This is a genomic window from Streptomyces sp. NPDC001985, assembly GCF_040296845.1.
Lineage (GTDB): Bacteria > Actinomycetota > Actinomycetes > Streptomycetales > Streptomycetaceae > Streptomyces.
Genome location: NZ_JBEOYB010000001.1, coordinates 115,343 through 219,334, shown reverse-complemented (window position 1 = coordinate 219,334; position 103,992 = coordinate 115,343). Strand labels below are relative to the sequence as shown.

The 103,992-nt window shown below is 73.8% G+C and carries 86 protein-coding genes and 4 pseudogenes (1 of these 90 running past the window's edge); 54 read left to right on the top strand and 36 right to left on the bottom strand.

The genetic code is table 11. The features are described 5' to 3' along the window. From ABT122_RS00865 to ABT122_RS00850, 4 genes are all read right to left on the bottom strand, one after another. On the bottom strand, window positions 1–1,534 hold a 1,534-nt coding region (locus ABT122_RS00865), incomplete at its 3' end, for a PhoX family protein (RefSeq protein WP_351543195.1). Between the two features lie 156 nt (window positions 1,535–1,690). After that, window positions 1,691–3,118, bottom strand: coding sequence for a GntP family permease (locus ABT122_RS00860; RefSeq protein ID WP_351543192.1), 1,428 nt, complete (start codon window positions 3,116–3,118; stop codon window positions 1,691–1,693). Window positions 3,119–3,308: 190 nt separating this feature from the next. Continuing rightward, window positions 3,309–4,433 carry a glycerate kinase gene (locus tag ABT122_RS00855; RefSeq protein ID WP_351543189.1) on the bottom strand — a complete coding sequence of 375 codons (1,125 nt, stop codon included), beginning with the start codon at window positions 4,431–4,433 and terminating at the stop codon, window positions 3,309–3,311. A 244-nt stretch (window positions 4,434–4,677) separates the two neighbouring features. After that, a complete protein-coding gene (locus ABT122_RS00850) occupies window positions 4,678–5,745 on the bottom strand; it encodes a CdaR family transcriptional regulator (protein ID WP_351543186.1) in 1,068 nt (355 codons plus the stop codon). A gap of 250 nt (window positions 5,746–5,995) precedes the next feature. Here ABT122_RS00850 and ABT122_RS00845 point away from each other — a divergent pair, with 250 nt between their 5' ends. Continuing rightward, a complete protein-coding gene (locus ABT122_RS00845) occupies window positions 5,996–6,973 on the top strand; it encodes a sporulation protein (protein ID WP_351543183.1) in 978 nt (325 codons plus the stop codon). A gap of 81 nt (window positions 6,974–7,054) precedes the next feature. Here the strand turns inward: ABT122_RS00845 and ABT122_RS00840 are convergent, their stop codons facing one another. From ABT122_RS00840 to ABT122_RS00820, 5 genes are all read right to left on the bottom strand, one after another. Then, the gene (locus tag ABT122_RS00840) at window positions 7,055–7,984 is read right to left on the bottom strand and encodes a M56 family metallopeptidase (protein ID WP_351543180.1); all 930 of its coding nucleotides are present in this window, start codon (window positions 7,982–7,984) and stop codon (window positions 7,055–7,057) included. A 4-nt stretch (window positions 7,985–7,988) separates the two neighbouring features. Beyond that, window positions 7,989–8,396: a BlaI/MecI/CopY family transcriptional regulator gene (locus tag ABT122_RS00835; protein WP_351543177.1), complete on the bottom strand. Its 408-nt coding sequence runs from the start codon at window positions 8,394–8,396 to the stop codon at window positions 7,989–7,991. Window positions 8,397–8,484: 88 nt separating this feature from the next. Next, complete coding sequence (locus ABT122_RS00830) at window positions 8,485–9,789, bottom strand: hypothetical protein (RefSeq protein WP_351543174.1); 1,305 nt, start codon at window positions 9,787–9,789, stop codon at window positions 8,485–8,487. Between the two features lie 19 nt (window positions 9,790–9,808). Then, window positions 9,809–11,008 carry a GlnX family signal transduction membrane protein gene (locus ABT122_RS00825; RefSeq protein ID WP_351543171.1) on the bottom strand — a complete coding sequence of 400 codons (1,200 nt, stop codon included), beginning with the start codon at window positions 11,006–11,008 and terminating at the stop codon, window positions 9,809–9,811. Then, complete coding sequence (locus ABT122_RS00820; RefSeq protein WP_351543168.1) at window positions 11,008–14,862, bottom strand: tetratricopeptide repeat protein; 3,855 nt, start codon at window positions 14,860–14,862, stop codon at window positions 11,008–11,010. The genes ABT122_RS00825 and ABT122_RS00820 overlap by 1 nt, the downstream gene beginning before the upstream one ends. Window positions 14,863–14,925: 63 nt before the next feature. Between ABT122_RS00820 and ABT122_RS00815 the strand changes: the two genes are divergently transcribed. Further along, window positions 14,926–15,270 carry a trypco2 family protein gene (locus ABT122_RS00815; RefSeq protein ID WP_351543165.1) on the top strand — a complete coding sequence of 115 codons (345 nt, stop codon included), beginning with the start codon at window positions 14,926–14,928 and terminating at the stop codon, window positions 15,268–15,270. 651 nt (window positions 15,271–15,921) lie between these two features. Then, window positions 15,922–17,115, top strand: a pseudogene (locus ABT122_RS00810) (MFS transporter); the annotation flags it as partial. Between the two features lie 62 nt (window positions 17,116–17,177). Here the strand turns inward: ABT122_RS00810 and ABT122_RS00805 are convergent. Beyond that, window positions 17,178–18,170 (bottom strand): MerR family transcriptional regulator, encoded by a 993-nt coding sequence (locus tag ABT122_RS00805; RefSeq protein WP_351543220.1) that lies wholly within the window; start codon window positions 18,168–18,170, stop codon window positions 17,178–17,180. Between the two features lie 702 nt (window positions 18,171–18,872). On the opposite strand from ABT122_RS00805, the gene ABT122_RS00800 reads away from it, so the two are divergent. The 4 genes from ABT122_RS00800 (at window position 18,873) to ABT122_RS00785 (ending at window position 23,191) form a co-directional block, all read left to right on the top strand. Further along, on the top strand, window positions 18,873–19,526 hold the full coding sequence (locus ABT122_RS00800; RefSeq protein WP_351543162.1) for an RNA polymerase sigma factor: 654 nt from the start codon (window positions 18,873–18,875) through the stop codon (window positions 19,524–19,526). 112 nt (window positions 19,527–19,638) lie between these two features. Continuing rightward, window positions 19,639–20,838, top strand: coding sequence for a lycopene cyclase family protein (locus tag ABT122_RS00795; protein ID WP_351543160.1), 1,200 nt, complete (start codon window positions 19,639–19,641; stop codon window positions 20,836–20,838). A 77-nt stretch (window positions 20,839–20,915) separates the two neighbouring features. Then, the gene (locus tag ABT122_RS00790) at window positions 20,916–21,641 is read left to right on the top strand and encodes a methyltransferase domain-containing protein (protein WP_351543157.1); all 726 of its coding nucleotides are present in this window, start codon (window positions 20,916–20,918) and stop codon (window positions 21,639–21,641) included. Next, window positions 21,638–23,191: an FAD-dependent oxidoreductase gene (locus ABT122_RS00785; RefSeq protein WP_351543154.1), complete on the top strand. Its 1,554-nt coding sequence runs from the start codon at window positions 21,638–21,640 to the stop codon at window positions 23,189–23,191. Before ABT122_RS00790 ends, ABT122_RS00785 begins: the two co-directional genes overlap by 4 nt. A gap of 80 nt (window positions 23,192–23,271) precedes the next feature. On the opposite strand, the gene ABT122_RS00780 is transcribed toward ABT122_RS00785, so the two are convergent. The 6 genes from ABT122_RS00780 to ABT122_RS00755 all read right to left on the bottom strand — a co-directional run bounded on the left by ABT122_RS00780 (window position 23,272) and on the right by ABT122_RS00755 (window position 30,311). Continuing rightward, complete coding sequence (locus ABT122_RS00780; protein ID WP_351543151.1) at window positions 23,272–24,285, bottom strand: Rieske (2Fe-2S) protein; 1,014 nt, start codon at window positions 24,283–24,285, stop codon at window positions 23,272–23,274. Next, complete coding sequence (locus ABT122_RS00775; RefSeq protein ID WP_351543148.1) at window positions 24,282–25,316, bottom strand: phytoene/squalene synthase family protein; 1,035 nt, start codon at window positions 25,314–25,316, stop codon at window positions 24,282–24,284. The genes ABT122_RS00780 and ABT122_RS00775 overlap by 4 nt, the downstream gene beginning before the upstream one ends. Then, window positions 25,313–26,944: a phytoene desaturase family protein gene (gene crtI / locus ABT122_RS00770; protein ID WP_351543146.1), complete on the bottom strand. Its 1,632-nt coding sequence runs from the start codon at window positions 26,942–26,944 to the stop codon at window positions 25,313–25,315. The genes ABT122_RS00775 and crtI overlap by 4 nt, the downstream gene beginning before the upstream one ends. Further along, window positions 26,941–28,221: a polyprenyl synthetase family protein gene (locus ABT122_RS00765; protein ID WP_351543144.1), complete on the bottom strand. Its 1,281-nt coding sequence runs from the start codon at window positions 28,219–28,221 to the stop codon at window positions 26,941–26,943. Before ABT122_RS00765 ends, crtI begins: the two co-directional genes overlap by 4 nt. A gap of 415 nt (window positions 28,222–28,636) precedes the next feature. Next, on the bottom strand, window positions 28,637–29,431 hold the full coding sequence (locus ABT122_RS00760; protein WP_351543141.1) for an SAM-dependent methyltransferase: 795 nt from the start codon (window positions 29,429–29,431) through the stop codon (window positions 28,637–28,639). A gap of 163 nt (window positions 29,432–29,594) precedes the next feature. Continuing rightward, window positions 29,595–30,311, bottom strand: coding sequence for a TetR/AcrR family transcriptional regulator (locus ABT122_RS00755; RefSeq protein WP_351543138.1), 717 nt, complete (start codon window positions 30,309–30,311; stop codon window positions 29,595–29,597). A 523-nt stretch (window positions 30,312–30,834) separates the two neighbouring features. Between ABT122_RS00755 and ABT122_RS00750 the strand changes: the two are divergent. Beyond that, window positions 30,835–32,355 (top strand): annotated as a pseudogene (locus ABT122_RS00750) (CocE/NonD family hydrolase); the annotation flags it as partial. A 10-nt stretch (window positions 32,356–32,365) separates the two neighbouring features. On the opposite strand, the gene ABT122_RS00745 reads toward ABT122_RS00750, so the two are convergent. From ABT122_RS00745 to ABT122_RS00735, 3 genes are all read right to left on the bottom strand, one after another. Next, the gene (locus ABT122_RS00745) at window positions 32,366–32,722 is read right to left on the bottom strand and encodes a PH domain-containing protein (RefSeq protein ID WP_351543135.1); all 357 of its coding nucleotides are present in this window, start codon (window positions 32,720–32,722) and stop codon (window positions 32,366–32,368) included. 28 nt (window positions 32,723–32,750) lie between these two features. Then, window positions 32,751–33,314 carry a TetR/AcrR family transcriptional regulator gene (locus tag ABT122_RS00740; RefSeq protein ID WP_351543132.1) on the bottom strand — a complete coding sequence of 188 codons (564 nt, stop codon included), beginning with the start codon at window positions 33,312–33,314 and terminating at the stop codon, window positions 32,751–32,753. Between the two features lie 106 nt (window positions 33,315–33,420). Then, a complete protein-coding gene (locus ABT122_RS00735; RefSeq protein ID WP_351543129.1) occupies window positions 33,421–33,756 on the bottom strand; it encodes a tetratricopeptide repeat protein in 336 nt (111 codons plus the stop codon). A 138-nt stretch (window positions 33,757–33,894) separates the two neighbouring features. Here ABT122_RS00735 and ABT122_RS00730 point away from each other — a divergent pair, with 138 nt between their 5' ends. The 5 genes from ABT122_RS00730 to ABT122_RS00710 all read left to right on the top strand — a co-directional run bounded on the left by ABT122_RS00730 (window position 33,895) and on the right by ABT122_RS00710 (window position 40,353). Beyond that, complete coding sequence (locus ABT122_RS00730) at window positions 33,895–34,860, top strand: pirin family protein (protein WP_351543127.1); 966 nt, start codon at window positions 33,895–33,897, stop codon at window positions 34,858–34,860. Window positions 34,861–35,356: 496 nt separating this feature from the next. Continuing rightward, window positions 35,357–35,761, top strand: coding sequence for an STAS domain-containing protein (locus tag ABT122_RS00725; RefSeq protein WP_351543125.1), 405 nt, complete (start codon window positions 35,357–35,359; stop codon window positions 35,759–35,761). Continuing rightward, on the top strand, window positions 35,758–37,971 hold the full coding sequence (locus ABT122_RS00720) for a SpoIIE family protein phosphatase (protein WP_351543123.1): 2,214 nt from the start codon (window positions 35,758–35,760) through the stop codon (window positions 37,969–37,971). The genes ABT122_RS00725 and ABT122_RS00720 overlap by 4 nt, the downstream gene beginning before the upstream one ends. 655 nt (window positions 37,972–38,626) lie before the next feature. Next, the gene (locus ABT122_RS00715; protein ID WP_351543120.1) at window positions 38,627–39,532 is read left to right on the top strand and encodes a helix-turn-helix domain-containing protein; all 906 of its coding nucleotides are present in this window, start codon (window positions 38,627–38,629) and stop codon (window positions 39,530–39,532) included. Continuing rightward, window positions 39,529–40,353, top strand: coding sequence for a hypothetical protein (locus ABT122_RS00710; RefSeq protein ID WP_351543117.1), 825 nt, complete (start codon window positions 39,529–39,531; stop codon window positions 40,351–40,353). The genes ABT122_RS00715 and ABT122_RS00710 overlap by 4 nt, the downstream gene beginning before the upstream one ends. A gap of 38 nt (window positions 40,354–40,391) precedes the next feature. Here ABT122_RS00710 and ABT122_RS00705 read toward each other — a convergent pair whose 3' ends face one another. Together ABT122_RS00705 and ABT122_RS00700 are read right to left on the bottom strand one after the other, a co-directional pair. Then, complete coding sequence (locus ABT122_RS00705; protein WP_351543217.1) at window positions 40,392–40,700, bottom strand: DUF6479 family protein; 309 nt, start codon at window positions 40,698–40,700, stop codon at window positions 40,392–40,394. 280 nt (window positions 40,701–40,980) lie between these two features. Beyond that, window positions 40,981–41,154 carry a CsbD family protein gene (locus tag ABT122_RS00700; RefSeq protein ID WP_351543115.1) on the bottom strand — a complete coding sequence of 58 codons (174 nt, stop codon included), beginning with the start codon at window positions 41,152–41,154 and terminating at the stop codon, window positions 40,981–40,983. Between the two features lie 237 nt (window positions 41,155–41,391). Between ABT122_RS00700 and ABT122_RS00695 the strand changes: the two genes are divergently transcribed. The 12 genes from ABT122_RS00695 (at window position 41,392) to ABT122_RS00640 (ending at window position 49,225) form a co-directional block, all read left to right on the top strand. Next, complete coding sequence (locus ABT122_RS00695; RefSeq protein WP_351543112.1) at window positions 41,392–42,474, top strand: AI-2E family transporter; 1,083 nt, start codon at window positions 41,392–41,394, stop codon at window positions 42,472–42,474. Between the two features lie 599 nt (window positions 42,475–43,073). Then, window positions 43,074–43,391, top strand: a complete 318-nt coding sequence (locus ABT122_RS00690) for a gas vesicle protein GvpO (RefSeq protein ID WP_351543109.1) — start codon at window positions 43,074–43,076, stop codon at window positions 43,389–43,391. Window positions 43,392–43,423: 32 nt separating this feature from the next. Then, the gene (gvpJ, locus tag ABT122_RS00685) at window positions 43,424–43,927 is read left to right on the top strand and encodes a gas vesicle protein GvpJ (RefSeq protein WP_351543106.1); all 504 of its coding nucleotides are present in this window, start codon (window positions 43,424–43,426) and stop codon (window positions 43,925–43,927) included. 4 nt (window positions 43,928–43,931) lie between these two features. Further along, on the top strand, window positions 43,932–44,681 hold the full coding sequence (locus ABT122_RS00680; protein WP_351543103.1) for a GvpL/GvpF family gas vesicle protein: 750 nt from the start codon (window positions 43,932–43,934) through the stop codon (window positions 44,679–44,681). A 3-nt stretch (window positions 44,682–44,684) separates the two neighbouring features. Continuing rightward, on the top strand, window positions 44,685–44,957 hold the full coding sequence (locus ABT122_RS00675) for a gas vesicle protein GvpG (protein WP_351543101.1): 273 nt from the start codon (window positions 44,685–44,687) through the stop codon (window positions 44,955–44,957). Next, a complete protein-coding gene (locus ABT122_RS00670) occupies window positions 44,950–45,867 on the top strand; it encodes a histone protein (RefSeq protein WP_351543098.1) in 918 nt (305 codons plus the stop codon). The genes ABT122_RS00675 and ABT122_RS00670 overlap by 8 nt, the downstream gene beginning before the upstream one ends. A gap of 6 nt (window positions 45,868–45,873) precedes the next feature. Further along, window positions 45,874–46,938 (top strand): SRPBCC family protein, encoded by a 1,065-nt coding sequence (locus ABT122_RS00665; RefSeq protein WP_351543095.1) that lies wholly within the window; start codon window positions 45,874–45,876, stop codon window positions 46,936–46,938. Beyond that, the gene (locus ABT122_RS00660) at window positions 46,935–47,285 is read left to right on the top strand and encodes a gas vesicle protein (RefSeq protein ID WP_351543092.1); all 351 of its coding nucleotides are present in this window, start codon (window positions 46,935–46,937) and stop codon (window positions 47,283–47,285) included. The genes ABT122_RS00665 and ABT122_RS00660 overlap by 4 nt, the downstream gene beginning before the upstream one ends. Before the next feature lie 2 nt (window positions 47,286–47,287). After that, window positions 47,288–48,091, top strand: coding sequence for a GvpL/GvpF family gas vesicle protein (locus tag ABT122_RS00655; RefSeq protein WP_351543089.1), 804 nt, complete (start codon window positions 47,288–47,290; stop codon window positions 48,089–48,091). A gap of 2 nt (window positions 48,092–48,093) precedes the next feature. Then, window positions 48,094–48,321 carry a gas vesicle protein gene (locus ABT122_RS00650; protein ID WP_351543087.1) on the top strand — a complete coding sequence of 76 codons (228 nt, stop codon included), beginning with the start codon at window positions 48,094–48,096 and terminating at the stop codon, window positions 48,319–48,321. Further along, window positions 48,318–48,596: a gas vesicle protein K gene (locus tag ABT122_RS00645; RefSeq protein WP_351543084.1), complete on the top strand. Its 279-nt coding sequence runs from the start codon at window positions 48,318–48,320 to the stop codon at window positions 48,594–48,596. The genes ABT122_RS00650 and ABT122_RS00645 overlap by 4 nt, the downstream gene beginning before the upstream one ends. A 179-nt stretch (window positions 48,597–48,775) precedes the next feature. Next, window positions 48,776–49,225 (top strand): Asp23/Gls24 family envelope stress response protein, encoded by a 450-nt coding sequence (locus tag ABT122_RS00640; RefSeq protein ID WP_351543081.1) that lies wholly within the window; start codon window positions 48,776–48,778, stop codon window positions 49,223–49,225. A gap of 254 nt (window positions 49,226–49,479) precedes the next feature. Here the strand turns inward: ABT122_RS00640 and ABT122_RS00635 are convergent, their stop codons facing one another. The 11 genes and pseudogenes from ABT122_RS00635 to ABT122_RS00585 all read right to left on the bottom strand — a co-directional run bounded on the left by ABT122_RS00635 (window position 49,480) and on the right by ABT122_RS00585 (window position 61,795). Beyond that, complete coding sequence (locus tag ABT122_RS00635) at window positions 49,480–49,926, bottom strand: hypothetical protein (protein WP_351543078.1); 447 nt, start codon at window positions 49,924–49,926, stop codon at window positions 49,480–49,482. Window positions 49,927–49,933: 7 nt separating this feature from the next. Further along, a pseudogene (locus tag ABT122_RS00630) lies at window positions 49,934–50,367 on the bottom strand (SDR family NAD(P)-dependent oxidoreductase); the annotation flags it as partial. 54 nt (window positions 50,368–50,421) lie between these two features. Then, window positions 50,422–51,024 (bottom strand): flavodoxin family protein, encoded by a 603-nt coding sequence (locus ABT122_RS00625; protein ID WP_351543075.1) that lies wholly within the window; start codon window positions 51,022–51,024, stop codon window positions 50,422–50,424. A 99-nt stretch (window positions 51,025–51,123) separates the two neighbouring features. Next, window positions 51,124–51,573 (bottom strand): SRPBCC family protein, encoded by a 450-nt coding sequence (locus ABT122_RS00620; RefSeq protein ID WP_351543072.1) that lies wholly within the window; start codon window positions 51,571–51,573, stop codon window positions 51,124–51,126. Between the two features lie 204 nt (window positions 51,574–51,777). Next, complete coding sequence (locus ABT122_RS00615) at window positions 51,778–51,999, bottom strand: DUF6480 family protein (RefSeq protein ID WP_351543069.1); 222 nt, start codon at window positions 51,997–51,999, stop codon at window positions 51,778–51,780. Window positions 52,000–52,582: 583 nt separating this feature from the next. After that, window positions 52,583–54,715 carry a SpoIIE family protein phosphatase gene (locus ABT122_RS00610; RefSeq protein WP_351543066.1) on the bottom strand — a complete coding sequence of 711 codons (2,133 nt, stop codon included), beginning with the start codon at window positions 54,713–54,715 and terminating at the stop codon, window positions 52,583–52,585. Window positions 54,716–55,294: 579 nt separating this feature from the next. Next, window positions 55,295–56,284, bottom strand: coding sequence for an arsenic resistance protein (locus ABT122_RS00605; RefSeq protein WP_351543063.1), 990 nt, complete (start codon window positions 56,282–56,284; stop codon window positions 55,295–55,297). 358 nt (window positions 56,285–56,642) lie between these two features. Next, the gene (locus ABT122_RS00600; RefSeq protein WP_351543060.1) at window positions 56,643–57,818 is read right to left on the bottom strand and encodes a TetR/AcrR family transcriptional regulator; all 1,176 of its coding nucleotides are present in this window, start codon (window positions 57,816–57,818) and stop codon (window positions 56,643–56,645) included. Window positions 57,819–58,007: 189 nt separating this feature from the next. Next, window positions 58,008–59,063 (bottom strand): acyl-CoA thioesterase, encoded by a 1,056-nt coding sequence (locus ABT122_RS00595; protein WP_351543057.1) that lies wholly within the window; start codon window positions 59,061–59,063, stop codon window positions 58,008–58,010. Window positions 59,064–59,952: 889 nt separating this feature from the next. Continuing rightward, window positions 59,953–60,903 carry an NAD-dependent epimerase/dehydratase family protein gene (locus ABT122_RS00590; RefSeq protein ID WP_351543054.1) on the bottom strand — a complete coding sequence of 317 codons (951 nt, stop codon included), beginning with the start codon at window positions 60,901–60,903 and terminating at the stop codon, window positions 59,953–59,955. Between the two features lie 160 nt (window positions 60,904–61,063). Next, a complete protein-coding gene (locus tag ABT122_RS00585; RefSeq protein WP_351543051.1) occupies window positions 61,064–61,795 on the bottom strand; it encodes a DUF4386 domain-containing protein in 732 nt (243 codons plus the stop codon). Window positions 61,796–61,902: 107 nt separating this feature from the next. Here ABT122_RS00585 and ABT122_RS00580 point away from each other — a divergent pair, with 107 nt between their 5' ends. From ABT122_RS00580 to rutA, 3 genes are all read left to right on the top strand, one after another. Beyond that, complete coding sequence (locus ABT122_RS00580) at window positions 61,903–62,634, top strand: TetR/AcrR family transcriptional regulator (RefSeq protein ID WP_351543048.1); 732 nt, start codon at window positions 61,903–61,905, stop codon at window positions 62,632–62,634. Window positions 62,635–62,665: 31 nt separating this feature from the next. After that, entirely contained in the window at window positions 62,666–63,100 is a 435-nt protein-coding gene (locus ABT122_RS00575) for a VOC family protein (RefSeq protein WP_351543045.1), read from the top strand. A 149-nt stretch (window positions 63,101–63,249) separates the two neighbouring features. Then, window positions 63,250–64,332 (top strand): pyrimidine utilization protein A, encoded by a 1,083-nt coding sequence (rutA, locus tag ABT122_RS00570; protein ID WP_351543042.1) that lies wholly within the window; start codon window positions 63,250–63,252, stop codon window positions 64,330–64,332. On the opposite strand, the gene ABT122_RS00565 is transcribed toward rutA, so the two are convergent. After that, on the bottom strand, window positions 64,295–65,215 hold the full coding sequence (locus ABT122_RS00565) for an alpha/beta hydrolase (protein ID WP_351543039.1): 921 nt from the start codon (window positions 65,213–65,215) through the stop codon (window positions 64,295–64,297). The genes rutA and ABT122_RS00565 overlap by 38 nt on opposite strands. Between ABT122_RS00565 and ABT122_RS00560 the strand changes: the two genes are divergently transcribed. Then, complete coding sequence (locus ABT122_RS00560; protein ID WP_351543036.1) at window positions 65,189–66,142, top strand: transcriptional regulator; 954 nt, start codon at window positions 65,189–65,191, stop codon at window positions 66,140–66,142. The two genes, ABT122_RS00565 and ABT122_RS00560, sit on opposite strands and share 27 nt — an antisense overlap. Here the strand turns inward: ABT122_RS00560 and ABT122_RS00555 are convergent. Then, window positions 66,087–66,875, bottom strand: coding sequence for a C1 family peptidase (locus tag ABT122_RS00555; protein WP_351543033.1), 789 nt, complete (start codon window positions 66,873–66,875; stop codon window positions 66,087–66,089). The two genes, ABT122_RS00560 and ABT122_RS00555, sit on opposite strands and share 56 nt — an antisense overlap. A gap of 1,569 nt (window positions 66,876–68,444) precedes the next feature. On the opposite strand from ABT122_RS00555, the gene ABT122_RS00550 reads away from it, so the two are divergent. From ABT122_RS00550 to ABT122_RS00450, 21 genes and pseudogenes are all read left to right on the top strand, one after another. Next, a complete protein-coding gene (locus ABT122_RS00550) occupies window positions 68,445–69,923 on the top strand; it encodes a sugar transferase (RefSeq protein ID WP_351543030.1) in 1,479 nt (492 codons plus the stop codon). Between the two features lie 73 nt (window positions 69,924–69,996). After that, entirely contained in the window at window positions 69,997–71,358 is a 1,362-nt protein-coding gene (locus ABT122_RS00545; protein WP_351543027.1) for a nucleotide sugar dehydrogenase, read from the top strand. Next, the gene (locus ABT122_RS00540; protein WP_351543024.1) at window positions 71,348–72,628 is read left to right on the top strand and encodes a glycosyltransferase family 4 protein; all 1,281 of its coding nucleotides are present in this window, start codon (window positions 71,348–71,350) and stop codon (window positions 72,626–72,628) included. Before ABT122_RS00545 ends, ABT122_RS00540 begins: the two co-directional genes overlap by 11 nt. Then, window positions 72,625–74,022 carry a Wzz/FepE/Etk N-terminal domain-containing protein gene (locus ABT122_RS00535; RefSeq protein WP_351543021.1) on the top strand — a complete coding sequence of 466 codons (1,398 nt, stop codon included), beginning with the start codon at window positions 72,625–72,627 and terminating at the stop codon, window positions 74,020–74,022. Before ABT122_RS00540 ends, ABT122_RS00535 begins: the two co-directional genes overlap by 4 nt. Beyond that, on the top strand, window positions 74,019–75,599 hold the full coding sequence (locus ABT122_RS00530; protein ID WP_351543019.1) for a Wzz/FepE/Etk N-terminal domain-containing protein: 1,581 nt from the start codon (window positions 74,019–74,021) through the stop codon (window positions 75,597–75,599). Before ABT122_RS00535 ends, ABT122_RS00530 begins: the two co-directional genes overlap by 4 nt. Before the next feature lie 3 nt (window positions 75,600–75,602). Further along, entirely contained in the window at window positions 75,603–77,531 is a 1,929-nt protein-coding gene (asnB, locus tag ABT122_RS00525) for an asparagine synthase (glutamine-hydrolyzing) (RefSeq protein ID WP_351543016.1), read from the top strand. Between the two features lie 25 nt (window positions 77,532–77,556). After that, window positions 77,557–79,746 (top strand): bi-domain-containing oxidoreductase, encoded by a 2,190-nt coding sequence (locus ABT122_RS00520; RefSeq protein WP_351543013.1) that lies wholly within the window; start codon window positions 77,557–77,559, stop codon window positions 79,744–79,746. After that, a complete protein-coding gene (locus ABT122_RS00515) occupies window positions 79,743–81,701 on the top strand; it encodes a heparinase II/III family protein (RefSeq protein ID WP_351543011.1) in 1,959 nt (652 codons plus the stop codon). The genes ABT122_RS00520 and ABT122_RS00515 overlap by 4 nt, the downstream gene beginning before the upstream one ends. 9 nt (window positions 81,702–81,710) lie before the next feature. Beyond that, window positions 81,711–83,228: a right-handed parallel beta-helix repeat-containing protein gene (locus tag ABT122_RS00510; RefSeq protein WP_351543008.1), complete on the top strand. Its 1,518-nt coding sequence runs from the start codon at window positions 81,711–81,713 to the stop codon at window positions 83,226–83,228. A gap of 1 nt (window position 83,229) precedes the next feature. After that, window positions 83,230–84,537, top strand: coding sequence for an O-antigen ligase domain-containing protein (locus ABT122_RS00505; RefSeq protein WP_351543214.1), 1,308 nt, complete (start codon window positions 83,230–83,232; stop codon window positions 84,535–84,537). A 2-nt stretch (window positions 84,538–84,539) separates the two neighbouring features. Next, window positions 84,540–85,814 carry a glycosyltransferase gene (locus ABT122_RS00500; RefSeq protein ID WP_351543005.1) on the top strand — a complete coding sequence of 425 codons (1,275 nt, stop codon included), beginning with the start codon at window positions 84,540–84,542 and terminating at the stop codon, window positions 85,812–85,814. Then, window positions 85,811–87,073, top strand: coding sequence for a class I SAM-dependent methyltransferase (locus ABT122_RS00495; protein ID WP_351543002.1), 1,263 nt, complete (start codon window positions 85,811–85,813; stop codon window positions 87,071–87,073). Before ABT122_RS00500 ends, ABT122_RS00495 begins: the two co-directional genes overlap by 4 nt. A 13-nt stretch (window positions 87,074–87,086) precedes the next feature. After that, the gene (locus ABT122_RS00490) at window positions 87,087–87,908 is read left to right on the top strand and encodes a glycosyltransferase family protein (RefSeq protein ID WP_351542999.1); all 822 of its coding nucleotides are present in this window, start codon (window positions 87,087–87,089) and stop codon (window positions 87,906–87,908) included. Further along, window positions 87,905–88,552, top strand: a complete 648-nt coding sequence (locus ABT122_RS00485) for a PIG-L deacetylase family protein (protein WP_351542998.1) — start codon at window positions 87,905–87,907, stop codon at window positions 88,550–88,552. The genes ABT122_RS00490 and ABT122_RS00485 overlap by 4 nt, the downstream gene beginning before the upstream one ends. Window positions 88,553–88,555: 3 nt before the next feature. Further along, the gene (locus ABT122_RS00480) at window positions 88,556–89,581 is read left to right on the top strand and encodes an NAD-dependent epimerase/dehydratase family protein (RefSeq protein WP_351542996.1); all 1,026 of its coding nucleotides are present in this window, start codon (window positions 88,556–88,558) and stop codon (window positions 89,579–89,581) included. Further along, the gene (locus ABT122_RS00475) at window positions 89,569–90,852 is read left to right on the top strand and encodes a DUF4910 domain-containing protein (RefSeq protein WP_351542994.1); all 1,284 of its coding nucleotides are present in this window, start codon (window positions 89,569–89,571) and stop codon (window positions 90,850–90,852) included. The genes ABT122_RS00480 and ABT122_RS00475 overlap by 13 nt, the downstream gene beginning before the upstream one ends. Before the next feature lie 5 nt (window positions 90,853–90,857). Continuing rightward, window positions 90,858–92,167 (top strand): annotated as a pseudogene (locus ABT122_RS00470) (hypothetical protein). Continuing rightward, a complete protein-coding gene (locus ABT122_RS00465; protein WP_351542991.1) occupies window positions 92,164–93,120 on the top strand; it encodes a glycosyltransferase family 2 protein in 957 nt (318 codons plus the stop codon). The pseudogene ABT122_RS00470 and the gene ABT122_RS00465 overlap by 4 nt, the downstream one beginning before the upstream one ends. Next, entirely contained in the window at window positions 93,117–94,361 is a 1,245-nt protein-coding gene (locus tag ABT122_RS00460) for a polysaccharide pyruvyl transferase family protein (protein ID WP_351542988.1), read from the top strand. Before ABT122_RS00465 ends, ABT122_RS00460 begins: the two co-directional genes overlap by 4 nt. Beyond that, window positions 94,358–94,909: a dTDP-4-dehydrorhamnose 3,5-epimerase gene (rfbC, locus tag ABT122_RS00455; protein ID WP_351542985.1), complete on the top strand. Its 552-nt coding sequence runs from the start codon at window positions 94,358–94,360 to the stop codon at window positions 94,907–94,909. The genes ABT122_RS00460 and rfbC overlap by 4 nt, the downstream gene beginning before the upstream one ends. A 7-nt stretch (window positions 94,910–94,916) precedes the next feature. Next, window positions 94,917–96,245 (top strand): glutamate-1-semialdehyde 2,1-aminomutase, encoded by a 1,329-nt coding sequence (locus tag ABT122_RS00450; RefSeq protein ID WP_502976070.1) that lies wholly within the window; start codon window positions 94,917–94,919, stop codon window positions 96,243–96,245. A 262-nt stretch (window positions 96,246–96,507) separates the two neighbouring features. Here ABT122_RS00450 and ABT122_RS00445 read toward each other — a convergent pair whose 3' ends face one another. Continuing rightward, a complete protein-coding gene (locus ABT122_RS00445) occupies window positions 96,508–97,182 on the bottom strand; it encodes a phosphatase PAP2 family protein (protein ID WP_351542980.1) in 675 nt (224 codons plus the stop codon). A 337-nt stretch (window positions 97,183–97,519) separates the two neighbouring features. On the opposite strand from ABT122_RS00445, the gene ABT122_RS00440 reads away from it, so the two are divergent. After that, window positions 97,520–97,954, top strand: a complete 435-nt coding sequence (locus tag ABT122_RS00440) for a VOC family protein (RefSeq protein ID WP_351542977.1) — start codon at window positions 97,520–97,522, stop codon at window positions 97,952–97,954. 534 nt (window positions 97,955–98,488) lie between these two features. Beyond that, entirely contained in the window at window positions 98,489–99,103 is a 615-nt protein-coding gene (locus tag ABT122_RS00435; RefSeq protein WP_351542974.1) for a ricin-type beta-trefoil lectin domain protein, read from the top strand. A 297-nt stretch (window positions 99,104–99,400) separates the two neighbouring features. Here ABT122_RS00435 and ABT122_RS00430 read toward each other — a convergent pair whose 3' ends face one another. After that, entirely contained in the window at window positions 99,401–102,151 is a 2,751-nt protein-coding gene (locus tag ABT122_RS00430; RefSeq protein ID WP_351542971.1) for a hypothetical protein, read from the bottom strand. A 1,054-nt stretch (window positions 102,152–103,205) separates the two neighbouring features. Between ABT122_RS00430 and ABT122_RS00425 the strand changes: the two genes are divergently transcribed. Together ABT122_RS00425 and ABT122_RS00420 are read left to right on the top strand one after the other, a co-directional pair. Then, on the top strand, window positions 103,206–103,505 hold the full coding sequence (locus ABT122_RS00425; protein WP_351542968.1) for an RICIN domain-containing protein: 300 nt from the start codon (window positions 103,206–103,208) through the stop codon (window positions 103,503–103,505). Between the two features lie 171 nt (window positions 103,506–103,676). Further along, on the top strand, window positions 103,677–103,992 hold the 5' portion of the coding sequence (locus ABT122_RS00420) for a hypothetical protein (RefSeq protein ID WP_351542965.1). The gene runs 296 nt beyond the window's last position; only the first 316 of its 612 coding nucleotides appear in the window; it begins with the start codon at window positions 103,677–103,679; its stop codon lies beyond the right edge, outside the window.

Below are 103,992 nucleotides of genomic sequence, written 5' to 3'. Positions count from 1 at the left end.
TGCCCCGGTCGGTGTTGTTGGTGAGCGCGACATACACCCGGCCCGTGCGCGGCGAGGGCTCGACATCCTCCGGCCGGTCCATCTTCGTGGCGCCGGCCTTGTCCGCGGCGAGCCGGGTGAAGACATGGACCTCGTCGGCGGTCATCCCCGGGACGTGCGAGACATTACCGGTGACCAGCGGAATCCATACGCCTGTCCCGTCGAACTCCCCATCGGCCGGGTGCTTTCCGCTGCCGTCGATGTCCTGCGGGCTGTCACCGGTCAGCCTGGCGACATACAGGGTGCCCTCGTCGAGGAGGGTGAGGTTGTGCTCGCGCGCCGCCCGCGAGGTGCCCTTCCGCATCCGCTTCGACGACACGAACTTGTAGAAGTACTCGAACCGTTCATCGTCGCCCATGTACACCACCGGGCGCCCGTCATCGGTGAGCCGGGGCTCCGCGCCCTCGTGCTTGAAGCGGCCGAGCGCGGTGCGCTTGCGCGGCACCGAGCCGGGGTCGTACGGGTCCAGCTCGACCACCCAGCCGTGGCGGTGCGACTCATGCGGCTCCAGCGTCGCGTCGAAGCGCCGGTCGAACCGCTCCCACTTGCGCTCGGTCGCCCCGGGGGCGATGCCGTACCGCTCGTCCGTCGCGCTGGAGCCGTTGGCGAAGTAGGCGTTGATGTTCTCCTCGCCGTGCAGGGTGGTGCCCCAGGGGGTGGTGCCGCCCGCGCAGTTGTTGAAGGTGCCGAGGACCCGGGTGCCGCTCGGGTCGGCGGAGGTCCGCAGCAGCGGGCTGCCCGCCGCCGGGCCGGTCAGCTCGAAGGGACTGGTGGCGGTGACGCGCCGGTTGAGCCGGTGCCGGGGGACCGGGGTCAGCCGGCCGGTTCCCCGCTCCTCCTGGACCACGACCACGGAGAGCCCGTGCCCGGCCCAGCCGATCCCGACCTGTTCGCGTGTCGGGTTCTCCTGGTCGTAGCCCCGGAACATCAGCCACTCGCTGGTGTACTCGTGGTTGGCGACCATGATCTGACGCCCCCGCTCCCCGGGCAGCGGGAGGAGCGAGAGGAAGTCGTTGTTGTAGCCGAACTGGCCCGCCTGGGCCCGGGCGGTCTGGTGCTCGGGGTCGAAGGCGGGCGCGCCGCGCAGGATCGGGTCGCCCCACCGGATCACCACCTCCTGGGTGTGGCCGGCGGGGATGGTGACCGTGTCCGTCCCATTGGGGGCGACGGCGGTGAAGCGCAGACCGCGGGCGCCATCGGCGCGCCCGCGACCTCCGTTCGGGACCGCCTGCCCGGCCGCCGCACGGGCCGGGGAACCGCCTCCGGGACCGGCGACCGCCGAGGCGCCGGCGGCTGCCGCGACGGTCACCACCGCGGCCGCGCGCATCAGCGAGCGGCGGGAGAGGACCCCGGCGATGATGTCCCCCGCGTACGCGTTGGCGCTGGTGTTGGGTATGGGACGGGAACAGGCGTCCCCGCAGCGGTAGCGGCAGGTGAGCGCGGAGCGTCCGCCGGAGTGCGGCTCGGTGGGCAGAAGCGGCAGCGGTTGGGGCACGGTTCTCCTCCTCCGGCGCGCGTCGCGCGCCGACAGATGTTCGACGTACTCGGTCCAGAGCGTGCGACGGTGCTGACGGGCGGGTGGCTCCCGGAGGAGGGCGGCCCGGTGGCCGCCCGCTCCGTGGCGCGGTCCGGTGGCGGCCCCTCTCCGCGACTACAGCAGGAAGGCCCCGAGGATCAGGACCGAACCCAGTGCGACCAGGCCCTGGACGAGGGTAGCGGCAGTCTGGGCCCGGTAGGCGGTCTTGACGCTCATGCCGGAGAACTGCGAAACCACCCAGAAGTAGGAGTCGTTGACATGGCTCACCACCATCGCGCCGGCCCCGATGGCGAGGACCGCCAGCACCTGTCCGATGGGGACCGAGCCGAGGTGCCCGTCCAGACCGAGCGCGGGCAGCAGCGGCTGGGCCAGCGTGGAGGTGATGATCAGTGAGGCGGTGCTGCTGCCCTGCGCGGTCTTGAGCAGTGCCGCCAGGCCGAAGAGCACGAGCAGCGCGGTGAGGCCGCTGACCGCCGATCCGTCCCCGATGAGGGAGGAGATGTAGTCGGCCATCGGGGTGCCCTTGATGACCGCGCCGAACGCACCGCCCGCACCCGTGATGACCAGGATCGGGGCGGCGTCGACCAGTCCCTCGGCGACCCAGGTGGTGAGCGCCTTGGCGTCGCGCTTCGGGGGCAGCAGCGCGAGCGCCAGGATCACCCCGATCAGCAGCGCGTTGACCGGGGCGCCGAGGTCCTTGAGCAGGCTGCCGAGGGCTCCGTCGACGAGCGTGCCGTCCCCGGCGGGGAAGGCGGCGACCGAACCGATGGCCATGAGCACGATCGGCAGGATGATCGGGGTGAGGGCCCGGGTCAGGCTGGGGAGCCGGTCGAACTGTGCCTTGTACTCCTCGAACGTCTGGTGGGCGTCGGGGAGCCTGCTCTCCAGGTTGCCGGTGCGGCGCAGGGCCCAGACCAGTCCGGCGAGCGCGGCGACCAGCGAGACGGGGATGGAGAAGAGGATGACCCAGATCAGTCCGTCGGAGCCGATGCCGACATTGCCGGCCGCCGCGATCGGACCGGGCGTGGGCGGTACGAAGGTGTGCGAGGCGTAGAGGCCGGTGGCCAGCGCGGTGCCCAGGACGACCGGGTTCTTGCCGGTCTTCCGCGCGATCGACCGCTGGAGGGGGGAGAGCACCACATAGCCGGAGTCGCAGAAGACCGGGATGGAGACGACCCATCCGATCAGGGACATGGCTATCGCGGGATGGCGCTTGCCGACGACCTTCAGCACGGCCTCGGCGAGGGTCACGGCGGCGCCGGTGCGCTCCAGCACCTTGCCGATGATCGTGCCGAAGAGGATCACCAGGCCGATGCTGGCCAGGATGGACCCGAAGCCCTCGGCGATGGTGGTGCCGAGCTGGTGGACAAAGGGCTTCTCCGCGCCGGTCGCGGCGCCGATGCCCATCGCGACGAGTCCGAACCCGTAGGTGGCCAGGACGATGGCGAGGAACGGATGCATTCTGAACCGGCCGCAGAGAAGGATGATCAGGCCGATGCTCGCCGCCAGCGCGGCGAGCAGGGCGGGTCCAGCGGTGCTCATGGGACTCCTTGCGGGGAACGGGGGACTGCGTTCGGGTACGGCGGACCGCGTTCGGGTGCGGGAACCGTCTTCGGTACGGGGACGGATTCGGGTACGGGGGAGGAGGGGAGCCGGTCCGGAGGGGACGGCCTCAGGAGGCGTCCGGTCCGGAGCGGCTCCCCCGGGCGGGGGCGGGGGAGCGGCGTGCGGGTCAGGCGGTGCGCAGCCGCACCGTCTGTTCCGCCGCCGCCGCCAGCAGCCGGGCCGCGTCCCCGGTCATGGCGGTGAGGGTGCGGGGGCCGTCGGCGATACCGAAGGCGGCGGTGAGTCCGATGGCGTACAGATCGTCCAGCGGGTGGACGATTTGCCCGGCGAGCGCCACGGCCGGCACACCGCGCTCCCCGGCGAGCCGGGCGACCATCGAGACGACCTTGCCCGCCGCGCTCTGCCGGTCCAGCCGGCCCTCGCCGGTGATCACGAGGTCGGCGCCGGTCAGCGCCGCCGGCAGCCCGACTGTCTCGGCGACCAGCTCGCAGCCGCGCACCGGCTCGGCGCCCAGGACGGCGACCATGCCGCCGCAGGTGCCACCGGCCGCGCCCGCGCCCGGCAGCTCGTGCACCCGGACGCCGAACTGTCCGGCGAGCACATCGCCGAACCGGGTGAGGGCCCGGTCGAGCTGCCGGACCTGGTCCGGGGTCGCGCCCTTCTGCGGCCCGAAGACGGCGGCGGCGCCCTCGGGGCCGACCAGCGGGTTGGTCACATCGCAGGCGATGCGGAACCGGGTCTGCCGGACCGCGTCCCCGACCCCGCCGGCATCGACGCGGGCCAGGCCGGCGAGCGCGCCGCCGCCGGGCGGCAGCTCGTCCCCGGCGGCGTCCTCGAAGCGCGCGCCGAGCGCGCGCAGCAGTCCGGTGCCGCCGTCCGTGCTGGCACTGCCACCGATGCAGACGAGCACCTCGCGCGCGCCCCGCCGCACCGCGTCGGCGATCAGCTCGCCCGTACCGGTGGTGTCGGCGCGCAGCGCGTCGGTGGCGCCGGCGAGGAGCGGCAGTCCGGAGGCGGCGGCCAGCTCCACCACCGCGGACCGGCCGTCGGCGGCGAGTCCGTACCGGGCCCGCACCGGCCATCCCAGGGGCCCGGAGACGGTCAGCCCGATCTCCTCGCCGCCGGTCGCGCCGAGGATGCAGTCCAGGGTGCCCTCGCCGCCGTCGGCCATCGGCACCCGCACCACATCGGCGTCGGGCAGCGCGCGGCGTACCCCGGTCTCGATCGCGGCACAGACGGAGGTGGCCGTGAGGCTGCCCTTGAAGGAGTCGGGGGCGATGACGACACGCACGGAACCAGGCCCTTCGGGAGGATTCAGCGCATTCGGGATTCGGATGGGCTGTGTCGGAACTCTAGGGACTGGCGGGCCCGGTCAGTATTGGCCGGGACGACGAATTCCGGCCCCTGTGCACAGGTCGGTTTGTGCACGGTGCACAAAGGCTCGTGCACAAAGGCTCGTGCGCAAAGGCCCGTGCACAAAGGCTCGTGCGCAAAGGCCCGTGCGGGAGGCGCCGTGCGCGGGGCGGGCGGGCGGTTCAGCGCGGGTCGGCGAGGTGCAGGGCCACCTGGAGCACGACCGCGTCCTGGAAGGACCGGGGGTCGCGCGAGGTCAGCCGCTGGATGCGGCCCAGCCGGTAGGCGAGGGTGTTGCGGTGCACGTTCAGGGCCAGGGCGGCGTCGGTGAGGCTGCGGTTGTGGCTCAGATAGAGCCGCAGGGTCTGCCGCAGTTCGGCGGAGAGCGGACCGAGAATCCGCTCCGCCGTCGCGGCCCGGGTCCCGGTGTCGAGCCGCGCGAGGAGCGCGGGCAGCTCCAGATCGGAGAGCCGCACCTCGCCGACGGGCCCTCTGCGCATCGCGAACACCGCCTGACCGGTCCGCTCCGTCAGCGCGGCGAAGTCCTCCGCCGTCCCCGCGTCCAGGGTGCCGATGTCCGGCCGGCTCTCGCGGAGCGCCGTGAGCCGGCGGCGCGGGGCCGCGGCGGCGGTCCCGCCGGCCACCGCCCAGACCGTCCCCTCGGCGTCCGCGGCCACCAGCACGGCACTCTCGTCCGCGTCCAGCCTGCGGTACAGCTCACGAGGGTCGGCGGGGGTCGCGAGCCCCTCGCCGTGGAGCGCGAGGAGTGTGTACGGGGGCTCCACCCGGCACCCCGCGAGCCGCTGGCGCTGGCGCCAGCTCCGCACCGTCAGCCGGTCGGCGATGAGGTCCTCCACGATCTGCTGACGCACCCGGTGGCGCCAGCCGGCCTCGCCGAGGAACGCCTGCTGAAGCACCATCAGCTCGGCCAGCCGCACGATGGCCAGCGCGATCTCGCCCACGTCCTGGGGTTCACCGCTCACGCCGACCACGCCGACGATCTCGTGGTCGAGACGGAGCGGGAGGTTGACACCGGCCCGCGTTCCGTTCAGCTCCCTGGCCCGCACCCCGGTGACGGAGAACGGCGCCCCCGTCCGGAGCACCTCCAGGGCGCCCTCGTGGAGGCTTCCCACCCGGGAGCGGTCACCGCTGGCGGTGATCACCCCGCGCTCGTCCATGATGTTCACATTGACCCCGAGCCGGCCGACGATGTCGTCGACAATGGCCTGTGCGGTGGTGCCGGCAATCATCGGGCCAACCTACCCGTGCGCGCGCGATCCGACCGGCGACCGCGAACACCGCGCCCGCGCGCCCGTCCGCGCCCCTCGCCCGTTCCGGGCGCGCTTCTCCCCGTGTGCCGCCGAGTTGCTGACACCGTGCGCCGTCCCCCTCTATGCTTCTACAGGCGTGTAGAAGTAGCGGGCGCCGGACTGTTCCGCGCTGCCCCCGCGCGCCTCTCACCGTCACCGCACTCACGAACAGGAAGAGGGGAACGCCGTCATGGTGTTCAAACGGTTGCTCGGCTCGCTCGGTGTCGGCGGGCCCACGGTGGACACGGTCCTCGACGCGGACGCCGTACTGCCCGGCGGCCGTCTCACCGGGCAGATCCGGCTGAGCGGCGGCAGGTCCGATGTCATGGTCGAACAGCTCGCCCTGGAACTGGTCGCGGGTGTCGCGTCCGGCGACGACGGGGGTCCCGCGGAGACGGCCGTCCTCGACCGGTTCCCCGTCGGCGGCGGCTTCCGCCTCGCCGAGGGCGAGCGGTGGAGCCTCTCCTTCGAGGTGACGCTGCCGTGGGAGACCCCTCTCACCGAACTGCACGGCCAGCGCCTCGGGGTCGCCCTCGGAGTCCGCACCGAACTGGTGGTGGCGGGCGCGCGGGACCGGGGGGACCTGGACCCGCTGGTGGTGCGCCCCCTGCCCGCCCAGGAGGCGGTCCTCGAAGCCCTGGGACAGCTCGGCTGCGGATTCCGCTCCGCCGGACTGGAGTACGGCCGGCTGCACGGCACCGGTCAGCGGCTGCCCGTCCGCCAGGAGATCGAACTCACCCCGCCGCCCCGGTACACGGACCGGGTGGACGAGATCGAGCTGACCTTCCTCGCGGAGAGCGAGGGCCTCGACGTGATCCTGGAGGCGGACAGGCGCTCCCGCTCGGGGGAGCCCGACGCGATCGCCCGCTTCACCGCGGGCCACCACGACGCGGGGCACCGCGACTGGGGCGCCGAGGTCGACTCCTGGCTCCGCCGGCTGACCGGGAGCGGCACCCCCGGCTCCGCCCCCGACGCGTACGCGCACACCGATGCCCACCACGGCCACCACGCCCACCGCTCGGGGCCGGGCGCCGGCACGGTGGTCGCCGCCGGGGCGGCCGGGCTCGCGGTCGGGGTGGCCGGCGGACTGATCGCGGCCGAGGTGGTCGACGAGATCGGCGACCTCATCGAGGGTGACGAGGAGGAGGGGGCGGAGGAGGAGGGCTGAGCCACCGGTGACACCGCCGCACCCCGTGCGGCACGGCCTCGCCGACCGCCCGGTGGCCTCCGGCCCACCGGGCGGTCCGGGTCACAGCGGTGTGGCCGCCTTCAGGATGAAGAAGAGCGTGACCGCCGAGTTCGCCGACGAGAGCGCGGAGACCGTGGTGCCCGCCGCCGCTCCCCAGACGGCCAGACCCACCGTGGTGAAGACCGACGGCCAGACCCGGGGCGCGGGGGCCGGGCCGAGCAGCGCCGCCACCCTCCGGGGCACCGGGCCCGCGACGGCGAAGTGCGCCAGGACCGCCGGGGGCGCGCCGCGCGACACCAGCGCGGCCCTGCCGATTGCCCGCGCGACCGTGCGCCGGTCGCCGACCGCCGCCGCGGCGTCCTCGTCGGCCCAGCGCTCGGCCGCGTAGAACACCGCCGTCCGCAGGGGCCGCAGAAACGGATGGGCCCGCGCCGCGAGCTGCGCGGCGAGCAGGAACCGGTGGTGCCGGGCCGCGAGATGCGCCCGCTCGTGCGCGAACAGGGCCCGGCGCTCCGCCGGGTCCAGCTCGGCCAGCATCCCGGTCGTGACCACCACCCGCCCCGGCCCGCCCGGGAGGGCGTACGCGTACGGAGCCCCGTCGCGCACCACCGCCACCGGCCCCGGCGCGATCCCCGCCAGCGCCCGGCCGGCCAGCCGGCGCACCCGCGCATGCCGCCACACGGTCCGCGCGCAGGCGGCGACCACGGCGACCAGGGCGACGATCGCGGCCCTGCCCGCCACCTCGTCGTACGGGACCGCCGCGCGCACCTCGGGGTCCGACCAGCCGTCCGGCAGCGGATTGCCGGGCAACTGCGCGGTGCCGACGACCATCAGCAGCGCCAGACAGAGCGTGCTGCACACGGCGAGGACCCCCGCGACCCCCGTCAGCAGCCAGGTGGCGGCGCGGGGGTGGAGATGCTGTTCGGCGAGGCGGGCGACCGGCCAGGCGGTGCAGGGCAGGACCAGGGGCAGAAGGACGAAGACGCCCACGCGCTCACTCGTCCTCTTCGGGAGGGAGCTGCGCCAGCAGCTCACGGAGCAGCCGCTCGTCCCCCGGGGAGAGCGCGGTCACGAAACTCGCCAGCACCGCCTGCCGGTCCGGCTCGCCGTCCAGGACCTTCCGCATCCGCAGGGCGGCGAGCCCCGCCTCGTCGGCGACCGGCGTCCAGACGAAGGACCGCCCCGTCCGCTCCCGGGCGACCGCGCCCTTGGCGTGCAGCCGGGTGAGGATGGTGATCACGGTCGTGTACGCGAGACCGCCGCCGATCCGCTCCCGCACCCAGCCCGCGCCGACCGGGCCGGGCGCCCCGCCGAGCACCCCCAGCACCGCGGCCTCCAGCTCGCCCTGTCCGCGCCGCCGGGGCCCCGGGCCGCCGTCGCCGTCTTGGTGCCGGTCCGTCATGCCGTCTCACTCCCGCTTCCCCGCCCGCGCACCGCCGCGGGGCGGTCCATCGTACTGAGCGGTGCCCGGGCCCGCGCGCGTGCGGGCCTCAGCGGCGTACGCACAGATGGTCCAGGGCGAACGCGTCGGCCTTCTCCTGGAGCAGCCGCTCCGATTCGAGCTGCTTCAGCAGCCCGTCGAGCAGCCGGGCGTCACGGGGCCGGTGGAGAAACTCCAGGACCGCCCGGTGGAAGGCGCCCCGCAGGGTCGGCGGCATGGCGTCCGACGCGTCGAAGCAGACCCGCTCCGCCTCCCGGAACAGCTTCAGCGCCGCCGAGGTGCCGGCCGTCAGCCGGCCGGGGCCCGTGGTCGCGTCGGGAAAGAACGGCCGCTCGGCCGGTTCCGCCGCCGCGGCCCAGTCGTCGCGGGTCTCCCGCCGCACCAGCCGGCTCATCAGCTCCCAGGCCGCGTCGCTGGGGGTGAAGACCGCCGCCATGTCGCCGGACACCTCGAACACCCTCTCCCCGGAGGCCGCCGGGCCCGTGAACCCCGGCAGACCCCGGGGGCCCGCGAGGAACTCGGCGGTGGGCCGGGGCGTCACATCGTCCCCGTAGTGGCGGCGGATGAACGAACCCTGGTGCTCCCGGGCGCAGTCGCCCCGGTTCAGCAGACCGTACCGGCCGTCGCCCAGACTCTCGAAGGAGGTGGATATCGCCTCCTCGCCCGCCCGCGCGCCGTCCGCGGTGAGCAGGGTCCGCCACGCCCGCCAGGCGCTGCGCACCTCCGGCCCGGTCCAGCTCAGATCGCCCGTCGCCCACCGCTCGTACACGGCGCTGCCGTGCAGCTGGAGCAGCAGGTCCTCGATCCAGTCCGTGCCCGGCCAGCCGGACATCCCGCCCGACTCCATGCCCAGGCACCAGCGGTCCCCGCCGCTGCCCCCCGGGGCATGGGCGCGGCTCCAGACCAGGCTCTTGAGATCGACCCGCACCGGTACCCAGTAGGCGTGCTGCCGCTGCTCGCCGTGCTCGTCCGGCAGCGAGACCCGGGGCGCCCAGGGGGAGATGGCGGCGCCAGCCAGCTCTTCCGGCAGGGGCTTCGCGTCGCCGTCGCGGGCGTACTCGGCCAGCTCGCCCTGGCCGCTGAGGATCGCCACATCGGGCGGCGAGTCCGTGCGCAGCTGGGCCACCAGCGTCTCGCGCAGGGAGCGCGTGCCCTCGTACACATAGCGGTGGCCCGTCCGCTCGCCGATCTTGGCGAGCGCCGCCACGAACGGCTTCTCCTCCCCGGCCGTCCAGGGCCCCAGAACCACCAGCGTCCGGTCCTCCTCGGCGCCGCACCCCGCCGCGGAGAAGGCCGACAGGGCCAGCAGCACACAGACCAGGGCGGTGCGCAGCAGCGGGCGCCGTGCCCTCATACGGTCCTCCCGCGCACGCTCACGCCGTCCTCCACTGGATCGCCAGATGCCTGCGGTTGTAGTGGAAGAGGGTGAAGCCGCAGGCGAGCGCCCCCGCCGTGCCGAGCCCCAGCGAGAGACCGGCGGCCAGGGACCACTCGCGCGAACGGGTCTCGCGCAGCTCGGCGGCGAGCAGACCGGCCTCCTTCTCGATCGCGGCACCGGCCCGGATCTCGCCCCGGATCTCCGCGCTCGTCAGGTCCTCGCCCGGAGCGCCGGCGGCGGAGGCGCCGTGCGGCACCGCGACCTCCCCGAGCCGGTCGGCGGTCCGCCCCACGTGCTCGCGCGCCCGGTGCTGGCCGTCGACCCCGAGGGCCAGCACCACGAGCACCAGCAGGACCGGCGCCGCGTACACCGTCAGCAGCGGGCTCCGGACCCGCAGCTGCCCCCGGACGAAGTCGAGGGTGCCGACGACGGCGAAGGCGAAGACCAGCGCCGTCAGCAGCGCCGCCACCGCCGTCGCCGAGGGCAGCGCGCTCCACCCGGACAGCCGCTCCGCGTCCGCGCGCAGCTCCCGTTCCAGCGCCCGTACGCGGTCGAGCACGGCCGTCGAGCCGGCCGGGCCCGTGCCGTCCCCCAGCAGCCCGGCCGCGTAGCTCAGTCCCGCCCTGCGCAGCTCGTCGCTCTCGTGGTGGCTGTTCGCCCAGCCGATCCAGTTGTCGTACGCCACCACCAGCCCCGACACCACCCGGACCTCCTGCTCCTGGGCCCGGCGCAGGGCCCCGGTCCGCGCGGCGTTGTTGAGGCTCTGGGACGCCTCGGTCACCAGGGAGGGATACCGCTCGCCGAGCCCGACGAGATCCGTCTGCGGCAGCGGTTTGCCGTCGTCGGTGCCGAGCCGGCGCTCGGCCTCGTACCGGGCCACCGTCAGCGAGACCCTGGCGTGGGTCAGTTCGACCAGAGCCGGGGCGTACCGGTCGCGGAGCCGCTCGGTGCGGCCGTCGAGGGTGAAGTACGCGGTCGCGGCGAGGGCGAGCACCGCGAGGGCCAGGGCGGGCAGCAGGACCATCCGGCCCAGCAGGAACTGCCCGGTGGATCTGCGCCGGTCCGTGGCGGTGCGCCCCGACGACCAGTGCCACAGTGCCCGGCCCGCCGACCGCCAGGCCGCGCGCTGTCCGAGCCGCCGGAGCCCCCGGGGCAGGGCCCCGGCGCGACGGCGCGGACCGGACCGGCCGTCCATCACCGCTCCCCGGCCCCGGCCCCGGTGCCGCCGCCGGGACGGTCGGCCGGGCGCGCCGGCCGGCGCCGGAACAGGCCCCGGCGCGGCTCGCCCCGCCGGTGGGTGAGGGCGATGGGCCGGGTGCGGTACGCGTTGTCGACCAGCGCCTCCGCCAGCTCCCGCCGGCCCGGCCCGCGGGCGAGCGGCACCTGCTCGAAGAGCCGCAGATAGCAGGCGGCGAGCTGTTCGCACAGATCGCGCCGGGTGAGCGGGGCCGGGATGGTCTCCGGCAGCTCCGCCAGCTCCGCGTGGAGCGCGGCCAGCGGACCGGCCTCCGCCGGCCGCTCCTCGCGCCCGCGCGGGCGAAGACTCCGCTCCCGGGGCCGCGCCGGGCCGACCAGCCGCAGCAGCAGCTCCAGGAGGTCGGCGCGCAGCCGCTCCTGGGCGTGCCGGTCGGTCAGCCCCTCCTTCAGCGGCAGCCGGTGCAGCGCCACCCAGGCCCGGCGGGCGGCCGTCACGGTCGGCGGGGACCCGTCGGCGGGCGGGTCGGCGAGGATGCGCACCATGGCCGTCCGGGCGGCCGTGCGGTGCCGTGAGTCGGGAGGCACCGCGCCGAGGCAGTCGAGGGCGAGCCTCGGCCTGCCGTCCGCGAGATGAATCCGGGCGAGGCCGAAGGCGGCGCCGCCGAGCGCGTGGTTGCGGTGCCACACCGCCCCGTACAGCACCATGGCCTCCTTCGGGTCGCCGAGGAGTTCATGGCAGTAGCCGAGCGCCAGCTTGGGCGCGTACTCGCCGGGGATCGCCTCGTAGACCAGCTCGAAGCAGGCCAGGGCGGACTCCACCTGGTCGCGGGAGAGATGGAGCAGACCGCGGTGCCAGTGCAGACGCCAGTCGTACGCGGCGAGGGCGCCGACGGCGGACCGGGCGCGGAGCAGCTCCCGCTCCGCCGCCGCCTGCTCCGCGGCGGCCTCGCCCGGGTGCTCGCGGGCGATCTCCAGATGGAGCCGGCAGCGCAGCAGGGCCCGTTCGGGCGACTCGTGCCAGGCGCTGCTGAGCTGGAGCAGACCGGCCGGGTCGTCGTACGAGGTGCGCTGGAGCTCCTTCCGGTTCGCGTCATCGCCGTCGGGTTTGGGCACCGGCAGCCCGAGCGCGACCTCGGCGGGGGCCGGCGGCCGGGCCGTCAGCCGGCGCTTCCCGCTGCCGCCGCCGCGCCACTGGTCGAGCGGCGGGGCCTTGCCGAGTTCGCCGTCGAGCGCGGCGGGCGCGGCGCCGAAGAGCGACGACGGCTCGAACTCCTCCTCGCCCAGCCGCAGCGAACGCAGCTCCCGCAGCACACCGCGGAGCTGCACCGACATCTCCTCGGCGGTGGCGAACCGCTCCTCGGGCAGGGCGGCGGTGGCCCGGCCCAGCGCGTGCCGCAGTGAGACGGGGCCCAGGCCCGGCGGGTCCTCGGGCACCCGCCCGAGCAGCGCCCGGAGGACCTCGCCGACGGCGTACAGATCGGCCGACACGGTCACCCCGGTGGACTGCCGGACCTCGGGGGCCGGATAGGTGACCGGTCCGGGCGCCCCGACGTCGCGCACCCCGGCGACATCGATCAGTTTGATGCCCTCGCCGCAGTGCATGACATTGCCGAGGGAGAGATCGCCGTAGACGAAGCGGTGCTCGACGTGCAGATAGCGCAGGGCGTCCAGGATGTGCAGCCCGTAGACGGCGATGAACTCGTGCACCCGGTAGTCGTGGAACGGTTCGACGCGCCGCGCGATCTGCTCGGCGACCCAGTGCAGCGGGGCGCCGTTGGCGTACTCCATCACGATGAACATGGCGGTGTTCGCCGGATGGTCGGGGTGTTTCGCGTAGTTGAAGACCTTGATGATCGAGGGGTGGTTGAGGCTGACGAGCCGGAGCCGCTCCGTCCGGGCGGTCGTGGTGGCACTGCGGTCGGCGGGGTCGTGCACTCCCTTCAGGGCGACCTCCCGCTTCTCCAGCATCTGGTCGTGGGCGAGATACACCTGACCGAAGCTGCCCTGCCCGAGCCGGCCGACCACCCGGTACTGCTGGTGCAGTTCCTCGCCCCGCGCGAGCGCGGGACCGGGGGCGGGGGCGGAGCCGGGCGGCACCGGGGGCTCCGGCTCGACGATGTGGTCGGGGTTGCCCACGACGACCTTGGGGAGCTTCGTCAGCTCCGGGCCCGGCGCGGTGACGGTGTACCCGTGCGGGGCGTGCGGCGGATCGAGGGCCTGTACGGCGTCCTCGACGGCCGTGCGTATCCGGAACAGCTCGTACAGCGAGGCCGCCTCATTGCGCGGACCGCCGTCGCGGCGCAGCGCGGCCAACCGGGCGGAGAGCTGCCGGGACAGCGGTCCGGGGACGGGCTCCGCGGCCGGGCCCGGCCCGGCCGCCACGGTCGATCCGCGCCGCTCCAGCCGGGCGAGGACGGCGAGCCGCGCGGCCGTGGCGTCCGCGCGCCGCTCCGCCCAGCGCGGGTCGAGCAGTTCGGCGACCTCGGCCAGCAGCGGGGAGCGCGGGTCGCGGAAGGTGAGCATCACCCGGCTGCGGCCGGACGTCAGCAGCGCCCGGAGCAGGGGCAGCACCGCCTCGCCGGTGGGAACGGCCCGGTCGACGGAGAGGAAGGCCGCGGAGAGCGGTGGTCCCTCACCGGCGATCCGGGCCAGCAGGGCGGCGGTGTCGGCGGCCGGGGCCGCCCGGCCGCCCGGCCCGGTGCCCCCGGTGGTCCGGGCGACCAGCCCGGCGCGGGCGGCGGTGCGGAACACCAGCCGCTCGGCCGTCCAGCCCGTGGCGTCCAGCGCGAGATCGATCGAGCCCACCTGCGGCTGGTTGGCCCCGCCGTCCCACATCACCCGGGGGTTGCGCTCACGGTCGGCGAGGATGAGCGTCGAGTGGATGGCGAACAGCGCGTCCTGGTCCTCGTCGCCGGCGAAGGCCAGCTCCACGGGCTCGGTCACCCGGCCGGAGCCGGCGGCCGGGCCCCTCGGGTCGCCCGCCTGCGCCGTCCCTCCCGCGCCGGCGGCCGTGCCGGTGCCGGTGCCGGTGCGGGCCAGCGGGACCCCGTCGCGGAGCCAGTGGGTCATGACGTACCCCACCCCTGCGGCCCGTTCGGGGCTGTGCGGGCCGGTGGTGAGCGGGATGGTGCGCGAGACCGCGGGCGGTCCCGACACCGTCAGATTCAGCTCCTCCGCGGGCAGGTGCCGAAGAATCGTCTCCGCCGGGATCATGTAGGCGTGGTCGAGCGCGACGGGGAACCGCTCCGTGCCGTGCTGGTGCACCAGGATGCCGATGACCCCACCGGTGCGGCGGTGCACCACCCCGCTGCCGCTGAAGCCGTGCCGGATCACATAGGGCGCCGACTCGGCGTCGAGCTGCACCCACTCGGGGTAGCTCCCGGGTCCGCCGCGCCCCATGATGCGCGCCCTGACCGCCTCGCCGCCCGGCAGATCCCGGGGGTAGCCGACGGCGTGCACCAGGTCGTCGAGCGAGAGCACCTGCCGGTGGAGGACGACGGGGTCGACCGGAGGGCTCTCGTCCAGTTGCAGCAGTGCCAGATCGGCGCTGAAGTGCGAGGTGAGCGGGCGGAGATACGGCGCGAGGACCGTGGCGCGCAGCGGCCCCGCCCGGTCCGGCGGGGCGCCGGGGAACTCCGCGTACACCTCCGTCAGCGGACGCGGGACCTCGGTGCCGTCCTTCCGGGAGGAGCGCTTCTCCATCACGACATGGGCGCAGGTGAGCACCCGGCCGCCGGGAAGCAGCACACCCGCTCCGAGCGACGCGGCCCGGGGGTGCCCGCTCTGCGACAGCCGGACCCGCCAACTGTCCTCCGGGACAGTGTCAGGGGAATGCCCCTCGGGCTCGTCCATGCTCCGCAACAATAGCCACGAGGGGCCGGAATCGGACCCCGAATACCTGATGAGGGGGCGGCCGTGAATGCGAGTGACGGACGGGGCGCGCGGGGTGGGCCCGACGGTGCGGAGACCGCGGGTCTGGCCGAGGTGATCGGCCGGATTCGCGAGGAACTGGAAACGGCACAGCGCAACGGCGCGGACAGCGGGCTCCAGTTCCTGGTGGAGCGCGTCAATATCGAATTCGCCGTGCAGATCCGCCGGGAGGGCGGCGGCAGGGGCGGGGTGCGCGTCGGGGTGCTCACCGCCGAGGCGGGGGCCGCCGTGGCGCGCGAGAACACCCACCGCATCGAGATCGAGCTGCTGCCGCACGACCGGGACGACCGCCCGGAGGGCCCGGGCATCAGCATCGGCGGGCCCCGGTAGGGCGGGCATCCGGCGGGAGGGCCGGCAGCGGGCGCACGGTGCCGGTGCCGGTGCCGGTGCCGGTGCCGGTGCCGTCGTCGGGGCGCGGGCCGGGACCACCGGCGCCGGAGAGCGGTGCGCGCGGAGGCGGGCGGTGGGGGAACGGGGGCGGGCGGTGGGTGTGCGGGGGCGGACCGGCTCTCCGTTCCTGTCCCGTCCGCGGTGTGCCCGGCTCTGTTCCGCGGCCAGAATTCAGTGTTCAGAATTCAGTGTTCCGGTTCCCGTGCTCCGAGGGTGGCGCCGGACCGAATCCCGCATTCCGCCGGTCCGCCATTCCGTGATCGTTTCCAGGGTGAAACCGCGGGGCTCCGCCGTGCGGCCGGCGATTCCCGCGCCGGGTGCGGAGGCGGCCTTCCGGCCTCCGCGCCCGGGGTGAATCCCCCGCGCGGCGAACCTCGTTCACCCGATTCCTCGGCGGGTCCCGCCGCCGGGCCCCGGGGCCGTCCGGGGCGCCACCGCGGCGTACGGCTCTGCTAGCCTTCCGCCCGTGTTCCCCCACCGTGTCTAGGCCCGCCGACGTCCCCTGTTCCGCCTCCCGCGGCACATGGCGCTCCGGCCTGCCCGCACACACTCCGGCGCCATCGGGCGCCGTCCCGATGAGGAACACATCCCATGTCTTCGCCTTCACGGGCCCCCTCGTACGCCGCCGTGCTGCGAGAGCCCCACGCCCTGCGCACCTTCGGCGCCGCGCTCGTCGGCCGCTTCTCGTACGGCATCGTCTTCGTCTCCCTGGTGGTGGCGCTCACCCGTGCCACCGGCTCCTACGCGTGGGCCGGGACCGCCCTCGCCCTGTTCGGGCTCGGCGGTTCCTGCCTGGCGCCCCTGCGCGCCCGGCTGATCGACCGCCACGGCGCGCGGCGCGTGCTCGTACCGATGGCCACGGTCTACGCGTCGCTGCTGACCGCGCTGGCCGTCGCGGCCTCGGGCTCCGGCGCCCCCCGCTGGGCGCTGCTCACCCTGACGCTCGCGGCCGGTGCCTGCGCGCCGCCGCTCGGTCCGGTGATGCGGACGGTGTGGAGCGGTCTGCTGCCGGAACCGGCGCTGCGGCAGCGGGCGTTCTCCCTGGACACGGTCGCCGAGGAGGTCCTCTATGTGATGGGTCCGCTGGTGGCCGGGGTCTTCATCGCGCTGGGCAACCCGGCCTGGGGGGTCGGGGCGAGCGCGCTGCTGGTGCTGAGCGGCACCCTCGCCCTGGTCTCCTCGCCGGCCCTGCGCACCGTGCCCGGCCGGGGTGCCTCCTCCGCCCCGGAGCCGCGGCGGCGCGGGCGGGCGGCCCGCGCCCCGGGCGCGCTCGAACCCGTCGTCATCGCGGGCGCGGTCGGGGTGTGCCTCGGCGCGCTGACCCTGCTGGCCGTCGTCTTCGCCGAACGCCATGACCGGATCGCGGCAGTGGCCTGGATCGAGGCGGCGCTCTCGGTGGGCAGCGTGGCCGGCGGTCTCGCCTACGGCGCCCGGGTGTGGCGGCTGTCCGGCCGGCTCCGGCTGGCCCTGGCGACGGCCGGTCTGTCGCTGACCCTCGGCCTCGCGGGCCTCTCCCCGAACCTCTGGGTCCTCGCCCTCATGGCGGTCTGCGCCGGGCTCTTCCTCTCCCCGGCGCTGACCACCGCGTATCTGACCATGGACGAGTACGCCACACCGGAGACCCGCACCCGGGCCGGCACCTGGGTCAACAGCGCCCTCAACGCCGGTACGTCGGCGGGCACCGCCGCCGTCGGACTCCTGGTGGGCCGGCTTCCGCTCTGGCTCTGCTTCCTGGTGACCGCCGCTCCGGCCCTCGCCGCCGCCGCGGCGGTCCTCCTGCGGCTGCGCCCTTCCGCGCCGCCCGCGAGGGCCGGGGCGCCGGAGGGTGAGCCGGTGGCGGGCCGTCCTCAGGGGCCGGCTTGCGGGGCGCACAGGGAGAGCAGGGTCTCCAGGGCGTCCCGGAAACGCCGGGGGCGCAGGGTCCCCGGCAGATGGGGCCCCGCCCAGCCGGGACCCGCCACCAGGACCGCCGGGCCGGTGCGGGCACCGCGCACCCCCCACTCCAGGGAGCCGATCCGCTGGGCCAGCGGGCGGCTCGCGGTGCTGAGCGACTGGGACCAGAGCACCACCGCGACCGGGCCGGTCCTGCGCACCGCCTTGTCGAGTGCCTCGGCCGGCACGGCGGCCCCGAACATGGCGACCGGCACGGAGCGCTCCGACAGGGCCGCCGCGAGCGCCTCCAGCGGGAGGGTGTGCAGCTCACCCGGGACGCACGCCAGCAGCACCGGCGGTACGGGGGAGCGCTCGGCGGGCGGAGCGGCGGGGCGGCGCAGGGCCAGGGAGACGTGCCACGACAGCAGATGCTCGACCTCGACATATCTCTCGCCCTTGTCGCCGGAGTTCTCCCACTGGCGGCCGACCGCGTGCAGCGCGGGCATGATCACCTCGTCCCAGGCGCCGACCAGCCCCAACTCCGCGACGACGGAGGCCAGCAGCCGGTCCATGGCGTGCGAGTCGAGGCGTGACGCGGCGTGGATCAGTCCCTGGCACGCCCGGCCGGACGCGGCCGGGCGCCGGGGCTCCGGCATCCGGGCCGGCCCGGGCCGGGGGGCCGGCCCCCGCGCGCCCTCCGCGCCGGGCCCGGGAGCGAGCGCGGCCCGCGCGGCCTCGGAGGGCGGCACCCCCGCGCTGGTGAGCCGGCACATCCGCTCCAGGAGCGCGATGTCCTCCCCGGTCCACCGGCGGTGCCGGCCGTCCTCCCGGGACGCCGGGCCGATGCCGTAACGCCGGTCCCAGGAACGGAGGGTGGTCGGCGCCACGCCGAAGCGCCGGGCCACGGCACCGGTGGTCAGCCCCGCTTTCGGGATATCCGCACGTGGCGGGGGAGATGAAGCACGCACGTACGGACTATAACGACGCACAAACGACGCGTGTTGCCCGGCGGGGCCGCCAGTGGAAAACCTGGGGCGACCGAGGCGCGGTGGGGCGCGGACGGTCCGGTGGCGCCCCGGCCCGCCCGGGCCGGCCCCACCGCGCCGCCGAGCCCGGCACGAGGAGCAGAGCGCATGGCGACGACCGCACCGTACGGCCCGGCCGGCACACCCCGGCCCGCGCCCGGCGACGAGCCGCCCGAGCCCGCGCGGTCCGGGGAGCGCTCCTTTGCCACCGGCTCCGCCGAGAGCACCCGGTCCGGCGCCGGACCTGCCGTGCCCGGGGGGCCCGCCGGGGCCGGACCGTCCCTCGACGGTTCGCCCGCGACGGATTCCGCCGGGGTGCGCCCCGCCGAGGGAGCACCGCCCGGCACCGGACCGTCCGGTGGTGGGGTGCCGGCCGGTGGGCGGTTCGGGGCCGGTTGTGTGGATGGCGGGGTATTGGGGGGTGGGTTGTCCGGAGCGGTTTCCCCCGGGGTGGGGTCCGTGGAGGGTGTTCCGCCCGGGGGCGGGGTGGACCGTTTCCCGGCCGCCGGTGACGGTGGCGGGGCTCGGGTGGTCGAGCGCGGTGGTGGTGGGGTGTCGGCCGGTGGGCGGTTCGGGGCCGGTTGTGTGGATGGCGGGGTATTGGGGGGTGGGTTGTCCGGAGCGGTTTCCCCCGGGGTGGGGTCCGTGGAGGGTGTTCCGTCCGGGGGCGGGGCGGACCGTTTCCCGGCCGCCGGTGACGCCGAGGCCCTGGCCAGCGGCTTCGTCGGCGGCGACGAGCAGAGCTTCGCCGCCCTGTACCGCACCTGTGGCGCCCTGGTGCACTCGCTCGCCGCCCGGACCCTGGGCGACCCGCGCGAGGCCGAGGACGTCACCCAGCAGGTCTTCCTCGCCGCCTGGCGGGGCCGCCACGGCTACCGCCCGGAGCGCGGGCCGCTCTCGGCCTGGCTGGTCGGCATCACCCGACGGAAGATCGCGGACGCGCTCTCCGCCCGCACCCGGCGCACCGAACTGGTCGCCGCCGCGAGCGCCCGGGCCCGCCCGCCCGGCGAGCGCGCGGACACCCGCCCCGAAGCCGCCCTCGACGCCGTGCTGATCGCCCAGGAGCTGGCGAAGCTGCCCCGGGCCCAGCGCCAGGTGCTGGGCCTCGCGTTCTGGGAGGACCTCACCCAGGTCCAGATAGTCGAACGGACCGGGCTTCCCCTCGGCACGGTCAAGAGCCACACCCGCCGGGGACTGCACCGGCTGCGCCGCTCCCTGGAGGACACCCCCGACCGGCCGCCCGCCGGACCCGCGGGCCCCCGCGCCGCCGACCACGCGCGCAGATGCGTGATGCGCTGACATCCGGCCCGCCGATGAGCGGTGTCCCTGCGCCCGGGAGCGCCGCCGGTACGGAATCCTGAGGGCCCGCTCCGGCCGGGCCCGGCGATCGAGAGAACCAGGGAGGGGTTTCATGGAGGACGGCACCGAGATCTGCGTCGTCGGGGCGGGCGCCGCGGGACTCTCCCTCGCGTACTGGCTCCACGCCGCCGCCCCCGGGCGCACACCCCCGACCGTCACCCTGATCGACGCACCCCCGGGCCCCGCCAGACCCCCCGAGCGCACCTGGTGCTTCTGGGAGCCGGAGCACGGCGCCTTCGACACGGCCCTGACCGCGAGCTGGGACACCCTCCGGGTACGGGCCCCCGACGGGACACCCCTGGCCGGCTCCCCGGCCCCGCTGCGCTACAAGATGCTCCGCTCCACCTCCTTCGAGGCCCTGGTGGGCGAGCGCCTGCGCCACGAGGCGGGGCTGCGCCGGACGGAGGCCACCGTCGGCACCGTCGAGGACACGCCCCACGGCGCGCTGGTGCGCGGGGTCACCGCACGGGGCGAGGAACTGGCGCTGCCCGCCCGGTGGGTCTTCGACTCCCGCCCCCCGCGCCGCCCGCCCGCCGCCCGCACCACCCTGCTCCAGCACTTCCGGGGCTGGTTCATCCGCTCCCCGGCACCGGTCTTCGACCAGCGGACCGCCGATCTGATGGATTTCCGGACCCCGCAACCCGCCCACGGCCTGTCGTTCGGCTACATCCTGCCGATCAGCCCGTACGAAGCACTCGTGGAGTACACCGAGTTCTCCCGCGCCGTCCTCGACGACCTCGGCTACGAGCGCGCCCTGCGCCACTACACCGAGGAGGTCCTCGGCCTGGACCGGTTCGAGATCACCCGTACCGAGCAGGGCGTGATCCCGATGACGGACGGCCGGTTCCCGCGCCGGGCCGGGCGGTCGGTCTTCCGGATCGGCACCGCCGGCGGCGCCACCCGCCCCTCCACCGGCTACACCTTCGCCGCCGTCCAGCGGCAGGCCCGCGCCGTCGCCGCCCGTCTGCACCGGGGGAGGACCCCGGTGCCGCCCGCCGCGCACTCGCGGCGCTCGCTCGCCATGGACGCCGTCCTCCTCCGCGCCCTGGACACCGGCCGCGTCGACGGCGCGCGGTTCTTCACCGGGCTGTTCCGGCAGGTCCCGATGGAGCGGCTGCTGCGGTTCCTCGACGGCGCCACCCGGTGGGACGAGGATGTCGCGATCGGGCTGCGCACCCCCGTACGCCCCATGCTGCGCACCGCCGCCGAACTGCCCTGGCTGCCCCGGCGCGACAGATCCGCGCGCCCATGACCCACCCGGCCCGAGAAGTGCCCGCCCCCGCGCGGCTCCACGAACACCCCCACCCCCGACGAGAGAGCGGAGACCCGATGGCCCTGCTGCGCGACGACACCCTGTCCGCCGCCTTCGACCACGCCGCGCGCACCTACGACCGGCTGGTGGCCGTCAACCCCGGCTACCACGCCCATCTGAGGCGCTCAGCGCGCCGCCTCGGACTGCCCGACCGGGGCGCCGGGCTCCGTCTCCTCGATCTGGGCTGCGGCACCGGCGCCTCCACCGCGGCCCTGCTGCGCGCGGCCCCGCTCGCCGAGATCGTCGCCGTGGACGCCTCACGGGGCATGCTGGAGCGGGCGGCGGCCAAACGCTGGCCACCCGGGGTCACCTTTGTCCACGCCCCCGCCGAACGCCTCGCCCGCGCCGGTGTCGATGGCCCCTTCGACGCGGTCTTCGCCGCCTACCTCTTCCGCAACCTGGAGGACCCGGACACCGTCCTCGCCCGGGTGCGGGAACTCCTCGCACCGCACGGCCGGCTGGCCGTGCACGAGTACACCCTCGGCGGCTCGGCGGCCGACCGCGCCGTGTGGACCGCCGTCTGCAACGGCGTGGTCCGGCCGGCCGGCACCCTCACGGGCGACCGTGGCCTCTACCGGCATCTCTTCCACAGCGTCGTCGGCTTCGACACGGCCCACGCCTTCGGCGACCGGGTGCGGCGCGCCGGATTCACGCGCGTACGCGTACTTCCGCTGCCGGGCTGGCAGCGCGGCATCGTCCACACCGTGGTCGGCGCCGCGGGCGGGCCGGAGGCCCGGCGATGAGCCCCGGGGCCCGCGAGGGCGCCCGCCGGGGACGCGACCGGCGCGCCCGTGTCCTCCACCCGCTCCCCGGCAGCGCCCGCGTCAGCGGCGACCCGCCCGCCGTCGCGGTCGTCGGCGGCGGCATCGCCGGACTCGCCGCCGCCACCGCCCTCGCCGAGCGCGGTGTGGGCGTCACCCTGTACGAGCGGGAGCGGCAGCTCGGCGGCCGGCTCGCCGGCTGGCCGGAGCGGCTCGCCGACGGCTCGGACGTCACCATGAGCCGGGGCTTCCACGCCTTCTTCCGCCAGTACTACAACCTCCGGGGACTGCTGCGCCGGATCGACCCCGAACTCTCCATGCTCACCCCGCTCCCCGACTATCCGCTCCGGCACAGCGGCGGCCTCCAGGACAGCTTCGCCCGGGTGCCCCGCACCCCGCCGTGGAGCGCCCTGGGCTTCGCCGCGCTCAGCCCCACCTTCGGCTGGCGCGATCTCGCCGGGATGAATCCGCGCGCGGCCCTGCCGCTGCTGGACGTGCGGGTCCCCGAGGTGTACGAGCGGTACGACGGCCTCAGCGCCCGCGAGCTGCTGGAGCGCATCCGCTTCCCGGAGGCCGCCCACCATCTGGCGTTCGAGGTGTTCTCCCGGAGCTTCTTCGCCGATCCGCGCCGGCTCTCGGCCGCCGAACTGGTCCTGATGTTCCACATCTACTTCCTCGGCTCCAGCGAGGGCCTCCTCTTCGACGTGCCCGCCGAGCCGTTCCCCGCGGCCCTGTGGGACCCTCTCGGCCGCTATCTCACGGGCCACGGCGCGTCACTGCGCACCGGCAGCCCCGTCGAGAGCGTCGAACCGGCGCGGGACGGCACCTGCGTGGTCCACTCCGGACGCGGCGCGCGGGCGTACGACGGTGTGGTCCTGGCGCTCGACACGGACGGGCTGCGGTCCGTGGTCTCCCGCTCGCCCCTGCTCGGCGACGAGGAGTGGCGGGCGCGTGTCCTGCGGCTGCGCACCACCCCGCCGTTCCTCGTCAGCAGGCTCTGGCTGGACCGCCCGGTGGCGGCGGACCGGCCGGGGTTCCTGGGCACCAGCGGATACGGCCCGCTGGACAATGTGAGCGTGCTGGAGCGCTGGGAGGGCGAGTCGGCCCGCTGGGCGGCCCGCACCGGCGGCTCGGTGGTCGAACTCCACGCGTACGCGGTCGATCCGGCCGCCGACCGGCTGGTGGAGCAGGACCGGCTGCGGGCCGAGCTGCGCCGTGTCTACCCGGAGACGGCGGGCGCCCGCGCCGTCGACCAGCGGCACGAGTGGCGGGCCGACTGCCCGCTCTTCCCCGTCGGCGGCCACGGCGACCGGCCCGGGGTGCGCACCCCCGAACCCGCCGTGGTGCTGGCGGGCGACCTGGTCGGATCGGGGCTGCCGGTCGCGCTGATGGAGCGGGCGGCGACCACGGGGTTCCTCGCGGCGAACGCCCTGCTCGCCCGGTGGGGCGTACGGGGACAGACCCTGTGGACCGTGCCGGACCGGGGGCGGGTGCCGGCCCTGCGGGCCCTGAACCGGCTGGCCGGCATCTGACCCCCGGCCGGCCGGCATCAGAACCCCCGGGCGCCGACCCGGCCGGCTGGCACCTGAGCCCCCCCGCCCCGGAGGGGGGCTCAGCCCGGGAACCGGCCGGTGCTGCGCAGCTCCCAGCGCCGCTCCGCGTAGGCGATGTCATCGCGCCACAGCCGCCCGGCCGCCGCCCGCATCACCGGCCGGAGCAGCGGGGCCGCCGCCCTGGCGGCCGTGAACCCCCGGCGCCCGGACGCGGCGACCACCGCCTCGACAACGGCGGTACGGGGTGCTCCGGAGCCCTCCGGGGTCAGCGGCGTGGCATGGGTCTCGACCACCGAACCCCGCCCCTCGCCCCGGGTGATGCGCATGACCACCGTCCGGGGCCCGGGTGCGGTGAAGACCGCCCGCACCGGCACCACAGCGCGGCCCGCCACCTTGAACGAGACATCCACCGTGAAGGCGTCCCGGTCCCCGCCCTCCTCCTCCGCGCCGTCGCCCGGCTCGCCGACCACGGTCAGATCGACGAAGGAGTACGGGTGGAACCAGGCGCCGTGCCAGGGGTCGAGCCGATTGGCGATCACATCGTCGGGCTCGCACCGCCCGACGACCGTGCAGACCGCGTCCACCGCCCCCGCCGGATGCGGGCGGTGCGGCACGACGGGCCGCTCCAGCGGCTCCTCCCCGCCGGCCCGGTCGAGCCGCACCCAGGCCAGCACCCCGTCGTCGTACGCCGGATAGGGCTCCCACCCCGCCCGGGGACCGCCGTCCAGGGCGAGGCCGTGCCAGTGGCAGACGAGGGTGCCGCACCGCACCGGGCTGTCCCTGAGCGGCGCCCCGAGGTGGGGGCAGGCGCCGGGGCCCGCCCGCAGCGCGCCCCGGGCGTCCCGCCAGGCCACGACCTCAGTGCCGGCGACGGTCAGCCCGAACGGGCGGTCGCGGCCGATGTCCCGGGCGGCGCCCAGCACGTACCAGTTGCCCGACGGGCGGGCCCGGGCGCGCTTCAGCGCCCCCGCGATGACGCCGGGGGAGGCGTCGCGCCAGGTGGGGCGCTGCCGCTCCCAGGGGACCGGCCGCCGCCGCAGCCGCAGCGGAAACCGTCCGGTGTCCTCGCTCATACCGTCTCCCTCCGGGTGGGCGCGCGACCGGCCGCGGAGCCGGCGGCGGACCCGTTGGCGGGCGCCGCCGGGCGCCCGGCAGGCCCCGGCGAGGCCCCCCGGGCGCGCAGCCGGGCCACGGCCAGCCGGGCCAGACCGTCGGCCGCGACGGCCGCTCTGCGACGGCGCGGCACCACCGCCCGGCGGTGCACCACGGACCAGCCGTCCTCCTCGATGGCGTCCAGAATCCCCCCGTACAGCACCCGCGCGGTACGGATGCACGGCCGGGACACCGGGTCGAGCATCGCCACCCCGGGCGCCGCCTCGCGGTACACCCGGCGGGTGAGCGCGGCGGCCGACCGCAGGGCCTCGGTGATCCGCGCGTCGCGGGCCCCCGACGCGCGGCTCCACAGCAGCAGCTCCCGGTCCACCCCGTGCGCGCTCAGCAGATCGGCGGGCAGATAGACCCGCCCCCGGTCGAGGTCCTCGCCCACGTCCCGGAGGAAGTTGGTCAGCTGGAACGCCACCCCGAGCGCCGCCGCGTGCGGCGCGGCCACCTCGCGCGGGACGACGGTGCCGAGCACCGGCAGCATCTGGAGGCCGATCACGGCGGCCGAGCCGTGCATATAGGCGCGGAGGTCGTCGTAGGTGGCGTAGTCGGTGACCTCCAGATCCCGGCCCATCGAGGTCATGAAGTCCAGGAAGTGCCGGTGGTCGATGGCGTAGCGGTCCGCGGTGTGCGCGAGCGCCGTCACCACCGGCTCCGTGGTGGCGCCGCCGCGCAGCGCCGCGTCCAGATGGTCGTGCAGCGCCCGCAGCGCCGCCGCCCGCTCGGCCGGGGAGGCGCCGGGGGCGGGGGCGTCGACGATGTCGTCGGCCCAGCGGGCGAAGCCGTACAGGGCGTGCACGGCGGGCCGCCGCTCCACCGGCAGCAGCCGGGTGGCGAGGAAGTACGTCCTGCCGTGCCGCGCGTTGAGCCGGCGGCAGTGGGTGTAGGCGGCGCGCAGGGCGGGATCGGTGATGCCCGCGGCGACCAGCTCCCGCGCGCTCACGCGGACCCTCCCCGCGCCGGTGTGCCGGACTCTCCCCGCGCCGGTGTGCCGGTGCCACCCTCCGCCGGGGCGCCCGCCCCTCCCCGTGCCGGGGCTCCCGCGCCGCCTCCCCGGGTCCGGGCGGCCGGGGTGGTGCGCACCGGGGCGCGCAGCACCCCGGTGACCCGGGCCGCCGCGAGCTTCCCGGAGATGAGGACGGTCGGCACCCCCACCCCCGGGGTGGTGCCGCTCCCCGCGAGGACCGCGTTCTCCGTGCCGCGCACCATGTTGCGCGGCCGGAAGGGACCCGTCTGCGGGAACGAGTGCGCCACCGAGAACGGCGTACCGGCCGCGTGCCCCTGCGCCGTCCACTCCGCCGGGGTCACCAGGCACTCCTCCTCGATGGCCGCGCCCAGGCCGTCCAGCCCCCGGCGCTCCAGCTCCGCGAGCAGGCTGTCCCGGTAGCGGGGTCCCAGCTCCCGCCACTCCCGGGCGCCGGGGCCGATGTCGGTGTTGGGGCAGGGCGCCAGGATGTGGTGGAGATGGCGGCCGGGCGGCGCCAGGCCCGGATCGGTGGCCGTGGGCCTGGTGATCAGCAGCGACGGGTCGGACATCAGCCTGCCGGTGCGGGTCAGCTCGTCGAAGGTGCCCTTCCAGGCGGAGCCGAACGAGATGGTGTGGTGGGCCAGCTCCGGCCAGGTGCGGTGGGTGCCGGTGTGCAGCACCACGGCCGACGGGGAGTGCCGCAGCGGTCGCGGCCGGCGCGGCCGGTGACCGAGCAGCCGGTAGGCGACGGGCAGATCGGGGGTGAGGACCACGGCGTCGCAGGGGACGCGGCCCTGGGACGTGATGACGGCGGTGATCCGCTCGCCGGAGCGCTCCAGCCGCCGCACCTCGTGCCCGTACCGCAGCTCGGCGCCCGCCTCGGCGGCGGCGTCCGCCATGGCCCGGGGCAGCGCGTGCACCCCGCCCCGGGGGAAGAAGACACCCGCGACCGTGTCCATGTAGGCGATGACGGCGTACGCGGCCAGCGCCCGGGCCGGCGGCACCCCCGCGTACAGCGCCTGGAACGAGAAGACACGGCGCAGCCGTTCGTCGGAGAGGAAGCGGCCGATCCGGGCGTCGAGCCGGCCGAAGCCGCCGAGCGCGGCCAGCCGGGCGAGATCGGGATGGAGGAGTTGCAGCGGGGAGTCGAAGTTGGCGTCGATGAAGCGGCGCATCTCCACCGCGTGCAGCCGGGTCAGCCAGGTGCGCAGCGCGCGGTAGCCGCCCGCCTCCCGGGCGCCCGCGAACCGCTCCACCTCGGCCTCCATCGCCTCGGCCCCGGTGTGCACATCGAGGGAGCTGCCGTCGGCGAACCGCGCCCGGTAGGCGGGGTGCAGCGGAATCAGCTCCAGCCGGTCGGCGAGGCTGAAGCCGACCGCGGCGAACGGCTCCTCCATCAGATCGGGCATGGTCAGGACCGTGGGCCCGGTGTCCATCCGGTAGCCGCCCAGATCCAGCAGCCCCGCACGCCCCCCGGGCAGCTCGCCCCGGTCGACGACGGTCACCCGCCGCCCGGCGCCCAGGAGGTGCAGGGCGGCGGAGAGCCCGGCGAGCCCGGCTCCGACGACCACCACGTGGTCGGTGCGTCCCCTCACCGTCCTCATCGGCGCACCTCGCCACAGGACTGGAGCAGAGCGGCGACGGACGGCTCGTCCCCCGGCGGGGCGGGGTCGCCCGGCGCGCCGGGCGGGACACCGGCGACGGTGTGGAACAGCTCCCCCAGCCGGTGCCCGGCCCGCGGGGCGAGCACCGCCCCGGTCAGATGCCGGGTGCTCTGGGCCACCAGCCGTTCGATCCTGGTCTCGACGAGGGCGCGGGCCCCCGTCGCCACCAGCGCGGCCCGCACCTGGTCGAGCCCGCTCTCGGAGAGATCGCCGTCCCCGACGGCGGAGTCCAGCAGCGCGAGGACGCGCTGGTTCCCGGCGGCCTCGGCCCGGGCCCGGGCCACCGCCAGCAGATAGGTGAGCTTCCCCTCGCGGATGTCGTCCCCGGACGGCTTCCCCGTCCGGTCCGGGTCGCCGAACACCCCCAGGAGGTCGTCGCGGAGCTGGAAGGCGATCCCGGCGCAGCGGCCGGCCGAGCAGAGCGCGCCGGTGGTCCGGTCGTCCGCGCCGGCGAGCGCCGCGCCGAGCGCGAGGGGCCGCTCCACCGAGTACAGGGCGCTCTTCAGGGACGCGGTGCGGATCGCCACCGTGATGGAGCGGGCCCCGCGCGCCTGCCCGTGCAGATCCAGATACTGGCCCGCCACCATCTCGGTGCGCAGCGACCGCCAGACGGCGTTGACCCGCCGCCGGGTGTCCGGGGGCAGGTCGAGGGCCGCCACGGTGTCATCGGCCCACGCCAGCGCCAGATCCCCGACGAGGATGGCGGCCGAGCGGCCGAACGACTCACCGGGCCCCCGGCTGTCACCGGTGCCGTACTGCGCGTCCAGGCCGGTGTGGACGGCGGCGGAGCCCCGCCGCAGCGGAGAGCCGTCCATCACGTCGTCGTGGACCAGCGCGCAGGTCTGGATGAGTTCGAGGGCCGCCGCCAGCCGCAGCGCCGCCCCGGTCTGTCCTCCGTCGGAGCCGCGCGCGCACGCCCGCAGCCCCCACCACAGGAACTGCGAGCGCATCCGCTTGCCGCCGTCCAGGGTGAAGCGGGCGACGCGGCCGGCCACGTCCTGGGCGAAGACGGGGTCGATCGCCCCGGCCGCTTCGAGCCGCTCGCGCAACTCCTCCTCCAGGACGCGCCCGACGGCTCCGGCGACATCCGCGTCGACGACAGCCGGACGGGGGACGCCCGGAGGGCCGTCGTCCGGCTCCGGGGGAGGGAACCCGAAGGGGTGCGGCCGGGCACCTGACTGCTTGTGGGGGAGTGCCTCCGTCCAGGTGCGGCGCATCGCACGTCCTCTCATCGCGTTCGACCGGCAGGGGTTGGAGTGCATTCCGGTCGGACGCTCCTTTCGGATGCAGCAGCAGCGTGTTTGGCCGGAACTCCGGGGCGGTCCGGGGCCCGGGCGCCCAGTCCACCACGCCGGGAGCCCGATTCCCGGTCACCACGATCGGCCGGACGCGGGTTCACACGCGTGCCCGCGCGCCGGGCCGCCCGTGGCGAGCCGTCCACGGCTCCGGGGGTCCTTCCGGTACGGGCCGGCCGGGGCTCCTCCGGTACGGGCCGGCCGGGCACCCTGCTGGGCACGCAGCGGCCGGGGGCCTTCCGGTACGGAGCGGCCGGGGCTCCTCCGGTACGGAACGCGAGGGCGGGGCGGCCCCGTCGGGACCGCCCCGCCCTTCCCCTCCGTACCGCTCCCGCGCTCAGCGCTTGACGGCCACGAAACCCCACTGCTCGACCGGCTCACCGGTGACCGGCTCGTCGGGGCGCCACAGGCTGATCGAGCCGAAGCCGGGCTCGATCAGCTCCAGACCGTCCGAGAAGGAGCCCACGACCTCGGCCGGGCGCGAGATGTAGGGCAGCGCGCCCCCGCTCGCGTACTCGTCCGATCCGGCGCGGGTCTCCGGCGTCTCGATCGTGTCGCACAGGATCAGAGCGCTCCCGGCGGGCAGGACGTCCAGATAGCTGCGCAGCAGCGCGGCGGCGTCGGCGTTGTCCGCGACATGCCCCAGGGTGGAGAGCAGCATCAGCGCCACCGGCCGGGAGAGGTCGAGGGTCTTCGCCGCCTCGCGCAGCACGGCCGCCGAGTCCGTCAGATCCGCGTGCACATAGTCGGTGGCACCCTCGGGCCTGCCGACCAGCAGGGCGCGGGCATGGGCCAGCACGATCGGGTCGTTGTCGACGTAGACGATCCTGGACTCGGGCGCGGAGCCCTGGGCCACCTCGTGCGTGGAGTTGGCGGTGGGCAGCCCGGTGCCGAGATCCAGGAACTGACGTATCCCCAGCTCCTCGGTGGCATGGCGGACGGCTCGCGCCTGGAATCGGCGCGAGGCCCGGGCTATGTCGATGATCTGCGGGAACATCTCCTCCAGCCGTGCACCCAGGACCTGGTCGACCGGGTAGTTGTCCTTGCCGCCGAGCCAGTAGTTCCACACCCGCGCCGAATGGGGCGTGGTGGTGTCGATCTGGACCACAGGCTCCCGCTGCTCCGCGTTCATCGTGCTCTGCTCTCCTCGTATCAGCCCCCGCACAGCCCGTGCGGGGGGCATGCCCATGCTTCACCACCCGTCACATTTAAGCCAGTGGCGCCGGGGAACACGTGGCATATCGGGGCAGGTTGACGGCGCGGGAGGCCGTCGCGTCCGGTGCGGGCGCCGGACTTCAGCCCCGGTCCAGGCCGTTGAGCAACCGGCTGAGGAGCCGGGCGAAAGCGGCATCGGCGCTCGGCGGCGGCGGGGCTTCCGCGAGGATTCCCGCCAGTTCCGGGTGGTGGCCGTCGGCGGCGACAGCCGCGAGATAGGCCGCCTCGGCCGCCGCGAGTCCGGGGCCGTCCGAGGCCGTCCGCCGGGCGACCTCGTGGGTGACATGCCCGGCGACGAAGCCGGTGACCATGCTGAACACCTCCAGCTTCGCACCGGCGTCGAGACCGGCGGGCCGCAGGGCGACGAGCACATGCTCCAGGAAGGCGAGCGTGTGGGGCCCGAAGGTCCGGCGCGCGGGCAGCGCCGCGGGCAGCCAGGGGTGACGGAGCATGAGGGCGCGCTGGGCGTGCGCGACGGCGGCGAGGTCGGCCCGCCAGTCGCCGCTGAGCGGACCGGCCGTGGACAGTTCGCCGTTCACATGGTCGATCATCAGCTCCAGCAGTGTCTCCTTGTCGGGGACATAGCTGTAGAGCGACATGGCCCCCGCGCCGATCGCGGCGGCCACCGCGCGCATGGTGACCGCCTCCAGCCCTTCGGTGTCCGCGAGGGCGACCGCCGCGGCGGTGATCTCCGTACGGCTGAAGGCGGGCGGACGCCCCCGGCGCGGCCGGCCGGGGCTCAGCCACAGCTCGCGCGGGTCGACGCTCCCGCCGCCGGTTCCGCCACCACGGCCCACGGCAGTTCCCTTCGCTCGCTCCCGCCCCGCTTCTCCTGCTGTCCGGGAGGGGGCTTGCGGTGTCCATCCAAGCAGGCGTTATTCTCGTACGACGTACGGAAATGCAGGCCGGGGAGACCGAGGAGAGCCGATGAGACCGACGACGCGTGGTGCCGTGCCGATGTCCCGCCGGTCCGGGGGCCCGCGCGCGTCCCGCGGGCTGCCGCTGTCCGCGCGGATGCTGCGGGCCACCTGGCGCGGCCTCCCCGCGCGGCGGTACGACATCGGGTGGGAGCCGGGGTTCGAGGTGCCGGCCGCCGACGGCAGCCCGCTGATCGCGGACCACTACTTCCCGCGCGGCCCGGTGGGTGCGGCGGACGGCGCGGGCGGCGGGCCGGAAGGAGGCCCGGGGGGTGCTCCGGAAGGAGGGCCGGGCGTTGGTCCGGAGGAGGGGCCGGGCGCGGGCCCGGGAGGTGGCGCGGGTGCGGGAGCGGGAGGTGGTCCCGGCGGCGGTCCGGGCGGCGGTCCGGGGGGCGGTCCTGGCGGCGGTCACCCCACTCTCCTGGTGCGCTCGCCGTACGGCAGAGGTCTCCCGTGGGGGCCCCTGTACGGCATGCTCTTCGCCGAACAGGGCTTCCATGTGATCCTCCAGAGCTGCCGGGGCACCGGAGGCTCGGGCGGCACCTTCGACCTGTGGCGCCACGAGGCCGCCGACGGCCTCGCCGCCGTGGAGTGGCTGCGGGAGCAGCCCTGGTTCAACGGGGTGCTGGGCACGGTCGGCGCCAGTTATCTCGGCTACACGCAGTGGGCGCTCGCCCTCGACCCGCCGCCCGAACTGCGGGCGATGGTGGTCCAGGCCGGGCTGCACGACCCCCGCGCCCTCTTCCACTCGGGCGGTGCGTTCCACCTGGAGAACGCTTTGGTCGTCGGCGTCGGCATGACCCACCAGCACCGGGGCGCCCTGCCCTTCCTGAGGGCTGTGCTCCGCCTCGCCCGGCGGCTGCGCGGCGCCACCCGCGCCCTGCCCGCGCGCGACGGTCTCGCCGCCGGGCTCGGCGCCGAAGTCCCCTGGCTGGACGAGGCGGTGACCCACCCGGACGCCGACGACCCGTACTGGTCCGGCGCGTCCGTCCTGAGCGCCGCCGACGGCCCGGGCGTGCCCACCGCCCTGGTCACGGGCTGGCACGACGCCCTGGCCGGCCAGGTTCTCGACCAGTACGCACGGCTGCGCGGCTCCGGCCGCGACACCGCCCTCCTCGTCGGCCCCTGGACCCACACCTCCGCCTTCGGGCAGGGATGGCCCGAGGTGTTCGCCGAGAGCCTCGGCTGGCTGCGCGCCCATCTGTGCGACGACCCGTCGGCGCTGCGCCCGACCGGTGTACGGGTCCATGTGGGCGGTCAGGACGAGTGGCGGGACCTCGGCGAGTGGCCGCCGGCCGGGGGTGCCGTGCACTGGTATCCGACGCCCCAGGGGTATCTCACCCGGCTGGCGCCCACCGACTCCGCGCCGCTGGCGGCCTTCCGCTACGACCCGGCCGACCCCACCCCCTCGGTGGGCGGCCCCCTGCTCTCCCGCACCGCCGGAAGCCGGGACAACGGCGCTCTGGAGGCCCGTGACGATGTGCTGACCTTCACCGGACCGCCGCTGGCCGACTCCGTCGACGTGCTCGGCGCGGTCGCGGCGCGGCTGGAGGTCTCCACGGACACCGGGCACGCCGATCTCTTCGCCCGGCTGTGCGAGGTGGACGGGGAAGGCCGTTCCGTCAATGTCTGCGACGGGCTGGTCCGGGTGCGCACGGAGGGGGAGCGGGCCGTGTTCGTGACGGTGCCGATGGGTTCCACGGCCCACCGGTTCGCCGCCGGGCACCGCGTCCGGCTCCAGATCAGCGGGGGCGCCCACCCCCGCTGCGCACGGGGCACCGGCACGGGGGAACCGTCGGCCACGGCCACCGTGCTCGTGCCGGTGAACATCACGGTGCACATGCGCTCGGCGCTGATCCTGCCGGCCGGGGCTCCGGTGGTTCCGGCGGTTCCGGTGGCTCCGTCGGCCCCTGCGGGGGAGTAGCGCTCGCCGCTCAGCGCGGCTGGAGGGCGTGCTCGATCGACGCGACGGTCGCCCGGGGGTCGCGGACCTGGAGCACCAGCCGGGCGTACCGCTCGTCCGTCAGTTCCACGACCACCACCCTGGAGGCGTCCCGGACATCCCAGAACACTCGCTCACCCTTGGAGTAGAAGGTCCCGGCGGTGATGAAGCGGGGGAACTGGGTTCCGGGCGCGCGAATCCCCTTGGGTTCCCTGGCCATTCCGGGATCGACGGTCGCACCGCGCACATGGTCGAGCGGGATGGCGAGCCGGCTCCTGAGCGCCCACAGCCTGCCGAGGCCCTCCATCTCCACGATGAGTCTGCCGCTGTCGATCCTGACCTGTGCCATATCCGCTCCCAGCGAGTGGTGGTGGGGTTCAGTGGTGGTCGAGACGCTCCGCGAGGGCGGCGCGGGCCCGGCCGGTCTCCGCGGGGCTCGCGCCGGCCCGGCTGCGGATGCGCAGCCCGAGGGCGGCGGCGGTGAGGGCGATGGCCAGCCCGTCGTGCCCGGCTGTGCCGTCCCCGGACGTCTCCCGCCCCGCCGCCCCGCCGCCCGCGGCTCCGTCGAGCGCCGTGAAGGTACGGGTGACCAGCTCGGCCACCTCGTCGTCCACCGGCGCCCGCTCGACGGCGGCGAGCAGCAGCAGATCGAGCCCCGGTCCTCCGCCCGGCGGGCGCAGCGCCTCGCCCAGCACCTCACCGGGGTCGCCCGCCCGGGCCACCCGGTCGATCAGCGGGGCCACATCGTGCGCCAGATACCAGCGGAGCGCGGCCAGATAGAGGCCGCGCTTGCTGCCGAAGGTCTTGTACAGACTGTTGCGGTGCAGCCCCAGATGGGTGACCAGATCGTCGATGGAGATGCCGTCGTACGCCCGGCCGGCGAAGAGCCCGGCCGCCGAGCGCACCACTTCTGCCTCGTCAAAACCTCTTGGGCGTCCCATGGCCCCACCGTAAGCCATTAAGGAACGCTTGGTCAAGAACGACCGTTCCTTAACGGCGCGAGGCCGGCCCGCCACTGGGGCGGGCCGGCCCCGTGGGGGCGGGCGGTCACTCTCCCGACATCGCCGCGGCCATCCGCAGGTGCGGGGCCGCCTCGTCGGGCCTCCCCTGGCGCTCCAGGGTGCGGCCGAGCATCAGCCGGGCGTAGTCCTCCACCGGGTTCAGCTCCAGCACGGACCGCAGCTCCGTCTCGGCGCGGCCGAGCTGGGCCGAGTGGTAGTACGTCCGGGCGAGCAGCAGGCGCTGCGCGATCTGCTCCGGGGCCTCGTCGACGAGTCCGCGCAGGATGCGGGCCGCCGTGGCGTACTCCTTCGCGTCGAAGAACAGCCGCGCACGGTCCCACCGCTCGGCGGCGGTGCCGAACTCGAAGTAGGTCTCGTTCACTGGTTCTCCTCCTGGAGTCTCGTCCGGTCGCTGTCAGTGGCCACAACCAGAGGGGTTGGTTGAATATTCCACTACCCCTACTACCCTGTGGGCGTGGGGGCTGACGAGAGCCACCCGTACAGGAATAGGTTGGGAGCCATGAGCAATCTCGATCGTCAGGCCGTCCCCTCCCTCTGCGGCGGCCGTGGCTTCGTCGTCGCGGAACCCGTCCGTGAACTTCTCAGTCCCCGCCGGGTCCGGCTCGGGGAGTCCACCGAGGTCCGCCGGCTCCTGCCCAACCTGGGCCGGCGCATGGTCGGGGCCTGGGCCTTCGTCGATCACTACGGCCCGGACGACATCGCCGACGAGCCAGGGATGCAGGTACCGCCCCACCCGCACATGGGCCTTCAGACGGTCAGCTGGCTCCACGAGGGCGAGGTGCTGCACCGCGACAGCACCGGCAGCCTGGCGACCATCCGCCCGCGCGAACTGGGCCTGATGACCTCCGGCCGGGCCATCAGCCACTCGGAGGAGAGCCCCCGCGCACACGCCCGCCTCCTCCACGGCGCCCAGCTCTGGGTGGCGCTCCCCGACGCCCACCGCCAGGTGGAGCCCCACTTCCAGCACCACACCGACCTCCCGGTGGTCACCGCCCCCGGCCTGACCGCCACGGTCATCCTCGGCTCCCTCGACGGCGCCCGCTCCCCGGGCACCGCCTACACCCCCATCGTCGGCGCCGACCTCGCCCTCACCCGCGGCGCGAACCCGAGCCTGCCGCTCGACCCCGATTTCGAGTACGCGGTCCTCTCGATGTCCGGCGAGGCACACGTCGACGGCGTCCCGGTCCTCCCCGGCTCCATGCTCTACCTGGGCTGCGGCCGGACCGCCCTCCCCCTGCGCGCGGAGTCCGACGCCGGTCTGATGCTGCTCGGCGGAGAGCCGTTCGAGGAGGAGCTGATCATGTGGTGGAACTTCGTGGGCCGCACCCAGGCCGAGATCGAACAGGCCCGCACGGACTGGATGACCGGCTCCCGCTTCGGCGAGGTGAAGGGCTACGACGGCGGCCCGCTGGCGGCTCCCCAACTCCCGCCGGGGCAGCTGAAGAAGCGCGGCCGGGTGCGCTGACCGGGCCTTTCGGAAAGGGGTGCGGGCGGTCATCGGTGAAGATCGCCGCAGAGCCGGAGGGCGGGGAGATCTTCGGGTGGTCGCGGGCCGAGGAGGGCGCCGCGTGAGCCGCCGCGCCATCGCGCACGCCCCGGCGGCCGGGGCGGCACGGGCGCACACGACCTCCCCGGACACGTCGCGGTCCGTCCTGGAGGTGACCGCGGCGCGGCTGGTCCCACCGTTTTGCGGGGCCTGGCCCCGAGACCGAGTGCTCTCCGGTGCGCGGCCGGACCGCGTCGCCGGTGGCGCGGAGGACTGGCCGCGAGGTCTCTCAGCAGGTCACGGCGGGATGGAGAGCCAGGATTCACCAGGTTCAGTGGTATTCATCCATCTTTATCCGGCACCGGGTGTTCACACCGCCGGCCGGCGGGGGTGGGCCTCTCCGGGCAGGGAAGGGGGGCTTCTACGATGGAGGCCTCTCAGGTTTCACACCGGCGGGCGGAAAGTGCGGAGGCAGATGTTTTCGGTTCAGGTCAGGCCGGCGGCGGAAGCCGCGGTGCTCCGGCTCCGGGGGGAACTGGACGTCGAGAGCGTGGTGCAGCTGGACGAGGCCGCCGAGACGGCGCTGTCCGCGCGGCCCGCACCGTCGCTGGTGGTGGTCGACTGCGCATCCCTGTCCTTCTGCGACTCATCCGGTATCAGCGGACTCGTCCGGCTCTATCAGCGCCTGTCGGCGCAGCGGGGGCAGCTCCGGGTGGCGGCTGCGCCGGCGCCGGTGGCCAAGGTCTTCTCGCTCACCGGGCTGGACCGCGTGATTCCCCTCCACACCAGCACCGCGGAGGCCCTCACCGCCCGGAGCGGGCGTGACCGGGTGGCCGATACCGGTGCGGAGAGCGGATTTCGGGGAAGAGGGACGGAATGACCAGCACACCAGAGCGGCCGGCCGTACCGCACGGCCCCGGGCCGGCGGCATCTGCCGAAGAGGCGGATCTGCGTTCGCTGTTCGGTGAGTCGACCACTCTGTTCGCCTCGATGGCCGGCCCCGCTCATCTGCTGGAAGCCGCGAACCCGGCCTTCTTCACCGCTGTCGGCCGCACAGCCGAACGCACGGGGCTGCCGCTCGGGCAGCTGATGCCCGAATTCGCCGAGCAGGGCTTCATCACCCTGCTGGACCGTGTCTACCGCACCGGCCGGCCGTGCGTTGACCGCAACGCGCGGGTACTGCTGGGCGAGGGCACGGGGGTGCGTGAGGCGTTCTTCGACTTCACCTACGAGCCTCGCCGCGACCGGGGCGGCAATGTGATGGGGGTGCGGATGATCGGGATGGAGACCACCCAGGTCAACCACGCCCAGCGGCTGACAGCCGAGCACCGCGCCCTGCTGGAACAGATAGCCCGCCAGGCTCCCCTGGCGGACGTGCTGGAGGGTATGGCGAAGGTGATCGAGGACCTGTCGCCCGGAGTCCTGGTCTCGGTTCTGCTGGCCGACGAGGACGGTCTCCATCTGCGCCACGGCACCGCCCCGAGCCTGCCCGCCTTCTACAACCAGGCCATCGACGGCATCGCCACCGGTGACGGCGTCGGCTCCTGCGGCACCGCCGCGCACCGCGGGCAGCGCGTCATCGTCTCCGACATCGCCACCGACCCGTTCTGGGACGACTTCCGCGGCCTGGCCGAGCGCGCCGGCCTCGCGGCCTGCTGGTCCACCCCCATCCTGGGCCGCGACGGGCACCTGCTGGGGACGTTCGCGATGTACCACCGCGTTCCGCGCGCCCCCGCCGAGGCCGATCTGGCACTCGCCGGTGTCTTCGCCGACACCGCGGCGCTGGCCATCGAACGCCATCATGCCGAGCAGGCCCGCCTGGCCGCCGAGGCGGGCGAGAAGGCGGCCCGTGACGACCTGGCGTTCCTCCTCAAGGCCAGCACCACACTCAGCTCCGACCTCCACTACGCCCAGACCTTCGAGCGGCTGGCCGCCCTGTGTGTGCCCGCCCTGGCCCCGCTGTGCGCGGTCGATGTCATCGAACAGGGCCGGGTGCGCCGCATCGCCACCGCCGCCCTGACCGCGGACGCCCAACAGCTGCTCGCCTCTCACATCCCGGTCTACGACGCCGGCGACGACGCGGTGGCCCGTGTGCTGGCGTCCTCGCTGACCGAGGTCGCCCGCCGTGCCCCCACCGGCCCCGGCCCGTGGCAGGACCTGGGCATCACCGGCTATCTGTGCGTGCCGCTGACCGACCGCGGCCAGACCTTCGCCACCCTGACGCTGCTCACCACCGGGGACCACGCCTTCGACGGGCACGCCGTGGCTCTGGCGGAGGAACTCGCCCGCCGCGCCGCCACCGCCGCCGGCAACGCCCGCCAGTACACCCAGCGCGCCGCCCTCGCCCGCGACCTCCAGGCCGGCCTGCTGCTGCCCGATCTGCCGACCCTGCCCGGCGCGGAGCTGGCCACCTACTACCACCCCGCCGGTGAAGGACTGGACATCGGCGGGGACTTCTACGACGTCTTCCCCCTGGACGGCGGCGGCTGGGCCTTCATGCTCGGTGACGTCTGCGGCCGGGGCGCGCTCGCCGCCACCACCACCGCCCTGGTCCGGCACACCGCCCGCGCCGTCGCCTCGTTCCTGCCCGGCCCCGAAGCCGTCGTCCAGGCCGTCAACCACGCCCTGATCAGACGGCACGGCAGTCACGGCACCGGCTTCGTCACCCTCGTCTACGGGCATTTCACCCCCACCGGGGCCGGACTGGAGATGGAACTCGTCCGGGCCGGTCACACCCTCCCCCTGCACCTCACCGAGGACGGCACACACCCCGTCCACTGCGACGGACCACTCCTCGGAGTGCTGCCGGACCCCCAGCTGTGCTCTCGCCGCGTCAACCTCGCCCCCGGGGAGAGCCTGGTCCTCTACACCGACGGCATCACCGAAGCCCGCAACAGCGCGAACGAACTCTTCGACGAGGAACGCCTCACCCAGGCACTCACTCCTCCGCCACCGAGGGCTCCGGCCGTCCTGGACACCCTCACCGCCGCGGTCCACTCCTTCACCGGCGGCCGTGACATCGACGACGACCAGGCCGTACTCGTCCTGACCGCCACCCACCGCGACACCGACACCGACACCGACACCTGATTCCCGAACCCCGAACGGCACTCGGGGACGCGGTACGGGCCGAGTGCCGCGCGCACTCGGGAGGCCGCCCACGATGAAGCCCTCCGGCAGCCGGACCGCGCGGACCGGGCTCACCTGTGTCACGGGGCCGGGCGGTCGTGGTGCCGCCCGGCCCCGCGGGCCCTTCTCCTTTCGGCACGGGAGAGGGGCGTGGTCCTTCCGGACTGGAAGGCGCGGGCCCCGGAAGGGTGCCTGCTCTTCCATTTGCGGGGCTCGGGTACCGGTCCGCAAGGAATATCGGGAATTTCGCCTCTGATGACGTTCAATGCGTCATTATGTGCGGCTGGTTGTGATTGGCCGCAGGTTACAGCGAGGTCATTGTTCCGTGATCCCATGATCACGTGGCGTGTGCGGAGTGTTTCGCTCCATGCTGGCGTCCCCCGCCCCTCACCACCACGCGTCGGCACCGCGTGGAGGGGCCATTCCGGACGTACTTGGAAGGCTCGATGCACACACAGCAGGCGCGGACCCTCATCACCGCGACGCAGTCCCTCCGGAGCGCCGCGGCGACCGCGTTCGAACTACCCACCCGGCTCATCGCTGAAACCACCCACACCACCGGACGGTGCCCTGCTCCCCGGACGGGCGTGACGATACAACACGAGGGGCGGGCACGGTGACCCCACAACCCCCGGCGATTCAGCCGTCCGAGGGCTCGCCCGGCCGGCCGGGCCGCAAACTCGGCCCCATCGTCGACGGTGTCGGCGCCGCGCACCGCGCCTGGCTGGAGGCCCTGCGCGCCCGGCTCGCCGCCAGCGGCATGACCGTCAGCGACCTGGCACAGCGCGCCGGATGGTCGAAGTCGAAGGTCTCCGAACTGCTGCGCGGCGCCGGCCTGTACCCGCGCTGGGAGATCACCCACAACCTGCTTCCCGTCCTGGGAATCCCGGCCGCGCCCATGCGCCGGCTGTGGGCGGCGGCAGCGCTCGAAGCACACAAGAAGCAGGACTGGGTCCAGGCCTGCATAGAGAAGGTGGTGGTGGCCACAGGCCCCCGTACCCCGCCCGTGAATCACCTGGCCTTCACCGAGTTCAACGGCGCCACCTACACCGCCTACGCCCGCACCTTCCTCCGCAACCGCACCGAGGCGGACCGTGCGGTCACCGAGACCTTCGACCTGCTGTGGCTGCGCTGGGACGAGGCCCTGGCCAGCTCCGACGTCCAGTCCTTCGCCTGGCCGATCCTGCGCCGGAGCGTCATGCAGCGCACCCCCCACACCGCTGGGCGTCCGGAGCTGGTCCGCGCCGCCTTCGACACCGTCGTGCTCGGCGAGACCGCGGACCTGACCGCCCAGTTCCTCCAGATGTCCGAGTCGATGCTCCTGTTCCAGGCCATGAGCCGCCTGCCCGACCTCCAGCTCGACGTCATGGTCCTCAAGCACCTGCGCGGCCGCACCACCGAGGCCGTCGCCACCACCCTGGGCATCCCGATCGCCCTGGTGTACTCCGCCGAACGCCACGCCCGACGCTTCCTCACCACCGCTCTCGACCCCCACAACGGCCCAGGAGAGACACCTCAGTGACTGCCCTCGATCACCTCCTCGCCCGCGCCCTGCTCCGCGACGACCCCTACGTCCAGTCCGATCTCATCCCCCACCAGGACATCAGCCTGGCCCTCGACACCCCGTGCTGGCACCCGCCCGGGACCCACAGCCGCCACCGGACCAGCCACACCGCCGCCCGCGACCTGCGGACCCTGTGCGAGACCCTGATCACCCACACCGCCGCCTCGCTCCAGGACTTCCTCACCGACCGGATGCCCGGCCCCCGCGGCGCACGGGTCCTGGGATGCATCCTCCAACTGGCCGGCGACGACGCCGGCGCCCGGTTCTGGTGGCAGTACGCCGCCGGCGCCGGAGACGACACCGCCGCCTACTGCCTCCACCTCCACCACCTGGCCCTCGGAGAGACCCACGCCGCCGCCTGGTGGAGCGAACAGACCCGCCTCGACACCGAAACCGCACCCCAGACGGCCGACTTCCCCTGGCTCCCCGAACTCACCCGCGACCTCGACACCAGCACCCCCACCGTCCTGCGCCTCCTCGGACAGCTCCTGCGCCGCACCGGCCGTTGCAGGACCGAGATCATCGAAGCCGTCGTGGAGTACATCACCGACAGCTCGGCCGTGGCCTACAACGACAACCCCGACATCGAGATGCCCCTGCCCGGCCCCGACTTCGCCGACCACATCACCATCCTCTTCGCCGCCACCACCACGCCCGGCACCCGAACCACGCAGGACCGACGGGCCGACCCCCACCCGCGGCTCTCCCGCCGCGAACCCGAACACGCCCTGGCACTCCTGCGCTCCGAGGAACCGGTACGCGGGGGTCACCATCGCTGACCGGGCGATTCCGCGACAGCGCGGGCCCCGGGAACCGTTCAACCGGCTCGTGGGGCATCCGGGTCATCCGGACGATCGTCCTGGCCCGGCCGGGCACCCCGGCTGCCGTACCCCTTCATCTCATGAGGGGAGAGTCTCTCTCCCTCTGCCCCGAAGTCATCGGCTTCCCGAGGTGTTCCCCGGTCCGCGGCACGCCGGGCGGCCGGCGCGGGCTGTTCTCCCGGGCGCGGGGCCCGGCCCCTGCCTCTCCCTCGCCAGACCACCATGCCGATCAGCAGCCCCACCACCACGACGCCGACGAGAAACGGCCCGAGCCAGGCGACGCCCCCCTCCGCCGCGAGAGTCACCGGGGCGGAAGATTCCTCGGCTGCCACCGTCAAGATCACAACGACTCCATCCCTCTGGTCCCGGTGAGGTTTCCCGCGAGGTGACCGCCTTTCCGCGGCTGTGATCGTTCAGCGCCCGGGACCGTCCCGGGGCGAGCGAGCGCGGAAGCCGTACCTGTCACGGGGCAGGGCGCGGCTTCCACCGGAAAGACGGGCAGGTGCGGGGGGCACGCGGCTGTGTACAGGGGGCGTGCGGCCGGGGGACCGGCGGTCCCCGCGGGCGGCTCTCGCCGGCGCCACCTCAGGCGTGCGGACGTCCGGTGTGCCGACGCGCCTTGTCCGCGGCCTGCTCCGCCTTCCCGGCGACCTGGTCGCGGCGGCCCTCCGCCTGCGCGCCCGCGTCGTCGACAGCCTTTCCGGCCGCCTCCTTCACCTTGCCCTTGAGTTCTTTGGCTTTGCCCTTGGCCTTACTCATAGCGGAATTCCCTTCGGCGCGTTTCCAGGGTGCCTCTCCGCGCGCGGCCCCGCAAACCGCCGCCCGGCATGCGGGCACGGAGCGCCTCGCGCTCCGTGCGGGCGAGACTGTCGGCCGAAGCGGACAGAACGGTGTGGACGGTCCGGTCCGACCGGTCAGCGCATCCCCGCGTGCCCTCCGGGTGAACCACGCGTGCCCCGTGGGGACGCATGAGCCCGTGGCGGTAGAAGCAAGAGGATGCCCAGCGATGCCGAGCCGCCACCGTCCGCCCCCCTCCCGCACCCTGCCGTACCCGAGGGGCTGCGGGCCGCCGCCGCGTACGCCTGGCGTGTCGTGGTGGTGGCCGTCGTCGTGCTCGGGGTCTTCTCCGTGCTCGGCCGCTTCCATCAGATCGCCCTCGCCGTCTTCCTGGCGCTGGTGGCCACGGCCGTGCTGCGGCCCGCCGCCGTGCTGCTCGCCCGGAAGATGCCCCGCGCGCTCGCGGTCGGACTGACACTGACCGGCAGCATCGGCGTCGTGCTCAGTGTGCTCGTACTGGTCGGAGAGGTCGTCGCCGGACAGGAGAGCACGCTGGCGCGAGAGTTCCGCGACGGCTTCCAGCAGATCGCGCACCTGTTGGAGGACTCGCCGTTCCGGCTGCCCCCGCACGCGGTGACCGACTTCCAGTCCCAGCTCGGAGAGCTGCTCTCGACCCACCGCTCAGCCGTCGTGGGCACCGTCCTCAGCGGGGCCGGGCGGGTGGTCGAGGCGTTCACGGTGCTCGCCCTCGCCCTGTTCTGCTCCGTCTTCTTCATCCACTCCGGCGAGCGGTACTGGGCCTGGTTCTGCTCCGAGCTGCCGTCACGGTTCCGCGGTCGTACGGCGGTGGCGGGCCGGGCCGCGTGGCGGACCTTCACCGGATACACCCACGGCGTGCTGCTCGTGGCCACGGTCAACGCGGTCCTCGTCGGCCTCGCCCTCACCCTGCTCGGTGTGCCCCTGGCGCTGCCACTGGCCCTTCTGGAGTTCTTCGCCGCGTTCGTCCCCCTGATCGGATCGCCGATCGCCCTGGCTGTCGCGGTGGTGATCGCCCTCGCGTCCAAAGGGCCGCTCGTGGCGGCGATCGTGATGGCCCTCATCGTGCTCATCGGACAGATCGAGGGCCATCTGCTGCATCCGCTGGTCATGAGCTGGGCGGTGCGGCTTCACCCGGTTGTGGTGGCTCTCTCCGTCATCGGTGGGGCCGTCACCGCGGGCGTGATCGGCGCGGTGACGGCTGTTCCCCTGATCGCTGTGGTCTGGTCGGTGCGCCAGGCGCTCCGCGACCCGGGCCCCGAGTGAACCGAATCCGGCACGCACCAGGGGAGAGCGTCCCTCGCGCGTCCTCGGGGACGGGCCGCTCCCAGCCAGCCGGTACCGCTCCCAGCCAGCCGGTACCGCTCCCCGGCGGCCTCCGAGCCGAGGCGGGCGGCACGCGTGTGGCGCGAGCACCGGCGGACGATCCGCGCGTCGGCAGCGTGATGGGACTCGCCCGCCGCTTTCTCCCCTCGGCGGTGGCCCCCCGGACCCACTGGGCGCACCTTCCCGGTACCCTCCGCGACCACCACGCGCGGTCCCGTGCCGGCGCTCATCACTCGCTCCGCTCTCCCCGGTGACCGTGTGCTGTGCGGTGGTCCACATGGAGTGGGTATCAGCCCCTGCCGGGGACTGACGGGTCCCCGGCAGGGTGTGGAGTGAAACCGTGTCCCGGGAAACCGGCCGCGCTGATCGGAGCCGGCGATTCCTGCGGCGCCGCCGATACGGCGACTGCCGGGCCGGGGCGGGGCGTCGGCTGAGGATTCCGGCTCGTGGACCCGGGCGGCAGGGCTCCCGTTTCTCCGCACTCCACGAGCGGCCCCGCAAAAGATGCGGGCCGCGCCACAGCGACGAAACTGGGCACTATGGCAGAGCGACGAGCGAGTGCCGTTCGCCCCTCAGGGGGGCCGCGGCGAAAGGCTTCTCCCACGAGGGGTCCCGAGCATGCTGCCCGGGCCGCGTGCCGGAGCCTGGAGGGGCTCGTCGACCATCCCGCTGAAGGTGTCTCCGAGGTGCGCCGCTCCGACGACGGCTGGTGCGTGGTCGTCGATGTCCTCGAAGTGGCCCGTATCCCGGACACGACGAGCCTGCTCGCCTCGTACGAGGTGCAGCTCGATCAGCGAGGTGACCTCCTGGAGTACCGCCGTGTCCGCCGCTACCGCCGCGGTTCCGCAGACGAGTAGGCCGAGTTGTCCCACAGCCGGAAGGACCTGCCGTGACCGTCACCTACGCCGATGATGTGGCCCCGTGCCGGTCACGCGCCGGCAACCTCTACGACGTGCTGGAGCTCATCCTCGACCGCGGCATGGTGATCGACGTCTTCGTCCGGGTTTCCCTGGTCGGCATCGAGATCCTCAAAATCGACGCCCGTATCGTCGTGGCGAGCGTGGACACCTACCTCCGGTTCGCGGAGGCGTGCAACCGCCTGGATCTAGAGCGCGACCCGGGCAGCACCACCGTCCCCGAACTGCTCCACGGCGGCGTGGCCAAGTCGATCGGCAAACGCAAGGTGCGCAGAGCCGCGGAGACCGTCGGCGACAAGGTGCGGAAGGCGGTCGGCGGAGGCGATGACTCCGATGAAGCCGACGAGCCCGACGAACCCGACGCAGCCGGTGAACCCGACGAGGACGACTACGACGCCGCTGAGCCGCGACGGCCGAGGAAGCGGGCAGCCCCCGCCCGGGGCAGCGCCGGCCGGCGACGTCGCGTGGAGGCGTGAGCCGGTGGAGACCGACGGCATTCTCGTCTACGCGATCGTTCGGGCCGGTGCCCGGCTGCCCAGGGGAACAAAGGGTGTGGGCGGCGGGGATGTCGTCCTGCGCGCGGTCGGCGGGGGAACGACCGCGGTCGTGGTCGGCGACGCCCCCGCCCAGGTACGGGCACGCCGCCGTGACCTGCTCGCTCACCAGGATCTCCTGATGGGGCTGGCCGAGAGAGGCCCGGTCCTGCCGATGCGCTTCGGGGTGATGGCCCCGGACGAGGAAACCCTCCTCCGCCGGCTGGCGGCCGAGGAGTCGAGCCATGTGGCCAACCTGAAGCGGCTCGCGGGGCATGTGGAGCTCAATGTCAAGGCGATGCCCGCCGAGGACGGACTCGCCGCACTGCTGTCCGAGGACGCGAAGGTGAGGCAGTTGCGCGAGGAAATCCGTCGGCGCCCCGGCTACGAGGCGAGTGTGCGGCTCGGGGAAGCCGTGGTGGCCGGCCTGTTCCGGCGGGCGGCCGAGGCGGGACGCGGCGTTCTCGGCGCCCTCACGCCCCTGGCGCGAGCGACGGCCCCGGGGCCCGAGGTGCGGGGCTGTGCGCTGAACGTGTCCTTCCTCGTCCGGCGCGCTGTCGCCGAGCGATTCAGGACCAGGGTTCAGCGGCTCGCGCACCTCCACCGCGACCATGCCGAACTGCGCGTGTCCGGACCGCTCCCCTGCTACAGCTTTGTCGACGCCCGCACCTCGGCGGCACTGACCGGCGGGAGCTGACCGATGGGGCTGATCTCCGGGATTCTCCTCCTTCCCATCGCGCCGGTTCGCGGTGTGGTGTGGGTCGCCGAACAGCTCCGGGACGCCGCTGAGCGCGAGTTCCGCGACCCGGGCGCGATCCGTGCTCAACTCGCCGCGCTCAACCGGGAACTCGATGACGGGTTCATCGGCTGGGAGGAGTTCGAAGCAGAAGAGGAAAGGTTGCTGGACCGGCTCTACGGTTGCGCCGCACTGGTCGGCCCACGTCGAGTGACGGAAGGTGACGGAGATGAATGATCAGGAGAAGGTAGCGCTCGCCGCTGCGGTTGTGGGCGGCTACGTGCTGGGCAGGACGAAGAAGGGCCGACTGGCTCTGAGCGTCGCCACCTATCTGGCGGGGCGCCGATTCGGGCTCGAACCGCGCGCGCTGGTGGCCGAAGGGGTGCGGAGACTCGGTGAGATCCCGCAGTTCGCCGAATTGCAGGATCAGTTGAGGGGCGAGGTTCTCGACGCCGGACGACAGGCGGTGACCGCGGCCGCGAACCGAGGCATGAGCTCTCTGGCCGACGCCATCAGTGACCGGACCGCCCGTCTCGGCGAGCTGGGCGCCGGGGAGCCCGACGAGGCGGACGAGGCGGACGAGGCGGACGCCGAGGATGAGGAGTACGAGTACGAGGAGGAGGGCCCGGAGGACGACGAGGACGAGGACGAGGGCTACGAGGAAGAGCCCGAGGACGAGGAAGCAGAAGACGAGGGTTGGGACGAGGAACAGGACGAAGAAGAGGACGAGGAAGAGGAGGAGGAAGAAGAGGACGAGGACGAGGAGCCGGAGGCGCCCGCTCCACGACCGCGTCGCCGCACCGCGGCGAGAAAGCAGCCGGAGAAGCCGTCCGGGAAGTCCGCGGCACCGAGGAAGGCCCCCGCGAAGAGGTCGGCTCCGGCCAAGAAGGCACCGGCCAAGAAGGCACCGGCGAAAAAGGCTCCTGCCAAGAAGGCCCCCGCCAAGAAGGCCGCCCCGGCGAAGAAGTCCGCGGCGAAGAAGGCCGCTCCGGCGAAGAAGCCGGCTTCCAGGAAGTCCGCTCCGGCGAAGAAGGCCCCCGCGAAGAAGGCCCCCGCGAAGAGGTCGGCTCCGGCGAAGAAGTCCGCCGCCAAGAAAACCGCTTCATCGAAGCGGACAGCATCCAAGCGCACCGAGCGCCGGAGGTAGTCAGCCATGGCCAGGACGGAAGACGAGCCGGACGCTCCGGCTGATTCGGGCGCCGATCGCCTCAAGGAGGAGCTGACGAAATTCGTCCTAGCGCAGGTCCAGAGGATCGCCGACGGCGTGGGCGGGAAACTCAGCGATGTCACGGACCAGCTCAGCGGAGTGGCCGAGAACGGAGGGACACTTCCGGCCTTGGGGGCGCGCGTTCTGGGGGGTGAATCTCCGATCAAGGCCCTCGTCTCCGAAAAGGCGAAGGGCGTCAAGGACGCGGTCGTGGGCAAGGCCAAGGACGCCATGGGCGGGGGAAAGGGCAAGCGCAAGTCCGGCGGCGGTAAATCGATGAACATCATCGAGGTGCTCGATGTGGGCGTTCCCTTGCGCACCGCGTATGACGCCTGGACCCAGTACGACCAGTTCAGCAGCTTCGCCAAGGGCGTCCAGGACGTCTCGAAGAGCGAGGACGCGCTCAGTGACTGGAAGGTCAAGATCGGACCGTCGGCACGCAGCTTCAAGGCCACCGTGCAGGAACAGGTCCCCGACGACCGCATCGTGTGGACGTCCGAGGGCGCCAAGGGCACCACGCGGGGTGCCGTGAGTTTCCACGAGCTGGCGCCGAATCTGACGCGCATCGTGCTGGTCGTCGAGTACTACCCATCCGGATTCTTCGAGAAGACGGGCAACCTCTGGCGCGCACAGGGCCGCCGTATCCGACTGGACTTCAAGCACTTCCAACGCCATATCACCCTCACGGAGGAGGAACCGGAGGGCTGGCGCGGCGAGATCCGCGATGGCGAGGTTGTTGTCTCCCATGAGGACGCCGTGGCGGAGGAGGAGCAGGGCGAGGACGAGGCCGAGGCCGAGGACGCGGACGAAGAGCCGGCGGACGAGGGCGAGGACGAGGACGGGGAGGAAGACGAGGAGGAAGACGGGGAGTACGAGGAGGACGGAGAGGAAGAGGAGCCGGACGAAGAACTGGCCGACGAGGACGAGGACGAGGACGAGGACGAGGAAGAGCCGGAGGAGCCGGAGGAGCCGTCGTCCGGCAGGCGCCGGCAGCGGCGGAGTTCGCGGTGACCGAACTCGACACGCGGCAGGGAGAGCAGTGGGCGCCCGGTCCGCAGACCACCAACCTCGCGGACATCCTTGAACGCGTACTCGACAAGGGCATCGTCATCGCGGGAGACATCAAGATCGACCTCCTCGACATCGAGCTGCTCACCATCCGGCTCCGCCTCTTCGTGGCGTCCGTCGACACCGCCAAGAAGGCCGGCATCGACTGGTGGGAGACCGACCCAGCGCTGAGTTCCCGCGCGCGGCGCGAGGCGCTGGAGGACGAGAACCGCGAACTGCGCGACCGCCTGGCCGCACTGGAGGCCTCGCCGAGTGACTCGAAGGTCCGAGCGGCCGGGAAGAGCGAGTGAACATGACACAGCCCGGCGCGCGGCCCCCGGCGACCCCGGCCACCGGAGTGACCTACGTGTTCGCCGTATTCCAGGACGCCCGCGCACGTACTGTCGCGGAGGCCGGCGGCCTGGCGGGCATGCCGGGCGGTGCTGCCGTCCGGGTGCTGCCCTCGGGATCGCTCGCCGCGCTGGTCCAGACCGTACCGGCCGCGGACTTCACCGACGAGGCCTGGCAGGAGCGGCTCACCGACCTCCGTGAGCTGGAGACGTACGCACGGGCGCACCATACGGTGGTGTCCGCCGTCGCCGGACGGTGCCCCACCGTTCCCCTGCCGCTCGCCACTCTGTACCACGACGACGCACGGGCCCAGGAGGAACTGTGCCGGGAGTCGGAGCGGTTCCACGCCGCGCTGCGGCGGATCGCGTACCGATCCGAGTGGGGAGTGAAGGTGTACGCGTCGGCTCCCGGCACCGATGAGCCGGAGCCGGCGCCCGCGCCGACCCGCGCCGTCCCCGGTGCGGGACTCGCGTACCTGAATCGGAAGCGTGGTGTCCAGGAACGGCGCGAGTGGCGGAGAGAACAGGCGCTGCGCCTCGCGGAGACGGTCGACGCCGAGTTGCGAGCGTTCGCCGAGGCATCCCGGCGGCTTCGGGTGGAGACCCGGGAGGACCGCGAGGTCCAAGTGCTCAACGCCACCTACCTGATCGGCGAACACCAGGTGGAGGAGTTCGCCCTGCTGGTGGACACGGTGCGGGAACGCACCGGCGGGCAGATCGAACTCTCCGGACCGTGGGTCCCCTACTCCTTCGTCGGTGAGGCGTGACCATGGGGAGTGACATCGTGCCCTGGGACGGTCCGGAGCCATTGGCGGGCCCCATCGGGGTGCCTCTGGTGGATCTGCTGGACCGAGTGCTGGCCACCGGGGTGGTCATCAGCGGAGACTTGGTCATCGCCATCGCGGACGTGCCTCTCGTACGGCTGTCGCTGCACGCCCTGTTGTCGTCGGTCAACGAGCGAGTGCCCGCGCCGTGGGCCGACGGAGGACCACTGTGACCGATTCGCGCGTGGACCTGAACTCCGACCAGATGGGGCGAGATCTGGTGACCCTGGTGCTGACCGTCGTCGAGCTGCTGCGCCAGCTGATGGAGCGGCAGGCCATCCGACGGGTGGAGCAGGGTGATCTGAGCGACGAGAAGATCGAGGAGATCGGGACCACCCTGATGCTGCTCGACCAGCGAATGACGCAACTGTGCGAGCAGCACGGTGTGCGGCCCGAGGATCTCAATCTCGATCTCGGCCCCCTCGGCAAGCTGCTTCCCCCTCGCTGAGCGGACGCACACAGTCGGCGGAGACGGGCTTGTGGGCTGCTCATCCGTGCGCTTGCTCCGCCCCGAGGAGGGCCGGTCCCGCGTGCCGCCTGCCCGTGATGGCGGAAGGCCGCGGACGGGAGCACAGTGGATGAGGAGGCTCACGTGAGAGCCGTACACCAAAACCTCTGCGAGGCGTCATGACCACATCTCAGGGTGAGAAAGCGGTAACGCACGGGAACGACCAGGGCACCCGGGGAAGGACGACGATCGCGGACGGGGTCGTGGCCACCATCGCCGGAATCGCGATCCGCGAGACCGACGGCGTGCATACGGTGGGACGCGGGGCGTCGAAGGCCCTCGGAGCGGTCGCGGGCAGGATGCCCGGGTCCTCCAGCGCCGGCCGAGGTGTGAAAGTCGAAGTGGGCGAGAAGCAGACCGCTGTCGACGTGGACATCGAGGTCGAGTACGGCATCCCCATCCATGAACTCGCCGACACCATACGGACCCACGTCACCGACGCGGTCGAGACCATGACCGGCCTGGAAGTCGTCGAGATCAACATCAACGTCTTCGACGTCCACATCCCGGACGACGACACTGATGAGGACAACGGTTCGCGGAGCGCGGAGAGCGGCCGGGTGCAATGAACCACGTACACGGCTGAGAAGCGGAGAAGGGGCTCAGCGCCCGGAGCCCGCGAGGCCCCGCGAAACCCCACCGGCGCGGCGACGGCAGCCACCAGGCCCCGCCTGCTCTTACCGGACAGGCGGCCCGCACCCCGCGACCCGGCTCGCGATCGTGCTCGGGGCTCGGGCACCCTCGTGTCCTCGACGGACATCTCTCCTGCTGGGGCCCCGGCGGCTTCACTCCCGGCCCGCACCGGCGGGCTGCGCGGGGGCGGTCAGGGGCCGGGCGAGTGACCGGGGTGACCGTGGGTGCGCCGGGCCTGTTTCATCTCCGCCTCGTACACATGCTCCCGGCCCTCCAGCAGTTCCTGCCGGATACGGGCCTCGGTGTCGGTGAAGGGCCGGTAGTAGTGGGTGTTGTACGCCTCCACGATCTGGAAGGTCCAGTGCCCGGGGATGACGTCGCGGCCCACGATCTCGCGCTCCAGCAGGTCGGCCTGGGCGGCGTGGCCCGCCGCGCGCAACTGCTCCAGGGCTTCGTCGAGCTTCAGATCCGCGCCGCCGGTCAACTGGTGGAAGGCGTAGAGGCTGCCCCGGGCCCGCTCCACGGTCTCCAGGGCCTCGGAGAGCGCCCCCAGAGCCCGGACCGTCGCGTCGCTCGCTCCGTCGGGGCGCCTGGGTGACGGATCGGTCCGTTCGTCACCGGCGGTTTCGTCGTTCACGGTTCTCCTGGGAAAGTTCCCGTGTGGCGGGGGGCGGGGTCAGGGGAGGGCTGCCGAACTCCCGGACGGTCCGGTCGCTGAGGCCCGGCACTCCTCCTCGAAGCGGATATCGCACTCGACCGCCACGGCGGTCCGCCCGGCGTCCCGGACCAGCCGGACGGTCTCGCCGGCCTCGTCCCGTTCCCCGGGCAGATGAGTGAAGAGGACATCGGCGCCCTCGCGGGCGCAGGCGAGTGCGACCGCCCGGCCGATCCCGGAGTCCCCGCCGGTGATCAGGGCCTTGCGGTCCTCGAGGACTCCCGAGCCGCGGTAGGTGTCCTCACCGTGGTCGGGCGGCGGGTCCATCGGGCCCGTCCAGCCGGGGTGGGCCCGCTCCTGCGACGGGAACTCGGGCCGCGGGTAGGTGTCCGTCGGATTGCCGGCCGGCTGGTTCTCGGGCATCGGGACGCCTCTTCCTTGTGCTGCCACGGGGGTCTCGGTCGCGGTGCCTTCCGCTCAGGCGGGCGGGTAGGGCGCGCTCCCGAGCAGTTTCGCGAGGTGGACGGCGTTGGCGGCGAGGGTTTTGGTGGTGGTCGCGACGGCTTCGGGAGTGCCGTCCAGGTCCTGGTAGTCGGTGCCCTGCCGGGCCTCCCCGACCCAGTAGGTGACCGCGCTCGGTGCGAGGGAGAACCCGAGGTCGTTGAGGCCCTGGAAGAGGTCGGCGCTCACCTTGTGCGCGCCGTCCTCGTTGCCGACGACGGCGACCGCGCCGACCTTTCCGGCGAACAGCGGCCGGCCCTCGTCGTCGGTCTCGGAGATGTCCGCGTTGAGCCGCTCCAGGACGCGCTGGCAGAGGCTGGAGGGGTGGCCGAGCCAGATGGGGGTGGCCAGGAGCACGATGTCCGCGGCCATGATCTTCTCCCAGAGCCCCGGCCACGCGTCGCCGTCGCCCAGGTCCCGGGAGATTCCGGAGCGGACATCGTGGTCGGCCACCCGGACGGTCTCGCCCTGGACGCCGAGGGCGGCGAGTTCGGACATCACCTGCTGGGCGAGGAGGTGACTGCTGGAACGGTCGGGTGAGGGGGTGAGCGTGCAGACGAGCGCTACGGCGCGGACCACGGAGTCTCCAGGTGCCGAAAGGGGGAGGGGAAGGGGAGGTGGTGGGGCGGCCGTGCGGGGTGCACCCGAGCCGTGTGCCGGGTGCCCGCCGCACGGGCCTCAGAGGGTGCCGCGCCAGGCGCCCGTTGCGGTGCCCCGGGTCTCGATGAACTCCTTGAAGTTCTTGAGGTCGCCCCTGGCCTGGCGGCGGACGAAGCCGAGCTTGTCGGCGACGGTGTCGGTGATGCCCTGCGGGTCGTGGTCGAGCTGGAGCATGATTTTGGTGTGGGTGTCGTCCAGGCGGTGGAAGGTGACGACACCGGCCTGGCGGACCTCGCCCTCGACGGTGGTCCAGGCGACCCGCTCGTCGGGGATCTGCTCGGTGATCCTCGCGTCGAACTCGCGGCTCACCCCGTCCACCTTGGTGACCCAGTGCGTCAGGGTCGGGGTGCGCTGCTCGATCCGTTCCACCGCGTCCATGAACTGCGGGAACTCCTCGAACTGCGTCCACTGGTTGTAGGCCGTGCTCACCGGTACGGCGACCTCGACGGACTCCTCGATCTTCGACATGTCCACTCCCTGTGGTGGTCCGATGGTGACAGAGCGGCGCGTACCCGGGTTCCCTCGTCTGACACGGCGGCTCGGTGTCCGGGAGTCGAATGGCCGGGCCGGGGAGCATTCTGGTGCCCAGGATTTGGGCGCCGGCACCAGCCCGGAGGCCGTCCGTGTCGCCACCTCCCTGCAAGAACCGGCCCCGAAGCGGGATAGGACGGCTCAGAGCATCAGGGTGATGGCGTAGACGAGGAAGAACGCCGCGAACACGGCCGCGACGAGCAGGATGATCACAAGGGGCGCTTTGCCCCAGCCGCGGCTCGTCTCCTGGCGGGGCCCCGTGCCGGAGGACGTCCCCGACTCCGCCGGCGGTGTCTCCCCGGGCGGGACCCCGCCACCGGGCTCCCCGGGATCAGGCCCGGGATCGGTGTTGTCGAAGCTCATGCCACAGAGGTACCCCGCGACGAGCACACGGTGCGGACCTTCGTCGGGAATTACGGCAAACGGGAAGGCGGCGCGCCCGAGCGCCGCGCGTACGGCGTGACCCGCCGGGGCGGCCTTCCCCCCCCGGCGGGTGTCCGTGGAGGGCGTCTCGGTGGGCCCGGCCACGCCGGGACTCCCGGAGCGGGGAGCCGGGCGGCAACCGGACAGGGCCGTCCCCGGGCAGCAGCCGCTCGCGACCGATGAGCGGGGGGACCACCCTCCTGTCTCTCACGCGGGGCGCCGAGGAGGTGCCGCCGAGGAGGTGCCGCCGGGGGACGCGCCGCTGCGGGCCGCGCTGGTCGCGCTCTGGCGAGACGGCCGGATTCTCGTGGTCCTCGGTCGGTACCGGCAGTCCTGGGAACGTCCCGGCGAACGCACTGAGCAGGGTGAATCGCCCCGACAGGGCCGCGGTGCGCGAGCTGTTCGCACCACCCCGCCCGCGCCCCGGGCAGCCGGACGGTTCCCGGGGTGAGGCCGTCGGGGAATCCGGAGACGGACGCGGGTGCCGGCTGTTCCGTGCCGCTCCCATGAACCCTGTCGGCGCTCAGGGCAGGGGCGTGCGGCGGATCAGCAGGATCGCCACATCGTCGTACCCGGGGTGGGTGAAAGCCTTCGAGACGAGGAGGTCGGCCAGGTCCTCCAGACCGGGGGAGCCGGCGGCGGTGTTCCGGTTGTCGCGCATCCACCGGCCGAACGCGGTGGACACCGCGGCCACAGCCTCGTCGTACGGCCGGCCGGGCCGGTCCACCAGCCCGTCCGTGTAGAGCAGCAGGGCCTCGCCCGGCTGGAGCTGTCCGTGGAAGACGGGATACCCGCCGTCGGGCGCGTAGCCGAGGGGGAGTGAGCCGGGCACGTCCAGCTCGCGGACGGTTCCGTCGGCCCCGGACTGGAGCGGGTTGGGGTGGCCGGCCCGGACGATCCGGAGCTGCCCGGCGGGCGGGGTCACGTCCACGATGCAGCAGGTGGCGAATCGTTCGGTGTCCAGGCCCCACAGGGTCTGGTTGCCGCGTGCCATCAGGTGCTCCGCCCGGTAGCCGTCCGAGGAGTGCGCCCGCAGAGCGGTGCGGAGCTGTCCCATGACCCCCGCGGCCTGCGCGCTGTGCCCCTGGACGTCGCCGATGACGAACGACGCGCCGCCGTCCTGGCGCGGCATCATGTCGAACCAGTCGCCCCCCACCTGCATGCCCTGGGCGGCGGGGAGATAGCGGGCGGCGATCTCGAAGCCGGGCAGCCGGCCCAGCGCGCGCGGCATCATCAGTTCCTGGAGTTCGGTCATCCGGTGGCGGTAGACATCGGAGAGCCGGGCGCGGGCCAGGGACTGGGCGAGGATGCCGCCGACGGCGGCGATGATGATCTGGTCGTCGGAACCGAAGGCGCGCGGCTTCTCGTAGGCGATGAGGCAGGTGCCGACCGTGCCGTCCGCCGAGGTCAGCGGCAGGACCACCCAGGCCTCGTGCTCGCGGCCAGGGCGTACCGCGGGGTGGGGGAAGCGCCGGAGGTACTCCTCGCGGGTGCGGAAGAACAGGGGCTCGCCCCCGTGCAGGGCGGTGGCCATCGGTCCGCCGTCCTCCACGCCGAACAGCCGCAGCCGTTCCACCGTCTCCTCCGGGTAGCCGGCCGCGCCCGCGAGGAGGAGGCGTCCCTCGTGCTCCAGATGGATGGCCATCGCGTGCGCTCCGAGCTCGGGCAGGACGGTGCCGGTCATGGCGTCGAGGACGTCCTCAGTCGTCAGCGCCGCGGCGAAGGCGCTGGTCGTACTGAGGACGAACTCCCTCCGGGCCTCGCGCCGGGCCGCGCGCTCGCGCTGCTCGGTGATGTCCCAGACCACACCGATCATGGTCCGGGGCCCATGGTCCGCCCGTCGCTCGACGGTGCCCTTGGCCTCCAGCCAGTGGTGGCTGCCGTCGGGCCAGACGGCCCGGCACACCACGTGGTACTCACCGGTCTCCAGGCTCGCCTCCATGGCCTGGGCCACGGCCGCCCGGTCGTCGGGGTGAATGGCCTTCTGGAAGGTCGAGATACGGGAGTCGAAGTCCTGGGACCCGATCCCGAACAGTTTGACCGTGCGTTCGTCCCAGACGACCGTGTCCGTGTCGATGTCCCACTCGAAGGCGCCGATGTCGCCACTGGACATGGCGAGTTCGAGCCGGGTGCGGCGGCTCAGCCGGCCCGCCGCGGAATCGGCCGCCACCGCTCCTTCCGGGGTCACTCCGGCGGGCGGCCCCGTCCCCTCCAGCGCGAGCAGATGCTCCAGCCGGTGCGCGAACACGTCGGCGACCATGGTCAGCAGTTGGTCGTCCCCGGGGCTGAGCCTGCTGGACCGGGGGAGCCGCACGACGAGCCCGCCGAGGCACCGGTCGTCGACGAGCAGGGGCAGCACCACATAGTCCATGGCCATGTTCAGCATGCCGCCGAGATCGGGGTACCGCGTCATGAGTTCCCCGGCCGTGCCGTAGACGGGCCGCCGTTCCCGTACGGCGACGGCCAGCGGCAGTGTGGAGTCCGGGGCGACCACGGGGAACCGTTCGGCGAGGCCCGTGCGCATGCCCTGGTGGCCGGCGAGGCGGAGCCAGCCGTCCTCGTCGGCGATGAAGACGGCCCCCGCGTCGGGGGTGATGCCCGCGAGCGCCACATCGATCGCCGTGGCCAGCAGAGTGTCCGCGTCGGGGCAGCTCAACAGCCGGATGACGCTCTCACGGAGGGTGGGATTCGGGGAGCGGGGCCCGGCCGGGGAGTCCTGGGGCGGGGGTGCGCCGTCCTGCTTCCGCGTGTCGTCCGAGTCACTCGCGGTTACGGCTCGGGCACCGGGGAGCGGGCCGGTGGCGTCCTCCCGGGCGCCCGGCGAGGGTGCCGGGGCCCCGGCCGGTGCGGGGGGCCGCGGCGCCGGCTTCTCCCCGGTGCCGGAGCCGTCCTGTGCCGCCACCGCCCACCTCCTCACTCGGAACGGGCGTCCGAGGCCCGAAAAGCCCAGGTCGACGCCCCGCGCCCACGCAGCCGGACGCGTGCGTCCGGCAAGACGCATCCATCCGATGGCCCGCCGCCATCGGCGCAGAGCTATATCGACCATTTTGCACCCCGTTCGTTGAGTCTGTGCTGTGAGCACCGAACAGTGGCTTCCGGTGCCGGTCGCCAGGGGCCCGGACGGCCGGCGGACACGATGGCCCGCGGCATCGGCGCCGGATGTCCGGCGCCGATGCCGCGGGCCGGTGCGGCGTGCCGTGGACGCGGAAGCCGGACAGCTCACCCTCGCGGGCGGTCAGAGGGTGCCGGTGCGGGCGGCCGGGACGAGGCGCGGGACGAGCCGGACGCAGACGACCATGCCGATCACCTCGACGAGGGTCTGGGTGACCACCACGACCGAGGCGACGGTCAGGGAGTCGGGGAGGGCGAGCGCGAGAGGGAGGACGACCAGGGAGTTGCGGGTCGCGCCGGTGAAGACGACCGCCCGTCCGGCGGGGGCGTCGAGCCGGAACAGCCGGGCGACCGCCTTCCCGGCGAAGGCCATGACGACGAGGAACAGCGCGTAGAACGGGATGACGGCGGCGACGTCGCCCAGGCTGCCGCCCAGCTTGGGGATCTGGGAGGCGACCACGGTGAACAGGGTGGCGGCCATCAGCGGGACCATCGTGGTGGTCGCGGCGCCGGAGGCCGCCCGTCCGGCCGGCCTCCGGGCCGCCCACGCCTGGACGGCCCAGGCCAGCGCCAGCGGAATGACGATCAGTACGGCGAACGCCTCGACGAACGGCCCGACCTCGACGATGTCGGCCAGCTCCGACCCCAGGAACAGATACAGGAACCCCGGCAGCAGCAGCATCTGCGCGACCAGCAGCAGCGGGGTCGCGGCCAGCAGACGGCGGCTCGACCCGCCCGCCAGCCCGGAGAAGACGATCACATAGTCCACACACGGGCACAGCAGCACCAGCAGGACGCCGATCCGCACCGCCTGGTCGGCGGGGAGGAACACGAACATCGCCGCGACCACCAGCGGCACCACCACGAAGTTCACCACCAGGGCGGCGGCCAGGAACCGCCCGTCCCGCAGCGAACGCAGCAACTCGGCGGCCGGGACCTGGAGAAAGGTGACGAACAGCAGCGCGCCCAGGACCGGGTTGATGGCGTGCTCCAGCCCCGGCCCCGCCGAAGGCGCCGCCCAGCCCACCAGCGCGCCCGCCGCCATCGCGCCGAGATACACCGAGACCTGGTGCTGCTCCATCCGCTCGACCAGCCCCGACGACTCCTGCGACACCGCGTGCTCCCCGCTCCGAACCGGCCACTCCTGCGGCGACCGGTGTGTCCCCCCATCCTCACAGGCCACGGCGGGTGGCCCGGCTCCCGCCCGGCGCTGTGCCCGACACCCTGCCGGAGCCCGCCGGGGACGACCGGAGCCCGCCGGAGCCGGCCCGAGGCCGAGCAGCCACGCCTGCGGTCAGCCCGACGCCCGACGCCCGACGCCCGGCGGCGGGGGGCGCGGGCAGACCGCTCGACCAGGGAGGGGTTCCGGCGGTGAACCAGGTGCGGCGTGCTCATGGTCCGGGCCGGAGAAGGACTGTGTCACCCGATCCGGTGGTCGTCCCCCGCTGTTCCGCGCGGCGGGCCCGTGCGGGTCAGCACCCCGTGCGGGTCAGCACCGCCATGCCGAGGTCCCTCAGATGCTGGGAGAGGTCGGGCCAGGGGTGGGTGCGGCCGACCCGGACGGTGAAGTAGATCATTCCGTGCACCGCATGGACGATGATCTTCAGTTCGGCCGGCTCGCGGCCGGGCAGGACCGAGCCGAGGGCCTGGACCCAGACATCGAGGTAGTCCGCCTGGAGCCGGCGGAGCGCCGTGCGCTCCCTGTCGGGCAACTGGTCCCGCTCATTGGACAGGATGCCCATGAGGTGCGTCTGTTCGAGGGAGACCGCGATGTGGGCGCGCAGGAGCAGCTCCAGCGCCTCCCCGGGGTCGGCGGCCCGGTCGAGCGCCGTCTCCACGGATGTCCTGATGCGCTCGCCGCCCCGGTTCACGGCGGCGATCAGCAGATCGCTCTTGCGGGGGAAGTGGCGGTAGACACCGGAGGCGACGATGCCGCCCGCCTCGCCGATGTCCGCCATGGTGACGGACTGGAAACCGCGCTCGTCGAACAGCCGGATCGCCTCGGTCAGCAACTGCTCACGCCGGGGTATCCGCAGCCCGGGGGAGCCGGTTGACCCTCCGGTCTCCCTCGGGTGCGGGCCGGGGGGCACCGCTTCGGTGCGCAGGGGGGCGTGCGCGGCGGCGGAGGCGACGCGCAGCATCAACTGTTCGTGGCGGCGCCTCGGCAGCGCGATGCGATGGCGGACCCTGCTGCCCAGGGTGCCGAGCACGGCCCGGGCCAGCAGATGGGCCTCGGGTTCGCCCAGTTCCGGCCGTTCCGCGCGGAGCAGGGGGACGAGGCGCGCGACGACCTCGATCTCGTGCTCCAGGATCGCCGCGCGCTGCGTGTCCTCCAGATTCCGGGCCTCGCGTTCCCAGACGGCGAGGACTCCGCGCTCCCCGGTGACCAGGGCCGCCAGCGCGGTGAGGGCCGCCTCCAGGTCGCCGGCCTCGCCGATCAGGGCGTCGACGGTGTCGAGGCTGCCCAGGACCGTGTGCAGCAGCAGGTCCTGCTTGTTGCGGTAGTGGTGGTAGAGAGCGGAGGCGGTGATGCCGAGGCTGTCGGCCACATCGGTCACGGACACGTTGTGGTAGCCGCGCTGAAGGAAGAGTTCGGCGGCCGCGGCGCGGATCAGGGCCTTGCGGTTGGGCGGTCTGCGCGCTGCCACGTCCGTCGTCCTTCTGCTGTTCCCGGTGGTCCGTCGATTCCCGTGCGGCCCGGGGCCGCTCACCGCGTTCGCTCAGGGTATCCGACGGCCTTCGCGCCCCCGGTCGTTCGGGCCCGCGCGCATCGCGGGCCGCCCGATGTCCCGGGGCAGCACTGTCGGCCCCGGCGGGGCACCTTCGGCGGGAGGTGTTCAGCGCTCCTCGCGGCCGGTGGCGCCGACGGCTCCGGCCGGTCCGGCGTCGCGCGCGGGCGGTGCGGGCAGTGCGGGCCGCGCGGTTGTGGCCGCCGCCGGGCGCTTGGCCCGGATGACGGTCTCCTGGACGACGGTGGTGATCAGACGCCCTTCCGGGTCCCGCACATCGGCCATGGCCAGCCCGCGGCCGTCCGCGTGGGTGGGGCTGCGCTGGGCGAAGAGCAGCCACCTGTCGGCCCGGAACGGCCGGTGGTACCAGATCGCGTGGTCGAGCGAGGTGAGGAAGACCGAGGACGACCCCGCGCGCAGCATGCCCGGCGGCTCGATCGCCAGCGTGACCGTCGGCGCGAGCCACAGATCGGAGGCGTACGCGAGGGCGCAGGCGTGCGGATGCGGGTCGTCGGGCAGCGGGTGGGCGGCGCGCACCCACAGCCGCTGCTCCGTCTGGCCCGGCTCGGTCCGCTCCTCGGGGACACGGAGACAGCGCAGGTCGAGGACCCGGTGGAAGGTGGAGTTCGCGTGGTGCTCCGGATCGGTCCCGGCCCAGAGCCCGCTGAGATCCGGTACCTCGTCCGGGCCGGGGACGGACGGCATCGGACGCTGCCGGTCGGGCCCCGGCTCGGCGCTCTTGAAGGACGCGGAGAGGGCGAAGATCGTCTCCCCCTCCTGGCGCGCTGTGACCCGCCGGGAGAGATAGGAGCCGCCGTCGCGCAGCCGCTCGACGGTGTAGACGATCGGCCGCCGGGTGTCGCCGGCGCGCAGGAAGTAACCGTGGAGCGAGTGCGCGGTCCGGCCCCCGGGCACGGTCCGCGCGGCGGCGGTCAGCGACTGGGCGGCGACCTGGCCGCCGAAGGCGCGCGGAGGTATGCCGTCGTGGCACACGCCCTGGAAGAGATCGTCGCCGAGCCGCTCCAGGCTCAGGCAGTCCATGAGGTCCATCGCGTGCGGGAACGGCACCCCCGTCGCCTCGCGGGGGAGGGAACTCCTGTGCCCGGCCATGTCCTGGCGGTCCTTTCCCTGGCTGGTCGCGCGCTGAGCCGGGTGTCCGGCCATCCGGTCCACCGTGCGCCGACGCGGTACGGGAGGGCCCCGGGCGGTCGGTGCCGCGCCGGGCTGCCCGACGGTCCGCGACGGCGCCCTGCGCCCTCTTTGATCAATACTGCATCTCGTCACATGCGAGAGGCAAGGCTTTGACAGCAGGGCCATCAGCCCACAAACTGAAAACTCATTCACGCCAATTATCCTGAAGGGAAGTGATGGGCCGTCGAGTGCTCGTGGCCGGTGCCGGGATGATTCCGTTCGCCGGGCCGGCCAGGAGCGACACGCGCCACGTCACGGGCGAGCGCGCGCCACACGCCGCCCTCGGCGCCGCCGGGACCGGCCGCGGCCCCGTCCAGCGGGCCTGCGCCGGCTGCGCCCACGGCGACTCCGCCAGCGGCCGGGGCCGCGCTCCACGGCGTGGGCGTCACCGGCGCCCCGGCGTCAACACCTCCCGGGAGCTGGGCCGCTGCGGTGTCCGCGTCGACGACATCGCTCCGATCGGGCGCACCGAGCCGGTGACCGCCACCCGGGGTACCGGCGCCGCCGTCGCCGCCCCGCAGGACGAGCACGCCTTCGACCCGCCCCGCCGAAGTGCATCCCGCCGCTGGTCGCCTGTCTGCCGACGGGCGGCTGCCCCTCCAGCCGGCCGGGTCTTCCCGGTCCACGGCGGCCACGTCGGACTCTGTGCCGGCCACTCGCTGGGCCACGCCGTCAACTCCCCTGACCGGCAGGGGCCGGTGGCCGAGCAGGCCGCGCCCGGGCGGCGCCGCGCTCATGTCCGGAATCACCCGGGCGACACCGTCGCTCCCTCCCCGGGGCCGGCGACCGCGGCGGAGGGCTCGTTCCGGCCGCGGGTGACGCGGGGCACACAGGCCGGCGTCAGCCGCGGGAGAGGCCGGCCTCAGCCGGCCGTCGCCAGGTGGGTACGGTGCCAGGCGACGGTCACGGCCACGGCCTCGTCGAGGCCGGTGGCCTTCACGGGGCCGAAGGTGCGGCGGTACAGACCGTCGTCGACGGTCCAGGGGCGGCTGAACTGGTACCAGATGTCGACCAGTTCGCGGGCGGCCGGGTCGGACAGGCCGGCGAGTCGCATGAGCGGCTTCGTGGCTCCGCGCATCCGGGCGCGGCGTCCGGCCGCCGAGGCGACCAGTTCGACGAAGTGACGCGGAGTGGGAGCCGGGGCCGCGGGGAGGATGAAGGTCCGCCCGTCGGCTTCGTCCCGCTCGCCCAGTGTGACCAGCGCGGACGCGATGTCGGGCAGATAGTGCAGGGCATGGGGGACGTCGAGCCGTCCGGGCCAGTTCACCGTTCTGCCGTGCAGGACGGCGGGCACCACCGCGGCGCCGATGACACTGTTCGTACCGCCGGGCCCGTAGTAGTCGCTGGCCTGACCGATGGTCACGTTCAGACGGCCGGTTCTGTGGGCCTGGAGGAGCCGGTCCGCCATCTCCTTGCGCACGGAGCCCTTCCGGCTCGTCGGCCGGCGGGGTGTCTCCTCGGACACCGGGCCGTCGGCCGGTTCGTACAGATAGAGGTTGTCGGCGAACACGAGCTTCGCGCCGGCCGCCGATGCGCCGTCGACGACTGCCTCGGTGAGCGGGGGGAACTCCCTCGGCCAGCGGTGGTAGGGCGGCTGGGCGCAGTGGTACACGACGGTCGCGCCGGCGCAGGCGGCACGGGCGCCCTCGGCCGTGGAGAGGTCTGCGGCGAGGGCGGTGGCACCCGCCGGCAGGCCGGAGGCCGGGCGGCGCCGGACGGCGCGGACGCGGTGGCCGCGCCGGGACAGTTCCCGGACGACCGCGGACCCGATGCCGCCACCGGCGCCGAGAACAACGTGCAGGGGGGTGGACATGGTGCCTCATTTCCTGGTGGTGCGGTCGAGCCGCCCATGCGAGGACCGTGGGGTCCGGTGCTCCGGGGCTCCGGCGTTCAGTGTCGTACCCGGGGCCGTGCCTTCCGCGCCGTCCGCACCGGTCCGATCCGGTACGGACGGCGCTTCACCGGGCCTGGTCTCAGCGGGGCCGGCGGACGAGGGCGGCGGCAGCGGCCAGGAACCACAGCTGGAGGAGCGCGGTGCCGACCGAGGTGGCGGCGCCCGCGCCGGCGCCGGCGAGTTCCGCCAGCGGAAGCGCGAGACCGGCCGCGACGGGGAAGCCCGCGATCAGCAGCCAGCGGGGCGCGGTGCCGGTGCGCAGGGCCGCGATCACGGTGCACAGGAGCCAGCCCACGGCGAACAGCGAGACGCCGAGCACTTCGCCGATCCCGCCGCCGAAGTCGTTGAGCACCTGGTACTGCACGGCCACCGCCGCACGGACGGACGCGTCGGACGCCTCGCCGTAGGCCTCCGCCAGACCGGGCATAGGAAGGAGCCAGCGGGATATCCCGATCGCGCGGGCGAGCGTCGAGACGACCGCGAACCCCATGGCGACCCGGGCGAGCGGGGTGTCCGTGCCACCGGTCAGGGCCCGGGTGGTCCACACCGCGACGGGCAGGAAGAGCACGGAGTAGGCGAGGTAGACGGCGTACCCGGCGCGGACGGCGCCCTCCTGTTCGAGCAGCCGGGGCAGCGCGGTGGCGGCCGGGTCGTCGAGGCCGGCGGGCCACCCGATCGCGGGTCCGAGCACCAGCAGCGGGATGAAGATCAGCAGGCTTTCGACGGCCAGCAGGGCGGCGGCCGTGCGCCGTGGGCCGAGGGTGCCGGGCGGTGGGTGAACGGGATGGTCCGGCGGGTGGATGACGGACATGGCTGCGCACTCCCTGCGTCAGATGTTCGCAAAGCGACGGGTGTTCGCAAAGTTAGAGTACGACGTTCGCGATGTAAACACTGTTCGCTATTTGGTAGGGTGCTCCCATGCCCGCACCCACCCGCCGTGACCGGCTCCGCGCCGAGACGCTGGACGAGATCAAGGCCGTCGCCCTGCGCCAGTTGCGCGAGGTCGGGGCGGCCCAGCTCTCCCTGCGCGCGGTCGCGACCTCCCTGGGCATGAGCCCGGCCGGCCTGTACCGCTACTTCGGCAGCCGTGACGCACTGCTGACCGCCCTGATCGCCGACGCCTTCGACCGGCTCGCCGACGCGGTCGAACGGGCCCGGGACGCCGACCCCGCCGCGGACGTGGCCGACCGGCTCCTCGCCGGACTGATGGCCTACCGCCGATGGGCCGTGGAGCATCCGCAGGAGTTCGGCCTGGTCTACGGCACCCCTGTCCCCGGCTACGCCGCCCCTCCGGACGGCCCGACCAGCGTGGCGACCCGCCGTGTCGGCGGGGCGTTCACCCCGCTGTTCGTCGAGGCATGGCGGCAGGACCGGCTGCGTCCGGCCGGTGAGGCCGCGTCCGATCCGGCGCTGGCCCGTTACGCCGCCGCACTCCACCCCGACGTGCCGCCCGCCGCCGCGGCGGCCGTCCTCGGCGCCTGGTCCCGTCTGCACGGGCTCGTCCTCCTGGAGGCGTTCGGCCACCTCCGCTGGCTCGGGCACGACACCGCACCCCTGGCGGAACAGCAACTCCGGCTGCTGCTCGCGGAGATCGGACTGCGCCCGGGGTGCCGGGGCGCGATGAAGCCCGTCCCGGGCCGGAGGCGATGAACGGCCGAGGCCCCCCTGGTAGGGTGCGCCGATGTCATCGATCAAGCAGTTCCAAGTCACCTTCGACTGCGCGGAACCCGAGCGTCTCGCTCGCTTCTGGTGCGAGGTGCTGGGGTACGTCGTATCGCCGGTGCCGGAGGGGTTCGACACATGGGACGACTACCACCGCTCGCTGCCGCCCGACCACGAGGTGAAGTGGTTCTCCTGCGTCGATCCCTCCGGTGCGGGCGCGCGGTTGCTCTTCCAGCGCGTTCCCGAGGGGAAGGTGGTCAAGAACCGGGTGCATCTCTGTGTGCGGGCCGGCACCGGGCTCGTGGGTGAGGAGCGCCTCGCCGCGCTCCGGGCCGAGTGCGCTCGGCTGGAGGCGCTCGGCGCGGTACATCACCGGACGCTGCTCGCCGATGGCACCTTCGAGTCGTGCATCGTGATGCAGGACATCGAGGGCAACGAGTTCTGCCTCGACTGAGCCGTCCTCCCCGCCGGCGCCGCGAGTCCGCCGGTGAGGATGAGCCCTCGTCGTTGTGCATCCCGCCGTGGCTGGGCAGGATTGACCGCACGGCGGGCGATGATGCCGGGCGCCACGCGGGTTGTCCGCCCCGACGGCTGAGGAGCGTCATGGACATTGGGGTTTTTCTCCCCATCGGCAACAACGGGTGGCTCATTTCGAAGAGTTCCCCGCAGTACATGCCGACCTTCGAACTGAACAAGGCCATCGTGCGGCGGGCCGAGGAGCACGGGCTGGACTTCGCGCTGTCGATGATCAAGCTGAGGGGGTTCGGCGGCGAGACGGAGTTCTGGGATCACTGCCTCGATTCGTTCACCCTCACGGCGGGCCTGGCCGCCGTGACCGAGCGGATCAGGCTGTACGCCTCCGTACCCATCCTCGCCCTGCCCCCGGCGATCGCCGCCCGGATGGCGGTGACCATCGACTCGATCGCACCCGGCCGGTCCGGGGTCAACATCGTCAGCGGCTGGGCGCCCGCCGAGTACGCCCAGATGGGTCTCTGGCCCGGGGACGAACACTTCGCCAACCGCTACGCCCGGGCCGCTGAGTACGTCACCGTGCTGCGCCAGTTGTGGAGCGAGGGCACCAGTGACTTCGCGGGCGAGTTCTACCGCATGGACGACTGCGTGCTGTCGCCGCGCCCGGCGAACGGCCACATCGACATCCTCGCCGCCGGGCAGAGCGGTACGGGAATGAGGTTCGCCGCCGAGTACGCCGATGGGAACTTCATCCTGGGCAGCGGGGTCAACACCCCGCTCGCCCTGTCCGAAGCGACCGCCGCGCTGGCCGGCCACGCGCGCGCGACCGGCCGCGACGTCGGGGCGTTCGCGCTGTTCATGGTCATCGCGGACGAGACCGACGGAGCCGCGCGGGCGAAGTGGAAGGACTACCACGACAACGCCGACCTCGCCGCCCTGGGGTATCTGACCGCGCAGACCGCGCAGGACAGGAACGCCGACGATTCCTCGACCGCGAGGACCGTGGCGCTGCCCGAGGGCGCCGTGAACCTCAACATGGGAACGCTCGTCGGGTCCTACGAGACGGTGGCGCGGATGCTCGACCAGCTCAGTGAGGTCGAAGGTGTCAGGGGGATCATTCTGGTCTTCGATGAATTCCTCGAAGGCGTGGAGAACTTCGGCACCCGCGTTCAGCCGCTCATGAGGTCCCGCGCCTCCGTACCGGGGGCATCCTGAGGAGCGGGGGGCGCGCGGCGGCGGGGACGGCCGCCACCGCTCGGGGAGTGGTGCGGCCCGCTCGGCCGCGTCCTTCGAGGAACTGCCGCCGGCCGTCCAGGAATCCGTCCGCGAAGAGCGAGCGGGGCGCGAGGAGCGCGGTGAGCGCCGTCCTGCGTTCCGACTGCTCGACGGACCGCCTGAGCGGGGAGTGGGTCGCGTCCGGGTGGCGCTCGACCGTCAACGCGCGGCCCGCGCCGAGCACCTGGTGGTAGACGTCCTCCGTCTCGGCGGTGTCGACGCTGACGTCATGGCCCGCGAGGACCAGCAGCACCGGTACGCCGCGCAGGGCACGGAGGTCCCGTGTGGCGTCCGCGGTGTGGTTCCGGGAGAGGAAGCCCCAGCGGCCGGCGGTCATGCCGTCGGCGTCGCCGCCCGCCTCCCCGACGTACTCCTCGACGGTCGCGCGGCGTGCCGGCAGCCGGCGGATGCTGTCGCTCCTGGCCACCTCCGCCGTGACGCGGCCCGCTGACGCGGCCCGCTGACGCGGCCCGCTGACGCGGCCCGCTGACGCGGCCCGCTGACGCGGCCCGCTGACGCGGCCCGCTGACGCGCCGTCGGCCCGCGGTTCGGCGAGGAGGTGGTGGCGGCCCTGCCGGAGCCAGTTGATCGCGGGCGAGACGGCGATGACGAAGCTGACCGGTGTCCTGGCGGCGATCTTCGGCAGGACCCGGCCCGCCCGGCCGGCGCCCCAGAGCCCGATCCGGTCACCGTCGATGTCCGGGCGGGCGCGTGCCCAGGCGATGGCGGCGGCGGCCTCGTCGGCCCGGTCGTCCATGGACTGGTCGAGCCAGTCGGGCTGTGCGTCGAACGCCTCGTGGCCGAGGGCCGCTTCACGCACCACGGCCGGGGCCGCAAGGCCGAGCTGCGCGCGACCGCGGACACCAGGCGCACCCTCGCCCCCCACGCGGACTTCCTGCGGCCCGCGTTCCAGCGGGACGCCGGGCTCGCGCCCTGGGACGGTGTGTGGCACCTGGCCGCCTTCGCGGTGCCCGCATCGGCGCGCACCGCCCGGGACGCCCTGCGCCAGACGCTCGTCCACCTCGGTGGCACTCCGCTCCAGGGCGGACTGTACGTCTGCGCCAACGCCCGGGAGCCGTACGCCGAGCAAGCGGCCCACCGTCTCGGGGCCCATGGCGCGCTCACCCTCCTCACCACGACGGATCTGCGCAGGGGCGACGCCCGCCGCCCCGCCGAACTCGCCCGCCGTCTCTGGCCCCTGCGGGAGATCGCCGACCGCTACCACCTCCTCAGCCGCGTCGCCCGGCCCCGCCTCGCCCGCCTCACCGGCCCCGCCGGACTCTCCCCGTCCGAACGGCTCACCATCGCCGTCGAGCCGGCCGCCGAACTCACCCGAGCGATGGAGCCCGACCCGCTGCCGCCGCCCCGGCTCCTGCCCCGGCCCTGGCCCCCGGCACCCAGGCCCGGGAACTCGTCGCCCGGTGCTGGGCCGCCCTGTACGCACACGACGGGGACGAGCCACGCCCGGCCCTCTTCCGCCTCTGCGCCGGCATCACCCGGGAGGCGGCGGACCGGGCCGCGGGCTGAGAACGGTCCGGACGGCGCGGGTCACTCCCGGTGGGCGCGGGCCGCCCCGGCAGCGGAACGCGCTCGCGCGCGGCTCGCGCCCGACCGGCCTGCCGACCCTGCCGGGCCGACCGGTGCCGGTGCCGGTGCCGGGCTCCGGAGGAGAGAGCGGGGGCTGATGGCACCGGTCAGGGGAAGACCGGCCATGGATTCCGGAACGGCGCGGTGTACGGGGCGGGGTTGAGGACGGCTTCCTCGGCCTCGGTGGCGATGCCGCACTGGTTGTCCCTGTCCCGGGACATGAGGGCGAAGCCCTCCTCTCCCCAGCGGGCGCCGTAGTCGTTCTTGACGATCCAGTACTCCACCCCCGCCGGGGTGGTGCCGTAGCCGACCACGGCGATGGAGTGATCGGGCCGGGCCGACGAGCACAGCGGCTCGTCGTACACACCGGCGGAGTAGAGGGCGAAGCTCACCTGCGAGGTGTCGATCCTCGCGCGAACCGGACCCCGGGCCACGGCCGCCCGCAGCGCGTCCTCGTCCCCGGAGGCCACCGGTACCCACCGCTGGAACGCCTCCACCGGGAACTCCGAGGTCCCGGGCGGGCGGGGCTCGCCGCACAGGCGCGGGAAGACGTCCTCGCCGGACGCGTCGGTGATCACCGGGGTGAACGAGGTCAGCCGCCGGCGGCTCTGGACCACCCAGGCCCCCTCCAGCACAGCGGCGGTGGCGTACGCCCGGCCGGCGATCTCGTCGCACTGCCCCTTGTCCTGAACCGGTGTCACCGCGTGGCCGCTCCGCCAGTCGACCGCGGCGGGCAAGGGCTCCGGTGAGGTGCCGCTGCCGCCGGCCTGCCGGGTGGCGCTGATGGTGGAGACGGCGGGGACGGGAAGGGCGGGGGTGACGGCCGGCCCGCCGGACAGGGCGAGCAGCGCCGTACCCGCGAGCACGGCGGCGCGCGCACGGCCGCCGACCGTCATCGGGGGACCACTGGGGTGACACCGGGCCATGGCTCCTCCAAGCTGTACGGCGACCAGGCGCACATCCGCGCCGGCGGGCACGGAACGCGGCGGAGCGTCAGCCCTCGACGGTCCGTCGCGGCAGCGCGCGGTCGTTCCCACGGGATGTTCGCAGGCCGGTGTTCTCCTCCACACCGAACACCGGTGTCTTTCACCGGAATGAGCCATCCATCGGCGCGCTCACGGGCCTCGGCCGGTCCGTTGTGCCTCCGGCGGAGGGGGTCGGTCACGCCTCGCCGACCCGGACACCGGGACACCAGCCGGTGGCGGTACGGAGGAGCGCCCGGGAACCGCGAGCGGGCGGCCGCGCGGCGGACGGCTCCGGCCGGACCCCGGCCGCCCGACCCGTCGCCGGGCCCGCTCCGCCTTCCCCACCCGGGCCGCGGCCTCGGCGGGGACACCCCCACCGCCCGTATCGCACACGGCCCTCGCGGCGACGCCGGGACCGGAGGCCGGGACCGAACGTCGCACACCGCCTCGACAGCCGTGCGGGAAAGGCCGTTCCCACCGCGCACCTCCGGGACGGACGGCTTGGCTTGAAGATGCGCGTTTCCCGGATGCCGATCAGGTCTCTGAACATATGAATATGCCAGTGGCTTGGATCTGTCGCGATGCCCGCGTCTGGCTTGATTCCCCGCGCGCGCGGGAGCGGTCGTCGGGCGGAAATGCCATTCGATCTTTCGGGAGTGCGATAACGAGCACGTGACGGCATCCGTCGAAGTCCCTTCGGCGAGATATCCGTAAACGTGTTCGGCTGTCGAAAGTGTGCGGGGAGGGTGTCAACAGGGCGCCGGTGGCGCGATCGGTGCGTGCCGCCGGCGGGCCGAGATCACGCGGTCCGGTGGTCCGCGTGAGCCGGCGGGGCGCCTGTTCCCGGCCGTGCGGCCGTCGCTGTTCGCGGGGGCCGGCGGGGCCATGCGCCCCGCCGGGTCGCTCCTCTTCGGAGCATCAAGATCCAGATTCCTCCGGTGCCCGCTATCGGCTATCGGCCCCAGGTCACCAGGCACTTCTTCGCCAAGGAACCTTCCGTTGTCGCCGATCGGTGAAACCGGTCCCCAAGCTTGAGCACAAATTAATCACATACTCTCTTCATACCGGCCCCGATGGTCTAGATTGACCGTGCTTCAGCTGTTCGGGCGCGAGGCGAACATCCAATGATCTATAGGTCCGGCGCTGCGGACATTCAGCAGTCGCATCCCCGGCACCAGATGTGGTGGTGATCAATTCTTGGGGCCCGCGAGGGGCCTCGGGTGCGGGGGGCATCCGGGGAATCGGCGGGTTCCCGCGCGTCCGGAGAGCCGGCAGGACAGGCGGCTCCGCTGTCGCCGGGGTGGGCTGATCATCCATGACTCGAACAGCCCGGATGCCGTGCGCGGGAGGCGGGGGCCTCCCGGGGGAGTAACAGCGTGGTGCGGGGGGCGGGGGCCTCCCGGGGGAGTAACAGCGTGGTGCGGGGGGCGGGGGCCTCCCGTGGGGGAGGGGAACTGTGGTGGGCGAACACGTTGAACCGCTGGGAACCTGGGGGGTTCTGTGCAGCAGGGGGAGTTAGTCAACCCGTTTCCGTCGGCGCGTGGGCGCCTGGCGAACGGGGCAATCAGCCGGCCTGTGATCGACTGGGAAGAGCGGTACCGCCGTACCGTCATCACCAGCGACACCGTGGCCACCGCCGTCGTCGTCGCGGCGATCGGCAACTTCTTCGGGGCCCGGGACGCGGCCAACTGGCATGAGAAGTGGGGCATTCTCGCCTTCGGCACCGAGCTTCTGGTGCTGGGAGCGCTCGCGGTGAGCCGGTCGTGGGCGCCGGCCGTGCTCGGCCAGGGCGCCGAGGAGTTCCGGCGGCTCGGGCGTTCCCTGTTCACGGCGGCCGTCGTCCTGGCGCTCGGCGGTATCGCCCTCACCTCGCAGAACATCAAGCTCTGGATCTTCGTCGCGATCCCCGCGATCGCGCTTCTCACCATGACCGCGCGGTATCTGCTCCGCCTCCGGCTGCACCGGCACCGGAAGGAGGGACGGTGCCTGCGACCGGTGCTCGCCGCCGGGAGCCCGGCGACCGTGCGCGATCTCATCAGCCGGGCCCGCAGGTTCCCGCACCTCGGCTGGCGGGTGGACGGGGTGTGCACCACGGACGGCCTCGGGCCCGACGGCGACCAACTGGACGGAGTTCCGGTGGTCGGCCGGCTGGCGGACGTCGCCAACCACGTCCGCCGCGACGGCTACCGTGTCGTCGCGGTCACGCCCGATCCGCACTGGTCACCGGAGCGTTTGCAGCGCCTCGCCTGGAACCTCGAAGGCAGCGACGCCGAGATGGTGGTGGCCCCCGTGCTGATGGAGGTGGCCGGCCCGAGGCTGCACGTCGACGCGGTGCTCGGGATTCCCCTGCTGCGGGTCAGCATGCCGACCTTCACCGGAGGCAGCCGCGCGGTCAAGGAGGTCGTCGACCGGATGGGCGCGGCGGTCCTGCTGATGCTGTTCGCGCCGCTGATGCTGGTGGTCGGGCTGCTCGTCCTGGCGGACAGCCGGGGCGGGGCCTTCTACCGCCAGCGCAGGGTCGGCAAGGGCGGCCGCGAGTTCATCATCCTCAAGTTCCGCACCATGGTCGCCGGGGCCGACGGGGTACGGGCCGAGCTGGCCGACCGCAACGAGGGCGCCGGCCCGCTGTTCAAGCTCCGCCGGGACCCCCGGGTGACCCGGGTGGGAGCGGTGCTGCGCCGGTACTCGATCGACGAGCTGCCGCAGCTCTTCAACGTACTCACCGGATCGATGTCGCTCGTCGGCCCGCGCCCGCCGCTGCCGGAGGAGTCCGCCGCGTACGCCCCGGACATCCGCCGGCGGCTGCTGGTCAAGCCGGGGCTCACCGGGCTGTGGCAGATCAGCGGGCGCAGCGACCTGCCGTGGGAGGAGGCCGTCCGGCTGGACCTGCGGTACGTGGAGGACTGGTCGCTCGCCCTGGACACGGTGATTCTGTGGAAGACGCTGCGCGCGGTGCTCTATGGGCAGGGGGCCTACTGATGCGTGCGACACGTCGTCGGGCCGGCGCAGGGACCGCAGGCCGGAAGGGCCTGCCTGGGGTGAGGGACGGGTCATGAGGGTCAGCGTTTTCGGGCTCGGCTATGTGGGCTGTGTGTCGGCCGCGTGCCTGGCCGGCATGGGGCACGAGGTCATCGGGGTGGATGTGAACCAGGTGAAGGTCGACCTGGTCAACGACGGCAGGGCACCGGTGGTCGAGGAACGGATCGGCGAACTCATCGCGGAGGCCGTGCGGACCGGGGCGTTGCGCGCCACCGGCGACGTCCGCGAGGCGATCATGGGCAGCGAGGTGTCGCTGATCTGTGTGGGCACACCCTCCGAGCCCAACGGCAGTCTGTGCACCACGTATCTGGAGCGGGTCACCGAGCAGATCGGCGCCGTGCTGGCCGAGCGGGACGGGCCGGACGCGCGGGACGGGAAAGGCGGGCCGGACGGGCGGGACGGGCGGCACACCGTGGTGTTCCGGAGCACCATGCTCCCGGGCACCTGTCTGGACCTTCTGGTGCCGATCCTGGAGAAGTCCGTCGGCGGCACGGCCGGAGTGGACCTCGGGGTCGCGGTCAACCCGGAGTTCCTGCGCGAGGGCACGAGCGTCCGGGACTTCTTCGACCCGCCCAAGACCGTCATCGGCGAACTCGACCCGGCGAGCGGCGACGTGGTGGCGGCGCTCTACGACGGCCTGCCCGGCGAGGTGTTCCGGGTGCCGGTCCCGACGGCCGAGGCGATCAAGTACGCGGACAACGCGTTCCACGGTCTCAAGATCGGCTTCGCCAACGAGCTGGGCGCGGTGTGCCAGGCGCTCGGGGTGGACTCGCACCAGGTGATGGATGTCTTCCTGGCCGACCGCAAACTGAACATCAGCCCCGCCTATCTGCGGCCCGGCTTCGCCTTCGGCGGCTCCTGCCTCCCCAAGGATCTGCGCAGCCTGGTCCACGCCGCGCAGCGGGCCGATGTCTCGGTGCCCATCCTCGCCCATGTGCTGCCCTCCAACTCCGCGCATCTGCAACGCGCGGTGGAGATGGTCGAGCGCACCGGGAAACGCCGGGCGGGCCTGTTCGGGCTGTCCTTCAAACCCGGCACCGACGACCTCCGGGAGAGCCCGCTCGTCGAGCTGGCCGAGAGGCTCTTCGGCAAGGGGTACGACCTGCGGATCTACGACGCCAATGTGAGCCTCTCCCGGCTGCTCGGCGCCAACCGCGAGTACATCGAGACCCGGCTGCCGCACCTCGCGCAGCTCCTCGCGAACTCCGTCGCCGAAGTGCTGGAGCACGCCGAGGTCTGCCTGGTCGGGACCAGCGACCCGGACGTGCTGTCGGCGCTGCCCCACGGCGAGGGACCGGTGCTCATCGACCTCATCCGCCTTCCGGACGCCGAGGCGCGCCGGACCGAACCGGGGTACATGGGCCTTGCCTGGTGACACGGCGTTCGACGCGGGAGCCGGCGCCGGCCGGCCGGAGCGGCGCGCGCTGATCCTCGTGGAGAACCTGTCGGTGCCGTTCGACCGGCGGGTGTGGCAGGAGTGCAGGACGCTGCGGGACGCGGGCTGGGAGGTGCATGTCATCTGCCCCCGGGGGAGCAAGCGGGACACCGAGCCGGAGGCGCTGATCGACGGGGTGCGCATCCACCGCTACCCGCTGCGCGCGGCCACCGGAGGACCCGCCGGCTATCTGCGGGAGTACGGCTCGGCGCTGTGGCACACGGCCCGGCTGGCCCGCAGGGTCGGCCCGGTCGATGTGGTCCACGCCTGCAACCCGCCCGACCTGCTCTTCCTGCCCGCGCTCTGGCTGAAGCGGCGCGGCGCGCGGTTCGTCTTCGACCAGCACGACCTGGTGCCCGAGCTGTATCTCTCCCGGTTCGACCGGGGCGAGGACCTGCTCCACCGCGCCGTGTGCGCGCTGGAACGGCTGACCTACCGGGCCGCGGATGTGGTGCTCGCCACCAACGAGAGCTACCGGGACGTCGCGATCCGCCGTGGCGGCCGGCGCCCGGAGGATGTGTTCGTGGTGCGCAGCGCGCCCGAGACCGACCGGTTCCAGCCGGTACCGCCCGAGCCGGAACTGAAGCGCGGCAAGCCCCATCTGCTCTGCTACCTCGGTGTCATGGGCCCCCAGGACGGCGTCGACTACGCCCTGCGGGCGCTCGCGACGCTCCGGGACGAACTGGGGCGCACCGACTGGCACGCCGTGTTCGTGGGCGCGGGCGACGCCTTCGACGCGATGGTGGAGCTGTCCGAGCGGCTCGGCCTCTCCGGGCAGGTGCGGTTCACCGGCCGCGTCCCGGACGCCGACCTGGTGCGCTATCTCTCCACCGCGGACGTGTGCCTCTCTCCCGATCCGCGCAATCCGCTCAACGACGTGTCGACGATGAACAAGGTCCTGGAGTACATGGCGATGGGCCGGCCGATCGTCTCCTTCGACCTGAGGGAGGCGCGGGTCTCCGCCGGTGACGCCGCCGTCTACGCGCCCGCCAACGACGAGGCCGCCTTCGCCGGGCTCATCGCCCTGCTGCTGGACGACCCCGGGAAGCGGGCCCGGATGGGCGCGATCGGCCAGGAGCGGATCAGCGGAAGTCTCTCCTGGCGGAACTCGCAGGCATCGCTGCTCGCCGCCTACGCCGCCGCCTGCCGCGACCGCGCCCCGGTGCCGGGGGACGGCCGGGTCCGGACCGGGAAGAGGCCGCGTCGTTGAGCGATGACACGATACGCCTGGTCACGATCGGGCGGATTCTCCGTCGGCGCCGGAGGCTGCTCACCGTACTCGCCGTGGTGGGCGCGCTCGTCGGCTACGGCACCTCGGCGCTCTTCCCGCCGCGTTACACGGCGTCGGCGTCGGTGCTGCTGCCGGGGCAGTGGGAGGAGCGCGAGCTGCTGACCCAGGCGCACATCGCGACCAGTTCGGCGGTGGTCGACCGCGCGGCCGGCGCGCTCGGCTGGACGGGCGTCAGCTCCGGCGAGCTGAGGGAGCGGGTCGCCGCCGAGGCCGCCGACGGGAACATCATCAAGATCTCCGGCACGGCCGAGACCCCGGAGCGGGCGCAGCAGCTCTCCGACCGGGTGGCCCGGGAACTCGTCGCCTTCGCCGCGCGGATCGCGGGCGAGGGAGACGACCCCGAGGCGGCCACGGGGCCCGAGGCGCTGCGGCAGAAGGTGGCGCAGACCAACCGCCGTATCACCGACCTCGCCAACGCGGCCGATCCGGGGCGGACCGTGGAGAGCGTGCAGGCCCGCACCGCGCTCGCCAAGCTCCGCACCGCCCTGGAGGAGGCGATGAGGAAGCTGGACCAGGCCGACCCGGCGGCCGGCGGGGCCGGCATGGTCGTCATGGGACCCGCCGTCCGGCCGACCGCCGAGGCGCCCCCGACGAGGGCGCAGTTCATCGCCGGCGGAGCGCTGCTGTTCTTCCTGGCCGCGGTCATCGGCCATCTCGCCGCCCAGCGGATGAGCCGCCGGCTGCGGACCGAACCGGAGATCGCCGCGGCGCTGGGCTCGGCGCTGCTGGGCACCGTCGACGTGCCGGACGAAGGGCCCGCGCGCCGGCCGGGGGACCGCGGCGCGCCGGCCCGGCTGCGCCGGCTGCTGGGTGCCGACACCCGCTGGGACACACCGGCACCGAGGGCCTCCGCCGACGAGGCCGGCCGGCAGATCCGCTACCGGCGGGTGTGCGCTCGCCTCCGGGACCGGCTGCCGGCCCCCCGGCGGCTGCTGGTCGTCGTACCCGACGGCGACGAGATCGGCCGCCGGGCCGCCGGGAAGCTCGTCGACGCGGCCGGGAGCGATCCCTCGCCCGCCTCACCGGGCGGCGGACACCGCGCGCTGCGGCTGGTGGAGGTCTCGGTGTCCCGGCCGATGGTGCCGGACCGCGACACGGAGTCCGGTGCCGTCGTCGTGCTCAGCGCGGGCAACTGGACCGCGGGGGAGCTGACCGGCATCGCCGAGGCGTGCGCGGACGGCGGGCACGAGGTCGTCGGCGTCGTCCTCGCCGGCGCGGTCCGGCCCCTCCCGGCGCGGTCCTCGGGCCGCCCCGGGGCCGGAGCAACTCCGGAACCCGCGGTTCCCGGTCACGCGGCGGGAGAGCCGGGGTGACGACGAGCACGACGTCGGAGCCGTCGCCGGCCGCTCCGCTGCTGGACCTCCAGTCGCTGGTGGTGGCGGTGCGCCGACGCCGCCGGCTCTGGTACTCCCTGGCCCTGCTGGGGCTGCTGGCCGGCGCGGCGCTGGCGGTGCTGCTGCGCCCGCCGCCCACCGCGGTGACCAAGGTGCTGGTCGTGCACCAGGAGGACCAGCCGAACGACACCGGAACGCTGATCCGCACCGACGCGGCGCTGCTGGGCACCACCAGGATCGCCGGTCAGGCGCTCAAGGCCCTCAAGTCGGCCGAGGACCCGCAGGACTTCACGGCGGAGTACCGGGGCACCGGTCTGACCAACAACCTGCTCCGGATCGAGGTGACGGGTGACAGCGACGCCCAGGCGGTGGCCCGGGCGAAGGCCCTGGCCGACGCGTTCGTCGCGGACCATGTGAGGCGGATGTGGGAAGCCGCGAAGGCCGAGTCGAAGGCCCTGCTCGACCAGCGCGACCGCATGCGGGACGAGCTGGCCCGGGTCAACCAGGCGATCGGGGACCGATCGCCCTCCGGTGACGACCCGAAGGCGTCGGCGAGCGTCGAGTCGCTCTTCGCCCGCCGGGCCGAACTCAACTCGCGGATCGCCGACTTCGACCAGCGCGCCGCCGAGGCCCGCACCGGCACCCCCCGGGTCATCGCCGGTACGCAGATCGTGGACGCCCCGCGCCTGGTGCGGCACTCCCTGCCCCGGACCGCCGTCACCAACGCCGCGATCGGGCTCGTCCTCGGGCTCGTCCTCGGGCTCGCGCTGGCCGCCGTCGGCACGGTGGTGGCGGACCGCCCCGTGCTGCGCCGGGAGATCGCGGCGAACCTGGGCGCGTCGGTCGTCGCGGAGCGGCGCCGTGTGCCCCGCCGCCCGGTCCTGCCCTGGCGGCGCCGGCGGACCCGGGTGGCCCACGAACGGCTCACCGCGACCCTGGCCCGCACCGTGCGCGGCTCGGCCGAACCGGTGTCGCTGCTGGAACTGGGGTGCGCGCGCACCACGAGCGCGCTGGCGCTGGATGTCGCCGGGGCGCTGGCGGCGGAGGGGCCGGTGGCCGTCATCGACGGTCTGCCCGGCGCGGAACCCGCCCTCGGCCGCCGGACACCGGAGGGCGTGACCGTGGTCGGCGGCGAGCGGGCCGATGCCGTGCCGCGGGGGACGCGCGGGATCGGCGTCGGCTCGGTCGCGCCCGGCACGGCGTGGACCGACCTCCGGTACCTCGGCGCCCGGACCGTGCTCGTCGTGCGGGCCGGGCACGGCAGCGCCGCCTGGCTGCACACCGTGGCGCGCCAGCTCGCCGACCAGCGCATCCCGGTGATCGGTGTGGTGCTGATCGACCCCGACCCCCGGGACCGGACCGACGGCACGCTGTGGGACGCGCCGTACACCGCGCCGCGCGGCCCCGACGAGCCGACGGCCCCCCGGAACGGAACGGGGCAGCCGCGGACGGAGCGGTGGCCCCGGCGGAACGGCACGGGACAGCCGAGGGCGGAGCGGCCGTCGATGCCGGCCGCCCGGGTCCCGGACAGCGGCAGCGACCAGGAGGCGCGGTAGAACATGTGTGGCATCGCAGGTACGTACCGCTGGCCGGACGGGAAGGCCGTCACCGACCGGCTCACCGAGGTCCTCGCCCACCGGGGTCCGGACGGGTCGGGCCGGTACGGCCACACCGTCGGCGACGGCGAAGTACACCTCGGGCACCGCCGGCTGGCCATCATCGACCTCTCCGGGACCGGCGCCCAGCCGATGGTCTCGGGCGGCCTCGCCCTCACCTACAACGGCGAGCTGTACAACGCGCCCGAGCTCCGCGCGGAGCTGGCGGGGGCCGGGGCGCGCTTTCGCGGGACCTCCGACACCGAGGTGGTGCTGGAGGCCTGGCGGCGCTGGGGCACGGACTGCCTGCCCCGGCTGCGCGGCATGTTCGCGCTCGCGGTCTTCGACGAGCGCACCGGTGACCTGGTGCTCGCCCGCGACCAGCTCGGCGTCAAACCGCTGTTCCTGCTCCGGCGCGGCACGGGCCTGATGTTCGCCTCCGAACTCAAGGCGCTGGCGGCCGTGACCGGCGGCTCGCTGGAGGTGGACCACGCGGCGCTGGTGGCCTCACTCCTCTACTACTGGGTGCCGGACTCGCGCTGCGCGTACCGCGAGGCGGAGAAGCTGCCGCCGGGGAGCTGGCTGCGCTGCCGGCCCGACGGCCGGGTGGAGCGCGGCCGGTTCTGGAACCTCCGGGACATCGCGACCGAGGGCCGGGAGCGGGCCCGCGCGGGCGAGCGGCCGGACCTGGCCGCCGTCGTCGAGGAGTCGACCCGGCGGCATCTGCTCTCCGACGTACCGGTGGCGACCTTCCTCTCCGGCGGTCTCGACTCCAGCTATCTGACCGCGCTGGCGGCCCGCCACCGGCCCGGGATCTCCGCCTACACGATCGGCTTCCGCGCCGAGGACACCCGGTTCGAGGCGATGCCGGACGATCTGCGCCACGCCCGGCGGGTGGCCGAGCGGTTCGGCGTCGATCTGCACGAGATCGAGATCGCGCCGAGGGTGACCGACCTGCTGCCGCGGATGACCTACCACCTGGACGAGCCGATCGGCGACCCCGCCGCGATCAACACCTTCCTCATCTGCTCGGCCGCCAGGGAGGCCGGGGTCAAGGTGATGCTCTCGGGGATGGGCGCCGACGAGCTGTTCGCCGGATACCGCAAGCATCTGGCCAACCTTCTCGCACTGCGCTACCAGCGCGTCCCGCGGCCCCTGCGGCGCGGCCTGTCCGGGGCCGTGGACCGGCTGCCGGTCGCCACCTCCCGCCGGGGGTACCGGTCGGTGCGCTTCGCCAAGCGGTTCCTCTCCTTCGCCGATCTGCCGGAGGAGACCGCCTTCCGGCGCAGCTACACCATGTACGACCGGGAGGAGCTGCTCGGCCTGGTCAGCCCGGACCTGGCCGGGACGGTCGACGACGTACTGGACGAGCACGCGGAGATCTACCGGGACAACGACCTCGACGACTTCGTGAACCGCATGTGCCTGACCGACTCCCGGATGTTCCTGCCGGGCCTCAACCTCGCCTACACGGACCGGTCGAGCATGGCCGCCTCGACCGAGGTGCGGGTGCCGTACGTGGACGTCGAGGTGGTCCGGGCGGCGTTCGCCTTCCCCGGCAACCGCAAGATCGCCGGGCGGGAGAGCAAGGCCGTCCTCAAGGAGGCGGCCGCCTCGGTCCTGCCCCGGGAGATCGTGTACCGGCCCAAGGGCCTGTTCAGCGCTCCGCTGCGCGCCTGGATGAGCCGGGATCTGGCACCGCTGGTGCGCGAGGTGGTCCATGACGGTCTGCTCGTCAACTCCGGTTTCCTGAACCGCGACGCGCTGGCGCGGCTGGTCGCCGAGGACGCCGCCGGACAGCGGGACTACTCCAAACATCTCTGGCATGTGCTGACCCTTGAGTACTGGTATCGCGACGCGACCTCCGGCTCCGGCCGGAGCCGGACGGCGTGACGGTGTGGAGACAAGAGGAGCTCGGGTGAAACAGGTTGTGCAGAACTACAGGAGCGGCGAGCTGGCGCTGCTCGACGTGCCGGTGCCGGGGTGCAAGCCGGGCGGTGTGCTGGTCCGGAGCGCCTACTCGCTGATCTCCACCGGGACCGAGCTGATGAAGGTGTCCGAGGCCGGCATGTCGATGCTGGGCAAGGCCCGCTCCCGGCCGGACCAGGTGGCCAAGGTGATGCAGAGCGTGGCCACCCAGGGAGTGCCCGCCACCTACCGCAAGGTCATGGGCAAACTGGACTCGTACACACCGCTGGGCTACTCGCTGTGCGGGGTGGTCGAGCAGGTCGGCGCCGGGATCGACGAGGTGAAGGTCGGCGACCTCGTGGCCTGCGCCGGCAATGAGCACGCGCTGCACGCCGAGCTGAACTGGGTGCCGAAGAACCTCTGCGCCCCGGTGCCGGACGGCCTCGCCCCCCGGCACGCCGCCTTCGGCACCGTCGGGTCGATCGCCCTCCAGGGCGTCCGCAGGGGCGAGCCGCAGCTCGGCGATGTGGCGCTGGTGATCGGCCTCGGGCTGATCGGGCAGCTGGTGGTCCAGTTGCTGGCCGCCTCGGGGGTCCGCGTCGTCGGCGTCGACCCCGACCCGGTCCGCTGCGAGCTGGCCGAGCGGCTGGGCGCCGCGGCCTGCGGCGACCCCGCGTCCGCGTCCGTGGAGTCCGCCGTCGCCGAACTCACCGGCGGTCACGGCGTGGACCAGGTGTATCTCGCCGCCGGCGGCGCCGACAACCAGCCGGTCGAGCTGGCCGCCCGGCTGAGCCGGGACCGGGGCCGGGTCGTCGACATCGGCAAGTGCCGTCTGGACCTGCCGTGGAACGCGTACTACGAGAAGGAGCTGGACGTCCGGTTCTCCCGCTCCTACGGCCCCGGGCGCTACGACCCGGAGTACGAGATCGAGGGGCGGGACTACCCGATCGGCTATGTGCGCTGGACCGAGCGCCGCAACCTGGCCTGCTTCCTCGATCTCCTGGCCCGGGGCCGTGTCGACGTGGAGCCGCTGGTCTCCCACATCGCCGACTTCGGCGACGCCGTCGAGACCTACCAGCGGCTGAAGGACGGCGAACTGAAGGCTGTGGCCGTGCTGTTCCGCTACCCCGGCCCCACCGGCGCCACCGACGGGACCGGGACCCCGGAGGTGGCCGTGCCCGAGGTGCGGCGCGGCGGCGGAGCGCCCGCCCCGGTCCGGCCCGCCGGGACGCCCGTGCGGCTGGGGTTCATCGGCGCGGGGAACTACGCGACATCCATGCTGCTGCCGCACCTGGCCCGGCGCGACGGCGTCGAACTGGCGACGGTCGTCACCACCACGGCGCTGTCCGGCGTCAACGCGCGCCGGAAGTTCGGCTTCGCCGAGGCGACCACCGATCTCGACGCCGTGCTCGGCGACCCGTCCATCGACGCGCTCTTCGTGGTCACCCGGCACAGCTCGCACGCCGAACTGACCCGCAGGGCGCTGCTGGCGGGCAAGGCGGTGTTCGTGGAGAAGCCGCTGGCGCTCACCGAGGACGAGCTGGCCGGTGTGCTCGCGGCGGTGGAGGAGTCCGGCAACGACCGGCTCCAGGTGGGCTTCAACCGCCGGTTCGCGCCGCTGCTGCGGGAGGCCCGCGAGCGGTTCGGCCCCCGGACCGGTCCGGCGAGCGTCCGCTACCTCGTCAACGCGGGCCGGCTGGAGCACGGCAGCTGGTACCTCCGGCAGGACACCGAGGGCTCGCGGTTCGCCGGCGAGGGCGGCCACTTCATCGACACGGTGAGCTGGCTGCTCGGCGCCGACCCGCTCACGCTGTACGCGGTCGCCACGCCCGGCGGCGAGGACCTCCAGGTCGTGCTGGGCTACCCGGGCGGCTCCACCGCCACCATCAGCTATGTCACCACCGGCTCGACGGGCTTCCCCAAGGAGACCCTGGACCTGATCGCGGACGGCGCGGTGCTGCGGCTGGACGACTTCGTCCGCGCCTCGGTGCACGGCCGCAAGCGGTGGACCGGCCCGAGGCTGTCCCAGGCCCGTGACAAGGGCCAGCGCGCCGAACTGGACGCGTTCCTGCGGGCCGTGCGGACCGGCGGGCCGATGCCGGTGCCGCTGGAGTCGCTGGTCGCCACCACGGCGGCCACCCTCGCCGTCCGGACCGGCCTCGCGAGCGGCGCGCCGGTGACCCTGACGAGGGCGCGATGACCCCGAGCGCGCCCCTGGGCTGGTATCTGCGGCGGCTGTCCCGGATGGGACCCCGTGAGGTCGGCGGCCGGGTGGGCGACGCGGTGCGCCGGAGGCGGTGGCGGTCGGCGCCGCCGCACAGCCCGAGCGTGACCGGCGCCCGGTTCACCGCCGTACTGCCCCCGGGGACGGTCGACACCGTGCCGGCGGAGGCCGTGAAGCGCCTGGTCGCCGAGGCGGACCGGCTGATAGCCGGGCACGCCCGGTACTTCGGCGTGGACCGCGACGACCTCGCCGACCCGGACTGGTGGTACGACCCGAAGACCGGGCGCCGGGCTCCGGCGGGGTACGCCTTCGACGTGCCGTACCGGAGCGAGGACGCGTCCGGGGACATCAAGCAGATCTGGGAGCTGTCCCGGCACCAGTACCTCACCGTCCTCGCCGCCGCCTACGCGGTCACCGGGAACGAGCGGTACGCCGAGCGGGTGGCCGAGCACCTGCGGTCGTGGTGGACGGCCAACCCGCCGCTGCGCGCCGCGCACTGGATCAGCGGTATCGAGCTGGGCATCCGGCTGCTCTCCTGGGTGTGGCTCCGCCGGCTGCTCGACGGCTGGCCCGGCGCGGCCGGGCTGTTCGAGGAGAACCCGGTGGCCCTCCACCAGATCTGGCACCACCAGCGCTGGCTGGCCGCCTTCCCCAGCCGGGGGTCGTCGGCGAACAACCACGTCATCGCCGAGGCCGCCGGACAGCTCGCCGCGGCCTGCGCGTTCGGGTGGTTCCCCTCGTCGGAGCGCTGGCGCGCCGGGGCGCTGCGCTCCCTGGAGCGGCATCTGCGGAGCAACACCTTCGACTCCGGCCTCAACCGCGAACTGGCCACCGAGTACCACGGGCTCGTGCTGGAGCTGGGTCTGGCCGCGCTGGCCGAGGCGGACACCGCCGGTGTGCCGGTCCCCGCGCCGGTCCGTCTTGTGCTGCTGCGCATGACCGACGCGCTCGCGGCCGTCGTGGACAGCGGGCTGCGCCCGCCGCGCCAGGGGGACGCGGACGACGGGCACGGTCTGGTCGTGGACGGCGCCGGCACCGACCGCTGGGCCTCGCTGCTGGCCACCGGGGACGCCGTGTTCGGCCGGCTCGCCTGGTGGCCGGAGGTCACCGGCACCGATGTGCGCACCCCGCTGCTGGCCGCGCTCATCCGGCCCGGGGGACCGGCCGCGCCCCGCCCGGCGAGCCGGCCGGCCCACTTCGCCGACGCGGGGCTCACCGTCCTGCGCGGCCCGGACGGCATCTGGTGCCGCTGCGACGGCGGTCCGCACGGCTTCCTCTCCATCGCCGCCCACGCCCACGCGGACGCGCTCTCCGTGGAGGTCCGGCACGACGGCGTCGAGGTGCTCGCCGACCCGGGGACGTACTGCTACCACGGCCAGCCCGAGTGGCGGCGGTACTTCCGGTCGACCCTCGGCCACAACACCCTCCAGCTCGACGGCGCCGACCAGTCCGTCTCCGGCGGCCCGTTCCTGTGGACCCGGCAGGCCCGGAGCCGCGTCCTGGCCGCGGACACCTCCGACGGGAGCGTGGCCCGCTGGTGCGCCGAGCACCACGGATACCGGCGCACCGTGCACCGCCGCCGGGTGGAGCTGACCGGGGCGACCCGGGAGCTGCGCGTGGTCGACGAGGTGCGCGGCCCGCGCCGGGCGGCGCGGCTGGCCTTCCACCTCGGGCCGGCGATCACCGCGGATCTGGTGGGGAGCCGGGCACGGCTCACCTGGACCCGGGACGGCGAGGACCGCTCGGCGGTGCTCGACCTGCCCGGGCGGCTGAGCTGGCGGGCCCACCGGGGCGAGACCGATCCGCCGCTCGGCTGGTACTCCGCCGGCTTCGGGCGCAAGGAACCCACCACCACGCTCGTCGGCACCGGCTCCGCCGGCGGCGGCGCGCAGCCGGCGGAGTTCACCACCGTACTCAGGTTCCGCGGCTAGGGAGGACGCGTGGCGATCAAGTGGCGGAACTGGGCGGTGCCGGTGGCGGCGCCGGCCCTGCTGGCGACCGGCTGTGTGGGCCCGCAGGGCGCCCCGGCCGACTCGGCCGCCGCGCCGGCCGCGGCCCGGCCCGCGGCCCGGGTCTGCGCCACGCCGGCGGCCGGTCCCGCGAGGGCACCGGCGGGCGCGGTGACGGTCGACCCCTCGGTCGTCGGCGACCTGGCCGCGAAGACCCTCGGCAGCTCCCCGGGGACCACGTTCTGGCTCCGGCCGGGCCGGCACCGGCTCGAACCCGGCCGCTACTCCCAGGTCGTCCCCAAGAAGGGGAACCGCTACCTCGGCGCGCCGGGCGCGGTGCTCGACGGCCGGAGGACCAACCAGTACGCGTTCGGCGGCACCGCCCGCGATGTCACCATCCGCCATCTGACCGTGCAGGGCTTCGTCGCGCCCCAGAACGAGGGTGTGGTCAACCACGACTCGGCCGACGGCTGGGTGATCGAGCACGCGACCATCCAGCACAACTCCGGAGCCGGGCTGATGGCCGGTGCCGGTCAGCGGGTCCGCGCCAGCTGTCTGCGCGGCAACGGCCAGTACGGCATGAACGCCTACAAGGCGGGCGGCCGGATCAGCGGTCTGCTGGTCGAGGGCAACGAGATCGCCGGCAACAACACCGACGACTGGGAGCGGCGGCGGCCGGGCTGCGGCTGCACCGGAGGCGTCAAGTTCTGGGCCGTCGACGGCGCCGACGTACGCGGCAACTGGGTGCACGACAACCGGGGGCCCGGGCTGTGGGCGGACACCAACAACAACGACTTCCACATCGAGGGCAATGTGGTCGAGGCCAACGACGGCGCCGCGCTGATCTATGAGACCAGCTACAACGCGGTCATCCGGAACAACACGATCCGGAGGAACAACTGGGTCGAGGGCCGCCGCTACGCCGACCGGGGCGACACCTTCCCCTTCGGGACGATCTACCTCTCCGAGTCCGGCGGCGAACCACGGGTCCGGGCCCGCACGGACCGGATCGAGATCCACCGGAACCTGCTGGAGAACAACTGGTCCGGGATCACCCTGTGGGAGAACGCCGACCGGTTCTGCAACAGCCCGGCCAACACCTCGTCCGGCCACTGCACCCTGCTGGTGCGGGAGACCGGGCGCTGCGCGCGCCCGGCGATCGCGACCGCGCCGCTCCACGCCGACTGCCGGTGGAAGACCCAGCGGGTGGACATCCACCACAACCGCTTCGTGCTGGACACCTCCGTCGTCGGGTGCACCGTGAAGTGCGACCGCATGGCGGTGCTGGCCAACTACGGCACCTACCCCGACTGGTCCCCGTACCGGGGCGACCGGGTCGCCGAGGCGATCACCCTCCGGCAGCACAACCGCTGGCGCGACAACGTCTACCTCGGACCGTGGCAGTTCGTCGTCCACGACCCGAGCCGGGTGCTCGACTTCGTGCAGTGGCGGGGCGCCCCCTACGACCAGGACGCGGGCAGCACCCTCGACCCCCGGGCCGGTGGCTGAGATGGGCGGGGACCCGGGGCGCGGCGGGCCGCCCGGCGGACCGGACACGCGGACGGGGAACCGGCCCGCCGCCGCGCCGCGCCCGGCCGCCGTGCCGAGGACCGTCGGAGTGGTCTGGGGGCTGCTGATCCTGAACACGCTCGGCTCCGCCGGCGCGAAGACCGTCATCCCGCTGCCCCGCTCCCTGATCCAGATGGTCACCATGGGCGCGCTGGTCGCCGCCTTCGCACTGGCGCTGGCGCTCAACCTCCGGCTGCGCGTCCGGGCCGGCTCCTTCCTCTTCCTGCTCACCCTCCTGCTGGTGCCGAGCGTGATCGCCAGCGGATCGCTGGAGTCCGGCCTCGGCGCGCTGTTCCGCTGTGCCCGGCTGGCGCTCTTCACCGGCGCGCTGTGGCTGCTCAGCCGCTGGTGGGACGGTGGCCTGACCTTCGTCCGGCACCACATCCGGATGTACTTCGCGGTGCTCGGGTCGGTGGTCGCCGGCGCGGCCGTCTCCCCGGCCGCCGCCATGCCCGAGCTCTACGGCGGGCGGCTGGTCGGCGCGCTCTGGCCGCTCACCCCACCGCAGATCGGACAGTACGCCGCGGTGATCATCGGCCTCACCGCGCTGCTCGTCCTGGGCCGCAGGACCGACCGGGCCGGCGCGGCGCTGATCATCGTGCCCTCACTCGTCCTGCTCGCCCTGACCCACACCCGGACCGCCACGCTCGGACTGCTCATCGGGCTGGCCCTGGCGATCGGCTCGCTCGTCCTGACCAGCGCCCCGGCCCGCCGGTTCTTCGCCTGGGCGGTGCTCTGCGCCGCGGTGGCCTCCCTGGTGTTCAGCTCCGCGCTCCAGGCCTGGTTCCTGCGCGGACAGAGCCAGGAGAACTTCTCCAACCTCACCGGCCGGGCCAAGGTCTGGGACGCCCTGCTGGCGGCCCCCCGGACGACCTCGGAGCACCTGTTCGGCGCGGGCCTGGGGGACAAGTCGTTCGGCGGGCTCCCGATCGACAACAGCTGGCTGGCCGTCTACCACGAGCAGGGGCTGACCGGCACCGCCGTCGTGGCGGCGATCATCGTCGTGCTGAGCGCCGTCGCGCTGCTGCGGCCGCCGTCGCTCCAGCGGGCCTGCGCGATCTTCCTGATCAGCTACTGCGTGATCGCGTCGTACACCGAGGCCGGACTGGGCGACGCCTCGCCGTATCTGCTGCATCTGGCCGTCGCCGCGTCGCTGCTGGCGGCACCCGCCGGGGCCGCGCCGCTCCCGGCACCCGCACCCCCTCGACCACATCTCCCGCGCCGGGCCCGGGGATCGGAGACGACCTGACCATGCATGTCCTCGTGGTGCACAACCGCTACTCCTCGGCCCAGCCGAGCGGGGAGAACAACGTCGTCGACCAGGAGAAGGAGCTGCTGCGCGCGGCCGGCCACCGGGTCGGGGCCTTCGAGCGGCGCAGCGACGACATCGCCGCCCGCTCCCTGCCGGGCAAGGCCGCGATCCCGCTGCTGGTGCCGTGGAACCCGGCGGTCCGCGCGGAGCTGGCCACCCGGCTCCGCACCGAGCGGCCCGACGTGGTCCACATCCACAACGTCTTCCCGCTGCTGTCGCCCGCGGTGCTGGCCGCCTGCGCCGACGCCGGTGTGCCCGCCGTCGCCACCCTGCACAACTACACCCAGGTCTGCCCGCCCGGCACGCTGCAACGCGACGGCCGGCCGTGTACCGAGTGCGTCGGGACGGCGCCGCTGCCCGCCGTCCGGCACGGCTGCTACCGCGGCTCCCGGCTGGCGACGGTGCCGCTCGCGGTGAGCCTCTCCGTCAACCGCCGCCGGTGGTGGTCCGGTGTGGAACGGTTCTTCTGCATCTCGGCGGCGCAGCGGGACATCCTGGTGCGGGCCGGTATGCCCCCCGGGCGGCTGGCGGTGAAGCACAACTTCGTGCCCGACCCGGACCACCGCCGATCGGGCGACGGCGAGTATCTGCTCTATCTCGGCCGGCTGGCCGAGACCAAGGGCGTACGCCTGCTCATGGCCGCGTGGGACGAGATCGCCGCGGCCGGCGGAGTGGGCGTGCCGCTGGTGATCGCCGGCGCGGGCCCGCTGGAGAGCGAGGTCACCGCCTGGGCGGCGGGCCGGGACGATGTGCGGTACGCCGGCCTCTACGACCCGGCCCAGTGCCGGCGGGCCCTCGCGCGGGCGGTCGCGGTGGTGGCCCCCTCGACCTGGCTGGAGGCGTTCGGCCTGGTGGCCGCGGAGGCGATGGCGGCCGGGGTCCCGGCCGTCGCCGCCGGTCACGGCGCCTTCGTCGAACTCGTCGAGGACGGCGTGACCGGCCTGCTGCACCGGCCGGGGGACTCCGCCTCACTCGCGGACCGCCTGCGCCGGATCACGGCCGAACCGGCCCGCAACCGGGAGATGGGCCGGGCGGCCCGGCGCCGATACGAACAGGGCTTCAGCCCGGCCGTCGGGCTGGAGCGCCTGCTGGAGGGGTACCGCACCGCGATCGCGGGTCGGTCGGGCGGCGGGGACGGCCCGCCGCCGGTGGAGGACACAGGCACTGGCTCGCGGCGGGGCACCCGCGCGAACAGGGATGGGGGCAGTAGATGACACGATGCCGACTCTGCGGATCGGCGGCGCTGGCCAGCGTCGTCGACCTGGGGGCGACCCCGCCGTGCGAGAGCTTTCTCGCCGCGGACCAACTCGACCAGCCGGAACCGGCGTACCCGCTGCACCTGCGGGTCTGCACCGACTGCTGGCTCGCGCAGATCCCTCCGCTGATCACCCCGGAGGAGACCTTCACGCAGTACGCCTACTTCTCCTCGTACTCGACCTCCTGGGTGGAGCACGCGCGCGCCTTCGTCGCCGGCACCGCACAGCGGCTCGGCCTCGGACCGGACTCCTTCGTCGTCGAGGTCGCCAGCAACGACGGCTATCTGCTGAGGCACATGGTGGACCGGGGAATCCGCTGCCTCGGCATCGAGCCCTCGGTGAACGTCGGCGCCGCGGCACGGGACGCGGGCGTGCCCACGCTCACGGAGTTCCTGGACCCGGCCACCGGCGCGGCCGTCCGCGCCGAGCACGGCCCGGCGGACCTGGTCGTGGCCAACAATGTGTACGCGCACATCCCCGACGTCGTGGGCTTCACCCGGGGGCTGCGCGCCCTGGTCGCCGACGACGGCTGGGTCTCCATCGAGGTGCAGCACCTGCTGACCCTCATCGAGGAGAACCAGTACGACACCATCTACCACGAGCACTTCCAGTACTACACGGTCGCCTCCGCGGCCCGGGCGCTGGAGAGCGGCGGACTCGCGCTCGTGGACGTCGAACTGCTGCCCACCCACGGCGGCTCCATCCGGCTGTGGGCCCGGCCGGCCGAGGCGGCCCGGGGAGCGTCCCCCGCCGGAGCCGCTCCCGGAGCCCGGGACAGGGTGGCCGGCGCACTGGACCGGGAGAAGGCCGCCGGGCTGCGGGAGCTGTCCGGGTACACCGATTTCTCCGCCCGGGTGGCGAAGGTCCGCCGGGACCTTCTGCGGTTCCTCGTCGAGGCGGCCGAGCGCGGTGAGACGGTCGTCGGCTACGGCGCCCCGGGCAAGGGCAACACCCTGCTCAACCACTGCGGCATCCGGCCCGACCTGCTCCCGTACACGGTCGACCGCAACCCCTACAAGCACGGCAGGTTCACCCCCGGCACCCGCATCCCGATCCTGCCGCCCGAGCGGATCAGCGCCGACCGGCCGGACTATGTGCTGGTCCTGCCCTGGAACCTGCGGGCCGAGCTGGTCGAGCAACTGTCCTTCGTGCACACCTGGGGCGGCCGGCTGGTCTTTCCCATACCGGAACTGAGCATTGTCGAGACCGCGTCATGAAAGAGGTCACAGCATGAAGGTCGTCCTGTTCTGCGGCGGCTACGGGCTGCGGATGCGCAGCGGAGCCTCCGACGACCTGCCCAAACCGATGGCGATGGTCGGCCCGCGACCGCTGATCTGGCATGTGATGCGCTACTACGCGCACGCCGGGCACACGGAGTTCATCCTCTGCCTCGGATACGGCGGCCACCACATCAAGAACTTCTTCCTCACCTACGAGGAGACGGCGTCCAACGACTTCGTGCTGCGCAACGGGCGGACCGAGCTGCTCTCCACCGACATCGCCGACTGGACGATCACTTTTGTGCAGACCGGGATCGAGTCACCGATCGGGGAGCGGCTGCGCCGGGTGCGGCACCACCTCGACGGCGACGAGATGTTCCTCGCCAACTACGCCGATGTGCTCACCGACGCCCCGCTGCCGGAGATGATCGACCGGTTCGCCCGGCGCGACGCCGGCGCCTCGATGATGGTGGTGCCGCCGCAGTCCTCGTTCCACTGCGTGGAACTGGGCGAGGACGGCCTGGTCGGAGGCATCACCGCGGTGAGCGAACTCCCGCTGTGGGAGAACGGCGGCTACTTCGTGCTCCGCCAGGAGATCTTCGAGCACATCCCGGAGAACGGGGACCTGGTCGCCGACGGCTGCGCCCGGCTGGCCACGAAGGGCCGGCTGACGGCGTACCGGCACCGCGGCTTCTGGAAGCCCACCGACACCGTGAAGGAGCGGGCCGCGCTCGACGCCGCCTACGCCCGGGGCGACCGCCCCTGGGCCGTGTGGGAACGGGACGGCGCGCGGGCCGGCGGGTACGGCGCAGGCGCGGGGACGACCGCGTGATCCGGCTCGGGGCCGGGCGCCCGGACCGGATCGTCGCGGTGGGCGCCCACTGCGACGACATCGCCATCGGCGCCGGCGGCACGCTGCTGACGGTGTGCCTCGCGCGGCCGGGTGTCCGCGTCGACGCGCTGGTGCTCTCCGGCGGCGGCGGTGAGCGGGAGCGGGAGGAACGCGACGCGCTCGCCGCCTTCTGCCCGGACGCCGATCTGCGGCTGACCGTGCTCAAACTGCCGGACGGCCGGCTGCCGGCGCGATGGGACGAGGCCAAGGCCGCCGTGGAGGAACTGCGCGCCAGGACCGAGCCGGACCTCGTGCTGGCCCCCCGGACCGATGACGCGCACCAGGACCACCGCGGCCTGGCGAAGCTGGTCTCCACCGCCTACCGCGACCACCTCGTGCTCGGCTACGAGATCGTCAAGTGGGACGGCGACCTCGGCCGCCCGGTGGCGTACCAGCCGCTGTCACCGGAGACCGCCGAACGGAAGGTGCGGCTGCTGCACGAGCACTACCCCTCGCAGCGGCACCGGCCCTGGTACGACCGCGAGGCCTTCCTCGGCCTCGCGCGGATACGCGGCATCGAATGCCATACGCGGTACGCCGAGGCGTTCGCCGTCACCAAACTCACTCTCGACCTGGGGGAATGAACCTTGCGCGTGCTGCTGACCGGACACCAGGGCTACCTGGGCACCGTGATGGCCCCGATACTCGGCTCCGCCGGGCACGAGGTCGTCGGTCTGGACGCGGGCCTGTTCGCCGACTGCGTACTGGGCCCACCGCCCGCGGACCCGCCGGGCCACCGGGTGGACCTCCGCGATGTCACGGCCGACCATGTGGCCGGGGTGGACGCCGTGATCCATCTGGCCGCGCTCTCCAACGACCCGCTGGGAGCGCTGGCGCCGGACCTCACCTACGACATCAACCACCACGCGTCCGTACGGCTGGCCAGGCTGGCCCGCGACGCCGGGGTGCGGCGCTTCCTGTACGCGTCGACCTGCTCGGTCTACGGCGCCGCCGGCGGCGGCGGCCTGGTGGCCGAGGACGCCCCGCTGCGCCCGGTCACCCCGTACGCGGAGTCCAAGGTGCGGGTGGAGGACGATCTGCACGCCCTGTCCGACGGCGACTTCACCCCGGTGTTCCTGCGCAACGCCACCGCCTTCGGCCACTCGCCCCGGCTGCGCGCCGACATCGTGCTGAACAACCTGGTGGGCCACGCGCTCCTCTCCGGCGAGGTACGGGTGCTCTCCGACGGCACCCCCTGGCGCCCGCTGGTGCACGCCGCCGACATCGCACGGGCCTTCACCGCCGCGCTGACCGCCCCGAGGGAGGCCGTGCACAACCGGGCGTTCAACATCGGCAGCGAGACCAACAACGTCACGGTCGCCGAGATCGCCGAGCAGGTCGCCGAGGCGGTGGAGGGCTCACGGGTGGTCGTCACCGGCGAGACCGGCGCCGATCCGCGCTCCTACCAGGTGGACTTCTCGCGGTTCCGCGCCGCGGTGCCCGGCTTCGACTGCGAGTGGACGGTGAAGCGGGGCGCGCTCGAACTCGCCGACGCCTACCGCGAGCACGGGCTCACCCGCGAGGACTTCGAGCGGCGCTTCACCCGGCTGGCCGTGCTGCGCGCCGCGTCCGACGCCGGTGCCGTCGACGACACCCTGCGGTGGCGCCGGTGACAGCGGTGGGCGAGGAGATGCACGCCCTGGTGGAGCGGCTCTACCCGCTCTGCCGGAGCATCACCGGCGACGGGGTGCGCGCCACCCTGGAGATCGTCGGCGAGTACATCCCGCTGCGCGTGCACGAGGTGCCGACCGGGACGCGGGTGCTCGACTGGACGGTGCCGCAGGAGTGGAACATCCGGGACGCCTACATCGCCGACAGCGCCGGGAACCGGGTCGTCGACTTCGCCGCGTCCAGTCTGCACGTGCTCGGCTACAGCGTGCCGGTGGCGGCGACCATGTCCCTGGCCGAGCTGCGCGGACATCTGCACACCCTGCCCGACCACCCGGCCTGGGTGCCCTACCGCACCAGCTACTACACGCCGGACTGGGGGTTCTGCCTGTCCCAGGAGACCCTGGACGCGCTGCCGGACGGCGAGTACGAGGTGTGCGTCGACTCCACACTCGGCGACGGCCATCTCACCTACGCCGAGCATGTGGTCCCCGGACAGGTCCCCGACGAGGTGATCGTCTCCTGCCATGTCTGCCACCCGTCGCTGGCCAACGACAATCTCGCCGGTGTCGCGGTGGCCACCCACCTGGCCCGGGCGCTCGCGGAGAGCACACCCTGGTACACCTACCGGTTCCTGTTCGCGCCCGGCACCATCGGCGCGATCACCTGGCTGGCCCGCAACGCGGACCGGATCGAACGCGTCAGACACGGGCTGGTGCTGGCCTGCGCCGGTGACCCGGGCCGGCTGACGTACAAGCAGAGCAGACGCGGCGACGCGGAGATCGACCGGGTGATGCGGCATGTGCTCCGCGAGTCCGGCCGCCCGCACCGGGTCACCGAGTTCACCCCGTACGGCTACGACGAGCGGCAGTTCTGCTCGCCCGGGTTCGACCTCGGCGTGGGGTCGCTCAGCCGGACCCCGTACGCCGGGTACCCCGAGTACCACACCTCGGCGGACAACCCGGACTTCGTCTCCCCGGAGGCGATGGCGGACACCCTCGCCGTCTGCCGCGAGGCGTTCGCCGTGCTGGACCGCGACCGGCGGTACCTCAACCTCAGCCCCTACGGCGAACCACAGCTGGGACGGCGCGGGCTGTACGACTCCCTCGGCGGGCGCAGCGACGCGAAGCAGGCCCAGATGGCCATGCTCTGGGTGCTCAGCCTCTCCGACGGCGAACAGAGTCTGCTGGACGTCGCCGAGCGCTCCGGGCTGCCGTTCGGCACCGTCGCCGCCGCGGCCGACGCCCTGCACGCCGCCGGGCTGATCAAGGCGTGACGCCGATGACCACCGGGAGGAAGAGGACGCCCGCCCCGGCGGCCCGGGACGGACACACCCGGTCCGCCACCGGGCGGGCGATCGCGGGTCGGCTCTCCTGGGGACTGGCCGACCAGGCGGTCTGCAGCATGACCAACTTCGCGGTGGGCATCCATGTGGCGCGCTCGCTGGGGCTGGCCGCATTCGGCGTCTTCAGCCTGGCCTGGGTGACCTACGGGGTGGTGCTCGGTGTCTCCCGGGGGCTGGCCACCGACCCCCTCGCGGTCCGCTTCAGCGGTGTGCCGACCGCGTCCTGGCGCGCCGCCGCCGCCCGGTCGACGGGGACCGCCCTCGGCGTCGGCACCGTCCTCGGCGCGGTCTGTCTGACGGCCGGGACGGTCATCGGAGGCACCGTGGGGCTCGCGTTCGCCGCCCTCGGCACCGTCCTCCCGGGACTGCTGCTTCAGGACGCCTGGCGGTACGCGTTCTTCGCCGCCGGCACCGGGCGCAAGGCCTTCGCCAACGACCTCCTGGGCGGTGTCGCGCTCATCCCCGCCATGGTGGCGGCGGACCGCGTGGGCAGCGTGGCCGCGTCCGTGCTCGCCTGGGGCGCCGCCGCAGCGGTGGCCGCGGGGTACGGCTGCGTCCAGTCCGGCATCCTGCCCCGGCCGGCCGGAGCGCGCGCGTGGCTCCGCGAACAGCGCGACCTCGGCTACCGGTATCTCGCCGAGAACGTCGGCGTCAGCGGCGCGGCCCAGGTGCGGGCGTACGGCCTCGGGGCGATCATCGGGGTCAGCGCGGTGGGAGTGGTCCGGGGCGCGGAGCTGCTGCTCGGCCCGTTCCTCGCGGTGCTGATGGGGCTGTCGCTGGTCACCGTCCCCGAGGCGGCCCGGGTGCTGCGGCGGGCCCCGCGCCGGCTGGGCGGGTTCTGTCTGCTCCTCGGCGCCGGACAGGCCGCCGCGGCCCTGCTCTGGGGAGCGGCCCTGCTGCTGGTGCCGGACCGGGCCGGCACCGCCCTGCTCGGCGGCGTCTGGCACGCCGCGTCGGAACTCATCGTGCCGGCCACCCTCGGTGTCGCGGGCGCCAGCCTCGGCACCGGCGCGGCGGCCGGCCTGCGCGCGCTCGCCGCCGCCCGGCGCGGCCTGCGCTGCCAGCTCTTCGCCTCCGTCTGCTATGTCGGCGGCGGGCTCGGCGGAGCGGCCGCGGCCGGCACGGTCGGCTCGGCCTGGGGCGTCGCCGCCGCCACCGTCAGCAGCTCCGCCGTGTGGTGGCTGCACCTGCGGTCCGCCCTGCGCGAGCGCCACCAGAACCCATCCGTGAAGTGAGGACACCATGACGGCATTCCGCCGCCCGCCCCGGCTCAGCATCGGCCTGCCCGTGTACAACGGCGAGGAGTATCTCGCCGAGGCGTTCGACGCCCTGCTCGGCCAGACCTACGAGGACTTCGAACTGGTCGTCTCCGACAACGCCTCGGCCGACGGGACCCAGGACATCTGCCGCCGGTACGCCGCGCGGGACTCGCGCGTCCGATACCTCCGGCTGCCCCGGAACATCGGCGCCGCGCCCAACCACAACCATGTGTTCACCGAGTGCCGCGGCGAGCTGTTCAAATGGGCCTCGCACGACGACCTGTACGCCCGGGACCTGCTGCGCCGCTGCGTGGAGGCGCTGGACGAGCGGCCGGACACGATCCTCGCGCACACCGGCCAGGCCGTCATCGACGGCGACGGCCGGGTGAAGGTCCCGTACGCCTACGGGCTCGCCACCGACTCGCCGCACGCGCCCGAGCGCTTCCGCAGTCTGCTGTTCGAGCCCGGGGGCGACGACTTCTACGGCGTGATGCGGGCCGACACGCTGCGCCGGGTGAAGCCGCACGACAGCTACCACCACGCCGACCGCGCCTTCGTCGCCGAGATCGTCCTGCACGGCCCCTTCCACCAGGTGCCGGAGCTGCTGTACTTCCGCCGCGACCACCCCACCCGCGCCGAGCGGGCGAACCCCGGCAAGCGCGCCCGGTGCGTCAACCTGGACCCGCGCCGGGCGGGCCCGCTGCACCCGACGCCCCGGCTGCTCGCCGAGTACGTCTGGGGTTTCGTCGCCGCGATCCGGCGGGCGCCGCTGTCCCCGGCCGACCGGCGCGCGTGCCACCGCCATCTGGCCGCCTGGATGGCCAGCCGGCTCCGGCCGGGCGCCGGTGAACGGGTCGAGGACCGCGCCCCGGTCGACCCGGACCGGGTCACCGTCTCCGTCGACGCCCTCGTCGCCGGCCGCGAGGGGAGGCGGACATGAGCCCCGCGGACGGGACCCCGGTGCGCGTGGGGGTGTTCGGCCTGCTCGGCTCCGGCAACCTCGGCAACGACGGGTCGCTGGAGGCCGTGCTCGGATACCTCCGCGCCGAGCACCCGGAGGCGGTCGTGGACGCGCTGTGCGGCGGGCCCGAGGCCGTCACGGCCCGGTACCGGATTCCCGCGACACGGCTGCACTGGTACCGGGGGGAGTACCGGACCGCGTCGCGTGCGGGCGCCGTCGCCGCCAAGGGCCTCGGCAAACTCGTCGACGCCTTCCGCACCGCCGCCTGGGTCCGCCGGCACGACGTGGTGATCGTGCCGGGCATGGGCGTCCTGGAGGCCACGCTGCCGCTGCGGCCCTGGGGCTTCCCCTACGCCCTGTTCCTGCTCAGCGCGAGCGGCCGGCTGTTCGGCACCCGGGTCGCGCTGGTCGGTGTCGGCGCCGCCGCGATCCGCAGCCGGCCCACCCGCGCCCTGGTGCGCTGGTCGGCGCGGCTGGCCGCCTACCGCTCGTACCGGGACACCCTGTCCCGCGACGCGATGCGGGCGATGGGCGTGGACACCGCGCACGACGAGGTCCACCCCGATCTCGCCTTCGCCCTCCCCGCGCCCCCGGCCGTCGCACCCCAGGGCCCGCCGGGCCCGGTCTGTGTTGGCGTCATGGCCTTCCACGGCGGCAACGACGACCGCGCCCGCGCCGAGGAGATCCACCGGCGCTATCTCGACGGGACGACCCGCTTCGTCCGCGCGCTGGCCCGGGAGGGCAGACCGGTCCGGCTGCTCACCGGGGACCGGGTCGACGCGCCGGTGGCCGGCGCGATCCTCGCCGCGGTGGACTCACCGCTGGTCACCGCCGCCGAGACAGCCTCGCTGGCCGACCTGATGAGGGAGATGGCCGCCGCCGACACCGTGGTGGCCACCCGCTACCACAACCTGGTCTGCGCCCTGAGGGTCGGCACACCGACGCTCGCGCTCAGCTATGCCGCGAAGAGCGACGCGCTCATGGCCCGGATGGGGCTGGGCGCGTACTGCCATCCCGCCCGCGAGGTCGACGCCGACCGGCTGCTCGCGCAGTTCCGGGAGCTGGAGCGGGGATCGGCGGAGGTGCGCCGGACCCTCACCGAGCGGAATCTGGTCACCGCCCGGCACCTCGGGCACCAGTTCACGGCCCTGACCGCCGCCCTCTTCCCGGCGGCCGGCCCCACCCACCCCCACCCCCACGCCCTGCGGGAGGCTCCATGAAGGCGACCGGAGTACCGGCGATCGCCGGCGCGTACCTGTTCGAACCCACCCCGCACGCGGACGAACGCGGCTTCTTCTGCCGTACCTTCGACGCCGATGTGGCCCGCTCGGTGGGTCTCGACCCGGACGCCTTCGGCCAGGACAGCGTGTCCCGCTCGGTCCGGGGGGTGCTGCGCGGACTGCACCTGCGCGCCGGCACCGGCGAGGCCAAGCTGGTGCGGTGCTCCCACGGGAGGATCTTCGACGTCGTCGTGGATCTGCGGAAGGACGCACCGACTTACGGCGCCCGGGCCTTCTTCGAGCTGTCCGGCGACACCCAGGTGACGCTGTACATCCCGGCGGGGTGCGCGCACGGCTTCCAGGCCCTGACCGACACCGCCGATGTCTCGTACCGGATCGACCGCCCGCACGATCCGTCCGAGGACGTGACGATCGCCTTCGACGACCCGGAGCTGGCCATCCCCTGGCCGCTGCCGGTCACCGCGATGTCCCGGCGCGACCGGGAGGCACCGGGCCTCGCCGAGGCCCTGCGGAACCATGGGAAGTGAGACCGGCGTGGACGACAGCGGAGAATTCCTCCTGCCCCGGTCGCGGCTGGCGAACGAGCGCCTGCACGCCCTGATCCCCGGGGGCGCGCACACCTACGCCAAGGGCGACGACCAGTACCCCGAGGGCCTGGCCCCGGTCATCAGCCACGGCCGCGGCGCCCATGTGTGGGACGTCGACGGCAACCGCTACATCGAGTACGGCTCCGGCCTGCGGTCGGTCAGCCTCGGCCACGCCCACCCGCGCGTGGTCGAGGCGGTGCGCGGGGAACTCGACCGCGGCAGCAACTTCGTGAGGCCGTCCATCGTGGAGGTCGAGGCCGCGGAGCGCTTCCTGGCCACCGTGCCGACCGCCGAGATGGTGAAGTTCGCGAAGAACGGCTCCGACGCCACCACCGCCGCGGTACGGCTGGCCCGCGCCGTCACCGGGCGCCGGCGGGTGGCCCTCTGCGGGGACCATCCGTTCTTCTCCGTCGACGACTGGTTCATCGGCACCACGCCGATGTCCGCGGGCGTCCCGCCGGCGGCCACCGAGCCGACCGTCGCGTTCCCCTACGGTGATCTGGCCGCCGTGGAGGAGCTGTTCGCCCGCCACCCGGACGAGATCGCCTGTCTGATCCTCGAACCCGCCACCCACACCGAGCCGCCGCCCGGATACCTCGCCGGCCTGCGCGAGCTGGCCGACCGGCACGGCTGTGTCCTGGTCTTCGACGAGATGATCACCGGCTTCCGCTGGTCCGAGGCGGGTGCCCAGGGGCTGTACGGCGTCGTCCCCGACCTCTCCACGTTCGGCAAGGCGCTGGGCAACGGGTTCGCCGTCGCCGCGCTGGCCGGGCGCCGCGACCTCATGGAGTGGGGCGGGCTGCGCCACTTCGGCGACCGGGTGTTCCTGCTCTCCACCACGCACGGCGCGGAGACCCACTCGCTGGCCGCCGCGATGGCCGTGCTCACCACCTACACCGAGGAGGGCGTCACCGCGCGGCTGCACGCCACCGGCGAGCGGCTGGCCGCCGGAATCCGCGATGCCGCGTCCGCCATGGGCGTCGGCGAGCACCTCGTCCTCCGGGGCCGGGCCAGCAATCTGGTCTTCGCGACCCTCGACGAGAACCTGCGGCCGTCGCAGCGCTACCGCACCCTCTTCCTGCGCCGCCTTCTCCTGGGCGGGGTCCTCGCGCCGTCGTTCGTGGTGAGCGACGCCCTCGACGACACCGACATCGACCGCACCATCGACACCGTGGCGCAGGCCTGCGCGGTCTACCGCAAGGCGCTGGACGCCGGGGACCCCACTCCCTGGCTGGCCGGGCGACCGGTGAAGCCCGTCTTCCGCCGGCTGGTGTGAGGCGAGGCGCGTGCCTGCCGGGGGTCTCGGGCACACCGGGCCGTCGGCGGGGTCGCTCTCCGGGGCATCGCCGGGCCGGGGCGACCGTCCCGGGCCGTGCCCGTCGCGGCACTGCTGCCGGAGAGCCGCGTCCGGGCCGATCACCGCACCGGCACCGAGTGACCATGACCGCCGGGGCCCGCCCGGTCGCGACCGCTCGGCGCGATGTCCGCCCGGGCGCACGGCCGCCCGGGCGAAACGGCGGCGCGCGGCAGCCGGGCGCTCAGCGGCGCTCCCGCCGGCCGGCGCCCGCCATCCGGTCGACCAGCCACGCGGCGGCCGGTGTCACCGCCAGCGCGGTGCACCAGCCCCCGAGGACATCGGTCGGGTAGTGCGCGCCCAGAGCGACCTGGGCCCAGCCCATGGCCGCGCCGGCCGCCAGCGCCGAGGCGAGCACGAGCGACGCGCCGGCCCTTCCTCCGAGGCCGGGCCTGCCGGTCGCGAGCAGCGCCACCACGAGGGCGAGCGCGGTGAGAAAGGCGGTGTGCCCGCTCGGGAAGGACAGATGTTCACCGTGGATCGTGCGTCCCACCAGGGGCTTGAGCAGTGTCGTCGCCCCCACGGTCAGACCGGTGCCGGCCACGACGAGCACCGCCGCGCGAGGCCGCCGCGACAGCAGACAGCCCGTCACGGCGGCCACGACCAGCACCGCCGCCCCGGCGGGCTCCGCCAGGAAGTCCGTGGCCAGAGCGGCGTTCCGCCAGGGCGGCGGCACACCGTTCACCGCCGGCTGGATCGACGCGTCCACCCCGCCGGGCCGGCCGTGACCGGCGTACAGCACACCGAGCGCGACGACCGTCAGCGCGGCGAGGACCGCGATCAGCCCGAGCCACCCGCGCAGCGCCGGGGGCAGCACCGCGCGCTCCGGCCCGCCCGTCACGACCCGGCCCGCTGACACCCTCGCCCCACGGCGGCCGGGCGCTGACCACGGACGCCCCCGGCGACCGGGGTCCCACTCCCGGTGGCAGGGCGGCGCCGGCCGGCACCGCCCGGCCCGATGAGCGCGTCCGCCACCCGGCGCGCACTCTCGCAGACCATCCGGCGGATGCGATGCACCTCCCCCTGCCGTCGAGTCCGGCCGGACCACGCGGGAGCCCTCGGCAGCCCCGGGCCCGAACTCACCACCGTAGCCGCCAATCCGCCCCCGGAGTACCGGTTCCGGACGATCCCCGGGCCACGGCACGCAGGCCGGGGGGCCGTGCGTCAGCCCCCGCCCGCGCCGGGATCATAGGAGCATGGCCCGACTCCATGACATTGTGTTCGACTCCGCTCGGCCCGCGGCCACGGCTCGCTTCTGGGCTGCGGCTCTGGACGGTTACGCCGTCGCGCCCTATGACGACGCGGAACTGGCCCGCTTGCGCTCCGAGGGCATCACCAGCACGGAGGACGACCCCACGGTGCTGGTGGAGTCGGCCGACGGAGGGCCCCGTCTGTGGTTCCAGCTCGTGCCGGAGACCAAGAGGGTGAAGAACCGCGTGCACCTGGATCTGCGCGCCGTCGACCCGGAGGCGGAGATCCGGCGCCTGACCGCTCTCGGGGCGACGGTCCATGCCCGGTACATGAAGAGCACGGACAGCACGGACAGCACGGACAGCACGGACAGCACCGCCAATGTCGTGCTGACCGATCCCGAGGGCAATGAGTTCTGTCTGTCCGCCGCGGACCGTTGAGCGCCGGGGTGGCTCGCCGGCCCGGCCGCCCATGGAGCACTGGACGAGCGGCGGGGGCCGCCCGGGTGCCGTGACCTGAGCCGGACGGGACACCGCAAGGGCGCGCACGGTCCGGCCGCGTGCCCCTCGGAGAGTGCGGGGACGGGACCGGGCCGGCGCGGGAGCCGGCGCTCGCGGTGCGCGACCGCCGGGGCCGGCGGAAGCCGTCCGCCCCGCGCGGGGTGGATCTTCCATGAGGGACCACCCCGCGCGGAGTGGTCCCTCATGGAAGAGCGTCCGCGAGATCACCTGCCGCGCGCCGTCACCACGGCACATCGCGCCGGACCGGCCGGGGAGTCCGCTGTCAGCGCGGGGGGTCGCAACGGACGGACGCCCGGTGACAGTTGGCTCGTTCTCCCGCTTCACAGCCGGCGGACCCTGTGGGACACCGGAGGACAGGTCGCCGTCGCGGGGCCGGCGCGCCGTACGTCGGCGAGGCCGCGACCGCTCCCTGGGCTGCGGCCCGTTCGCCACCGGCCCTTCGGGAGGAACTCCATGACACGTCACAGACGGCTGCGCACCGCCCTGATCACCGTGAACGCCGTCGCGGTCGGCTGGCTGACGGTGCCCGGCGCCCCGGCCACCGCCGGGACGGCGCAAGCGCCGGAGCGGAGCGGCCGGGTCAGCGAGGAGGTCTCACCGCGGGTCGCGGTCCCGGCGGGCATCTACCAGATCAAGCCCCGGGTCCCCCTCGGAACCTGTTTGCGCGCCGGACCGCAGTCCGGGGACACCGGTGTCTACGTCGGCTCCTGCGACGGCACCACCGACCGGTGGCGGATCGGGCCGACCGCGGCGTCCCATGGACCGGAGTTCATGGAGGCCCGCAACCTGACCACCGACATGTGTCTGGACGCGTTTCATCTGAGCGGGGACAGGACGGGCCGCGTCGACTTCTTCCCGTGCAGCCGGCGAGCCGACCAGGCATGGGACTTCCGCGGCGGCACCTCCGCCGAGACCTGGGCCTGCGTGGCGTCCAGCCCCCACTGCGACTTGGTGCTGCGGGTGGGCAGCGAGTCCACGGCCTGGGGCGGGCTGCGGGCGGTCCTGGGGCAGATCACCAGCGACACCAGCCTGTCGGACCGGCGCTGGAAGCTGTACCCGGTGAGCTGACCCGCGCCCCGGGAGATCCGCCTGCCGGTGCTGCGCTTCCCCCTCCGGGCAGGACGCGGTGCGGGGAGGCGTCCCGGACACGCCTCGGCCGGGCCGCCCGCCGCGCCGCCCCCGGGGCGCACACCCCGGGGGCCTTCCCGCATCGCGCCGATCCGGGACGGGCCGCCCGGCATGCCGACTCGGTCTCGCGGTGGGGCCGGCGCCGGCCCGCCGCCCGGCCCGCGCCACTCCGCCCCGACGGCCTCGACAGCCGGTCGGGGCCCGGGGGCGTCGTGTCACGGTGCCGGGGCGGACCGGTCAGGAGGCGGGCTGCTCTCCGGCGGTTTCGTGGATCTGGGCGCGGGTGGTGTCGGCCTGTTCCTGGATGCGCTGCTGTACGTGGTCGGGGACGCCCTGGTCGTGGAAGTGGGTGGTGAGGGTGTCGAGGGTGGCGTCGGCGCGTTCGAGGTCGCCCGCCTTGGCGTGGACGGTGGCGAGGCGGCGGAAGGCGGCGTTGAGGGTGAGGTTGTCCAGGCCGGTGTCCTGGTCGGTGCGGGAGGTGGTGATGGCCTCGGTGAGCTGGGTGACCGATTCGGTGATGTCCGGTTGGCGGACCTGGACGGCGCCGTCGCCGATGGTCTGGAAGTGGCGCCCGGCGTTGGCGCCGCGCGCGAGACGGGCATAGGCGGCCAGGGGATGGTCGCCGTGGCGTTCGATCAGTTCCCGGAACGCGTCGTTGCCGGCGGTGAGGTGGGGTGCGTCGGAGCCGAGGAAGGCCAGCAGGGTGCCCTGGTCGTCGCCGGTGAGGAGTTCGCCGACTTCCTGGTCGGCGCGGTCGAGCGGGGTCCGTACGCGGATGGTGCGGGTGGGGGAGACGGTGCGGGCGCCGTCGAGGCCGGTGTGGACCGCGGTGATGCGGTAGGTGCCGGGCTCCGCGAAGCAGAGGCCGTCGCTGCCGTAGCCGAGGTAGGCGGTCTCGTAGACGGCGGGGTTCGCCTCGGTGAGGGTGACGGTCCGCTCGCTCTCCCCGTGTCCGGAGCAGACGCGGGCGACGGGCCGGAAGACCCGGGTGCGGCCGTAGGTGTCGGTGATGACGACGGTGGTGCGCTCGGACGTCGGGCCGATCGCCCCGGCCACGGTCACATCCCCGGTCACCCCGGTGCGGGAGAGACGGAACTCGGCCATGACGGGTTCGCCGTAGCCGAAGACGTGTTTCCCGCCCAGGGAGAGGGCCAGGCCGGGGTCCTCGGGGCCGCCGGGCAGGACCAGCGCCGCTGAGGACTCGGCGGGGTTGATGAGTGCGGCGTTGAAGCCGTACCCGTCCCCGCCGGGTACGACGCCGCGGTAGAAGCCGTGCCGGAGGTGGCGCAGTTCGTCGTCGGTGAAGGAGAGGGCGAAGTCCTGCCAGAAGTGGCCGGCCTCCGCGCGGCTGCCGTTCCGGTAGTACGACGGGTAGTTCATCCAGGACAGGTCGCCGTAGCCGTTTTCCGGGCCCAGCAGGCCGGGCGGGGCGGTCAGATGCTTCTCCCAGGAGTGGACCAGGTTGAAGACATGCCCCAGCTCATGGACGTAGTTGAACAGCTCGAAGGCCTGGCCGATGTTCCTCTGGTCCCGCATGTTGCTGTTGAAGACGGCCATGCCCTGGCGCTGGCTGCCGAAGCCGTCGAACATGAATCCGGCCGCGTCGGGGTTGTCGGAGCTGCGGTTGGTGACGAAGGTCCATACGCGCCACTGCTCCACGTCGCGGTGGAGGCTGAAGTTGGCGGTCATGGCGGCGTGCAGCTCGGCCATGGACCAGGCCAGATCGTCGCCGGAGGTGTTGGCCACCGTGTTGACCTGGCCCGCGTTCCTCAGCTCGATACCGGCCTCGGCATAGACGGAGGCGATGGTCAGCACCCGGTTGCGGTAGCCGCGCGGCCCCTGGTGGCGTGAGGTGTCGTAGCTCTGGAAGGGGGTCTCGCCCGCCAGCGCGTCGGTCTCCAGTTCCACCGACCGCAGCCCCGGCCCCGCGTAGGAGCAGGACAGTTGCAGTGAGGTGGTGGTGCCGGGCCCGAAGAGGGCGAGGTGGGCGGTGCGTGCGGGGCTGTTCACGGCGACCCGGGGAAGCTGGACGACGATCTGGTTCCACGGTGAGCTGTTCGCCCAGGACAGGTTCTGACTGGAGACGACGAAATGGCTGCCGCCCGCGACGACACTCAGGTCGGACGGGGTACGGAAGGAGTCGGTCCAGGTGTCACCGGTGAACAGGTCCCCGCTGATCAGCCCCAGGGACCGCTCGCCCTCCAGATCCACGCGCAGCTCGATCCGCTGGTTGCCCGTGGTGCCCGTCCAGCGGCCGGTGACCGGGCGGTGGGACCCCCGGTAGTGCTCGGGGAGCGCGGCAAGGCCCGCCACACCGAGCCGGTCCAGCGCGCCGGAGGCCAGGACCCCGGTCTTCCAGTTCAGCAGAACGCCCTGGCCGCCCTTGATCAGCAGGCTCTGCCGGGTCCCGTCGGCCGCCGGTTTGTACGGCGCCACATGGTCCAGGCCGGAGCGGAAGTCCTCGGGCAGCGCGGCCCAGCCCGCGCTGCCCGACGCGTCCGGGCCGTCGGTGATCAGCGCCTCGCGCACCACGCCGGTGGACCAGTTCAGGGTGAGGACCCGCCCGCCCTTGAAGAAGTACGTCTGCCGTGTTCCGCCCGCTCCGTCGGGCGCCTGCAACAGGGCGTCGATCTCCGAGCGGTAGCCGGCCGGGAGCGCGGTGCCCCAGTTCGCCAGCGTCGTCCACGGCCCTTCGCTCAGGGTGGTCTTCTGGTCCCAGTCGTACCGGTAATGGTGGTTGCCCGAGAAGAACAGACTCTGCCGCGTCTCCCCCGCCCGGGACAGCAGCACGGCACCGAGGGCGAGCCCCCGCCCCTGGAAGCCGAACAACTCCGGCGCCAGCGCGGTGAGGTAGTCCCCACCGATCCGCTGCTGCTCGCTGACCAGAGCACCCTCCATCCCCTGGGCGAACAGCAGCCGCCACTCACTGCCCGCCGGATGCGGCAGCACCCAGCTGAAACCCGTCGCCTTGTACCGCATGAAGGCCATGACACGTACTCCTCTCGGAGAATGCGAGATCCGGGGGACGGCGCGCCACGCCCCGCGCCCGGAGCGGGGCCCGGGCGGGCTGTCGGGTGGGACGAACGCCGGGCAGGCGAGGGCAGCCACCGCCCGCGCGGGGAGACGGCCGCCGGCCAGCGGGTAAAGAAACGGTCATGCAGAGCCGGGCACAGCAGACCACACCCCGCCTTCACCGGAAATCGAACAGAAAGCCCATTGCTGTCGCACAGAGGCGGAATGGCCAATACCTCCGCTATGAGGGGCGAGTCCGGCTCTCCCCGGGACCCGGCACGCCCCCCGACCCCGTCGCCGCCGGGCACCGCCGCACCCCGCCGCAGGGACCCGTTCCCACCAGCCCTCACCGTGCGGGCCGCCCGGACGGGCACCCTGAGCCCACCGGGGTCCGGGACTCCGCGAGAGGCCATCCGGTCCCCGCCCGCACCAGGCCGCACACCTTCCTCGCCTCCCCTCCGGCTCCGGAACAACGACCGGAACCCGTCCCCGGGACGCGGCAGCCTCCCGGCGGGGCAGCGCGGGGACCGCCGGGGCGGTCCGAAGCACGGCCCCGCCCGAACACCCGGACTCCTCACCGTCCGGCCGGTTCGGTGCCGGCCGGTCCGGTGCCGGCCGGTCCGGCGTCCTCCGCACCCCGCCCCCGGGCGCCCCGGTCCGCGCCGCCGGGGCCGTGCCGGACGATCCGGCGAAGTGGACGGTCGGCGGGAAACGGCCAGCTGGCCCGGCGGCGGTCCCGGCGGCGGTACGCATCCGGACGCGCCGCAGCCACCGAACGCGCGACGGACCGCCCCTGACGGCCGCGCCCGGCCGCGCCCGGCCGCGCCGGTCCGGAGTGCGTGCGCCGGTACGCACCTCCGGGGAACCGTCCGCCCCGGCGCCCCGGGAGGGCCCCGCAGGAGGAGCCACGGCCGTGCGCGGGCCCGGCCAGGAATCCGCTGTGGCCGGTAAGTGCCACTTGCCGATGAATCGCACGGAGCCGGACAGTGACGGAACTCCCGCAGGCTTTGACTCTCGGAGGAGGGGCCGGATGGCCATCAGCGCCGGGCGCAGCTACGTGCTCAGGAACCGCACATCGGGCATCGTTCTCAACGTCGCCGGAAACTCGACGAACACCGGCAACAGGCTGGACACCTGGCGCCTCGACACCGGCCAGTACCGCACGAGCCAGGTGTGGCACATCTTCCCGCTGGACGGCGGCGGCCATCTGATCGCCAACAAGTACAGCGGTCTGGTGGCCACCGTCGTGGACGGCAGTATCGCGCCCTCGGCCAAGCTGGAGCAGAACACCGTGCAGACCGCTCCCACCGCGCTCCAGACCTGGCTGTGACGGGAGGCCCCGGGCGGCGGCCACCACATCGTCAGCCAGCGCACCGGCCTGTACCTGGGCCTCCAGGGCAACGCGACGGGCTCCGGGGCGCAGACCCAGCAGGACTTCTTCCACCGCCCGCCCCAGGCGACGAACGTCTGGGATCTCGAAGTCGAGGACGAGTACCGGCCGGTGCTCGATCTCGCGCCGGTACCCGCCGGCCCGGCCGACATCGGTGACGTGGTCCGGCTGACCGGCTTCGGCCGGCCCGCCCAGCAGCAGACCGCACCCGTCCTGATCGGCCAGGTCGCCCTGCCGTTCCCCCTGATCACCGACTCGGCCCTGCCACGCACCCGGCAGGGCATCGACAGCCCGTACTACCTGCTGAAACGGCACGGCTCCTGGAAGCTTGCGCACTACTGGGACCACAACGGCGCCACCCAGCAGACCAGGTCGCAGCAGATCACCGTCGGCCTCATCACCCCCAACGCGCCCGCGGTGCAGACCG

Excerpts from the sequence above, each read along its gene's own strand:
- ABT122_RS00650 (WP_351543087.1), top strand. The coding sequence starts at position 48,094 with ATGGGGAGTGACATCGTGCCCTGGGACGGTCCGGAGCCATTGGCGGGC.
- ABT122_RS00860 (WP_351543192.1), bottom strand. The coding sequence starts at position 3,118 with ATGAGCACCGCTGGACCCGCCCTGCTCGCCGCGCTGGCGGCGAGCATC.
- ABT122_RS00740 (WP_351543132.1), bottom strand. The coding sequence starts at position 33,314 with ATGGGACGCCCAAGAGGTTTTGACGAGGCAGAAGTGGTGCGCTCGGCG.
- ABT122_RS00850 (WP_351543186.1), bottom strand. The coding sequence starts at position 5,745 with ATGATTGCCGGCACCACCGCACAGGCCATTGTCGACGACATCGTCGGC.
- ABT122_RS00785 (WP_351543154.1), top strand. The coding sequence starts at position 21,638 with ATGAGCCCCGGGGCCCGCGAGGGCGCCCGCCGGGGACGCGACCGGCGC.
- ABT122_RS00590 (WP_351543054.1), bottom strand. The coding sequence starts at position 60,903 with ATGTCCACCCCCCTGCACGTTGTTCTCGGCGCCGGTGGCGGCATCGGG.
- ABT122_RS00690 (WP_351543109.1), top strand. The coding sequence starts at position 43,074 with ATGGCAGAGCGACGAGCGAGTGCCGTTCGCCCCTCAGGGGGGCCGCGG.
- ABT122_RS00730 (WP_351543127.1), top strand. The coding sequence starts at position 33,895 with ATGAGCAATCTCGATCGTCAGGCCGTCCCCTCCCTCTGCGGCGGCCGT.
- ABT122_RS00460 (WP_351542988.1), top strand. The coding sequence starts at position 93,117 with ATGAGCCCCGCGGACGGGACCCCGGTGCGCGTGGGGGTGTTCGGCCTG.
- ABT122_RS00425 (WP_351542968.1), top strand. The coding sequence starts at position 103,206 with ATGGCCATCAGCGCCGGGCGCAGCTACGTGCTCAGGAACCGCACATCG.
- ABT122_RS00435 (WP_351542974.1), top strand. The coding sequence starts at position 98,489 with ATGACACGTCACAGACGGCTGCGCACCGCCCTGATCACCGTGAACGCC.
- ABT122_RS00465 (WP_351542991.1), top strand. The coding sequence starts at position 92,164 with ATGACGGCATTCCGCCGCCCGCCCCGGCTCAGCATCGGCCTGCCCGTG.
- ABT122_RS00780 (WP_351543151.1), bottom strand. The coding sequence starts at position 24,285 with ATGAGCGAGGACACCGGACGGTTTCCGCTGCGGCTGCGGCGGCGGCCG.
- ABT122_RS00585 (WP_351543051.1), bottom strand. The coding sequence starts at position 61,795 with ATGTCCGTCATCCACCCGCCGGACCATCCCGTTCACCCACCGCCCGGC.
- ABT122_RS00640 (WP_351543081.1), top strand. The coding sequence starts at position 48,776 with ATGACCACATCTCAGGGTGAGAAAGCGGTAACGCACGGGAACGACCAG.
- ABT122_RS00575 (WP_351543045.1), top strand. The coding sequence starts at position 62,666 with ATGTCATCGATCAAGCAGTTCCAAGTCACCTTCGACTGCGCGGAACCC.
- ABT122_RS00700 (WP_351543115.1), bottom strand. The coding sequence starts at position 41,154 with ATGAGTAAGGCCAAGGGCAAAGCCAAAGAACTCAAGGGCAAGGTGAAG.
- rutA (WP_351543042.1), top strand. The coding sequence starts at position 63,250 with ATGGACATTGGGGTTTTTCTCCCCATCGGCAACAACGGGTGGCTCATT.
- ABT122_RS00490 (WP_351542999.1), top strand. The coding sequence starts at position 87,087 with ATGAAGGTCGTCCTGTTCTGCGGCGGCTACGGGCTGCGGATGCGCAGC.
- ABT122_RS00545 (WP_351543027.1), top strand. The coding sequence starts at position 69,997 with ATGAGGGTCAGCGTTTTCGGGCTCGGCTATGTGGGCTGTGTGTCGGCC.
- crtI (WP_351543146.1), bottom strand. The coding sequence starts at position 26,944 with ATGAGGACGGTGAGGGGACGCACCGACCACGTGGTGGTCGTCGGAGCC.
- ABT122_RS00820 (WP_351543168.1), bottom strand. The coding sequence starts at position 14,862 with ATGGACGAGCCCGAGGGGCATTCCCCTGACACTGTCCCGGAGGACAGT.
- ABT122_RS00720 (WP_351543123.1), top strand. The coding sequence starts at position 35,758 with ATGACCAGCACACCAGAGCGGCCGGCCGTACCGCACGGCCCCGGGCCG.
- rfbC (WP_351542985.1), top strand. The coding sequence starts at position 94,358 with ATGAAGGCGACCGGAGTACCGGCGATCGCCGGCGCGTACCTGTTCGAA.
- ABT122_RS00670 (WP_351543098.1), top strand. The coding sequence starts at position 44,950 with ATGAATGATCAGGAGAAGGTAGCGCTCGCCGCTGCGGTTGTGGGCGGC.
- ABT122_RS00825 (WP_351543171.1), bottom strand. The coding sequence starts at position 11,008 with ATGGACGGCCGGTCCGGTCCGCGCCGTCGCGCCGGGGCCCTGCCCCGG.
- ABT122_RS00500 (WP_351543005.1), top strand. The coding sequence starts at position 84,540 with ATGCATGTCCTCGTGGTGCACAACCGCTACTCCTCGGCCCAGCCGAGC.
- ABT122_RS00615 (WP_351543069.1), bottom strand. The coding sequence starts at position 51,999 with ATGAGCTTCGACAACACCGATCCCGGGCCTGATCCCGGGGAGCCCGGT.
- ABT122_RS00790 (WP_351543157.1), top strand. The coding sequence starts at position 20,916 with ATGGCCCTGCTGCGCGACGACACCCTGTCCGCCGCCTTCGACCACGCC.
- ABT122_RS00555 (WP_351543033.1), bottom strand. The coding sequence starts at position 66,875 with ATGACGGTCGGCGGCCGTGCGCGCGCCGCCGTGCTCGCGGGTACGGCG.
- ABT122_RS00620 (WP_351543072.1), bottom strand. The coding sequence starts at position 51,573 with ATGTCGAAGATCGAGGAGTCCGTCGAGGTCGCCGTACCGGTGAGCACG.
- ABT122_RS00665 (WP_351543095.1), top strand. The coding sequence starts at position 45,874 with ATGGCCAGGACGGAAGACGAGCCGGACGCTCCGGCTGATTCGGGCGCC.
- ABT122_RS00830 (WP_351543174.1), bottom strand. The coding sequence starts at position 9,789 with ATGAGGGCACGGCGCCCGCTGCTGCGCACCGCCCTGGTCTGTGTGCTG.
- ABT122_RS00515 (WP_351543011.1), top strand. The coding sequence starts at position 79,743 with ATGACCCCGAGCGCGCCCCTGGGCTGGTATCTGCGGCGGCTGTCCCGG.
- ABT122_RS00495 (WP_351543002.1), top strand. The coding sequence starts at position 85,811 with ATGACACGATGCCGACTCTGCGGATCGGCGGCGCTGGCCAGCGTCGTC.
- ABT122_RS00835 (WP_351543177.1), bottom strand. The coding sequence starts at position 8,396 with ATGACGGACCGGCACCAAGACGGCGACGGCGGCCCGGGGCCCCGGCGG.
- ABT122_RS00765 (WP_351543144.1), bottom strand. The coding sequence starts at position 28,221 with ATGCGCCGCACCTGGACGGAGGCACTCCCCCACAAGCAGTCAGGTGCC.
- ABT122_RS00845 (WP_351543183.1), top strand. The coding sequence starts at position 5,996 with ATGGTGTTCAAACGGTTGCTCGGCTCGCTCGGTGTCGGCGGGCCCACG.
- ABT122_RS00505 (WP_351543214.1), top strand. The coding sequence starts at position 83,230 with ATGGGCGGGGACCCGGGGCGCGGCGGGCCGCCCGGCGGACCGGACACG.
- ABT122_RS00725 (WP_351543125.1), top strand. The coding sequence starts at position 35,357 with ATGTTTTCGGTTCAGGTCAGGCCGGCGGCGGAAGCCGCGGTGCTCCGG.
- ABT122_RS00430 (WP_351542971.1), bottom strand. The coding sequence starts at position 102,151 with ATGGCCTTCATGCGGTACAAGGCGACGGGTTTCAGCTGGGTGCTGCCG.
- ABT122_RS00440 (WP_351542977.1), top strand. The coding sequence starts at position 97,520 with ATGGCCCGACTCCATGACATTGTGTTCGACTCCGCTCGGCCCGCGGCC.
- asnB (WP_351543016.1), top strand. The coding sequence starts at position 75,603 with ATGTGTGGCATCGCAGGTACGTACCGCTGGCCGGACGGGAAGGCCGTC.
- ABT122_RS00760 (WP_351543141.1), bottom strand. The coding sequence starts at position 29,431 with ATGAACGCGGAGCAGCGGGAGCCTGTGGTCCAGATCGACACCACCACG.
- ABT122_RS00745 (WP_351543135.1), bottom strand. The coding sequence starts at position 32,722 with ATGGCACAGGTCAGGATCGACAGCGGCAGACTCATCGTGGAGATGGAG.
- ABT122_RS00655 (WP_351543089.1), top strand. The coding sequence starts at position 47,288 with ATGACACAGCCCGGCGCGCGGCCCCCGGCGACCCCGGCCACCGGAGTG.
- ABT122_RS00580 (WP_351543048.1), top strand. The coding sequence starts at position 61,903 with ATGCCCGCACCCACCCGCCGTGACCGGCTCCGCGCCGAGACGCTGGAC.
- ABT122_RS00695 (WP_351543112.1), top strand. The coding sequence starts at position 41,392 with ATGCCCAGCGATGCCGAGCCGCCACCGTCCGCCCCCCTCCCGCACCCT.
- ABT122_RS00595 (WP_351543057.1), bottom strand. The coding sequence starts at position 59,063 with ATGGCCGGACACCCGGCTCAGCGCGCGACCAGCCAGGGAAAGGACCGC.
- ABT122_RS00675 (WP_351543101.1), top strand. The coding sequence starts at position 44,685 with ATGGGGCTGATCTCCGGGATTCTCCTCCTTCCCATCGCGCCGGTTCGC.
- ABT122_RS00795 (WP_351543160.1), top strand. The coding sequence starts at position 19,639 with ATGGAGGACGGCACCGAGATCTGCGTCGTCGGGGCGGGCGCCGCGGGA.